At 59.3% G+C, this 115,343-nt stretch carries 95 protein-coding genes (1 of these 95 running past the window's edge); 44 read left to right on the forward strand and 51 right to left on the reverse strand.

All coding sequences use genetic code 11. The features are described from left to right. Window positions 1-19 precede the first annotated feature (19 nt). Complete coding sequence (bfr, locus tag ACM6IQ_RS00005; protein ID WP_017340571.1) at window positions 20-493, reverse strand: bacterioferritin; 474 nt, start codon at window positions 491-493, stop codon at window positions 20-22. A gap of 199 nt (window positions 494-692) precedes the next feature. Beyond that, a complete protein-coding gene (locus tag ACM6IQ_RS00010) occupies window positions 693-911 on the reverse strand; it encodes a bacterioferritin-associated ferredoxin (protein WP_008032160.1) in 219 nt (72 codons plus the stop codon). Between the two features lie 315 nt (window positions 912-1,226). Between ACM6IQ_RS00010 and ACM6IQ_RS00015 the strand changes: the two genes are divergently transcribed. After that, entirely contained in the window at window positions 1,227-1,829 is a 603-nt protein-coding gene (locus tag ACM6IQ_RS00015) for a peroxiredoxin (RefSeq protein WP_017340570.1), read from the forward strand. A gap of 134 nt (window positions 1,830-1,963) precedes the next feature. On the opposite strand, the gene rnt is transcribed toward ACM6IQ_RS00015, so the two are convergent. Together rnt and pyrC are read right to left on the reverse strand one after the other, a co-directional pair. After that, on the reverse strand, window positions 1,964-2,641 hold the full coding sequence (gene rnt, locus ACM6IQ_RS00020; RefSeq protein WP_017340569.1) for a ribonuclease T: 678 nt from the start codon (window positions 2,639-2,641) through the stop codon (window positions 1,964-1,966). Beyond that, the gene (gene pyrC, locus ACM6IQ_RS00025) at window positions 2,638-3,684 is read right to left on the reverse strand and encodes a dihydroorotase (RefSeq protein ID WP_017340568.1); all 1,047 of its coding nucleotides are present in this window, start codon (window positions 3,682-3,684) and stop codon (window positions 2,638-2,640) included. The genes rnt and pyrC overlap by 4 nt, the downstream gene beginning before the upstream one ends. 159 nt (window positions 3,685-3,843) lie before the next feature. On the opposite strand from pyrC, the gene ACM6IQ_RS00030 reads away from it, so the two are divergent. Beyond that, a complete protein-coding gene (locus ACM6IQ_RS00030; protein ID WP_414877830.1) occupies window positions 3,844-4,752 on the forward strand; it encodes a flagellar protein MotY in 909 nt (302 codons plus the stop codon). A 129-nt stretch (window positions 4,753-4,881) separates the two neighbouring features. After that, window positions 4,882-6,099: an argininosuccinate synthase gene (locus tag ACM6IQ_RS00035; protein ID WP_007898502.1), complete on the forward strand. Its 1,218-nt coding sequence runs from the start codon at window positions 4,882-4,884 to the stop codon at window positions 6,097-6,099. 150 nt (window positions 6,100-6,249) lie between these two features. On the opposite strand, the gene ACM6IQ_RS00040 is transcribed toward ACM6IQ_RS00035, so the two are convergent. After that, the gene (locus ACM6IQ_RS00040; RefSeq protein ID WP_414877831.1) at window positions 6,250-6,876 is read right to left on the reverse strand and encodes a hypothetical protein; all 627 of its coding nucleotides are present in this window, start codon (window positions 6,874-6,876) and stop codon (window positions 6,250-6,252) included. A gap of 477 nt (window positions 6,877-7,353) precedes the next feature. Between ACM6IQ_RS00040 and ACM6IQ_RS00045 the strand changes: the two genes are divergently transcribed. Then, window positions 7,354-7,980, forward strand: a complete 627-nt coding sequence (locus tag ACM6IQ_RS00045) for a response regulator transcription factor (protein ID WP_017340565.1) — start codon at window positions 7,354-7,356, stop codon at window positions 7,978-7,980. A 90-nt stretch (window positions 7,981-8,070) separates the two neighbouring features. Here the strand turns inward: ACM6IQ_RS00045 and ACM6IQ_RS00050 are convergent, their stop codons facing one another. The 8 genes from ACM6IQ_RS00050 to metG form a co-directional block, all read right to left on the reverse strand. Further along, the gene (locus ACM6IQ_RS00050) at window positions 8,071-8,250 is read right to left on the reverse strand and encodes a PA3496 family putative envelope integrity protein (protein ID WP_017340564.1); all 180 of its coding nucleotides are present in this window, start codon (window positions 8,248-8,250) and stop codon (window positions 8,071-8,073) included. Window positions 8,251-8,357: 107 nt separating this feature from the next. Next, entirely contained in the window at window positions 8,358-8,996 is a 639-nt protein-coding gene (gene nth, locus ACM6IQ_RS00055) for an endonuclease III (RefSeq protein ID WP_008032146.1), read from the reverse strand. Window positions 8,997-9,021: 25 nt separating this feature from the next. After that, a complete protein-coding gene (locus ACM6IQ_RS00060; RefSeq protein WP_414877832.1) occupies window positions 9,022-9,531 on the reverse strand; it encodes an Rnf-Nqr domain containing protein in 510 nt (169 codons plus the stop codon). Continuing rightward, window positions 9,528-10,136 carry an RnfABCDGE type electron transport complex subunit G gene (locus tag ACM6IQ_RS00065; protein WP_414877833.1) on the reverse strand — a complete coding sequence of 203 codons (609 nt, stop codon included), beginning with the start codon at window positions 10,134-10,136 and terminating at the stop codon, window positions 9,528-9,530. Before ACM6IQ_RS00065 ends, ACM6IQ_RS00060 begins: the two co-directional genes overlap by 4 nt. Then, complete coding sequence (locus tag ACM6IQ_RS00070; RefSeq protein WP_017340561.1) at window positions 10,133-11,122, reverse strand: RnfABCDGE type electron transport complex subunit D; 990 nt, start codon at window positions 11,120-11,122, stop codon at window positions 10,133-10,135. Before ACM6IQ_RS00070 ends, ACM6IQ_RS00065 begins: the two co-directional genes overlap by 4 nt. Then, window positions 11,109-12,323 carry an electron transport complex subunit RsxB gene (gene rsxB / locus ACM6IQ_RS00075; RefSeq protein WP_414877834.1) on the reverse strand — a complete coding sequence of 405 codons (1,215 nt, stop codon included), beginning with the start codon at window positions 12,321-12,323 and terminating at the stop codon, window positions 11,109-11,111. Before rsxB ends, ACM6IQ_RS00070 begins: the two co-directional genes overlap by 14 nt. Next, window positions 12,320-12,889 carry an Rnf-Nqr domain containing protein gene (locus ACM6IQ_RS00080; RefSeq protein WP_414877835.1) on the reverse strand — a complete coding sequence of 190 codons (570 nt, stop codon included), beginning with the start codon at window positions 12,887-12,889 and terminating at the stop codon, window positions 12,320-12,322. Before ACM6IQ_RS00080 ends, rsxB begins: the two co-directional genes overlap by 4 nt. Window positions 12,890-13,028: 139 nt before the next feature. Next, the gene (gene metG / locus ACM6IQ_RS00085) at window positions 13,029-15,080 is read right to left on the reverse strand and encodes a methionine--tRNA ligase (protein ID WP_017340558.1); all 2,052 of its coding nucleotides are present in this window, start codon (window positions 15,078-15,080) and stop codon (window positions 13,029-13,031) included. Window positions 15,081-15,408: 328 nt separating this feature from the next. Here metG and apbC point away from each other — a divergent pair, with 328 nt between their 5' ends. Then, on the forward strand, window positions 15,409-16,503 hold the full coding sequence (apbC, locus tag ACM6IQ_RS00090; RefSeq protein ID WP_017340557.1) for an iron-sulfur cluster carrier protein ApbC: 1,095 nt from the start codon (window positions 15,409-15,411) through the stop codon (window positions 16,501-16,503). Window positions 16,504-16,634: 131 nt separating this feature from the next. On the opposite strand, the gene ACM6IQ_RS00095 is transcribed toward apbC, so the two are convergent. Next, entirely contained in the window at window positions 16,635-17,393 is a 759-nt protein-coding gene (locus ACM6IQ_RS00095; RefSeq protein ID WP_017340556.1) for an SDR family oxidoreductase, read from the reverse strand. A 155-nt stretch (window positions 17,394-17,548) separates the two neighbouring features. Here ACM6IQ_RS00095 and ACM6IQ_RS00100 point away from each other — a divergent pair, with 155 nt between their 5' ends. The 4 genes from ACM6IQ_RS00100 (at window position 17,549) to groL (ending at window position 21,057) form a co-directional block, all read left to right on the forward strand. Beyond that, on the forward strand, window positions 17,549-18,280 hold the full coding sequence (locus ACM6IQ_RS00100) for a HugZ family protein (RefSeq protein ID WP_017340555.1): 732 nt from the start codon (window positions 17,549-17,551) through the stop codon (window positions 18,278-18,280). A 66-nt stretch (window positions 18,281-18,346) separates the two neighbouring features. Continuing rightward, window positions 18,347-18,823: an FxsA family protein gene (locus ACM6IQ_RS00105; RefSeq protein ID WP_017340554.1), complete on the forward strand. Its 477-nt coding sequence runs from the start codon at window positions 18,347-18,349 to the stop codon at window positions 18,821-18,823. Window positions 18,824-19,070: 247 nt separating this feature from the next. Continuing rightward, the gene (locus ACM6IQ_RS00110; protein ID WP_017340553.1) at window positions 19,071-19,364 is read left to right on the forward strand and encodes a co-chaperone GroES; all 294 of its coding nucleotides are present in this window, start codon (window positions 19,071-19,073) and stop codon (window positions 19,362-19,364) included. Window positions 19,365-19,413: 49 nt separating this feature from the next. Continuing rightward, window positions 19,414-21,057, forward strand: coding sequence for a chaperonin GroEL (gene groL, locus ACM6IQ_RS00115; protein WP_008032122.1), 1,644 nt, complete (start codon window positions 19,414-19,416; stop codon window positions 21,055-21,057). 105 nt (window positions 21,058-21,162) lie between these two features. On the opposite strand, the gene ACM6IQ_RS00120 is transcribed toward groL, so the two are convergent. Continuing rightward, entirely contained in the window at window positions 21,163-21,906 is a 744-nt protein-coding gene (locus ACM6IQ_RS00120; protein WP_414877836.1) for a phosphatase PAP2 family protein, read from the reverse strand. 216 nt (window positions 21,907-22,122) lie between these two features. Here ACM6IQ_RS00120 and colR point away from each other — a divergent pair, with 216 nt between their 5' ends. The 5 genes from colR to ACM6IQ_RS00145 all read left to right on the forward strand — a co-directional run bounded on the left by colR (window position 22,123) and on the right by ACM6IQ_RS00145 (window position 25,854). Further along, window positions 22,123-22,806 (forward strand): two-component system response regulator ColR, encoded by a 684-nt coding sequence (colR, locus tag ACM6IQ_RS00125; RefSeq protein WP_008032118.1) that lies wholly within the window; start codon window positions 22,123-22,125, stop codon window positions 22,804-22,806. Then, window positions 22,796-24,064, forward strand: coding sequence for a sensor histidine kinase (locus ACM6IQ_RS00130; RefSeq protein WP_017340551.1), 1,269 nt, complete (start codon window positions 22,796-22,798; stop codon window positions 24,062-24,064). Before colR ends, ACM6IQ_RS00130 begins: the two co-directional genes overlap by 11 nt. A 177-nt stretch (window positions 24,065-24,241) precedes the next feature. Continuing rightward, a complete protein-coding gene (locus ACM6IQ_RS00135) occupies window positions 24,242-24,910 on the forward strand; it encodes a class I SAM-dependent methyltransferase (protein WP_414877908.1) in 669 nt (222 codons plus the stop codon). A gap of 3 nt (window positions 24,911-24,913) precedes the next feature. Then, window positions 24,914-25,624 carry a lipopolysaccharide kinase InaA family protein gene (locus ACM6IQ_RS00140; RefSeq protein WP_414877837.1) on the forward strand — a complete coding sequence of 237 codons (711 nt, stop codon included), beginning with the start codon at window positions 24,914-24,916 and terminating at the stop codon, window positions 25,622-25,624. 2 nt (window positions 25,625-25,626) lie between these two features. After that, window positions 25,627-25,854 (forward strand): hypothetical protein, encoded by a 228-nt coding sequence (locus tag ACM6IQ_RS00145; RefSeq protein ID WP_017340548.1) that lies wholly within the window; start codon window positions 25,627-25,629, stop codon window positions 25,852-25,854. A gap of 114 nt (window positions 25,855-25,968) precedes the next feature. On the opposite strand, the gene ACM6IQ_RS00150 is transcribed toward ACM6IQ_RS00145, so the two are convergent. From ACM6IQ_RS00150 to ACM6IQ_RS00195, 10 genes are all read right to left on the reverse strand, one after another. Beyond that, window positions 25,969-29,004, reverse strand: a complete 3,036-nt coding sequence (locus ACM6IQ_RS00150) for a multidrug efflux RND transporter permease subunit (protein ID WP_414877838.1) — start codon at window positions 29,002-29,004, stop codon at window positions 25,969-25,971. Between the two features lie 13 nt (window positions 29,005-29,017). Continuing rightward, on the reverse strand, window positions 29,018-30,166 hold the full coding sequence (locus tag ACM6IQ_RS00155; protein WP_017340546.1) for an efflux RND transporter periplasmic adaptor subunit: 1,149 nt from the start codon (window positions 30,164-30,166) through the stop codon (window positions 29,018-29,020). A 161-nt stretch (window positions 30,167-30,327) separates the two neighbouring features. After that, entirely contained in the window at window positions 30,328-31,425 is a 1,098-nt protein-coding gene (locus tag ACM6IQ_RS00160) for a DUF1513 domain-containing protein (RefSeq protein WP_017340545.1), read from the reverse strand. A 14-nt stretch (window positions 31,426-31,439) separates the two neighbouring features. Next, the gene (locus ACM6IQ_RS00165) at window positions 31,440-32,504 is read right to left on the reverse strand and encodes an imelysin family protein (protein WP_017340544.1); all 1,065 of its coding nucleotides are present in this window, start codon (window positions 32,502-32,504) and stop codon (window positions 31,440-31,442) included. Window positions 32,505-32,531: 27 nt separating this feature from the next. Then, window positions 32,532-33,959, reverse strand: a complete 1,428-nt coding sequence (locus ACM6IQ_RS00170) for a di-heme oxidoredictase family protein (protein ID WP_414877839.1) — start codon at window positions 33,957-33,959, stop codon at window positions 32,532-32,534. A 210-nt stretch (window positions 33,960-34,169) separates the two neighbouring features. Next, window positions 34,170-35,513 carry an imelysin family protein gene (locus ACM6IQ_RS00175; RefSeq protein ID WP_414877840.1) on the reverse strand — a complete coding sequence of 448 codons (1,344 nt, stop codon included), beginning with the start codon at window positions 35,511-35,513 and terminating at the stop codon, window positions 34,170-34,172. A 300-nt stretch (window positions 35,514-35,813) separates the two neighbouring features. After that, window positions 35,814-37,865, reverse strand: a complete 2,052-nt coding sequence (locus tag ACM6IQ_RS00180; protein ID WP_017340541.1) for a putative bifunctional diguanylate cyclase/phosphodiesterase — start codon at window positions 37,863-37,865, stop codon at window positions 35,814-35,816. 468 nt (window positions 37,866-38,333) lie between these two features. Further along, the gene (locus ACM6IQ_RS00185; RefSeq protein WP_017340540.1) at window positions 38,334-38,930 is read right to left on the reverse strand and encodes a superoxide dismutase; all 597 of its coding nucleotides are present in this window, start codon (window positions 38,928-38,930) and stop codon (window positions 38,334-38,336) included. Between the two features lie 176 nt (window positions 38,931-39,106). Continuing rightward, window positions 39,107-39,709 (reverse strand): LysE/ArgO family amino acid transporter, encoded by a 603-nt coding sequence (locus ACM6IQ_RS00190; RefSeq protein WP_017340539.1) that lies wholly within the window; start codon window positions 39,707-39,709, stop codon window positions 39,107-39,109. Window positions 39,710-39,715: 6 nt separating this feature from the next. Continuing rightward, complete coding sequence (locus ACM6IQ_RS00195) at window positions 39,716-40,117, reverse strand: ACT domain-containing protein (RefSeq protein WP_017340538.1); 402 nt, start codon at window positions 40,115-40,117, stop codon at window positions 39,716-39,718. A gap of 96 nt (window positions 40,118-40,213) precedes the next feature. Here ACM6IQ_RS00195 and ACM6IQ_RS00200 point away from each other — a divergent pair, with 96 nt between their 5' ends. From ACM6IQ_RS00200 to ACM6IQ_RS00215, 4 genes are all read left to right on the forward strand, one after another. Next, complete coding sequence (locus ACM6IQ_RS00200; RefSeq protein WP_017340537.1) at window positions 40,214-41,107, forward strand: LysR family transcriptional regulator ArgP; 894 nt, start codon at window positions 40,214-40,216, stop codon at window positions 41,105-41,107. A gap of 54 nt (window positions 41,108-41,161) precedes the next feature. Then, window positions 41,162-42,154 carry an NAD-dependent epimerase/dehydratase family protein gene (locus ACM6IQ_RS00205; protein WP_017340536.1) on the forward strand — a complete coding sequence of 331 codons (993 nt, stop codon included), beginning with the start codon at window positions 41,162-41,164 and terminating at the stop codon, window positions 42,152-42,154. 116 nt (window positions 42,155-42,270) lie between these two features. Further along, window positions 42,271-43,149, forward strand: coding sequence for an ATPase (locus tag ACM6IQ_RS00210; RefSeq protein ID WP_414877841.1), 879 nt, complete (start codon window positions 42,271-42,273; stop codon window positions 43,147-43,149). A 260-nt stretch (window positions 43,150-43,409) separates the two neighbouring features. After that, window positions 43,410-44,258: a cache domain-containing protein gene (locus ACM6IQ_RS00215; RefSeq protein WP_017340534.1), complete on the forward strand. Its 849-nt coding sequence runs from the start codon at window positions 43,410-43,412 to the stop codon at window positions 44,256-44,258. Window positions 44,259-44,391: 133 nt separating this feature from the next. Here ACM6IQ_RS00215 and ACM6IQ_RS00220 read toward each other — a convergent pair whose 3' ends face one another. After that, the gene (locus tag ACM6IQ_RS00220) at window positions 44,392-45,909 is read right to left on the reverse strand and encodes an MDR family MFS transporter (RefSeq protein ID WP_414877842.1); all 1,518 of its coding nucleotides are present in this window, start codon (window positions 45,907-45,909) and stop codon (window positions 44,392-44,394) included. A 79-nt stretch (window positions 45,910-45,988) separates the two neighbouring features. After that, complete coding sequence (pobA, locus tag ACM6IQ_RS00225) at window positions 45,989-47,173, reverse strand: 4-hydroxybenzoate 3-monooxygenase (protein WP_414877909.1); 1,185 nt, start codon at window positions 47,171-47,173, stop codon at window positions 45,989-45,991. Between the two features lie 188 nt (window positions 47,174-47,361). Between pobA and ACM6IQ_RS00230 the strand changes: the two genes are divergently transcribed. Continuing rightward, the gene (locus ACM6IQ_RS00230; protein ID WP_414877843.1) at window positions 47,362-48,258 is read left to right on the forward strand and encodes a helix-turn-helix domain-containing protein; all 897 of its coding nucleotides are present in this window, start codon (window positions 47,362-47,364) and stop codon (window positions 48,256-48,258) included. A gap of 9 nt (window positions 48,259-48,267) precedes the next feature. Here the strand turns inward: ACM6IQ_RS00230 and ACM6IQ_RS00235 are convergent, their stop codons facing one another. Both ACM6IQ_RS00235 and ACM6IQ_RS00240 read right to left on the reverse strand, forming a co-directional pair. After that, a complete protein-coding gene (locus ACM6IQ_RS00235; protein WP_017340530.1) occupies window positions 48,268-48,444 on the reverse strand; it encodes a hypothetical protein in 177 nt (58 codons plus the stop codon). Window positions 48,445-48,577: 133 nt separating this feature from the next. Further along, window positions 48,578-49,483 (reverse strand): LysR family transcriptional regulator, encoded by a 906-nt coding sequence (locus tag ACM6IQ_RS00240; RefSeq protein WP_414877844.1) that lies wholly within the window; start codon window positions 49,481-49,483, stop codon window positions 48,578-48,580. Between the two features lie 114 nt (window positions 49,484-49,597). Between ACM6IQ_RS00240 and ACM6IQ_RS00245 the strand changes: the two genes are divergently transcribed. After that, a complete protein-coding gene (locus ACM6IQ_RS00245) occupies window positions 49,598-50,482 on the forward strand; it encodes an MBL fold metallo-hydrolase (protein WP_414877845.1) in 885 nt (294 codons plus the stop codon). Between the two features lie 174 nt (window positions 50,483-50,656). Next, window positions 50,657-51,271: an NAD(P)-dependent oxidoreductase gene (locus ACM6IQ_RS00250; protein WP_017340527.1), complete on the forward strand. Its 615-nt coding sequence runs from the start codon at window positions 50,657-50,659 to the stop codon at window positions 51,269-51,271. Window positions 51,272-51,331: 60 nt separating this feature from the next. Here ACM6IQ_RS00250 and ACM6IQ_RS00255 read toward each other — a convergent pair whose 3' ends face one another. Then, the gene (locus ACM6IQ_RS00255; protein WP_414877846.1) at window positions 51,332-52,213 is read right to left on the reverse strand and encodes a LysR substrate-binding domain-containing protein; all 882 of its coding nucleotides are present in this window, start codon (window positions 52,211-52,213) and stop codon (window positions 51,332-51,334) included. A gap of 160 nt (window positions 52,214-52,373) precedes the next feature. Between ACM6IQ_RS00255 and ACM6IQ_RS00260 the strand changes: the two genes are divergently transcribed. From ACM6IQ_RS00260 to ACM6IQ_RS00285, 6 genes are all read left to right on the forward strand, one after another. Then, window positions 52,374-54,011, forward strand: a complete 1,638-nt coding sequence (locus ACM6IQ_RS00260) for a 5-guanidino-2-oxopentanoate decarboxylase (RefSeq protein WP_414877847.1) — start codon at window positions 52,374-52,376, stop codon at window positions 54,009-54,011. Then, window positions 54,008-55,456 (forward strand): aldehyde dehydrogenase family protein, encoded by a 1,449-nt coding sequence (locus tag ACM6IQ_RS00265; protein ID WP_017340524.1) that lies wholly within the window; start codon window positions 54,008-54,010, stop codon window positions 55,454-55,456. Before ACM6IQ_RS00260 ends, ACM6IQ_RS00265 begins: the two co-directional genes overlap by 4 nt. Window positions 55,457-55,673: 217 nt before the next feature. Next, the gene (locus ACM6IQ_RS00270; protein WP_010457579.1) at window positions 55,674-56,777 is read left to right on the forward strand and encodes an extracellular solute-binding protein; all 1,104 of its coding nucleotides are present in this window, start codon (window positions 55,674-55,676) and stop codon (window positions 56,775-56,777) included. Window positions 56,778-56,981: 204 nt separating this feature from the next. Then, on the forward strand, window positions 56,982-57,890 hold the full coding sequence (locus ACM6IQ_RS00275; RefSeq protein WP_017340523.1) for an ABC transporter permease: 909 nt from the start codon (window positions 56,982-56,984) through the stop codon (window positions 57,888-57,890). Beyond that, window positions 57,887-58,735, forward strand: a complete 849-nt coding sequence (locus ACM6IQ_RS00280) for an ABC transporter permease (RefSeq protein WP_017340522.1) — start codon at window positions 57,887-57,889, stop codon at window positions 58,733-58,735. Before ACM6IQ_RS00275 ends, ACM6IQ_RS00280 begins: the two co-directional genes overlap by 4 nt. A 17-nt stretch (window positions 58,736-58,752) precedes the next feature. Beyond that, on the forward strand, window positions 58,753-59,808 hold the full coding sequence (locus ACM6IQ_RS00285; protein ID WP_017340521.1) for an ABC transporter ATP-binding protein: 1,056 nt from the start codon (window positions 58,753-58,755) through the stop codon (window positions 59,806-59,808). A gap of 151 nt (window positions 59,809-59,959) precedes the next feature. Here ACM6IQ_RS00285 and ACM6IQ_RS00290 read toward each other — a convergent pair whose 3' ends face one another. Then, window positions 59,960-60,889, reverse strand: coding sequence for an AraC family transcriptional regulator (locus ACM6IQ_RS00290; protein WP_017340520.1), 930 nt, complete (start codon window positions 60,887-60,889; stop codon window positions 59,960-59,962). 334 nt (window positions 60,890-61,223) lie between these two features. On the opposite strand from ACM6IQ_RS00290, the gene ACM6IQ_RS00295 reads away from it, so the two are divergent. Together ACM6IQ_RS00295 and ACM6IQ_RS00300 are read left to right on the forward strand one after the other, a co-directional pair. After that, window positions 61,224-61,577 carry a putative quinol monooxygenase gene (locus ACM6IQ_RS00295; RefSeq protein ID WP_414877848.1) on the forward strand — a complete coding sequence of 118 codons (354 nt, stop codon included), beginning with the start codon at window positions 61,224-61,226 and terminating at the stop codon, window positions 61,575-61,577. Window positions 61,578-61,618: 41 nt separating this feature from the next. Beyond that, the gene (locus tag ACM6IQ_RS00300) at window positions 61,619-61,849 is read left to right on the forward strand and encodes a hypothetical protein (protein ID WP_414877849.1); all 231 of its coding nucleotides are present in this window, start codon (window positions 61,619-61,621) and stop codon (window positions 61,847-61,849) included. On the opposite strand, the gene ACM6IQ_RS00305 is transcribed toward ACM6IQ_RS00300, so the two are convergent. The 7 genes from ACM6IQ_RS00305 to ACM6IQ_RS00335 all read right to left on the reverse strand — a co-directional run bounded on the left by ACM6IQ_RS00305 (window position 61,850) and on the right by ACM6IQ_RS00335 (window position 76,532). Beyond that, window positions 61,850-62,479, reverse strand: coding sequence for a flavin reductase family protein (locus ACM6IQ_RS00305; protein WP_017340517.1), 630 nt, complete (start codon window positions 62,477-62,479; stop codon window positions 61,850-61,852). It abuts the gene before it with no gap. Window positions 62,480-62,716: 237 nt separating this feature from the next. Next, on the reverse strand, window positions 62,717-64,039 hold the full coding sequence (locus tag ACM6IQ_RS00310) for an MFS transporter (RefSeq protein ID WP_017340516.1): 1,323 nt from the start codon (window positions 64,037-64,039) through the stop codon (window positions 62,717-62,719). A 285-nt stretch (window positions 64,040-64,324) separates the two neighbouring features. Beyond that, window positions 64,325-65,659 (reverse strand): sigma-54-dependent transcriptional regulator, encoded by a 1,335-nt coding sequence (locus ACM6IQ_RS00315; RefSeq protein ID WP_414877850.1) that lies wholly within the window; start codon window positions 65,657-65,659, stop codon window positions 64,325-64,327. Beyond that, window positions 65,653-67,419: an ATP-binding protein gene (locus ACM6IQ_RS00320; RefSeq protein ID WP_414877851.1), complete on the reverse strand. Its 1,767-nt coding sequence runs from the start codon at window positions 67,417-67,419 to the stop codon at window positions 65,653-65,655. The genes ACM6IQ_RS00315 and ACM6IQ_RS00320 overlap by 7 nt, the downstream gene beginning before the upstream one ends. Before the next feature lie 97 nt (window positions 67,420-67,516). Beyond that, complete coding sequence (locus ACM6IQ_RS00325) at window positions 67,517-70,177, reverse strand: RHS repeat domain-containing protein (RefSeq protein ID WP_414877852.1); 2,661 nt, start codon at window positions 70,175-70,177, stop codon at window positions 67,517-67,519. Next, window positions 70,177-74,823, reverse strand: a complete 4,647-nt coding sequence (locus ACM6IQ_RS00330) for a SpvB/TcaC N-terminal domain-containing protein (protein ID WP_414877853.1) — start codon at window positions 74,821-74,823, stop codon at window positions 70,177-70,179. Before ACM6IQ_RS00330 ends, ACM6IQ_RS00325 begins: the two co-directional genes overlap by 1 nt. Window positions 74,824-75,008: 185 nt before the next feature. Then, window positions 75,009-76,532: a fumarate hydratase gene (locus tag ACM6IQ_RS00335; protein ID WP_017340511.1), complete on the reverse strand. Its 1,524-nt coding sequence runs from the start codon at window positions 76,530-76,532 to the stop codon at window positions 75,009-75,011. Between the two features lie 468 nt (window positions 76,533-77,000). On the opposite strand from ACM6IQ_RS00335, the gene ACM6IQ_RS00340 reads away from it, so the two are divergent. The 3 genes from ACM6IQ_RS00340 to ACM6IQ_RS00350 all read left to right on the forward strand — a co-directional run bounded on the left by ACM6IQ_RS00340 (window position 77,001) and on the right by ACM6IQ_RS00350 (window position 79,848). Then, on the forward strand, window positions 77,001-78,107 hold the full coding sequence (locus ACM6IQ_RS00340) for a GGDEF domain-containing protein (RefSeq protein WP_414877854.1): 1,107 nt from the start codon (window positions 77,001-77,003) through the stop codon (window positions 78,105-78,107). Then, window positions 78,100-79,035: an iron-sulfur-binding ferredoxin reductase gene (locus ACM6IQ_RS00345; RefSeq protein WP_017340509.1), complete on the forward strand. Its 936-nt coding sequence runs from the start codon at window positions 78,100-78,102 to the stop codon at window positions 79,033-79,035. Before ACM6IQ_RS00340 ends, ACM6IQ_RS00345 begins: the two co-directional genes overlap by 8 nt. A 63-nt stretch (window positions 79,036-79,098) precedes the next feature. Continuing rightward, window positions 79,099-79,848, forward strand: coding sequence for an enoyl-CoA hydratase-related protein (locus ACM6IQ_RS00350; protein ID WP_414877855.1), 750 nt, complete (start codon window positions 79,099-79,101; stop codon window positions 79,846-79,848). A gap of 172 nt (window positions 79,849-80,020) precedes the next feature. Here the strand turns inward: ACM6IQ_RS00350 and pyk are convergent, their stop codons facing one another. After that, window positions 80,021-81,472, reverse strand: coding sequence for a pyruvate kinase (pyk, locus tag ACM6IQ_RS00355; RefSeq protein WP_017340507.1), 1,452 nt, complete (start codon window positions 81,470-81,472; stop codon window positions 80,021-80,023). A 157-nt stretch (window positions 81,473-81,629) separates the two neighbouring features. Between pyk and ACM6IQ_RS00360 the strand changes: the two genes are divergently transcribed. From ACM6IQ_RS00360 to ACM6IQ_RS00385, 6 genes are all read left to right on the forward strand, one after another. Next, entirely contained in the window at window positions 81,630-82,007 is a 378-nt protein-coding gene (locus tag ACM6IQ_RS00360; RefSeq protein WP_017340506.1) for a tetratricopeptide repeat protein, read from the forward strand. Between the two features lie 233 nt (window positions 82,008-82,240). Then, window positions 82,241-82,600, forward strand: a complete 360-nt coding sequence (locus ACM6IQ_RS00365) for a PilZ domain-containing protein (RefSeq protein WP_031319091.1) — start codon at window positions 82,241-82,243, stop codon at window positions 82,598-82,600. A gap of 340 nt (window positions 82,601-82,940) precedes the next feature. Next, window positions 82,941-83,321, forward strand: a complete 381-nt coding sequence (locus ACM6IQ_RS00370) for a hypothetical protein (RefSeq protein ID WP_144425288.1) — start codon at window positions 82,941-82,943, stop codon at window positions 83,319-83,321. A gap of 87 nt (window positions 83,322-83,408) precedes the next feature. Further along, on the forward strand, window positions 83,409-88,637 hold the full coding sequence (locus ACM6IQ_RS00375; RefSeq protein ID WP_414877856.1) for a Tc toxin subunit A: 5,229 nt from the start codon (window positions 83,409-83,411) through the stop codon (window positions 88,635-88,637). Window positions 88,638-88,743: 106 nt separating this feature from the next. Then, window positions 88,744-93,372, forward strand: a complete 4,629-nt coding sequence (locus tag ACM6IQ_RS00380) for a neuraminidase-like domain-containing protein (protein WP_017340503.1) — start codon at window positions 88,744-88,746, stop codon at window positions 93,370-93,372. 41 nt (window positions 93,373-93,413) lie between these two features. Then, window positions 93,414-93,992: a hypothetical protein gene (locus tag ACM6IQ_RS00385; protein ID WP_017340502.1), complete on the forward strand. Its 579-nt coding sequence runs from the start codon at window positions 93,414-93,416 to the stop codon at window positions 93,990-93,992. Here the strand turns inward: ACM6IQ_RS00385 and ACM6IQ_RS00390 are convergent. The 6 genes from ACM6IQ_RS00390 to ACM6IQ_RS00415 form a co-directional block, all read right to left on the reverse strand. After that, window positions 93,987-95,318, reverse strand: a complete 1,332-nt coding sequence (locus ACM6IQ_RS00390; RefSeq protein WP_414877857.1) for a DUF58 domain-containing protein — start codon at window positions 95,316-95,318, stop codon at window positions 93,987-93,989. The genes ACM6IQ_RS00385 and ACM6IQ_RS00390 overlap by 6 nt on opposite strands. A 190-nt stretch (window positions 95,319-95,508) precedes the next feature. Beyond that, window positions 95,509-96,510, reverse strand: a complete 1,002-nt coding sequence (locus ACM6IQ_RS00395) for an AAA family ATPase (RefSeq protein ID WP_017340500.1) — start codon at window positions 96,508-96,510, stop codon at window positions 95,509-95,511. Then, window positions 96,507-97,670, reverse strand: a complete 1,164-nt coding sequence (locus ACM6IQ_RS00400; protein ID WP_414877858.1) for a DUF4350 domain-containing protein — start codon at window positions 97,668-97,670, stop codon at window positions 96,507-96,509. The genes ACM6IQ_RS00395 and ACM6IQ_RS00400 overlap by 4 nt, the downstream gene beginning before the upstream one ends. Next, entirely contained in the window at window positions 97,667-99,211 is a 1,545-nt protein-coding gene (locus ACM6IQ_RS00405; protein WP_414877859.1) for a DUF4129 domain-containing protein, read from the reverse strand. Before ACM6IQ_RS00405 ends, ACM6IQ_RS00400 begins: the two co-directional genes overlap by 4 nt. Further along, window positions 99,198-100,175, reverse strand: a complete 978-nt coding sequence (locus tag ACM6IQ_RS00410; RefSeq protein WP_414877860.1) for a stage II sporulation protein M — start codon at window positions 100,173-100,175, stop codon at window positions 99,198-99,200. The genes ACM6IQ_RS00405 and ACM6IQ_RS00410 overlap by 14 nt, the downstream gene beginning before the upstream one ends. Continuing rightward, window positions 100,172-100,897, reverse strand: coding sequence for an RDD family protein (locus ACM6IQ_RS00415; protein WP_017340496.1), 726 nt, complete (start codon window positions 100,895-100,897; stop codon window positions 100,172-100,174). The genes ACM6IQ_RS00410 and ACM6IQ_RS00415 overlap by 4 nt, the downstream gene beginning before the upstream one ends. Window positions 100,898-101,081: 184 nt before the next feature. Between ACM6IQ_RS00415 and sbcB the strand changes: the two genes are divergently transcribed. Beyond that, window positions 101,082-102,512 carry an exodeoxyribonuclease I gene (gene sbcB / locus ACM6IQ_RS00420; RefSeq protein ID WP_017340495.1) on the forward strand — a complete coding sequence of 477 codons (1,431 nt, stop codon included), beginning with the start codon at window positions 101,082-101,084 and terminating at the stop codon, window positions 102,510-102,512. A gap of 87 nt (window positions 102,513-102,599) precedes the next feature. On the opposite strand, the gene mvaT is transcribed toward sbcB, so the two are convergent. Next, on the reverse strand, window positions 102,600-102,977 hold the full coding sequence (gene mvaT, locus ACM6IQ_RS00425) for a histone-like nucleoid-structuring protein MvaT (protein WP_007933316.1): 378 nt from the start codon (window positions 102,975-102,977) through the stop codon (window positions 102,600-102,602). 339 nt (window positions 102,978-103,316) lie between these two features. Between mvaT and purU the strand changes: the two genes are divergently transcribed. Next, window positions 103,317-104,165, forward strand: coding sequence for a formyltetrahydrofolate deformylase (gene purU / locus ACM6IQ_RS00430; protein WP_017340494.1), 849 nt, complete (start codon window positions 103,317-103,319; stop codon window positions 104,163-104,165). 85 nt (window positions 104,166-104,250) lie between these two features. Continuing rightward, the gene (locus ACM6IQ_RS00435; RefSeq protein ID WP_017340493.1) at window positions 104,251-104,442 is read left to right on the forward strand and encodes a hypothetical protein; all 192 of its coding nucleotides are present in this window, start codon (window positions 104,251-104,253) and stop codon (window positions 104,440-104,442) included. A gap of 78 nt (window positions 104,443-104,520) precedes the next feature. Here ACM6IQ_RS00435 and ACM6IQ_RS00440 read toward each other — a convergent pair whose 3' ends face one another. The 4 genes from ACM6IQ_RS00440 to ACM6IQ_RS00455 all read right to left on the reverse strand — a co-directional run bounded on the left by ACM6IQ_RS00440 (window position 104,521) and on the right by ACM6IQ_RS00455 (window position 109,527). Continuing rightward, on the reverse strand, window positions 104,521-105,516 hold the full coding sequence (locus ACM6IQ_RS00440; RefSeq protein WP_017340492.1) for a lysylphosphatidylglycerol synthase transmembrane domain-containing protein: 996 nt from the start codon (window positions 105,514-105,516) through the stop codon (window positions 104,521-104,523). Continuing rightward, window positions 105,513-106,289 (reverse strand): DUF2334 domain-containing protein, encoded by a 777-nt coding sequence (locus ACM6IQ_RS00445; RefSeq protein ID WP_017340491.1) that lies wholly within the window; start codon window positions 106,287-106,289, stop codon window positions 105,513-105,515. Before ACM6IQ_RS00445 ends, ACM6IQ_RS00440 begins: the two co-directional genes overlap by 4 nt. Next, the gene (locus ACM6IQ_RS00450) at window positions 106,282-107,403 is read right to left on the reverse strand and encodes a glycosyltransferase family 4 protein (protein WP_414877861.1); all 1,122 of its coding nucleotides are present in this window, start codon (window positions 107,401-107,403) and stop codon (window positions 106,282-106,284) included. Before ACM6IQ_RS00450 ends, ACM6IQ_RS00445 begins: the two co-directional genes overlap by 8 nt. 234 nt (window positions 107,404-107,637) lie before the next feature. Continuing rightward, window positions 107,638-109,527 (reverse strand): methyl-accepting chemotaxis protein, encoded by a 1,890-nt coding sequence (locus tag ACM6IQ_RS00455; RefSeq protein WP_414877862.1) that lies wholly within the window; start codon window positions 109,525-109,527, stop codon window positions 107,638-107,640. A 173-nt stretch (window positions 109,528-109,700) separates the two neighbouring features. On the opposite strand from ACM6IQ_RS00455, the gene ACM6IQ_RS00460 reads away from it, so the two are divergent. Further along, window positions 109,701-111,188: a helicase HerA-like domain-containing protein gene (locus ACM6IQ_RS00460; RefSeq protein ID WP_414877863.1), complete on the forward strand. Its 1,488-nt coding sequence runs from the start codon at window positions 109,701-109,703 to the stop codon at window positions 111,186-111,188. Between the two features lie 19 nt (window positions 111,189-111,207). Here the strand turns inward: ACM6IQ_RS00460 and ACM6IQ_RS00465 are convergent, their stop codons facing one another. Then, a complete protein-coding gene (locus tag ACM6IQ_RS00465; protein WP_017340487.1) occupies window positions 111,208-111,663 on the reverse strand; it encodes a DUF721 domain-containing protein in 456 nt (151 codons plus the stop codon). 307 nt (window positions 111,664-111,970) lie between these two features. Here ACM6IQ_RS00465 and secA point away from each other — a divergent pair, with 307 nt between their 5' ends. Together secA and argJ are read left to right on the forward strand one after the other, a co-directional pair. Beyond that, complete coding sequence (secA, locus tag ACM6IQ_RS00470; protein WP_031319088.1) at window positions 111,971-114,706, forward strand: preprotein translocase subunit SecA; 2,736 nt, start codon at window positions 111,971-111,973, stop codon at window positions 114,704-114,706. A gap of 122 nt (window positions 114,707-114,828) precedes the next feature. Next, on the forward strand, window positions 114,829-115,343 hold the 5' portion of the coding sequence (gene argJ / locus ACM6IQ_RS00475; protein WP_414877864.1) for a bifunctional glutamate N-acetyltransferase/amino-acid acetyltransferase ArgJ. 703 nt of this gene lie beyond the right edge of the window; 515 of the gene's 1,218 nt are visible here — the first part of the coding sequence; the start codon lies at window positions 114,829-114,831; its stop codon lies beyond the right edge, outside the window.

Below are 115,343 nucleotides of genomic sequence, written 5' to 3' on the forward strand. Positions count from 1 at the left end.
TCGAGTTAACGGGCGCTAATTATTCTTCGCCCATCTGCGATTGCAGATAATTCTCAAGACCGACTTTATCGATCAGGCCCAGTTGGGTTTCCAGCCAGTCGATATGTTCTTCTTCGGATTCGAGAATGTCTTCGAGCAGTTCACGGCTACCGAAATCGCCAACCGTTTCGCAATGAGCAATCGCAACTTTCAAGTCGGCGTGGCCGGTACGTTCGATGCGCAGGTCGCACTCAAGCATTTCCTGGGTGTGCTCGCCGATCTGCAGCTTGCCCAGGTCCTGCACGTTCGGCAGGCCTTCCAGGAACAGGATGCGCTTGATCAGCTTGTCCGCGTGTTTCATCTCGTCGATGGACTCGTGGTATTCGTGTTTGCCGAGCTTGTTCAGGCCCCAATCTTCATACATGCGCGCATGCAGAAAATACTGATTGATCGCGACCAGTTCATTGGCAAGGATCTTGTTGAGATGCTGGATGACTGTAATGTCGCCTTTCATGATGGGGTCCTGCCCTGTATTAGCTGTCTATAAAGCGGAGTCTGAGCCGCACAACTAAGAGTGTCAAACCTAAGTTATTGAAACTTATATGAAAATTAATCGGAATAAGAATGTTTGTGTTCCGCGTCTGACCCGTAACCGATTGATTTTCAGGCATAAAAAAACCGGACATGAAGTCCGGTTCTTTGGAATAGGGTATCTATGCGGCAGTAAATTCTACAGGGAAAGGAATTGCTGCCTGGGCTGTTTGCAATTTGGTCAGGGTTTCACGCACCACTTCCTTGGCAAGGCAGGCGCATTTGCCGCATTGGCTGGCTACGCCGGTAGCCTGGCGGACTTCCTTGTAGCTGCAGCATCCTTCATAGATCGCTTCGCGGATTTGTCCGTCGGTGACGCCAGTGCAGAGGCAGACATACATAAGCTAAGAACCGTCGCTGGTGGTGACTCAGTTGCGATGGATCTTAATGTTAACGAGAATGATTGTCAAAGTGGTTTCTGAAAGCTTTGCGTTATAAACGTGCGTGGCTGACGAACGGTTTTCCCCAGGGCAATCTGCCAGTAATCGCGAAGACAGCAATTTGAGGTGTTGACGAAAAACCGTTGAGGACAGCTCAAAAACGCAGTGTATGATGGCCGGTCCTTATGAAGCGGGTGGGTGTCACAGGGCTGTCGCCTGAGGGTGGCAGGCTGGCGCCAACCCGGAACTTCACGTTTTTACACCAGGAGATATTCAATGAGCGTACTCGTAGGCAAGCAAGCCCCTGACTTCACCGTACCGGCCGTACTCGGCAATGGCGAAATCGTCGACAGCTTCACCCTGTCGTCGGCCATCAAAGGCAAATACGGCCTGGTGTTCTTCTACCCACTGGACTTCACCTTCGTGTGCCCATCCGAGCTGATCGCTCTGGACAACCGCATGTCCGACTTCAAGGCACGCAATGTTGAAGTGATCGCCGTTTCGATCGACTCGCACTTCACTCACAACGCATGGCGCAACACCCCGGTGAACAATGGCGGTATCGGCCAGGTTCGCTACACCATGGCTGCCGACATGAAGCACGAAATTGCCAAGGCCTACGACGTTGAGTCCGAAGGCGGCGTGGCTTTCCGTGGCGCGTTCCTGATCGACGACAAAGGCGTTGTCCGCTCGCAGATCATCAACGACCTGCCGCTGGGCCGTAACATGGAAGAGCTGATCCGTCTGGTCGACGCTCTGCAATTCCACGAAGAGCACGGCGAAGTCTGCCCTGCCAACTGGAAAAAAGGCGACAAAGGCATGACCGCTTCGACCGAAGGCGTCGCAGCCTACCTGACCGAGAACGCTGCTGCCCTGTAAGGCGCGTTCGAGGCATAAAAAAACCGGCCGTCGAGGCCGGTTTTTTTATGGGCGGGATAAAACCGATGCCGTTCGCTCAAGCACGATGCTGAGTCTGTGGCCAGGGAGCAAGCTCCCTCGCCACAAGTGTTGGATCAGTCGTTGTAGTCTTCCCAGCCGCCCATCTGCTTCCAGCGATTGACGATGCCGCAGAACAGCTCAGCCGTCTTCTCGGTGTCGTAGCGAGCCGAGTGAGCCTCGCGACCGTCGAAGTCGATGTCGGCGGCCTGACAGGCTTTCGCCAACACGGTTTGACCGTAGGCCAGACCGGCGAGGGTTGCCGTGTCGAAGCTGGAGAATGGATGGAACGGGTTGCGCTTCATGTCCAGGCGCGCAACCGCTGCGTTCAGGAAGCCCAGGTCGAAACTGCTGTTGTGCCCGACCAGGATCGCCCGCTTGCAGCCGTTGGCTTTCAACGCCTTGCGGATACCACGGAAGATATCGGTCAGCGCCGCTTCTTCACTTACTGCCATGCGCAGCGGGTGATCGAGTTTGATCCCGGTGAACTCCAGGGCGGCCGCTTCGACGTTGGCGCCTTCAAACGGCTCGACGCGGAAGAAATAGGTGTGATCAGGGTATACAAAGCCCTTTTCATCCATGGCGATGGTGGTAGCGGCTATTTCCAGCAAAGCGTCAGTGGCAGAGTTGAAACCACCGGTTTCAACGTCGACAACGACTGGCAGGTATCCACGGAATCGAGCTGCCATCGGGTGGCGTGGACCACTTCCGCCGCCTTGACCGTCCTGTTCGTCATCGAAATGGTCTTCACTCACGCGTGTTCCTCCAGCAGGCGCCAGCGCAGTTTTTCACCGGCGCGCAGCGGGATAACGGTCAGCTCGCCAAATGGCAGGCTGGTTGGGGCGGTCCACTCGTCGCGGACCAGGGTAATGCGATCGGTGTTCACCGGCAGGCCATAGAAGCGCGGGCCGTTAAGGCTGGCGAAGGCTTCGAGCTTGTCCAGCGCATTGCGCTGTTCGAACGCTTCGGCGTACATCTCGATCGCCGCATAAGCGGTGTAGCAACCGGCACAACCGCAAGCGGCTTCCTTGGCGTGCTGGGCATGCGGTGCCGAGTCGGTGCCGAGGAAGAACTTGTCGCTGCCGCTGGTGGCGGCGTCGAGCAGGGCTTCCTGGTGGGTGTTGCGCTTGAGAATCGGCAAGCAGTAGAAGTGCGGCCGAATTCCGCCGACCAGCATGTGGTTGCGGTTGTACAAGAGGTGATGCGCGGTGATGGTCGCGCCAACATTGGCCGAAGCCTCGTTGACGAACTGCACGGCGTCCGCGGTGGTGATGTGTTCGAACACCACTTTGAGCGTCGGGAAACGCTCGACCACACGACGCATGTGCTCATCGATGAAGATTTTTTCGCGGTCGAACACGTCGACATCGCCACGGGTGACTTCACCGTGAATCAACAAAGGCATCCCGACTTCGGCCATGGCCTCGAGCGCAGGGAAAATCTTGTCGATACTGGTGACGCCAGAATCCGAGTTGGTGGTCGCGCCGGCCGGGTACAACTTGGCGGCGAACACGAAACCGCTGGCCTTGGCTTCACGAATTTCTTCGGGCTGGGTGCGGTCGGTCAGGTAAAGCACCATCAACGGTTCGAAACGGCTGCCGGCCGGACGTGCAGCGAGAATCCGCTGGCGATAGCCGTCGGCTTCAGCGGCGTTGCGCACCGGAGGTACCAGGTTGGGCATGATGATGGCGCGACCAAAGGTGCGCGCGACATCCGCAACGGTATTGGTCAACACGGCACCATCGCGAAGATGAATGTGCCAGTCGTCGGGACGCAGCAGGGTCAGGCGGTCGGACATGAGGGGATTCCAGGCGGGTCAAACTCAGGGGAATGCTACCGGAAAAGACTCTCTCAGGCACTCGCTATCAAGTTTTGCGGGAAGCTTCCGATATCCAACAGGTACGCCGTAAACATGTGTGTGTCGGTCTTTTTGTTGTAGAAGCCAGTGGAGCCTCCCGTGCGCCAGCGTTATTTAGCCTTGCTCAGTGTGTTTGCCAGCCTTCCCGCGATGGCGCTCACTTTCCAGACCCGTCTGGAGAGCATCGAGTGGACGGTCGAAGGGGACAAGTTCGAGTGCCGCCTGATTCAACCGATCACCGATTTCGGTTCGGGTGAGTTCGTGCGTCGCGCCGGCGAGCAGGCGACGTTTCGTCTGAAAGCTTATAACTCGATGGTCGGCGGCGGCTCGGCGACCTTATTGGCGGCTGCTGCACCCTGGCAGCCGGGGCGTGGCGACATCAATCTCGGTTCCGTGCGGATCGGCAGCGGCAATGTGCTGTTCAACAGTTCGCAGGTTCAGGCCGGGCGCTTGATCAGTGGCTTGATGGATGGGCGCAGCCCGGTCGTCCGGCATTCTTCGGGCGATGGCCGGGTCTCGGAAGTGCGGCTGTTGCCGGTCAAGTTCAGCAAGGCGTTCAACGATTATCAGGGCTGCGTGGCGAAACTGCTGCCGAAGAATTTCGAGCAGATCAAGCAAACGCAGATCGGCTTTCCCGGCGACGGCCTGGACCTCGACGCGCAGGCCAAGGCTCAGCTGCAGGTGATGCTGGAGTTCATGAAGGCCGATCCCACGGTCAATCACATTGAGCTTGACGGCCACTCCGACAACAGCGGCAACCGCCTGACCAATCGAGACCTGTCGCGGCGTCGGGCCCTGGCGGTCATGGAGTTCTTCAAGGCCAACGGTGTGCAGGAATCGCAGGTTACCGTGCGCTTTCATGGTGAGCGTTATCCATTGGTACCCAACACCAATGCGGCCAATCGGGCGAAGAATCGTCGAGTCAATGTGCACCTCGCGCGGGTCGCACCCACCGAGCCGCCGGCGCCTCAATCAACAGCATCGGCGAGCGCGGCGAAGACTTCCTGACCCATCGGTCATCGTCGCGCGGTCGACATAATCTGTCGCTTCGTCGTCATAAGCTGTCGCGCCACTGTAAATTATTCCGTATGAGCGGTAGACTTCCCGGCTTTCCGTAGAACCCCGTGGAGTGATGGCATGGCGGACGTAAACAAGGTCGTTCTGGCGTATTCCGGCGGCCTGGACACTTCGGTGATCCTCAAGTGGCTGCAGGATACTTATAACTGTGAAGTCGTGACCTTCACCGCTGACCTGGGTCAGGGCGAAGAGGTCGAACCTGCACGTGCCAAGGCTCAGGCCATGGGCGTGAAAGAGATCTACATCGACGATCTGCGCGAAGAATTCGTGCGCGATTTCGTTTTCCCGATGTTTCGCGCCAACACCGTTTACGAAGGCGAGTACCTGCTGGGTACTTCCATCGCTCGTCCGTTGATCGCCAAGCGCCTGATCGAAATCGCCAACGAAACCGGCGCTGACGCCATTTCCCACGGCGCCACCGGCAAAGGCAACGACCAGGTTCGTTTCGAACTGGGCGCCTACGCCTTGAAGCCAGGTGTAAAAGTGATTGCACCGTGGCGCGAATGGGACCTGCTGTCCCGTGAAAAGCTGATGGATTACGCTGAAAAGCACAACATCCCGATCGAGCGTCACGGCAAGAAAAAATCCCCGTACTCGATGGATGCCAACCTGCTGCACATCTCCTATGAAGGCGGCGTGCTGGAAGACACCTGGACCGAGCACGAAGAAGACATGTGGAAATGGACCGTCTCCCCGGAGAAGGCTCCAGATAAAGCGCAATACCTGGAACTGACCTATCGCAACGGCGACATCGTTGCACTGGACGGCGTCGAAATGACTCCGGCTACGGTGCTGGCGACCCTGAACCGTATCGGTGGCGAACACGGCATCGGCCGCCTCGACATCGTCGAGAACCGTTACGTGGGCATGAAGTCCCGTGGCTGCTACGAAACCCCAGGCGGCACCATCATGCTGCGCGCCCACCGTGCGATCGAATCGATCACCCTGGACCGCGAAGTGGCTCACCTCAAAGACGAGTTGATGCCTAAATACGCCAGCCTGATCTACACCGGTTACTGGTGGAGTCCTGAGCGTCTGATGCTGCAACAGATGATCGATGCTTCCCAGGCACACGTGAACGGCGTTGTGCGCCTGAAGCTGTACAAGGGCAATGTGATCGTCACGGGGCGCAAGTCCGACGAATCGTTGTTCGACGCCAACATTGCGACATTTGAAGAAGATGGCGGCGCTTACAATCAGGCGGATGCGGCTGGCTTCATCAAGCTAAACGCCCTGCGCATGCGCATTGCGGCGAACAAAGGCCGGAAGCTTTTCTGAAGTTTCTGACGCCTTGATGGAATTTGTGGCCTTGTTTTCGACAAGGCCACAAATTTGGAAATAGGGTTTTTTTCTGACATTGCGATTCATCTTTCTTCTTGTTTTCGCAAGCGGCATTTCTGCCTGCTTCTCTCCTTTCGATCGTAAACGCTACTGACCGCTGTGGGTCAGTCTGGCGAGTTGATCAATGACCGTCACATGGCGTGAGCTCACGTTGTAAGCAATGCAAAACGGTGCACCGTTGCGTTTCTTTACGTGTCTGAAAAATTTGAGCGCGTTTTCTTTCAGCAGATTCTCTGACTCGGCACTGGTGAGAAACACGACCACTTGCGCCGAATCGCCCTTGGGCAATCGAATCCTTTCCAGAAGCTCGCGGAATTCGATTTTTCTGTTCATCCATCTTGCATCAATGATGTGCAGGTCCTTCAATTTCTCCGGCAATTCGATGTGATGCTGGACCGATAGACTTTCCCGCCCTCTGTTCTCGCCTGGCGTGCCTTGAGCAATATCCGGACGCTCGGCATTGTCCATGACTTTTATGAAGTGTTTTCCTTTCTCAAAATCGGACGGCGCATAGAGCGATCGATAATTGAAGTTAAGTGTGGCGAAGAACAGTAGAAGCAAATAAAACGGAAAGCTGATCAAAAACCAGATGTAGAGTTCTCTTTCCTTGTTATCGAGGAAAGGCAGGGAGACGGCTGCCGACGTTTCAGACAGTGTTGCGAATATGGCGATGACTGTCATGGGGGTGGTGATTCTTTGTTTGGGTTTTGTCATGTTTCGTACTCATATAGGTTTGTCTTTTCTCTATTGGTTAATGGCTGATAGTTGTTTTGAAGTTTTTATATTAGCTGTGAATTTATTGTTGGCCTATGTCTGTTTTATTTCGGTTAAGTTGTTGTGGACTGTAAGATTTTGTATATGTTGTTTTCAATGTGTCTCGCGAACCCTGAAATGCAGGTGTCCGTTAAGGGTAGCTCAACTGTAGGCGCAGGTCGGACCACCGATATCGATTTATTATTTTGGTTTTGATTTTTCAAATTGATACAAAAAATTTGTTGAAGAGTTTAATGTCATAAAGCAAATAAAGTTTCCGACGTGCAGCTCTCGAAGGTTTCTTGTAAGAATATTCCTCATTGTTTGTAGGGAATGTCTCTCGGTGTGGGTGACCGGGAGGGGCGGCGTGCCATGGGTGAAACGACTAGGCTATTGTGCGGGCTCTAAAAATTCGAACAGCGAAAATTGGACTTGCCCATGAATAAAGTGCTGATCGTGGATGATCACCCCGTCATTCGTCTTGCGGTACGTATGCTGATGGAACGTCATGGCTACGAGGTCATTGCAGAAACAGATAATGGCGTGGATGCATTACAACTGGCTCGTGAACATATGCCGGATATTGTCATCCTGGATATAGGAATACCGAAGCTGGATGGACTGGAAGTCATTGCGCGCCTTGTCTCGGCAGCAATGCCAATGAAAGTACTGATATTGACTTCCCAGGCACCTGGACATTTTTCGATGCGTTGCATGCAGTCTGGCGCTGCCGGATATGTTTGCAAACAACAGGATCTCACTGAGTTGCTCAGTGCAATAAAAGCAGTATTGTCTGGCTACAGTTATTTTCCCAATCAAGCTTTGCATACAGTGCGTGCCAGTCTGGGGAACGCCAGTGAAGCCGATATGGTGGATCGTTTGTCGGGGCGGGAAATGATGGTTTTGCAACAGTTGGCCCGAGGCAAGACCAATAAGGAAATTGCCGATGGAATGTTCCTCAGCAATAAAACCGTCAGCACTTACAAGACTCGCCTGTTGTTAAAGCTCAATGCGCGGTCCTTGGTGGACTTGATCGAACTGGCTCAACGCAATGGGCTGGTGTGACTGCACCAGCGCTTCACGGGACTGGGTGAATGGGTGTTTTCGAGGTTTCGCACTTAAAAAAAAGCCTCCGTTTCGGGAGGCTTTCAGGTGTTATAGGTCAAAATCGTAATCGGCCAACTGTTTTTGCAGTCGGCGCTCCTCCAGCAGGTTGTCGATCGTGCGGCGTTTGCTCAGGTTGGTCTTTGCCACTTCAACCACCGGTTCCGCGTCATCGGCCTCAATGGGTGTGAAGTCCTCTTCTACGTCCAATTGCTCTTTGCCAGTGCTCATAAGGTTAACTCCAGGCTAAGACTGCCTTTGGCGCCCCTTATAGCGACAATCTCTGCGTGGGTAAAAAAGATTTTTTCAATCGATAAATCAAAAAACCTAATAGCGCCTCAATCGTCCGAAGTCTTGTGCTTGTATTCGCACAGGTCTTCGATCCGGCAACTGCCGCAACGGGGCTTGCGGGCCAGGCAAACGTAACGTCCGTGAAGAATCAGCCAGTGATGGGAATCGAGCAGGTATTCCTTGGGCACAAACTTCATCAGTTTTTTCTCGACCTCGACCACGTTTTTACCCGGCGCAATGCCGGTACGGTTACTGACCCGAAAAATGTGGGTATCCACGGCCATGGTCAGTTGGCGAAAGGCAGTGTTGAGCACCACGTTGGCGGTTTTGCGGCCGACGCCGGGTAGCGCTTCCAGCTCTTCGCGGGTCTGCGGTACTTCGCCTCCATGGCGTTCCACCAGCAAGCGACAGGTCTCGATCACGTTTTTTGCCTTGCTGTTGAACAGGCCGATGGTCTTGATGTATTCCGACAATCCCTCGACACCCAGTGCATAAATCGCCTGCGGCGTGTTGGCCACCGGGTAGAGCTTGGCGGTGGCCTTGTTAACGCCGACATCGGTCGATTGCGCTGAGAGAATCACGGAGATCAGCAATTCGAAGGGCGAGGAGTAAGCCAGTTCGGTCTTCGGTTCCGGGTTGTCTTCATGCAGCCTGCGGAAAATTTCCAGACGTTTTGCAGCATTCATGGGCAGTGCATTTCCTCGAAAGCGGTCAGTGTGAGGGATTCGGGCGGGACCAGGCCTGCCATGCAGCGATCACCAGACCCAGCAAAATGAATCCGCCGGGGACCAGAGTGACCAGGTGCAGGCCTCCATAGCCGATGAGTTCGCGCAGCAGGCCCAGGCCCACCATCAGCGCACCGAACAGGCCACACAGGCGAAGGCGGTCACGTAATGCGCTCTGGAAGAAGCCTATGTGATCAAGAACGACACATTGCAAGGCGATCAGTCCGGCATAGATTCCCACCTGCTGATGCCATTTGAGTGATAAGACTTGTGCGGCGATCTCCGCGCAACTGGTCAGCGTGGCGGCCAGCAAAATGCCGGCAAACAAACGGGCAGACGGAACAAGTCGTGGTCCCAGGGCCGCCATGCCGACGCCGTAGGCACTGATCACCACAATGAACATCAACCACAGGCCCAGCGCGGTCATCCATGAGCCGGTGGCGCCGATCAGCGGTGCGAGCATCAGCGAGTTTTGCAGCGTCGATGACTTATTCATGGGGGACTGATCCCGATCAACTGTTGCTGATGTTCATCGAAGTAGCGCAAGGCATCGTGGATGGCGTTGATCACGGCTCTTGAAGTGATGGTCGCCCCTGCGATCTGATCGAACTGGCCCTGATCTTTTTTCAACGCCCAGCCATTGTCAGCCGGTTCGCTTCGCGATTTGCCGGCAAAGTCATTGAGCCAGGCATTTGGCCAGTCGGCAATGCGCGCGCCCAGCCCCGGAGTCTCGGATTGCCTGAGGGTTTTGACCCCCACCAACTTGCCGTTTGCGCCTATGGCGATCAACAAGTCGATGCTGCCCGCATAACCCAATGCCTGACTGCGCAACAAAACGATACTGGGTTGGCCGGCCTTGGTCGCGAGGTAGCCGCCTAGCAATGTGCTATTGGTCAATCCCGTATCGTCGAGGCACAACGGTTGTTCCAGCGGTTGATTGTCGTAGCTGTCAGCGGGCAGCAGGTCCAGCAGGTTGCGGCTGTCGATCAGGCGCTGTTCGTTCGCAATGCGTGGCGCGCTACTGTGCTGCACAAGGTAAGTTGCGCCAATCCCCATGCCTGCCAGCACCACCAGAATCACCACGCTCGACACTCGGCTCATGGCGCAACTCGCTCCTGTCTCGACGTGACAAACCGGTCCAGCGCCGGCACGCAGAGGTTCATCAGCAGCACCGCAAACGCCACGCCGTCCGGATAACCGCCCCAGGTTCGAATCAGGTAGGTCAGCAGCCCCACACCCGCGCCAAACAGCAGTCGCCCTCCAGGGCTTTTGGCGCCCGACACCGGCTCCGTGACGATAAAGAACGCCCCCAGCATGCTTGCGCCGGTGAGCAGATGAAACAGTGGCGAGCCATGGGAATCGGATCCCGAGCCGTTCCAGCACAGCAGGCTGATGACGAACAGGCTGACAAGCATGCCCACCGGCGCATGCCAACTGAACACCCGTCGTTGCAGCAAAAACATGCCGCCCGCCAGAAAGGCGAGGTTGACCCATTCCACACCGCGCGCACCGACGTGGCCGAAGGCCGGATTGCCCGCGAAGAGTTCGTCCATGGTCAGGCTTTTGTTGATTCGCAGACTGTCCAGCGCCGTCGCCTGGACCCAGGCATCCGGCGTCTGGCTCAGGCTGAAACCGAACACTTGTTGCAAACCACCGAGCAGGTCCATGCCGTGGGAGGACGGCCAATGGGTCATCTGCTGGGGAAACGTCACCAGCACCAGGGCAAAACCGAGCATCGCCGGGTTGAACGGATTTTTCCCGACTCCGCCATACAGCTGTTTGCCAAACAGCGCGAACGCCGCGGCACAGACCGTCAGCCACCACGGGCAATACGGTGGCAAGGCCAGGGCCAGCAACGTCGCACTGACCAACGCACTGCCGTCGCTCAAGGTGGGTTTGAGCTCCCGCTTGCGCAACTGCAACACCACCGCTTCAACGGCCAACGCAGTAACGCCGGCCAGCATCAGGTTGATCAATACCCCCCAGCCATACAGCCAGAACAACACCAGCATGCCCGGCAGGGTGGCCAGCAACACCAACTTCATGGCTTGCTGCAGGCGCTCGTCGACCGATTCAAGGGGCGACATAGGCATCCACCTGACGCTCGGCTTCCTGGAGACGGGCGCGCGCCTTGTTCATCAGCTCGGCAGGTGTGTCGTTGCGTCGTTCGAGTTTGCTGACGTCAGCGCGAGCGTAGGCCAATTCCGTTTTCAACTGACGAAGCTGGTTGTCGATCGGGCGTTTTTCAACACGCGCCAGGTCAGGTAAAGGTTGTTCGCTCGCAGCCTCCGCAGTGTGGAGGGCTGTTTCGGCGTCGCCGAGTGCGTGTTCCAAGGCTTTGATCTGTTCGGCCGGCGCCTCGCTGGCCTGGGCTTTCTTGAGTTCGGCGCGGCGCATGGCCAGCTGGATTTTCGCCCGTTTCAGTTCGGCGTCCTTCACTGGCGCCGTGGGCACAGCGGCTGGCGGTGCACTGCTTTCCAACTGCGCCAGCGCTTGTTCGGACGCCTCAAACTGCTGTTGCAGGACAATCAGTTGCGATTGCTGTTCGAAGGTCGGCGGATGGCCGAACGCCTTGAGCGATTTGTTCAGTTGGGCACGGCTCATTGCCAGATCGATCTTGGCTTTTTTCAACGCAGCGTCGGCATTCGCCGCTTTTTGCGCACGGACCCTTTCCAGCGCGGCCTGAACCGGGTCGAGCGTTGTCACTTCAGTGTGTTGCGCCGCGCGGTGTGCCCGAGCCTGGCGCTCGGCGAGTTTCTGTTCTTCTTCGCGATGCAAACGTGCATTGCGCTGTTCAAAACGGCGTCGTGCGTGATTGCGTTTGGCGGTGCGCGCCTGTTCTTCTTCAGGGCTGAACGCCAGGCCACCGACAATCGGCAACACCGTGGCCAGCGGCAACGGATGCATCTCGATGCAATCCACCGGGCAAGGCGCCACGCAGAGGTCGCAACCGGTGCATTCGTCGATGATCACCGTGTGCATCAACTTCGCTGCGCCGACGATGGCATCTACCGGACAGGCCTGAATGCATTTGGTGCAGCCAATGCATTCGGCCTCTCGGATGTAGGCGATTTGCGCCGGTGCCGGACCGCGACTGACGTCCAGTTCCAGCACCGGTACTTTCAGCAACTCGGCCAGCGCCGAGATGGTTTCGCTGCCCCCCGGCGGACACTTGTTGATCGGCTCGCCACTGGCAATGCCCTCGGCGTACGGCTTGCATCCGGGGTGGCCACACTTGCCGCACTGGGTCTGCGGCAAAAGCGCGTCGATGCGTTGAATCAGACTCATGTTTTGATCAGTCCGCTGAATCCGAGAAAAGCCACTGCAATCAATCCGGCGCCGATCAGGTCGATCGGCAGGCCGCGAAAGGGCAGGGGAACATCGTTATCGAGGGTGCGCTGGCGCAAGTCGCAGAACAGACTCAGCACCAGCCAGAAACCCAGCCCGGCGCCTAGGCTCAGGGCTGTAGCGTGGAAAAACCCCTCGTCGTCCCGCACGTTGATCAACGCCAGCCCCAGGACGCCGGCATTGCCGAGAAGCAATGGCCAGAGACCTTCGAACGAAAGCGTGGAAAACAGCTTCGGCAGCAACGTCAGCAGTGGCGCGATCAGCAAAACGCTCAAGGGTAAAAACACAAACAGGCCCAGCGAACTCAACCCCAACGGCACCAGCAGTCCGTGGTAAAGGGCATGACCGAGCATGCCGACGATCAGCATCAGGCAGGTCGTCGCGATACCCAGCGCATGCACCTGGCGGCGCTCGGCGCTCAGTAGCGGATCGACGCCCAGCGGCCAGTGCAACACGAAGTTGTTGATCAGGGCGGCGCTGATTAGCGTAAGAACAATCTCGGTCATGATCGTCTGTATCCATACATTATTGCTGGTTGCTGGATAACTCTGCAGGAGCAGCCCGACTTCAGAGACATTATGGGCCAGACATGAAAATCCCACAGTCACGCCGGGCACGACTGTGGGATCGGTTTCGCGCAGAACCTTACTTGATGCGCTGACCCGGCTTGGCGCCGCTGTCGGGGCTGAGCAGGTAGATTTCTTCACCGCCAGGGCCGGCCGCCATCACCATGCCTTCGGAGATCCCGAATTTCATTTTCCGTGGCTTGAGGTTGGCGATCATCATGGTCAGGCGACCATCGAGCTTGGACGGGTCCGGGTAAGCGCTCTTGATTCCGGAGAACACGTTGCGTTGCTCGTCACCGATGTCCAGGGTCAGGCGCAGCAGTTTGTCGGCACCTTCTACATGTTCGGCCTTGACGATCAGCGCGACGCGCAGGTCGATCGCGGCAAAGGCGTCGAAATCGATCTCTGGCGACAGTGGATCCTTGGCCAGTTCGCCGTTGCCGGCAGGTGCCGCTTCGCCCGTGTCGGTCTGGCTCGCGGTCAGGTCTTCTTTCGAAGCGTCGGTCATGGCTTGCACTTTCACCGGGTCGATACGGGTCATCAACGGTTTGAACTCGTTCAGCTGATGGTTGCTGAGCAAGGTCGCGTGGTCGTTCCAGGTCAGCGGCGCGACGTTCAGGAACGCCTCGGCATCGGCGGCCAGCAATGGCAGCACCGGTTTGAGGAAGATCACCAGTTGGCGGAACAGGTTGATGCCCAGCGCGCAGATGGCCTGGACTTCGTCGTGCTTGCCTTCCTGTTTGTTCAGCGACCACGGTGCCTTGTCGGCGATCCACGCATTGGCGCGGTCGGCCAGGCCCATGATTTCGCGCATCGCACGGGCAAAGTCGCGAGCCTCGTAGGCTTCGGCGATGCTTGGCGCTGCGGCAAGAAACGCTTCGGTCAGTTCCGGTGCGGCGTTACCCGCTACCAGCACGCCGGCGTTGCCTTTGTGGATGAAACCGGCGCAGCGGCTGGCGATGTTGACGACTTTGCCGACCAGGTCGGAGTTGACCTTCTGCACGAAGTCTTCGAGGTTCAGGTCGAGGTCATCGACGCCACGACCCAGCTTGGCCGCGTAGTAATAACGCAGGTATTCCGGCGACAGGTGATCCAGGTAGGTCCGGGCCTTGATGAAGGTGCCACGGGACTTGGACATTTTCTGACCGTTGACGGTCAGGTAGCCGTGCACGTTGATGCCGGTCGGTTTGCGGAAACCGGCGCCTTCGAGCATCGCGGGCCAGAACAGGGCGTGGAAGTTGACGATGTCCTTGCCGATGAAGTGATACAGCTCGGCCGTGGAATCCTTGGCCCAGAACGCATCGAAATCCAGCTCCGGCTTACGGTTGCAGAGGTTCTTGAAACTGGCCATGTAGCCGATCGGCGCGTCCAGCCAGACGTAGAAGTATTTGCCTGGCTCGCCCGGAATTTCGAAACCGAAGTACGGCGCATCGCGGGAAATGTCCCACTGTTGCAGGCCGGCATCCAGCCATTCGGCGATCTTGTTCGCGACGGCGTCTTGCAGGGTGCCGCTGCGGGTCCAGGCTTGCAGCATTTCCTGAAAGTCCGGCAACTTGAAGAAGAAGTGCTGGGAATCCTTGAGCACCGGGGTAGCGCCGGAGATCGCCGACTTCGGATCCTTCAGGTCGGTCGGTGCGTAGGTCGCGCCGCATTTTTCGCAGTTGTCGCCGTACTGGTCTTCAGTGCCGCATTTCGGGCAGGTGCCCTTGATGAAGCGGTCGGCCAGGAACATTTTCTTTTCCGGGTCGAAGTATTGCGTGATCGAGCGCGTGGCAATGTGCCCGGCGTCACGCAGCTTCAGGTAGATCTGGCTCGACAGCTCACGGTTTTCTTCGGCGTGAGTGGAGTGGAAGTTGTCGAAGTCCACCAGGAACTCGGCAAAGTCGGCGCTGTGTTCAGCCTGGACGTTGGCGATCAGTTGTTCCGGGGTGATGCCTTCCTTTTCCGCACGCAGCATGATGGCCGAACCGTGGGCGTCGTCGGCGCAGACATAGATGCATTGATTGCCGCGGTGCTTCTGGAAGCGCACCCACATATCGGTCTGGATGTATTCCAGCATGTGGCCAAGATGGATCGAACCATTGGCATAGGGCAGGGCGCTGGTGACGAGGATCTTGCGTGGCTCGGACATGGGGCTCGGCTACTTGATGAAACGGAGGTCGGCCACTATAAAGCGCCGGCGCATATTTTTCACCCCGTCAGCCTGTTTCCGGTTGCATCGAATGCCCAAACCTGTGAACAGGCAGTATCAGCGTGAAAATGCTTGTGTGTGGCGAGGGAGCTTGCTCCCGCTGGGTGGCGAAGCCGCCCCAAACCCTGCAACCCGTTTTCGGCGGAAGGAGTGCGTCTGCCTGATTGCGACTGCTTCGCAGCCGAGCGGGAGCAAGCTCCCTCGCCACAAATGTATGTCCGGCGTAGGATACCTGCCTGATTTTCCAGTCTTGCTATCGGAGTTGCCCATGAGCGCCGTCAATCGCGCAGCGGTGGAAACCGTCCTTCGCCAGTACACCGACCCTTACCTGAACCAGGACCCGGTCAGCGCCGGATGCGTGCGCAACATCGACATCCAGGGTGATCGCGTCAGCGTCCAGCTGGAGTTGGGGTACGCCGCCGGTCTGTTCAAAAGTGGCTGGGCACAGATGCTGCAGATGGCCATCGAAGGCCTCGACGGCGTCACCAGTGCCCGCGTTGATATCACCACTGTGATCGCCGCGCACAAGGCGCAGGCGCAGATTCCGGGCCTGGCCAACGTCAAGAATGTTGTCGCCGTGGCGTCCGGCAAAGGCGGCGTGGGCAAATCCACCACCGCCGCCAACCTCGCGCTGGCCCTGGCCCGCGAAGGCGCCAAGGTCGGGATCCTCGACGCGGACATTTACGGGCCGAGCCAGGGCATCATGTTCGGTATTCCCGAAGGCACCCGACCAAAGGTCAAGGATCAGAAGTGGTTCGTGCCAATCGAGTCCCATGGCGTCGAAGTGATGTCCATGGCGTTCCTGACCGACGACAACACGCCGATGGTCTGGCGCGGTCCGATGGTTTCCGGCGCGCTGTTGCAACTGGTCACGCAAACCGCGTGGGGCGACCTGGATTACCTGGTCATCGACATGCCGCCAGGCACCGGTGACATTCAGCTGACCCTGGCGCAGAAAGTCCCGGTGGCCGGCGCGGTCATTGTCACCACCCCGCAAGACCTGGCGTTGCTGGACGCGCGCAAAGGCGTGGAGATGTTCCGCAAGGTCAACATCCCGGTGCTGGGCGTGGTGGAAAACATGGCCGTGCACATCTGCTCGAACTGCGGGCATGCCGAGCATCTGTTCGGTGAGGGCGGTGGTGTGAAGCTGGCGAACCAATATGGCGTTGAACTGCTGGCTTCGTTGCCGCTGGCAATGGCCATTCGCGAACAGGCCGACGGCGGTAAGCCAACGGTGATCGCCGAGCCGGACAGCCCGATCGCGCTGGTCTACCAGGAACTCGCCCGCCATGTCGGCGCGCGGATTGTGTTGCAGGAAGCGGCGACCCCGGCGATGCCGAATATCACCATCAGCGACGATTGATGATCTGAAATACGATCCCCTGTGGGAGCGAGCCTTCTCGCGATAGCGTTAGATCAGTCAACTCAACTGTTGAATGGCACACCGTTATCGCGAGCAGGTCCGTCGCCCCCACAGTCGTTTTGCGTCGGGCTTTAGATCCGCAACCCGCCATCCATCTCCAGAATCCGGCCGGTGTAGTAGTCATTCTCGAAAATGTACGCCGCCGAGTGGGCGATTTCTTCCGGCTTGCCCATCCGCTTGAGCGGAATCCCGGACGTCATTTTCTCCAGCGCTTCAGGCTTCATGCCCAACGTCATCTCGGTTTCGATAAAGCCCGGCGCAATACCCGCCACACGAATGCCGTAGCGCGCCAGCTCTTTTGCCCAAGTCACGGTCGCTGCCGCGACACCGGCCTTGGCAGCGGAGTAGTTGGTCTGACCGACGTTGCCGGCACGGGAGATCGACGAGATATTGATGATCGTGCCGTTGTTGTTCAGCTCGACCATTTTCGCCGCGACTTCACGGGTGCACAGGAACACGCCGGTCAGGTTGACATCGATGACCGCCTGCCATTGAGCCAGGCTCATCTTGGTCATCTCGCCGTCCTTGACCTTCAGCAGCAGGCCGTCGCGCAGGATCCCTGCGTTGTTGATCAGACCATGGATCGCGCCGAAGTCTTCGGCCACCTGGGCGACCATGTGCGTCACTTGCTCTTCATTGGCGACGTTGCACAGGTAGGCGCGGGCCTCGACACCCTTGGCCTTGCACGCGGCAACGGCGTCATCGAGCTTTTCCGGGTTCAGGTCAACCAGCGCAAGCTTCGCGCCTTTGCCGGCGAAATACTCGGCCATGGAGCGGCCTAAACCCTGGCAACCGCCCGTGATAATGATTACTTTGTCAGTGAGTTGCATTCGCATGCCCCGGTAACAGGTTGAAGTGGTCTTCCTGCAAGAGAGCCTCTCGATCTGCACCGGACGTGCACATGAGAACTGCCCCGATGGCGGACTGTAACTTTCATCAGTCGCCTGTCCGTTTTTTCGACGGATTCTATATAAGGAGTCATAAATTGAGCGTTGAAGCGGCCAAGAATGCCCGAGAATTGCTTCTCAAGGAATACCGTGGAGTGCTCTCGACGCACTCCAAGGCGATGCCCGGCTTCCCGTTTGGCTCGGTGGTTCCGTACTGCCTGGACGGGCAGGGTCGGCCGCTGATCCTGATCAGCCGCATCGCCCAGCACACGCATAACCTGCAAAAAGACCCGAAATGTTCGCTGTTCGTGGGCGAGCGTGAAGCCGAAGACGTGCAAGCCGTCGGTCGCCTGACTTACCTCGCCGAAGCGCAAAAGCTTGAGGACGAGGCCGCCATCGATGCGGCGGCCGAGCGTTACTACCGCTATTTCCCGGATTCGCAGAGCTACCACAAGGCCCACGATTTCGATTTCTGGGTGCTCAACCCTGTGCGTCACCGCTACATCGGCGGTTTTGGTGCGATTCACTGGGTCGATCAGCTGACACTGGCCAATCCTTTCGCGGGCAAGGCGGAAGTGAGCATGGTCGAGCACATGAATGCCGACCACGCCAAAGCCATCGCCCACTATGTCGAGCTCGCCGGCCTGCCGGACACCGAGCCGGCGCAATTGGCCGGGATCGACTCGGAAGGCATGCACCTGCGCATCGGCCAGGGGCTCTACTGGCTACCGTTCCAAGCCCCATGTAATACGCCGACACAAGTACGCGAAGCCTTGGTTTTTCTGGCTCACGCCGAGCATTGGCCGAAAAATGAAGTGGCCGACGCTTGAATTCACGCAATGGCGACGTCATCTAGGGAACACTGGCAAGGCATTCTTGCGTTGAGGAACCATTTGATGCGCCCTTTTTTATTGCTCTTTGTACTGTTTCCGGTGTTGGAGCTGTTCGTATTCGTCAAGGTGAGCGGTGCAATCGGGTTTTTCCCGGCCCTGCTACTGGTCATTCTCGGCTCGATGCTCGGCGTGTTCGTGCTGCGTATCGCCGGCCTGGCAACCGCGCTGCGTGCGCGTGAAAGCCTGAACCGCGGCGAGCTGCCGGCCCAGACCATGCTCGAAGGCCTGATGCTGGCCCTGGCGGGTGGTTTGTTGATTCTGCCGGGCTTCGTCACCGACGTGCTGGGCCTGATCATGTTGCTGCCGATCTCTCGCCGGTTGCTGGCCAATAAAATGCGCCAGCGCGCCGAAGAGGCGGCGATCCGTCAGCGTGCGTTCGCCGATGACCTTCAGCCTCGGGGCGGTCCTGCCCCGCAGCAGCCGCTGGGCCGCGAGCCGAACGTGATCGAAGGCGAGTTCGAGCACCGGGATTCCAAGTAAACCGTTTCACCTGCACGGCACCTTCGGGTGCCGTGTTCGTTTTCGGGTCATGGATGTAAAAATTTTCGATCCGCGCCCTTGTAATAAGCTTATGCGCCCTTATGTAACGGTCACCGCAAGGTTTCTGGCGATCATGCCAGACAGACTTCCGCGGTTCGCTTGACGAACCGCACCCGGCACTGCCGGATTTGTTAAACCCGCCGGGAATACACCGGCCGATGAAAACCACAATTAGGAGAGATCGACAATGAAGCTTCGTCCTCTGCATGACCGCGTCGTCGTCCGTCGCAGCGAAGAAGAAAAGAAAACCGCTGGCGGTATCGTCCTGCCAGGTTCGGCTGCTGAAAAGCCAAACCAGGGCGAAGTCCTCGCTGTAGGCCCAGGCAAAGTTCTGGAAAACGGTGAAGTGCGTGCGCTGTCCGTGAAAGTGGGTGACAAGGTTGTGTTCGGCCCTTACTCCGGCAGCAACACTGTGAAAGTTGACGGCGAAGACCTGCTGGTCATCGGCGAGAGCGAAATCCTCGCTGTTGTCGAAGGCTGATTTCCCGCTCATTTTCCCGCTACTACAAAGTATTTAAGGAATATCGATCATGGCTGCTAAAGAAGTTAAATTCGGCGATTCCGCCCGTAAGAAAATGCTCGCCGGTGTCAACGTCCTGGCTGACGCAGTAAAAGCGACCCTGGGCCCTAAAGGCCGCAACGTGATCATCGAGAAGAGCTTCGGCGCTCCGACCATCACCAAGGACGGCGTGTCCGTCGCTAAAGAAATCGAACTGAAAGACCGTTTCGAAAACATGGGCGCGCAGCTGGTCAAAGACGTTGCCTCCCGTGCCAACGATGACGCAGGCGACGGCACCACCACCGCTACCGTTCTGGCTCAGTCGATCGTCAACGAAGGCCTGAAAGCCGTCGCTGCCGGCATGAACCCGATGGACCTGAAGCGCGGTATCGACAAAGCGACCATCGCGATCGTCAAAGAGCTCAAAGCCCTGTCCAAGCCTTGCGCTGACACCAAGGCCATCGCTCAGGTCGGCACCATCTCGGCCAACTCCGACAACTCCATCGGCGACATCATTGCCGAAGCCATGGAAAAAGTCGGTAAAGAAGGCGTGATCACCGTTGAAGAAGGCTCGGGCCTGGAAAACGAACTGTCGGTTGTTGAAGGCATGCAGTTCGACCGTGGCTACCTGTCCCCGTACTTCGTCAACAAGCCAGAGACCATGACTGCCGAGCTGGACGGTCCGCTGATCCTGCTGGTCGACAAAAAGATCTCGAACATCCGCGAAATGCTGCCAGTCCTGGAAGCCGTTGCCAAAGCCGGCCGTCCACTGCTGATCGTGGCTGAAGACGTTGAAGGCGAAGCCCTGGCGACTCTGGTTGTGAACAACATGCGTGGCATCGTCAAAGTTGCAGCCGTCAAGGCTCCAGGCTTCGGCGACCGTCGCAAGGCCATGCTGCAGGACATCGCTGTTCTGACTGGCGGTACCGTTATCTCCGAAGAGATCGGTCTGAGCCTGGAAAGCACTACCCTGGAACACCTGGGTAATGCCAAGCGCGTGATCCTGTCCAAAGAAAACACCACCGTGATCGACGGCGCCGGCGTTGAGGCTGACATCCAGGCTCGCGTTCTGCAGATCCGTCAGCAAGTGGCCGACACTTCGTCCGACTACGACCGTGAAAAACTGCAAGAGCGTCTGGCCAAACTGTCCGGCGGCGTTGCTGTGATCAAGGTTGGCGCTGGTTCCGAAGTTGAAATGAAAGAGAAGAAAGCCCGCGTTGAAGACGCCCTGCACGCTACCCGTGCAGCCGTTGAAGAAGGCGTGGTACCTGGCGGCGGCGTGGCACTGGTTCGCGCTCTGCAGGCAATCTCCGAGCTGAAAGGCGACAACGATGACCAGAACGTTGGCATCCAGTTGCTGCGTCGCGCTGTTGAAGCGCCACTGCGCCAGATCGTTGCCAACTCCGGCGACGAGCCAAGCGTAGTGGTCGACAAGGTCAAGCAGGGTTCGGGTAACTACGGTTACAACGCTGCCACCGGCGAATACGGCGACATGATCGAAATGGGTATCCTGGACCCGGCCAAAGTGACTCGTTCGGCTCTGCAAGCGGCTTCGTCGATTGCCAGCCTGATGATCACCACCGAAGCCATGATCGCCGAGATCAAGGAAGACGCACCAGCTGGCGGCGGTATGCCAGACATGGGCGGTATGGGCGGCATGGGCGGCATGATGTAAGCCAGCCTTACCCCGTACGAAAAAACCCCGCCTGCGAAAGCAGGCGGGGTTTTTTATTGCCTTTGATGTGGGACCGTCCGGAGACCGAGTCGCGATGATGTCAGTTCAAACGCTAACCGCTTGTGACTTGGTAACCCGCTCAACGTTGGTAGCCGGGCGATACAGGGTGTAGTAGTACGATCCCAGACAAATGAGCCAGCAGAAAATCGCCGTCCACACGTTGTGCGAGAAAAAGTGCGCGCCCTGCATCATCCGGCTCACGGAAAACACCGTGCCCAACGTGAAGGCGAAAATAAAGGCTTTACGTGCCAGACGCGGACGCCGATCCCGCAGCACAAAGAACAAGGCAAACAGCGTGAACCCGGTCGCGGCATGCCCTCCGGGCCAGCAACGGCCGGGTTTGTCCGTCTGCGGGCGAGGGCTGAGGAGTTCGCTGTAGGTCTCATGACCGCCGAATTGTTCCAGACTCCACGGGCATTGAACCGCCGTCACCGCTTTCATCGGCGTGACAAAGGATGTCGCCAGTCCCAGGGACAGCACCATACAACCCAATTCCCGTTTGAACGGTTTGAGCCGGTCGATGAAAAAGGCACCGATGAAACCGAAAATCGCGAACACCGAGAAGGCGATGACCACTTGCTTGGCACGGTCATGCAGGATGTCTTCGAGGAAAAAACTGTGGCGCCCGATGAAGTCTCCAGCCGCCGGGTCATAGAACAGCCGGGCCAGGTCCATGTCCAGGGACGTCAGTTCGAGCAGCACCAGAATGATCGCCGCAACGACGGGAACACCCAGGCACACCCAGAAATTGAGCGGGCGAGAGGCGGGGCGGGCAAGGGTCGAAACCATGGCAGTTCCTTAGTCGGTAAGTTCTTGAGAGCGCAGCCGCGCGGAGTTTGAACCCGGTTGTGTCGCTGCTGTGTGAATCGATAGTGAAAAAGTCGTCAAGGGCTCGACAGGTTTGCCGGCAGGGTTTTCCACTGCACGCAGTCCTAGCCCTCAGCCACGCCAGGCCTTAAGCTGCGCGGGCCAAGACGGCCGTTACTGTGTACGGAGGAGGTGCCCATGCGCATTCTGTTGGTTGAAGATAACCGCGATATCCTGGCCAATCTGGCCGATTACCTGGGGCTCAAGGGCTACACCGTGGATTGCGCGCAGGATGGTTTGTCAGGCCTGCACCTGGCGGCCACCGAGCACTACGATTTGATCGTGCTCGACATCATGTTGCCCGGTATCGACGGCTACACCTTGTGCAAACGCCTGCGCGAAGACGCCCGTCGCGACACGCCGGTGATCATGCTCACGGCCCGCGATCAACTGGACGACCGCCTGCAAGGCTTCAAGTCCGGCGCCGACGATTACCTGATCAAACCCTTTGCCCTGTCTGAACTGGCTGCGCGGATCGAAGCCGTGATGCGTCGGGCACAGGGCGGCGGCCGTCGTACCTTGCAGGTCGGGGATTTGAGTTACGACCTCGATACCCTGGAAGTCACCCGCGAAGGGCGCTTGCTGAAGCTCAACCCGGTGGGCCTGAAGTTGCTGGCCGTGCTGATGCAGAAAAGCCCGCACGTCCTGCGCCGGGAAATTCTCGAAGAAGCCCTGTGGGGCGATGATTGCCCGGACAGTGACAGCCTGCGCAGCCACGTCCACCAATTGCGTCAGGTGATCGACAAACCGTTCGCCAAGCCTTTGCTGCAAACCGTGCACGGTGTGGGTTATCGCTTGGCCGAGGGCCGTGATGGAGTTTAGACAGAGCCTTGCTCAACGGATCATCATCGCCTTTGCGCTGATGAGCGCATTGGTGGCCGGGGCCTTCGCCATGGGGATTGTGGCGACCGTGCACCTGGTAGAAGAAAAACTGATTTCGGCAGGCCTCGGCGGGGATTTGCAACGCCTGCTGTTGATGGACAGTGTGTCGGACTGGAGCCATCGCCCCGAGCCGGACCAGCTGTTCTATTTCAGCGGCGGACCGGGCGATTTCGAGCTGCCCAAGGATTTGCGCCATCTTGATCCGGGTTTCCACGAAGTGTTTCGCGAGCAGCTGTCGTATCACGCGATGGTCGAAGTCGTCGATGGCCGGCGTTATGTGTTGCTGCAGGACCAGAGTGATTTCGAAGAACGGGAGCGGGTGTTGTTCGCCGTGGTGCTGGTGGGCTTCGTCCTGAGTCTGGCGTTGGCGGTATTCCTCGGCTGGATCCTGGCGCGCAAGGTGATGGCGCCTGTGGTGCGGCTGGCCCGTCAGGTGCGCCACCGCGACCAGTTGCTGGGGCTGGCGCCACCGCTGGCACCGGACTATGCCGCGGATGAAGTGGGCGAGCTGGCCGTGGCTTTCGACGCCACCCTCGGTCGCCTGCGCCAGGCATTGACCCGGGAGCGCTTGTTCACCAGTGACGTCAGCCACGAGTTGCGCACCCCGTTGATGGTGTTGGCCAGTTCCTGTGAGCTGTTGCTGGAAAACTCCGGCATCGACCAGCGCGGTCGGGCTCAGGTCGAACGAATCGCCCGTGCCTGCGAAGAGATGCGCGAGCTGGTGCAGACCTTTCTGATGCTGGCCCGCGCCCAACGTGAAGACGCCAGTATGGCGCCGCAACAGTCGCTGGCCCAGGTCGCCGACGGTCTGCTCAACCTGTGGCGCGAACCGATCGAGGCCAAAGGGCTGTCGCTGATGTTCGAACCGGGCAATCCGGACAGCACCTGCTACAACGCCACGCTTCTGCATGCGGTCATGGGCAACCTGTTGCGCAATGCGCTGCATTACACCGAACAGGGTTTCATTCGCTTGACCCTGACCACTACGGGTTTCCGGGTCGAAGACAGTGGCGTAGGCATTCCCGAGGAAAAACGCGAAGCGATGTTCGAGCCTTTCGTGCGGGGTAATGAAAAACGCGGCGAGGGCCTGGGACTGGGCCTGTCGCTGGTGCAGCGGATTTGCGAAAACCAGGGGTGGAGCGTCAGTCTGACCAACATGGAGCCTCATGGCTGTCGGTTTCAGGTGGAACTGGGTTAACCACCCTCGTACTGATCGAACGCCTGGTAATGGGTGGCCCTAAGCCATCACTTTGCTCATGTAAAACCCTGAAATAATTCGGGGGTTAACATGACAATTTTTTCACAAAGGCATGACCGGACGCTGACACGGCGCTACCTAAGGTAATTGTCATCAGACGTTCAGGAGTCCTTGATGATGGCCGCCCCGATCAAACTCGATTTTTCCGATAAATACGACGATCAGCACGCTCGGAAATACCTGCAAAAACATCAGGACGGCCTCGGTCGTCGACTGTCCCATTGGCGCGATGAACAACTGGCGCGCAAGGCACTGGCGTTGGTCGGCGAACCCGGGCTTGTCCTCGATCTACCCTGTGGTGCCGGACGTTTCTGGCCATTGCTGGCGGAAAAAACCAACCGGGTGATCATCGGGGCGGACAACTCCGAATCCATGCTCAAGATCGCTTTGCAGGCGCAACCCGCGCAAGTCGTGAAAAGGGTACAACCCTTGCACACTTCTGCATTCGACATCGCCTTGCCTGATAACGCCGTCGACAGCATTTTTTGCATGCGTTTGCTGCACCACATCGGTGAAGCCGAGCATCGACTGGCCATTCTGCGTGAATTCGAGCGCGTCAGCCGTGACAGCGTGATCCTTTCGTTATGGGTCGACGGCAATTTCAAAGCCTGGAAACGCAAGCGCTCCGAGAAAAAGCGTGAACAGGAAGGTTACCAAAATCGGTTTGTGTTACCGGCTGCTACGATCGAAAAGGAATTCGAGCAGGCGGGGTTCCGTATTCAGGAACAACTGGACTTTATACCGCTCTATGCCATGTGGCGGGTTTATGTATTACGCAAGAGGTAACTGATGGCAGTGCAATATGCAGCAGATGCGGACATCGATTCCCGGGACTTTGACTATTACTGGAACCAGCAGGGCGAATGGGTTGAAGAGCCTAACGTTCGTCGCGGTGGTGAAAGTGGTGTGCAACGCATCAGGAGCATTGATGGACAGTTGTTCTACGCCAAGCGTCAGAACGGGCATGTCTATCGCAGCTGGCAGTACCCGTTGGGTCGGCCGACGGTGCTGCGTGAGCGGGACGCGCTCATCGGGTTGAGTCGGATCGGCGTGCGTGTTCCGGAGATAATTTTCTGTGGTGCGCAGCGCGATCCTGTCCACAAGTGGCGCGCGTTGTTGGTGACCAAGGCTCTGGACGGTTTTGAGGAAATCGAGCACTGGTACGCAGGCGGTGGCCGCGAACGTCATGGCGAGGCGGTGCATGATCGCGTGCTGAAGGAACTGGCCGATAACCTGGTGCGCATGCACAAGGGGCGGTGGCAGCACAGTTGCCTCTACATCAAGCACGTCTTTGTCCGGGTTACCGGTGAGGGCGAGGCGACGAAAGTCGAAGTTGCGTTGATCGATCTGGAGAAATGCCGTCAGCGTTTGACCGCCCGTCGCGCCGCGTCCCATGACCTGAAGCAACTGCGTCGCCACTCGTCGTTCAGCACGACAGACTGGAAGAAACTCGTCTACCTTTATGAGACAGCGTTTGGCAGCGCTATCAAGGGTTTATAGCAATGAAACTCGAAATTGCACGAGGTTTGTTTTTAATAGGAGCCTTGGCAGTTGCTTCACTGGCGGTGGCGGCTTGGGAGCAGCCCCGCACGCAAGTCCTCAGTTCAGTGAACGGGGACACGCGTTGTCCGATGCCACGGGTTGCAAAGGCAACCGTTGCAACCCAACCCGATCATGATTTATTGCTGTTCATGTTCGGACTTTCTCAAGGACTGAGGCCGCAGAGTTGACCAGATTGAAGCCCAAATAAAAGGCCTCGCATATGCGAGGCCTTTTGTTTATGCCCGATGACTCGAGACCTGCGTCGACCCTTGCAGGAGCCGGCTTTCTGGCTCCTACAGGGGTCAAGCGTTTACAGGTTTATCGGGTTTAGCCAACAACGTGTACACACACGGCAATACGAACAACGTAAACAACGTCCCGATCGACATCCCCGTAGCGATCACCGTGCCGATGTCGAACCGGCTGACAGCGCCCGCGCCGGAGGCAATGATCAACGGCACCATGCCGAACACCATCGCCGCGGTGGTCATCAACACCGGGCGCAGGCGTATGGCCGCTGCCTCCTCTACCGCCTCGCGCGGCGTCAGGCCCTTTTCCTTGCGAAGCTGGTTAGCGAATTCGACGATCAGGATCCCGTGCTTGCTGATCAGCCCGATCAGCGTCACCAGCCCGACCTGGGTGTAGATGTTCATGCTCGACCAGCCGAGGAACAGCGGGATCAACGCACCACAGATCGACAGCGGCACCGTCACCAGAATCACCAACGGGTCGCGGAAACTTTCGAACTGAGCCGCCAGCACCAGGAAAATGATCGCCAGCGCCAGGGCAAACGTCACCCACAGCGCGCTACCTTCCTGAACGTACTGCCGCGATGCCCCGGCATAGTCGACGGCAAAACCCGCCGGCGCCTCTTCCCGGGCAATCTGCCGCACCGCGTCGAGGGCTTCACCCATGCTCACCAGCGGAACCCCGGAGAGAATGGCCGAGTTGAGCTGCTGGAACTGATTCAATTGCCGTGGGCGGGCCCGGTCGGAAACGGTGATCAGGGTCGACAGGGCCAGCAGCTCACCCTTGGTGTTTTTCACGTAATAGTTGTTCAGCCAGCCGGGGTTGTCCCGGAATGGCCGTTCAACCTGCGCGATCACTTTGTAACTGCGGCCTTCAATGGTGAAACGGTTGATTTCCGCTTCACCCAGCAACGTCGCCAATGTCCTGCCCAGATCCTGCATCGACACACCCATCTGCGCGGCCTTGGCGCGATCGATATCGACCACGACTTCGGGTTTGTCGAACGCCAGGTCGACGTCGACGAAGGCGAACTTGCCGGACGCCATCGCGCGTTTCTTCACCCGGTCCATCACTTGCAACAGCGACTCGTAATCGTTGGCGGTATTGACGACGAACTGAAACGGCAGCCCCTCGCCGGTGCCCGGCAGGGAGGGCAGGTTGAAGCCGAAAACCTGCAATCCCGGAATGCTCTCCAGTTTGCTCTGCACCTCGGGCAGGATTTCCATTTGCGTGCGGTCGCGCTCGTTCCACGGTTTGAGCAGGAAACCGCCAATCCCCGATTGCACGCCGTTGAAGCCGTTGATCTGGAACGAGGAGTAGTACTCGGGAAACGCCTTGAAGATGCTGATGAATTCGTCGGTGTAGGTGTTCAGGTAATCAAGGTTGGTTGGCTGCGGGGCGCTGGCCAGCATGAAGATGATGCCCTGATCCTCGTCCGGTGCCAGTTCCGACTTGGTGAAGGTGAGCAGCACCGGAATCAGGCACAGTACGATCACCGCGAACACCAGCACCACCGGCCGCGTGTTGAGCGTTCCGTGCAACAGACGCTGGTAGCGGCGCTTGAGGCCTTCGAAAATCAGGTCCAGCCGGTGAGCCAGGCCGCTGGGGTTTTCGTCGTGGCGCAGCAGGAAGGCGCACATCATCGGCGACAGCGTCAGGGCGACGATGCCGGAGATCACCACCGCCCCGGCCAGGGTCAGGGCGAACTCCTTGAACAGCGCCCCGGTGAGGCCGGTCAGGAAACCGATGGGCGCATAGACCGCCGCCAGGGTGATGGTCATCGAGACCACCGGCATGGCGATTTCCCGTGCACCCTCGATAGCCGCGTCCAGCGGGGGCTTGCCTTCCTCGATGTGCCGGTGAATGTTTTCCACCACCACGATGGCGTCGTCCACCACCAGGCCGATGGCCAACACCATCGCCAGCAGGGTCAGCAGGTTGATCGAGTAGCCCATCATCTGCATGAAGAACATCACGCCGATCATCGACAGCGGAATCGTCACCACCGGGATCACGACCGAGCGCAGCGCCCCGAGGAACAGGAACACGACCACGATCACGATCAGCACCGCTTCGAACAGGGTTTTCACCACTTCGTCGATCGAAGCCTGGATGAACAGTGTGGCGTCGTAGGCGATTTCACCCTTGAGGTTCGGCGGCAGCTGGGCCTCAAGGTCCGGCATGATCTTGCGCACTTCCTTGATCACGTCCAGCGGGTTCGCGCCGGGGGTGGCCTTGATGCCGATGTAGACCGAGGGCGTGCCACCAAAGGAGCTGATGGTGTCGTAGTTCTCCGCGCCCATTTCCACCCGCGCGACATCGCTGAGCAGCACGCGGCTGTCACCATCGACCTTGAGTGGAATCGCAGCGAAGGCTTGCGCGGATTTGAGCTCGGTGTTGGCGTTGATGCTGGTGACCACGTACTCGCCTTTCACTTCACCGGCAGCGGAAAGGAAGTTGTACTTGCGCACGGCATCGGTCACATCGCTGGCGCTCAGGCCGAAGCCAGCCAGTTTCACCGGGTCCAGCCACAGGCGCATGGCGAACACCTGGTTGCCGAGAATCTCGGCCTCGGCCATGCCCGGCAAGGTGGCAAGTTTGGGCTGGATGACCCGCGACAGGTAGTCGGTGATCTGCGGGTTGCTCAGTTCCTTGCTGAAGAAGCTGATGTACATCAGCGCCGAGGCGTCGGCGGCCTCCTTGCTCAGTACCGGGTCTTCGGCGTCCTGAGGCAACTTGTTTTTCACTTCGTTGGCCTTGGCCAGCAACTCGGTGAACAATCGGTCGCTGTTGGAACCGACGCGCGCGTAGATCGAGATCACCGAGAAGTTCTGGCGACTGACCGAGGTCATGTAGTCGATGCCTTCGGCACTCGCCAGGCTTTGCTGCATCGGTTGCGTGATGTAGCCCTGGATGGTTTCGGCGTTGGCGCCGGGGTACGCGGTGGTCACCGTGATCAGGGCGTTTTCCATTTGCGGATACTGGCGCAGCGGTAGCTTGCTCCAGGCCTGGAAACCCAGCAGCACAATCAGCAGGCTGACCACGGAGGCGAGCACCGGGCGGCGGATGAACGGGTCGGTAAAAGCCATGGGGATTCCTTGATCAGTCCGCGCGCGGCGGGCTGTTCTGCTCGGCTAAAGTCTTGTCGTCGCTGATGGCAATGTGTGCGCCGTTGTCCAGTTTGATCTGGCCGGCGGTGACCACTTTTTCACCGTTGCGCACACCTTTGGTAATCACCACCACACCGTCGCGGCGTTCACCGGTTTCGATGAAACGGCGTTCGGCGATCAGGATGGGTTCACCCTTGGCGTCTTTTTCAACCTGGCCGTCTTCGGTTTTTTTCTGTGCGACGACGTACAGCGAATTGCCGTACAGCGTGTACGTGATCGCGCTTTCCGGCACGACGACGCGTAACTGCGGGTCGGGCAATATCACCTGCAGGTTGGCGAACATGCCCGGCAACAGTTTGCCGTCGGGGTTGGCCAGGGTCGCGCGGACCTGCATGTTGCGCGTGCTGTTCTCGAGTTTCGGATTGATCGCGCTGATGGTGCCGGGGAAGGTCTGCGTCGGGTAGGCCGCGACAATGATTTCGACCGGCTGACCGATGGCGATCTTCGGCACAGACTGCTCGGGCACGAAAAAGTCGACGTAGAGACTGCTGAGGTCTTGCAGAGTGGCAATCATGGTGCCGCTGGCAAGATAGTCGCCAACGTCCACCTGGCGAATGCCGATAGTGCCGCTGAAGGGCGCAACGATGCTTTTTTTGCCGAGCGCAGCCTTGAGTTGATTGACGGTGGCTTTGCTTTTTTTCAGCACCGCCGAAAGTCGGTCGAATTCGCCTTTGGAAATGGCCTGGCTGCCCACCAGTTGGCTACCGCGACCGTAATCGAGCTGGGCCAGCCCGAGGTCGGCCTGGGCGGTTTCCAGAAAGGCAGTTTCCACGGCGCTGTCGAGACGCATGAGGGGTTGGCCGGCCTTGACCTTCTGCCCTGACTCGAACTGCAAATCGATGACGGTGCCGTCGGTTTCCAGGCTCAGGTCTACGCCTTGCAGCGCCGTGAGCGTGCCGACGGTAGGCAGGCGGGCTTGCCAGGGCCGTTCGATGGCCGTGGCCACGGCAACGCTTATAGGCGGTTTCGGCGCGGAGAAGCCTTGAATCATCGTGTAGATGGAGAAGGCTTTATAACCGGCCAGGACCAGCACGACCAGCAGAACAACACCCAACATGATCAGCATGCGGCGACGCAGCATATTTCCAGTTCCTTGGAGAAATCATGAGACAGACGGGAACATTACTCCGAGAGCGGCAGTGAATCCAACTGCCACTTTTCACAGTGCGGGGGAACAAAAAAACTGTGGTGAGGGAGCAAGCTCCCTCACCACAGGGTAGATCCACCGAAAGGGAGGTGGCGTCAGATCAAATGAAGGTGGTTGTCCCAAAGCCCCGCAGGCAGCTCCAACGGTTTAGCAACCAGATCGGTCTGGCGGCAATCGTAGTAACGGCAACGCCCTTGACCCGACGTCACGACAAAACCGTCAGCCACTGCACCGACCCCGGCGCAATCGGGAAGTGGCGCATCGAGGCGCACTTCACCGCTGTCCAGGTCCCAGATGAAAAAGCGATTGCCCCGTGGCGCGGTCAACGCGACCAGCCGCAAGTCACTGTGTACCGCGACGCTGGCGGTGTAATGCCCCATCGCCTGCAACTGGTGCTCGGGCACCGGGAACGCCACGAACGGTTGACCGGGCCGCTTGATGGCCAACAGTTCCGAAGATTCGTGGGACGGGCCCATGAATTGCTGACCGGCGACGATGGTGCCGTCACTGGCGATCCCCAGGTGCCGCACGCTGTTCATCTGCTGGGCGAGGGTTTCCTTGCTCAGTAAAGTACCGTCGCGTTGCATCAGCACCAGGCTCGGCTCCATGGCGTTCAGGTTCATCTCGACCCGGCTTTCCGCCTCGGTGCGAATCCCGCCGTTGGCCACCACCAGGGTTTCGCCATCGGGCATCCACGACACCTGATGCGGGCCGATACCGTGGGTGGACATTTCGCCACTGTGCACGAGGCGCTCGCCTTCGAACTTATACACACCGAGCAAGCCGCGACCCGGGTCGGACGTGTCGTTCTCGGTGGCGTACAGCCAGTCGCCGCTGTGGTGAATCACCGCGTGACCATAGAAATGGCGGTTCGGCTGCGAGGCTACGGTTTGCAACAGCGTGCCGTCGCGCAGGTCGATCAGGTAGCTCTCGGTGCCTGGGCGACGGGCGACAAACAGCGCAATCGGCAGGGCCGGATGATTGATGATGTCGTGGCAACGCTGACCGACCTGGGTAGCGAATACCCGTGTACCGTCCAACCGATATCCGACGGCGTAATGCTTGCCGTCCGTATCGTCCCGCGCCGAGAGCAATAGCGGGCTCTTGTCCTTTTGCTTGAACAGCGTCCAGCCGCCCAGTGTCACTGCTCCCAGCAGCAAACTACCTAACGTCAGAGCCTGTCGTCGCAGCATGGCACTCGCCCTCATCAGTCACCGTCGTTGGCGTTGAAGCCCAGTTGGATGCCCAGCGCCTTGGCCAGCTCGCCTTCGTGCAGGCGATGGACCACGTTGAGGCTGTCGTAGAGGTCGTTGAGCTGTTGGCGACCGGCGTCGTCGTTGAGCATCTCGGTCAGTGAGCGCTGGTTGCTGGCGAACAGTTTCAGCGAGGAGGCATAAGCGGTGTCGATCTTGTCGGCCAACGGCTTCTGCTCGCTCGGCAACAAGCCGCGCAGGCCTTTGTTGTCGACACCTTCCCAGACGGTTTTGGCAGCGGCGAGGCTGGCTTCGAGGCCGGTCAGGGAAGACTGGCTGCGCCATGCATCGGCCTGGAACGGTTGCGGCACGCCCTTGCTCTGACGGCCCATCGGCGTGCCGAGTTTTTTCTTCAGGCTGTCCAGGGCGGTGACCTGCACGCGCAGCAGATCGGCGATGGCCTCGTGGGAATCGGCGTAGCGCTGGTTCGGAAACTTGCTCATCTGCGCGAGCATGCCGTCGGTGTTGTTCCAGCTTTTCAGAATGTCTTCGGCCATCAGTTTCTGGCGCTCGCCAATCGCTTTCAGCAGCGGGCAGTACTTGGCTTTCTGCGCGTCGTTGGCCACGTCAGGCTTGTTGTCGAACAGGATGTATTCGTAGGCCGAGAGGCCCTGAACCACAACGCTGGATTTGGCCAGCGCCGCGGCATCGATCTGCGGCTGGGCGTCGACCAGTTGCTCGACCTGACGGCCGACAAGGTTTTTCTTGTCCGGCCAGAACTGCACCTGCCAGGCGCGATTGCCTTCAGCCAGCGGACCGATCAGCAGCGGTTGCAGCTCGGCCCAGGCTTTCTGCGCGTGCAGGAAGTCGGCGCGGGCGGTGTCGAGATTTTCCTTGCCTTCGCAGTAGGCCAGCGCGCTGACAGCCAGTTGGCGGTCGGCTTCAACCCAGCGGGTGTAGGTCGGCAGGATCACCGACTTGGCAATGGCCGCCGACGTGACAGCTTGCGGATCCTGCGGTGAGCAGGCACCAAGGGCGAGTGCGGCAAGGCTGGTGAATAACAACTTGGGACGGAACATGTCGGGCTCCCGATTCTTTATAAGTGTTTAAAGAGAATTCAAAAATGCCAGCAACGCGGCGCGCTGTTCGGCGTTGAAAGACAAAACCTGTTGCTGCGCGGCCTGCGCCTCGCCGCCATGCCAGAGCACGGCTTCGAGCAGATTGCGAGCGCGGCCGTCATGCAGGAATTGGGTGTGGCCACTGACCGCCTGCGTCAGGCCGATGCCCCACAACGGCGGGGTGCGCCAGTCGCGGCCACTGGCCTGGAATTCGCTGCGGTTGTCAGCCAGTCCGTCGCCCATGTCGTGCAGCAGCAGATCGCTGTAGGGGCGAATCACTTGATTGGCCAGCTCAGGTTCTGCCGCGTTGGCGGCAGTGGTGTATTTCGGCGTGTGACAGGACTGGCAGCCGGCCTGGAAAAACAGGCTCTTGCCGGCCAACACTTCAGGCGTGCCGACGTCGCGTCGGGCCGGTACGGCCAGGTTACGGCTGTAGAACAGCACCAGACGCAGGATGTTGTCGCTGACTTCCGGTTCGCCCTCCGGGCCATTGCCGCTGGGCGCTTGTTTGCACGCGGTTTGCGCATCGGTGCAGTCGTCCATCGGACGCAGGGTTGTGGTGAGGCCCATGTCTCCCGAAAACGCATGAACGTTTTGTTGATTGAGGTTCGGCTGCCCGGCCTTCCAGCCAAATCGTCCGAGGACGGTTTTCTGTTGGGCGTCATCCCAGACCTGGTTCGGGCGTCCGGCGATACCGTTTTTTTCTTTTGCCTGAGCCTCGGCATTGGCCAGGATCGCCTCATCGGGGATGGCTTCAAGCAAGCCGAGGCCAATCATGGGTGGCGCGACCCTGGCCGAGAAACGGGTGTCAGGGTGCATCGGACCGTACCCCAGTTGGGTGATGTTCAGGCTGGGTTTGCGCAATTCGATCTCGGTGCCGTCCTTGAAGCGGACCGGCACCGGCGTGTAGTCGACCCGCACCTTGCCTTCCGGAAGTACACCGGGGATGGCCATGTCCTGGAGTTGCCCGCCGTAGACCGGCTCGGGGACCACGCCGAGCTGTTCGATGATTTTGGCGTAGGCCGGCGCATCGGGGATCGACAGGCGCACCAGCATCGACACGGCGCTCTGCGCATCAGGCGTGGGCGGATGACCGCGGCCGTCCTTGATGTGGCAGTTCTGGCAGGCGTTGGTGTTGAACAACGGCCCGAGGCCGTCCCGGGCGGTGGTGGTCGACGGGGCGATCACCCACGGGTTTCGGAAGAAGCTGTTGCCGACGCTGAAGTCCACACGCCGGGAGGGCGGCAGATTGGCGGAGGGCAGGGAGAAGGCGTTCTGATCGGTCTTGCGCACGGTCGCGGCGCCCCCGGACCGGGCTTCACCGGGTTCGGCTTTGGTAAAACGCGGGGCGTCATCGCAGGCACTCAAGCCCAGGGCCAGAAACAGTGCGGACAAGCGAAGAGGCAGCGAGGGCATCAGACATCCTGCAAGACGAGCAAAACAAGGGCGCAAAGTCTAACAGGGCAGTGGAGATTGAATAAGAGGAATTATCGTTTGGTTGATGTGGAGCAGGGTTTTTCAAAACTGTCATCACTCTTACTGATTCAGCACCGTCCAATGTGGGAGCGGTGTTCGGACCAATAAAAAAGGCGACCCGAAGGTCGCCTTTTGTTCAGCCAGCGTTGATCAGAACTCGTGATCAGCGTTGTCCGGGTTCAGGTCGCTGATGCCCAGTTTGCCGGCGGCGGCTTCGATCGAACCGGTCTGTTTGACCAGCGAAGCGATGGCGTCACGGACGATCTGGTTACCGGCAGTGTTGCCGGCGGCGATCAATTGGTCGTAGTGCTCACCCTTGTTGGCGTGATCGACGATGACCTGCATCTTGGCTTCGGTCGCAGCCAGGTCGGCCTTCAGCGCGGTGTCGGCAGCCGGGTCGGCCTTGGCCACCAGGGACGACAGGCTGGCGCCGGTCATTTTGGTGCCGTCGACGCGGGTGTATTCGCCCAGGTACACGTTACGAACGCCTTTGGCATCGTAGAACTGCGAGTTGTGGGTGTTGTCGCTGAAGCAGTCGTGTTCGTCTTCCGGGGAGTTGGCTTCCAGGGAAACCTTCATCCGCTCGCCCGCCAGTTCGCCCAGGGACAGGCTGCCCATGCCGAACAGCATTTTGCGCAGGCCGGATTCGGCCGGTTCCGCTTCCAGGGTGGCGCGGTAGTTGTCGGCCACGTTCGGTTTCCAGTTACCGACCATTTCTTCAAGGTCGCTGACCAGCAGCTGGGTCACCGACTTCAGGTAAGCGCGACGACGATCGTTGTGACCGCCCGTAGCGCCTTTGCCTTCCAGGTAGTCGGAAGCTGGGCGGTTGCCGGCGCCAGGGCCGGTGCCGTTCAGGTCCTGGCCCCAGAGCAGGAATTCGATGGCGTGGTAACCGGTGGCGACGTTGGCCTCGGAACCGCCCAGCTCGTTCAGGCTGGCGAGTTTTTCGGGGGTGATGTCCTTGACGTCGATCTTGTCTTCGCCGACCTGAACCTGAGTGTTGGCGATGATGTTGGCCGTGGCACCCGGGTTACCCAGGGCGTGCTCGTAGGATTTGTCGACGTAGTCGATCAGGCCTTCGTCCAGTGGCCAGGCGTTCACCTGACCTTCCCAGTCGTCGATGATGGTGTTGCCGAAGCGGAACACTTCGCTCTGCAGGTAAGGAACGCGAGCTGCGACCCAGGCAGCCTTGGCGGCTTTCAGGGTGTCGGCGTTCGGCTTGGCGAGGAAAGCGTCGATAGCGGTTTGCAGGGTCTTCGCAGTGGATTCGGCATCGCTGTAAACGGCGAAGACGATGTCGGCGTAGTGCGCGACAACGGCTTTGGCGGCGGCTTCGTCGACTTTACTGGTCGCTGCGGGTGCGGCAGCCGGTGCAGCGGTGCTGGCGGAAGGAGTCGGCGCTGGAGCGGCAGCTTTGTCTTTGCCTTCGCCACAACCGGCGAGGGAAATAGCGATGGCCAACAGACTGGCGGTAGCCAGAGGCATACGAATCATGGCGAACATCCTGCTTCGAAAGGGGGGTGGAATGGCGCAGCAAGCGCGCGAAACTGCGACATAATGCAAATCTTTCGCATTATCTGTAAAGGGTTGTGCTTGTAAATATGTCTTATTCACACGAATGAATGCCAGCAGCATGACCTGTATCAGCTGGCAATCACTGTGGCGAGGGGAGCTTGCTCCCGCTGGAAAGTGCAACATTCGTAATCAGGTCGACTGGAATTTTCTGTCAGAACCGTGGGGGCAGGATTTGGGGCGGCTTTGCCAGTCAGCGGGAGCAAGCTCCCTGCCACAGGTTCAGAGGATCGCGGCATTGCTGCGCTGGGCCTGTTTCAGGTAAGCGCCCAGTTCTCGCGCCGGCAGCGGTTTGCTGTAGAAGTAGCCCTGACCTTCATGGCAGCCTTCAGAGATGATGTAGGCCTCTTGTTCGATGGTTTCCACACCTTCGGCAATGACCTGCATGCCCAGGCTCTTGCCCAACTGAATGATGGCCCGGACGATGGTCGCATCGTCGTCGTCATCGAGCAGGTCCTGAACGAAGCTCTTGTCGATCTTGATCTTGTCCAGTGGCAGGCTTTTCAGATAACTGAGCGATGAGTACCCGGTGCCGAAGTCGTCGATGGCGATCAGCGCGCCGGAGCGACGCAGGCTCAGCAGGTGCTGGGCGGCGGTGCTGATGTCTTCCATCAGGCCGGTTTCGGTGACTTCCAGCTCCAGGCTGCGGGGTGGCAGGCGGTACATCTGCAGCAGGTTGTTGACCACTCGCGGCAGTTCGGCGTGGTGCAACTGGACGGTGGACAGGTTCACGGCCATGCGCAGGTCGGTGAAACCCTGGTCATGCCAGTCGCGCAATTGTTTGCAGGCCTGATCCAGCACCCATTCGCCGATGGCGATGATGGTGCCGTTCTGCTCGGCCAGCGGGATGAACAGGTCCGGTGGCACCAGCCCATGTTCGGGATGCTGCCAGCGAATCAATGCTTCGACGCCCACTACCCGATGATCGCGGTAGCTGATCTGCGGTTGGTAGACCAGGTAGAACTGGTCGCGCGCCAGGGCGTCGCGCAGGTCTTTTTCCAGCTCGCGACGGCGACGCATTTCAGTGTCTACGCTGGCGATATAGAACTGATAACGGTTGCGCGAGCGGGTCTTGGCCAGGGTCATGGTCTGCTCGGCCTTTTGCAGCAGCTTCTCGGTGCTGTCACCGTCCTCGGGGAACAGGGTGATGCCGATGGTGGCGCGCAGTCGAATTTCCTGATGATCGAGGGCGAACGCCGCTTCGAGATCATCGAGAATGCTCTGGGCCAGTTCGGCCGCTTCGTAGGGTTGTTCGATATCGGCCTGAACGAGGGCGAACTGGTCGCCACCGAGGCGGGCGAGGGCGCCGAGGCGACCGCTGTGGGCCCGCAGGCGATCAGCCAGGGCCAGCAACAACTGGTCGCCGGTCTGATAGCTGAACTGTTCGTTGATGCCCTTGAAGTCATCGAGGCCGACACACAGCACCGCAACCCGCCGCTGCAACTTGCCGGCGTCGACGAGAATCTTGTCCAGTTGTTGCTGCAATTGCTGGCGGTTCGGCAGACCGGTGAGGAAGTCGTATTGGGCCATGCGCAGCAGGCTGTTTTCCGCTTCGTGGCGCAGGTGCGTGTTGCGTTCGATGGATTCGAGCAACTGGTTGGCGGTGTTGATCCAGATGCCCAGTTCGTTTTTTTCGTGGCCCCTGAGCTGCGGAATCTTATGCTCGCTCGGGCGGTCCGGGTTGATTTCGGTGAGGTGCTCGATGATCCGCGACAACGGTTTGGTCAGCAGCCAGTGATAGACCAGATACAGCACCAGCCCCATGGCCAGGGCCCGCAATACACCGGAAATGAAGATGATCACCGAATTGACGATAAATCCCTCGCCATACGTGGCGGTGTCGAGGGTGATGCTCAGGTCGCCGTAGTACTCGCTGTAGGGGCCGCGACCCACCAGTTGAGTGGTGAAGGTGCGTTCCTTGCCCAGGATCAGGTCGGTCAGCCAGCGACTGCTGGATTGCTGCAGGTCGCGGGATTTTTGCGCGAGCATGGCTTCATTGGGGTGGCCGATGGAGGCCTGGCGCACAGCGTCGTCCTGGAACAGGCCTTCGATCACCTGCATGCCCATTTCCCGGTCCAGGCTGTAGACGGCCTGGGTCGAGGGGTCGCGGAACATGTCGAGGATGCGCTGGGCATCGCTGGCCACGGCCTGGCGTGTTTTATAGGCATCGAAAACGATCTGCGCGCAGCTCAAGACCACGCCGACGATCAATGCCGACAGGAGCACGACCCGGAGCAACTTTACCGACAAGCTGTTCTTGAGTTCCAGCTTCAAAGAGTCATTCCTTGTTCCGTGCAGGTAGCATCAAGTTGCCATGAGTATTGGCAATCCCGTGATGGCAGTCAAAGGGACAATCAAACACAGGGGAATTTGCCTGTGGGTTGGCCGAAATGCTGTTGCCTGGAGTATTTGTCCTATTAGTACTGTGTCGGTAGTCGAGTCCTTCAACTTGAGGGGAGGGTAGAGATATTTTCCATTTGGTTGATGTTAGACGGCTATGGCGGTGGGGCAAGGGGGGGAAGGCTGGTTTCATTGTGGGAAATCGGCCTTTGTGCGGGGGCGAGACTGCTTGTGAGGGCGGCCCGATTTTCGCGGGTGTCCTCGGACCTTGTGGGCGCTGGCTTGCCAGCGATGACGACCTGACAGAGGACAGATATTCTTCGGCTGTACTCGAATTCGGCAAGCATTCCAAAACCCAAAAAAAAACCCGGCAAAAGCCGGGTTTCTTGACTGGCGTCGATCTTAAGCGGTGAAGGTTTTGCCTTCGAACTGCTCAGCCACGAATTTCCAGTTGACCAGGTTCCAGAACGCTTCAACGTACTTCGGACGCAGGTTGCGGTAGTCGATGTAGTAAGCGTGTTCCCAGACGTCGCAGGTCAGCAGCGGGGTGTCGCCGCTGGTCAGCGGGTTGCCGGCGCCGATGGTGCTGGCCAGGGCCAGGGAGCCGTCAGCCTTTTTCACCAGCCAGCCCCAACCGGAACCGAAGGTACCGATGGAGGTTTTGCTGAATTCTTCTTTGAACTTGTCGAACGAACCGAAGGCTGCGTTGATGGCTTCAGCCAGTGCGCCGGTTGGTTGACCGCCGGCGTTTGGCGCCAGGCAGTTCCAGTAGAAAGTGTGGTTCCAGACCTGAGCGGCGTTGTTGAAGATGCCACCCGAAGAAGACTTGACGATTTCTTCCAGGGTCTTGCCTTCGAACTCGGTGCCTGGCACCAGGTTGTTCAGGTTCACGACGTAGGTGTTGTGGTGCTTGTCGTGGTGGTATTCCAGGGTTTCCTTGGAAATGTGCGGCTGCAGGGCATCGTGTGCGTAGGGCAGCGGCGGCAATTCGAAAGCCATGATGATTCTCCTAATCAGGTCAGTTGCGGTGGTCGCAAGGCCGATCACGGGCGGCCAGACAAGCGCCGGGGAGTTTGTACTCTTTGCGGCGCATCGAACCGGATCATAGCACCGGGGGTGCGGCATAACCACGCAACAACTGTGTGGAATAGAGGTTCCAGAGCCTTTTGGAATAATCAGGAGACGATGATTAATTGAAAGGCTACGGTGAACATCATCACGGCGACCAACAGATCCAGAATCCGCCAGGTGCTCGGCCGAGCCAGCCACGGCGCCAGCCATGCAGCGCCCAGCGCCAACGTGAAGAACCACAGCAACGACGCACTGGCCGCGCCCACGACATAGGCACCAGGCTCGGTCTGTTGTGCGCCAAGGGAGCCAATCAGCAATACGGTATCCAGATAAACGTGCGGGTTGAGCAGGGTGACCGCCAAGGCGCTGAGCAGCACGGCGCGCAGTGAACGTACGGTCTGGTTTTCATTCTGTTGCAAGCTCTGTTTCGAGAAGGCCCGGCGCAACGCGAGGCTGCCGTACCAGATCAGGAACACCGCGCCGCCCCAACGGGCCACCGCCAGCAATGTCGGATTTTGCGCCAGCACGGTGGCCAGACCGAACACGCCGGCAGCCACCAGCAACGCATCGCACGTCACGCAGAGCGCCGCCACCGGCAGGTGATGTTCACGCCGCAGGCTCTGGGCCAGCACAAACGCGTTCTGAGTGCCGATCGCCATGATCAGCCCCGCGGCCACCAACAGGCCGTTTACATAGCTTTGCCACATAAGGATTTACTCCGCATTCGCTGCCAGATCCCGCAACACGTGCAGGGCGCGTTCGGCATCGGCCTGGCCGACGAATAAATGGTCGTGGAAATAACCGGCGATCACGTTGCAGCTGATGCCGGCCTGGCCCAATGCCGTGGCGAAGGCGGCGGTCAGGCCGACGGCTTCCAGCGCGGAGTGCACGTTCAGGGTGATCCATGCGGCAACGTAGTCGAAGCTGAAACCGGCCTTCTCGGCCTGGGAGCGTTCCAGAATCACCGTCAGGCCTTCCTGCTCGCGAAAACTGCCGATGATCTCAAGACCCGGCGGCAAATGGCCGTCGCGCAACGTGCAGAACACATACTCGCCAGCGTTGAGTTGCGGGCTCATGCTGCGCAAAAGCGTTGCCAATGAAGTTTCGCCAGCCATGTCGGTGTTCCTTGCTCAAGAGTTCTTGCTGGCCATTCTCCGTCCATAAGCGGTATAAGAAAAACCAATCATGCTGATCGCTCATTAGGAAAACTGATGTTCGACTATAAATTGCTTTCCGCGTTGGCCGCCGTGATCGAGCAGGCCGGTTTTGAACGCGCCGCCCAGGTGCTCGGCTTGTCGCAATCGGCGATCTCCCAGCGCATCAAACTGCTGGAAGCGCGGGTCGGCCAACCGGTGCTGGTGCGGATGACACCGCCGGCGCCGACTGAAATCGGCCGGCGTTTGCTCAACCATGTGCAGCAGGTGCGCCTCCTGGAGCGGGACCTGCAAACCCTGGTTCCGGCGCTGGATGAAGAAGGCCTGCCGGAACGTCTGCGCATCGCCCTGAACGCCGACAGCCTCGCCACGTGGTGGGCCGAAGCGGTCGGAGATTTTTGCGCCGAACAACACCTGTTGCTGGATCTGGTGGTCGAAGACCAGACCGTCGGCCTCAAGCGCATGCGCGCAGGCGAAGTGGCGGCGTGTGTCTGTGCCAGCGAACGTCCGGTCGCCGGGGCGCGCAGCGTTCTGTTGGGCGCCATGCGTTATCGCGCATTGGCCAGCCCGGCCTTCATCGCCCGGCATTTTCCGCAAGGCGTTCGCGCCGATCAGTTGTCGAAAACGCCGGCGCTGGTCTTTGGCCCGGACGATTTCCTGCAGCATCGCTACCTCGCGTCCCTCGGCGTAGATGGCGGTTTTGAACACCATTTGTGCCCGTCGTCCGAAGGCTTCATTCGCCTGACCGAAGCCGGCCTGGGGTGGGGGCTGGTGCCTGAATTGCAGGTGCGCGATCAGCTGGAACGCGGGGTTTTGCGCGAGCTTTTGCCAGATAAGCCCATCGATGTGCCGCTGTACTGGCATCATTGGCGCAATGGCGGTCAGTTGCTGGGGTTGCTGACCGATCAATTGGTGCGCTCGTCGAAGCAATGGCTGGTGCCGTTGGACTGACCGGCAGCGTCAAGACCTCACGCACTACGCAAAACGAAATATTCGGAGCACTACATGAAGATTCTGGTCACCGGCGCAAGCGGCTTCATCGGCGGACGCTTTGCGCGTTTCGCCCTGGAGCAGGGCCTGGACGTGCGGGTCAACGGTCGCCGGGCCGAAAGCGTCGAACACCTGGTGCGCCGAGGCGCCGAGTTCGTTCAGGGTGACTTGAGCGACCCGGAACTGGCGCGCAACCTGTGTTCCGACGTCGAAGCCGTGGTGCATTGCGCCGGCGCTGTAGGCGTGTGGGGACGTTATCAGGACTTTCATCTGGGCAACGTGCAGGTCACCGAAAACATCGTCGAAGCCTGCCTGAAACAGCGTGTCCGGCGGCTGGTGCACTTGTCCTCGCCGTCGATCTACTTCGATGGCCGCGATCACCTCGGGTTGACCGAAGAGCAGGTCCCCAAGCGCTTCAAACATCCCTACGCCGCGACCAAATACCTGGCCGAGCAGAAGGTCTTCGGTGCCCAGGAATTCGGCCTCGAAACCCTGGCCCTGCGTCCGCGCTTCGTGACCGGTGCGGGCGACATGAGCATCTTCCCGCGTCTGCTGACGATGCAACGCAAGGGGCGGCTGGCCATTGTCGGCAACGGTTTGAACAAAGTCGATTTCACCAGCGTACAAAACCTCAACGAGGCGTTGCTCAGCAGTTTGCTGGCCGGCGGATCGGCGTTGGGCAAGGCCTACAACATCAGCAACGGAACGCCGATCCCGTTGTGGGACGTGGTCAATTACGTCATGCGCAAGATGGATGTCCCACAGGTGACCCGCTACCGTTCCTACGGCCTGGCCTACACCGTGGCGGCGCTCAACGAGGGCATGTGCAAGCTCTGGCCGGGTCGTCCCGAGCCAACCCTGTCGCGCCTGGGCATGCAGGTGATGAACAAAAATTTCACCTTGGACATCAGCCGCGCGCGGCATTATCTGGACTACGATCCGAAGGTCAGTCTCTGGACCGCCCTCGATGAATTCTGCGGCTGGTGGAAGGCTCAGGACATTCGCTGACACACAGGCAGTCCCGATACTGAACCGAGTCCGGGAATCAAGGGTCAATCGATGCGGCTGACGGGTTTATACTTCGCCCCATCAAGCCATCACCGCGTTCCACAAAGGTTGACTCAATGTCCATGCGTAACGATGCCAACGACGACTTCGACGATGTACCGAGCCTGCGTGCCGACAGCCTCGACGACGATGATTTTGTGCCCTCCGCCCGCACCGCCGTGCATTCGCGCACCCCGCCGGTGGTCAAGGTCAAGTCTGCCAGCACCGGCCCGTTGTGGGCACTGGTCGGCGCCTTGTTTTTTGCCTTCGCCGGCCTTGCCTGGTGGAGCTTCCAGCAGATCTCGCTGATGGAACAGCAACTGGTGGCGACCCAGGAAAGTTTCGCGCGCATCAGTGAGGATGCGGCGGGGCGCTTGCAGGACATTTCCGGCAAGGTCGTCGCCAGCCAGACCAACGTCACCAGCGACAGCGAAGCACTGAAACTGCAGATCAAGCAGCTGGAAAGCAAACTCCAGGATCAGAGCAAGCAGCAACAGGGCGTTGTCGGCCAGACTTCCGACCTGGACAAGCGTCTGGCGCAAATGACCGCGCAAACCGCCGATCTGGACAAGCGCCTGGCGCAAGCCACCGCCCAGAACACCGAGCACCAGACCGCCAACACGCAATTGCAGGCCCAGGTCAAAGCCCTGAGCGGTGAACTGGCCGCCCTGAAAAGCGCGCCGGCGGAAACTGACAAATTCGACGCTCAGCTGAAAAGCCTCGGTGCCGACATCGTTGCGCTGAAAAAACAAGGCAACCCGAGCGCCGCCATTGAACGTCTGGAACAAGACATGATTGTGCTCAAAAGCGAACAGGACAACCGCCCGGCCGCCGGGCCTGCCTCGTCCAGCACGGCCGAGTTCGACGCTTTCCGTGCTTCTGTCACCCGCAACATCAACACCCTGCAGGCGCAGATCCAGAATTTGCAGCAGCAGTTGCGTGCCCGAGCGCAATAACCCTGCACGCGAATACTTGTGATGAGGGAGCTTACTCCCGCTGGGTGGCGAAGCCGCGCCAAAGCCATCCACCGCGGATTTTCAGATAATCCGCGGTGCCTGATTTGCGTCTGCTGCGCCCGGACGCGGATCGGCCGGCGGGAGCGAGCTCCTTCGCCACAAAACCTCAGCTCCCCACCCTCACACCGTTCCCTGAATGTTCGTACATATCCCCAAGCCGTCTACGCTCTTGAAACATCGACAAGAATGAGGAATGCGCAATGGGGTTTTTGCACAGGTTGGCCCTGCTGGGCGGGATGCTGTTGCTGTGTCTGGGGCAGGCTCAAGCTGCCGGGACCGAGAAGGATGACAGCCAGGCCGCCATCGCCTTGCTGGAAAAAGCCCTGGCCTACTACCACGACAACGGTGACAAGGCGTTCGCGGCCTTCAGCCGCCAGGGCGAGTTTGTCGACAAGGACCGCTACGTGTTCGTCGTCGATACCAAAGGTGTGATGCTCGCCAGTGGCGGGCCGTCTTCGGCGTTGATCGGGCGCGATGTGTCTGAGGTGCTCGGCCCGGATGTGCAGAAAGCCTTCAAGGACGCGTTGAAAGTGCCGGAGGGCAATGGCATCCAGCAGGCGGAATATCGCTGGCAGAACTGGTCAGACGGCAAGGTCGAACGCAAGCATGTGTTCTACCAACGGATCGGCCAGCGCATTCTGGCAGTGGGTTATTACCTGCCACGGGCGTCGGCGGAGCAGGCGATGGCGCTGCTGAACAAAGCGGCAACCGACCTGGCCAGGGACGAGAAGGGCACGCTCACCGCCATCAACTCACTCAAGGGTGGTTATTTGCAGGATGACCTGTATGTGTTCGTCGTCGACCTGGACACCCAGCGCTATGTCGCGCACGGCACCAACCTGCGGCTGATCAATACCGATTTCGGCAAGATCAAGGACCCTGAAGGCAAGCCGGTGGGCGAGCCGATCCTGGGGTTGATGGCTGAACAGGATTATGGCGAATACGAATATCGGTGGAAAAACCCGGTGACCGGCAAGATCGAGAACAAGCATGCGTACCTGAAAAAGGTCGGGCATTTTCTGGTGGCGGTCGGGTATTACAGCCCTTGATGGTGGTGACTGACAGACCGCAATCGCGAGCAGGCTCGCTCCCACAGTAGATCTCCAGTGATCACAGCATTGTGTGCGACAGAGATCAAGTGTGGGAGCGAGCCTGCTCGCGATTGCAGGCGACTCGGTCTATCTATCGAGCCTTGTCTTCGCGCCCCCGCAACACCCGGTTCGGCATGGCAATCGCCGCCGCCAACCCCAGCAACGACACCGCCGCACTGACCATCAGCAAATGCCGGAAGGTCAGCAGCAGCTCAGCGCGCAAGGCGTTCTGCGCATCCCCCGGCGCTGCGTTCAGGCCGTCCAGCAAGACGTTCCCCGAACGGCCCTCGGCAATCAGTGTCGAGCCAGCCAGGTGTGCGAAACTCGAGTCTTGCAGCAACGCCAGCAACAGCGCCGACATCAACGCCACCCCCACCGCACCGCCCAGGGAACGGAACAGGTTGGTGGTGCTGGTCGCGACGCCGATGTCCCGTTGCTCCACTGAATTCTGTGTCCCGACCAGTGAGGTCGGGAACTGCATGCCAGAGGCGATACCGCTGAGCACCATGAACAAGCTGCTGAGCACCACCGCCTGGGGCGGACTGAACGCCATGCCGAGAATCGACATTGGCATCAGGATCGCACCGGTGAGGATCATCGGTTTGTAGCGCCCGGTCACCGAGGTCCGCCGCCCGGCGAAATACGCACCGATCGGCAATCCCATGGCCAAGGGCAACAGGTGCAGCGCGGCACTGTCAGCCCCGGCGCCCGTGACGCTCTGGAAGCGCAACGGCATCAGCACGATCAGCGAGATCGCCTGGAAACTGGTAAAGAAAATTGTGCACCAGCACAGGATCGCATTGCGGTTGGCGAACAGGTGCATGGGCAGCAACGGCTCCTGCGCACGGCGCTCATGCCGGACGAACAAGGCCAGGACCACCACCGCACAACCCAGCAAGCCCAACACTTCGGCGCTGCGCCACGAATGCCCCTGGCCGAACTGGGTGATACCGAGCAACAAGGCCGTCAGGCCGATGATCATTAACAGCGTGCCAAGGTAATCGATGATCGGTTTGCGCTGTGGTACGGGCAGCCCTACCAGCGTGCGATTGGCCACCAGCCACGCCCCCAGGCCCAGTGGCAGATTAATCAGGAACACCCAGCGCCACGACAGGTATTCGGTCATGTAACCGCCGAGCACCGGACCGGCCACGCTGGCCACCGCGTACATGCTGCTGAAGTAACCTTGATAGCGACCCCGTTCGCGGGGCGGCACGATATCGCCGATGATTGCCTGGCTGACCGAAATCATCCCGCCGGCACCGATGCCCTGAACAATCCGCGCCAGCACCAGCTGCTCCATGCTCTGGGCCATGCCGCAGAACAACGAAGCCATCGTGAACAGCCCCATGCCGAACAGCATCAACGTGCGCCGACCGTACAGGTCCCCCAGTTTGCCGTAGATCGGTACCGCCACGGTCATCGCCACCATGTAGCCGGAAATCACCCAGGCCAGCAGGCTGACATCCTTGAACTGCGCGGAAATGGCCGGCATCGATACGGCGACAATGGTCTGGTCCAGTGCGCCGAGAAAAATCGCCAGCATCAGGGCGATCAGCACGCTGCGAATGGCCGGTTTGGGCGTGTCAGGCTGGTTGAGATTGGTCACGGGAGAACCTGCGGGCAGTGAGGGTCCCGCAAGAGGCATGGGCGAGCGGGGATGCTCGCCAGTGTAAGTCGATAGGAGGCTATTCGATAGCCTCGTACGGAAGTCCGACGTAATTTTCTGCAATGGTTTTTCGACCCGCCTCAGAACTGACGAAGTAGTCCAGCTCCGACTCACTGATGCGCTGGCTGAACCCGTCGTGATCGTCAAAGCGATGCAACATCGAGGTCATCCACCAGGAAAACCGCTCGGCTTTCCAGACCCGGCGCAGGCAAACCTCAGAGTACTTCTCCAGCAAGTCGACCCGGCCTTCGCGGTAAACCTTCAGCAGAATATTGAACAACGTACTGACGTCGCTCGCCGCCAGGTTCAGGCCTTTGGCGCCGGTGGGCGGCACGATGTGCGCGGCGTCGCCGACCAGAAACATCCGCCCGTACTGCATCGGTTCGACCACGAAACTGCGCAGCGGCGCGATGCTTTTTTCGATGGACGGCCCGGTCACCAAAGACTCTGCCAACGCAGCAGGCAGCCGGGACTTGAGCTCATCCCAGAAACGCTGATCGGACCAATTCTCGACGTGTTCGTCGGCAGGAACCTGAAGGTAATACCGGGTACGCGTCGCCGAGCGCATGCTGCACAGGGCAAAGCCGCGTTCGTGACGGGCGTAGACCAACTCATCGTGGACGGGGGGGGTGTCAGCGAGAATCCCAAGCCAGCCGAATGGATAAACCCGTTCGAACACCTTCAAATTCTCGGCGGGAATCGATTGCCGCGCCACGCCATGGAAGCCGTCGCAACCGGCGATGTAGTCGCAATCGAGCCGCCAGGTTTCGCCATCCTTTTCGAACGTCACGAAGGCTTCATCGGTTTTCATGCCGTGGGGTACGACGTTGCCGGCTTCGTAAATCGTCTGCGCGCCGGCCTCCCGACGAGCGGCCATCAAGTCACGGGTGACCTCGGTCTGCCCGTAGATCATCACGGTTTTTCCCCCGGTCAGGGCCTGCAGATCAATGTGCACCCGACGCCCGTCGAGGGCCAGTTCGAAGCCGCCGTGAACCAGCCCTTCGGCGTCCATGCGCTGGCCGACGCCGGCCTGACGCAGCAGCTCTGCCATGCCTTGTTCGAGAACACCGGCGCGGATTCGCCCGAGCACATAGTCCGGGGTCTGGCGTTCGAGGATGAGGGTGTCGATACCGGCGTTGTGCAGCAATTGGCCGAGCAGCAATCCGGACGGGCCGGCACCGATGATGGCGATTTGGGTTTTCAGCGTTTTCATTGTTTTTATGACTCGCAAGCTCCACGCGACCAGAGTCGGTGAATTATTTTTATGGATCGAGTGCTTGCATTTTTCACTTGCGGGTCTGTCAATTGAAGGTGAAAACTGAGCCGATAGCTGTACATTCTGCCAATCGGTGCGATTATCGCCCACCACCTTCCGAGGCCTGGATTGAAGTTATGAACAAGCCTGACCTGCCTTCGATACCGGTGTTCAAGCTCTATGGTGAAAGCCTGGAATGGCCGACCCCGGACTTGTTGCACTGCGAAACCATCTCCAAACGCAGCCGCGAACATCAGTGGGAAATCAAACCCCATCGCCACGCCGATCTGTGCCAGTTGCTCTTCGTGTTCAAAGGTCAGGCAGAGCTTGAAATCGAAGGCAAACGCACGCAGTTGAGCGAACCGGCGATCCTCGTTCTGCCGCCGTTATCGGTGCACGGTTATCGTTTTTCCGAGGATGTCGAAGGGTTTGTCGTGACCCTGGCCGCGCCGCTGGTCGCTCATCTCCAGGCGCAACTGGGCAACTCGGTGAATGCCCTGGCCCAGGCCGAAAGTTATCCGGCCGGCAATGACGGTGAGTACCTCAACAGTCTGTTTTCTGCATTGCAGAACGAGTACACCGGCCATCAACCGGCCCGGGAAATGCTCATGCATTCGCTGGTCAGCGTGATCATGGTGTGGGTCAGCCGTCAGGCGCTTCAGCGTCGCTCGGCCACTCAGCGTCCACAGCGTGCGCGGGAATACCTCAACGGGTTCATCCAGCTGGTGGAAGAGACGTATCGCCAACACGTCAAGGTAGAGGACCTGGCGCATCGGCTGGGAATTTCCGTGTCGCACCTCAACGGCACCTGCCGTGAGTTGGCAGGACAACCGGCGTTGCAGATCATGCACGAGCGGCAATTGCTGGAGGCCAAGCGTTTGCTGACCTACACCAGCATGACCATTTACGAAATGTCCGACGTGTTGGGGTTTTCCGATCCGACCAACTTCACGCGCCTGTTCCGGCGCCGGGTGGGGATCTCGCCCAAGGCTTTTCGCGACCGCTTGAAGGCCGATCAGGACAACGAGGCCTGATCCGCTTCGTTATCGAAGGGCGTTGAGGGTCGCGTTGTGGGGGATGCAACGCTCGAAGTTACAGCTCGCGTATTCACGGGGCAGTTGTCGCAACTGCTCGACGCGCCAGGCCGCCGTGCCATACAGCGCCAGCGTGGCCGCGCAGGTGATGAAAATCGCGAGGTATCTTCTTGTTTTGATGTTCATGGCGTTGACCTCTGAACGAATACCCTTCGGTACTTATTTCAGCATAGGTCAGCGGCAGTGAGTTGCCAGTCACGCGTTCTGCGCATGTAGGCCGACATTCAGAACACTGATGTTCCCCGTGGGAGCGGGCCTCTTAAAGTCCGATATCCCAGGCTGGGTCTTCGGGGAATCTGAGCACCAGAAAATCCAGCACGCTGCGCAGTGCCGCCGGCATGTGTTTGCGAGAGGCGTACACCGCGTAGATGTTCATCCGGCGTGGTTCGGCCTGGGGCAGCAGGCGGATCAGTTCACCACGATGGATATGCACACCGGCCTGATAAGTCGGCAACATCGCCACCCCGGCGCCGGCCATCGTCGCGCGCAGCAACGTACTGGCTTCATTGGCGCTGATGTTGCCCTGCACCGGTACCGAGACCTGTTCTCCATCCTGTTCGAAATGCCACAGGCTTTTACCGAAATAGGAGTGCGTCAGGCAGTTGTGCAGGCTCAGGTCTTCCACCCGTATTGGCGTCGGGTGCTCGTCCAGGTAAGCGGGAGCGGCGCAGATCACCGAGCGGCAGACCGTCAGCCGCCGCGCAATGAGGTTCGGGTCCAGGTCATTGCTGGTGCGAATCGCCAGGTCGATGCGCTCGTCCACCAGGTTCACCGTGCGGTCGAGCATCTGCAGGTCGATGCTGACGCCGGGGTAACGCTTGACGTAGGCGGCCATCGCATCGGCCAATTGCGCCTGGCCGAACGAGGTGCTGACGCTGACTCGCAGCAGGCCACGCGGCGCATCGTCCGGTTCGCTGACGGCCGCTTGCATGTCCGTGGACAGGTCGAGCATCTGCCGACAGCGCGGCAGTATTTCACTGCCGGCGGCGGTCAGGCTCAACTTGCGTGTGGTGCGGTGCATCAGGCGCGCGCCGACCCAGTCTTCCAGTTCTGCCAGATACCGCGAAACCACCGGCCGTGAGAGCTCCAGATGATCGGCGGCGGCCGACTGGCTACCGAGGTCGACCACCGTGACGAACACCCGCATTGCTTGTAGACGATCCATGATTTGCCCGATTTCAGAAACAAACTATGTTCCAGCATCGCATTTTTTGTACTGAGTCGTGCAACTAAGCTCTGTTCCATCGCCAAGCACGGCACTCGGACAACGGAGCAACAGATGATCGGTTTCACTTCCATCAAGCGTATTTTGCTGGCCACGGCCGCCCTTGGCTTCGCGGCTCACGCGGCGGCATCGACGTTGACACTGGATGTGTACAACCCGGGCGACAAGGCGATCTTCCCGGTGACCTCGGTTCTGGTCAGTGGCGAGAAAGACGCGATCCTGGTGGACGCGCAATTCGGCAAATCCCAGGCCGAGCAAGTGGTTGAAAAAATCCGCGCCAGTGGCAAGCAACTGACCACCATTTACATCAGCCACGGTGACCCGGATTACTACTTCGGCCTCGACACCCTGACCGCTGCGTTCCCCCACGCCAAGGTGCTCGCTTCGCAAGCGACAGTGGATCACATCAAGAAAACCGTCGACGGCAAACTGGCGTTCTGGGGCCCGAAAATGGGCGCCGATGTACCGGCCAGAACCATCGTGCCGGGCGTGCTTGAGGGCGACAGCCTGATACTCGAAGGGCAGAAGTTGCAGGTGGTGGGGCTGGAGGGCAAGCAACCGGATCGCACCTTTGTGTGGATCCCGTCGATCAAGGCGGTGGTCGGGGGCGTGGTGGTCGCGGAAAACATTCACGTGTGGATGGCCGACACCCAAACCGCGCAATCCCACACCGACTGGCTGGCTACGCTGCACAGCATTGAAACCCTGAAACCGAATACTCTCGTGCCGGGTCATTACCTCGGCAAGAGCGCGCGCTCCCTGGCCGCTGTGCAATTCACTGCGGACTACATCAAGGCCTTCGACGAAGAAACCGCCAAGGCCAAAGACGCTGCGGCGTTGATTGCTGCGATGAAAAAACGCTTCCCGACCCTCGGCGAAGAAAGCTCGCTGGAGCTGAGTGCCAAGGTCGCCAAGGGCGAGATGAAGTGGGGTGAGTGAATTTATGTGATGAACACGCACACCTGTGGCGAGGGGATTTATCCCCGTTGGACTGCGCAGCAGTCCCAAGCTTTGACGACTGCTTTGCAGCCGAACGGGGATAAATCCCCTCGCCACAAAAGCCCTTCTACCATTCAAATTTGCAAAGATCACCCAAGCCAACTGGAGAACATCATGAGCAACATCGCAATCATCGGTGCCACCGGCCGTGCCGGCAGCCAGCTGTTGGAAGAAGCCCTGCGCCGAGGCCATAGCGTCACGGCCATTGCCCGCGATACGTCGAAGATCGGTCAGCGTGCCGGAGTCGTCAGCAAGAAAGTTGATGCCCTCGATGCCGAAGCGTTGCAAGCGGCGGTCGCAGGTCATGACGTGGTGATCAGCGCCGCGCACTTTGCGACCCTTCCAGCCCGCGCCGTCATCGGGCCGGTGAAACAGGCCGGGGTGAAACGTCTGTTGGTGGTCGGTGGTGCGGGTTCGCTGTTGCTGCCGGACGGTACTCGCGTGATCGACAGCAAAGGTTTCCCTGAAGCGTACAAAACCGAGGCCAGTGCCGGTGCTCAATTCCTGGAGAACCTGCGTCAGGAAAACGAACTGGACTGGACCTTTGTGTCGCCGTCGGCGGAGTTTGTCGAAGGTGAGCGCACCGGTACGTTCCGGATTGGCAAGGACGATTTGCTGGTGAGCGGTGCAGGGCGCAGCTGGATTACCTTCGCCGACTATGCGATTGCGATGATCGATGAAGTGGAAGCGCCGAAGCATTCCCGTCAGCGGTTTACAGTCGGCTACTGATCCAGAAACACCGCCCATCCGTAGGAGCAGCCTTCGGCAGCTCCTACGGAGTTTGTCCGCTCAGCGGGCCTGAGCCTGCGCTACCAACCACCCCATCAACTCGCGCAACTGCGGTGAAGGTGCCGGTTTCTCCGGGAACACCAGGTAATACGCCAACCCCGTCTTCACCTTCAATTCAAACGGCATGACCAGCCGCCCGGCACTCAGGTCGTCGCCGATCAACGACCAATCGCCGATCGCCACACCGGTCCCTTGGGACGCCATCGACATCGCCAGGTCCAGGGTCTCGAAATGCTGGCCTTTGCTGACGTTGCTCAATTGCAGATCCGCCGCTTTCAACCAGGCATTCCAGTCGCGCTCATCCCGTGTCGGGTGCAGCAACAAGTGTTGTTGCAGATCTGCCGGTGTCTGCAACGCCGTCGGCCCGTCCAGCATCGGCCGTGAACACACCGGCGTCAGTTGCTCATCGAACAGCAGATAAGACGTCAACGCACGGTCCGGTGGCGCGCCATACATCACCGCCGCATCGAACTGTTCGCGATGGAAATCCACACCGTGCTTCACCGTGGTGGTCAATTCCACGGGCACGTCCGGACGCTCCCGTTGCCACTGCAACAGACGCGGCAACAACCAGCGCATCACGCAGGTCGGCGCCTTGAGTTGCAGGGTTTCGCGCTTCTCGCCGATCTGTTCGACTGCCTCGTCGATCAAGCCGAAAATCTGCTGCACCCGTGGCAGCCACTCCCGCCCTTCAGCCGTCAAATCCAGGCCGCGGGCCTGGCGAATGAACAGCTCATAACCCAGATGTTCTTCCAGCCCGGCGATCTGCCGACTCACCGCGCCCTGGGTGATGAACAGCTGTTCGGCCGCTCGGGTGAAGTTGCAGCACTGCGCGGTGATCAGAAAAGTGTGCAGCGCCGGCAGGGGAGGCAATCGTTTCATTGGGATCCAAGGTATGACGTGAGGACATGGCTAGTATGACTTTTTATCCATTGTTACGGCTACGTGTCGCCCGTTCCAATGAGGCCATCCCTGGACCTGCCCATTCATCATAAACACTGCGCAGGCCCGGCGTCTCAAACGAACAAAAAGGGCAAAAGACATGGCGACGTGCGGCGAAGTATTGGTCAAGTTACTCGAAGACTACGGGGTTGAGCAGGTGTTCGGCATTCCCGGGGTTCACACCGTGGAGCTTTATCGCGGGCTGGCCCGTTCGAGCATCAACCACGTCACTCCGCGTCACGAACAGGGCGCCGGTTTCATGGCCGACGGCTATGCACGCACCAGCGGCAAACCGGGTGTGTGCTTCATCATCACCGGCCCTGGCATGACCAACATCACCACCGCCATGGGCCAGGCCTACGCCGACTCGATTCCGATGCTGGTGATCTCCAGCGTGCAGACCCGCAACCAGTTGGGCGGCGGTCGCGGCAAGCTCCATGAGCTGCCGAACCAGGGCGCATTGGTCGGTGGCGTGGCAGCGTTCTCCCACACCCTGATGTCGGCGTCCGAATTGCCGGGCGTATTGGCCCGCGCCTTTGCCCTGTTCCAGGCCGGTCGCCCGCGTCCTGTGCACATCGAAATTCCGCTGGACGTGCTGGTCGAAGAGGCCGATGACCTGCTCGCCAGCCGGCCGGTTAACATCGACCGCGCCGGTGCTTCGCCAAGCGCGATCAGCCGCATGACCGACCTGCTCGCCGGCGCCAGGCGCCCGCTGATTCTTGCCGGTGGCGGCGCCATCGATGCTGCCGCGGAACTGACGGAGCTGGCCGAACTGCTCGACGCGCCGGTGGCCCTGACCATCAACGCCAAAGGCATGCTCGAATCCAGCCATCCGCTGCTGATCGGCTCGACCCAAAGCCTGGTCGCGACCCGCGCCCTGGTGGCCGAGGCCGACGTGGTGCTGGCGATTGGCACCGAACTGGCGGAAACCGACTACGACGTCACCTTCGCCGGCGGTTTCGAGATTCCCGGTGCGCTGTTGCGCGTGGACATCGACCCTGACCAGACCGTGCGCAACTACCCGCCGACAGTCGCCCTGGTGGCCGATTCGCGCAACGCTGCCCAAGCCTTGTTGAGCGCGCTGTCCCACAAGTCGCTGGCCGAGCGCCGCAACGATTGGGGCCAGGTCCGCGCCGCACGTCTGCGTGAAGACCTCGCCGCCACCTGGGATGCCCCGACCCTGGCCCAGACCCGCTTCCTCGAAACCGTCCTGCACGAATTGCCGGACGCCGTGTTCGTCGGCGATTCGACCCAACCGGTGTACACCGGCAACCTGACCTTCAACCCGGAACGCCCGCGCCGCTGGTTCAACTCGTCCACCGGCTACGGCACCCTCGGTTACGCCTTGCCGGCGGCGATTGGCGCCTGGCTCGGCGGCAGCGTTGAAAGTGGCGCACGTCCTCCGGTGGTGTGTCTGATCGGTGATGGCGGTCTGCAATTCACTCTGCCGGAACTGGCCAGCGCCGTTGAAGCGCGCACGCCGGTGATCGTCCTGCTGTGGAATAACCAGGGCTACGAAGAGATCAAGAAATACATGGTCAACCGCGCCATCGAACCGGTTGGCGTGGACATCTACACCCCGGACTTCATCGGCGTCGCCAAGGCGCTGGGCTGCGCGGCTGAAGCGGTCAACGGTGTCGATCAATTGCGCAATGCACTGCGCTGCGCTACCGATCGCCAAGGCCCGACCCTGATCGAAATCGATCAGACCCAGTGGATGAAGGCGGTGTCGAAATGAGTTTTCCAACCACCCTGGATGGCTTGTTCATCAACGGTAAATGGTCGGCCGGCAGCGAACATCTGCGCGTGATCAACCCGGCCACCGAAGCGCTGCTGACCACCGTGAACGGCGGCGATGCAAACGCCGTCGATGACGCCGTGAACGCAGCGACCGAAGCCTTCTTGGCCTGGTCGCAAACCACCGGCACCGAGCGTGGTGCGATCCTGCGCAAGATTGCCGCCGGCGTGCAGGCCGGTCGCGAGCAGTTGATGCAGTTGCAGTCGAGCAACAACGGCAAACCGCTGTTCGAAGCGGCCATCGACGTCGATGACGTGATCGCGACGTTCGAGTACTACGCCGGTCTGGCCGAAGGCCTCGATGCCAAACAAGACAGCAATGTCGAGTTGCCCACCGATGACTTCAGCGCCCGTGTGCGCCGCGAGCCGTGCGGTGTGGTCGGCCTGATCGTGCCGTGGAATTTCCCGATGGTCACCACCGCGTGGAAACTCGCCCCGGCCCTGGCCGCCGGTTGCTGCGTAGTGCTTAAACCGTCCGAAGTGACGCCACTGCCGGAGCTGGAACTGGCGGCGATCATCGCCGACGCCGGATTGCCGAAGGGCGTGTTCAACGTGGTCTGCGGCACCGGCCTGGCAGTGGGTGCGCCCCTCTCGGCAGACCCGCGCATTGCCAGGATTTCCTTCACCGGCAGCAATGCGGTCGGCGTGCAAGTGATGCAACGCGCTGCCGAAACCGTGAAGGGCGTGAGCCTCGAACTGGGTGGCAAATCTTCGTTGCTGGTGCTCAAGGACGCCGACATCGCGTTGGCGGTGGAAGTGGCCTGTGGCGGTGGTTTCTTCAACGCCGGGCAAATGTGCTCGGCCACCAGCCGCGTGCTGGTCGCCGATGAACTGGCCGACGAATTCCTCCTGCGCCTGAAGGCCCGCGCCGAAGCCATTCGCGTTGCCGACCCGTTCGACCCGAACGTGGAAATGGGCGCGCTGGTCAATCAGGCGCAATACCAGCGCGTGCTCGGTCACATCGATCGCGGTTTGAGTGCCGGCGCCAAGCTGATTTGCGGCGGCAATCGCCCCGCAGACCTGCCCCGCGGATATTTTTTGCAACCGACGATTTTTACCGAAGTGCCCCTCGACAGTGCGTTGTGGTGTGAGGAGATTTTCGGCCCGGTGATCTGTGTGCGCAGTTTCACCACCGAAGCCGAGGCGATTGCCTTGGCCAACGACAGCCAGTTCGGTCTGGTCGCCAGCGTTGTGACGCGCGACGCCGAGGCGGCGGATCGGGTCGCCAACGCTTTGCAGGCGGGACTTGTGTGGATAAACGCGCCGCAAGTGATCTTCCCGCAGACCGCCTGGGGCGGCTACAAGCAGAGCAGCATCGGCCGCGAATTGGGGCCGTGGGGCTTGCAGGCTTTCCAGGAAATCAAACACGTGATTCGCGCCGTCTGACGGCACGAAAAAGGTGAGTGCATGCTTCGTATAGAGGCATGCACTGATGTCATGGCTTCGATGAGTTTTTATCGATAGTCAGCTTTTTTGCACGACCTCAGGATGAACTCACTGGTTCAGCCAAACCCCCGAAAATACGAGGGATAGCGCTGGTCCGGCCGCGCGGATGCAACAGTTTCGACCTGCCTTATACCTACAAAAACAAAGGGAGTCCGTAATGGGCGAGCATGATCTGAACAGACGTCAATTTATCAAAACCGTGGGCGTGGCTTCGGTTGCAGCGGCGGCCATGAGCTTGCCCTTCGTCAAGGCCAATGCCAGCGACACCCGTTTCCAGGGCAAGACCCTGCGCTTGCTGACCTGGTCTGATGACACCGGCCTGGCTGCGCTGCGCAACATTGCGGCGACTTTCGAAGACAAGTACGGCTGCAAGGTCATCGCTGACCGCACCGGCAGCACCTCGGAAATGGTCGCCAAACTCAAGGCCGCGGGTGATCGTCCGCAGTACGACATCATCACCCTGGCTGGCGTCGGCGCCGAAGGCCTGGCCGCCGCCAACCTGCTGGAAAAACCCGACCTCAACCGCATTCCCAACCTGGTCGACGTCCCGGAGAAATACCGCACCGGCGCCAACGGCCACGGGATCGGTTACCTGCTCTGGTGCAACAGCCTGGTCTACAGCACCCGCACCATCAAGGAAGCGCCGGACAGTTACGCTGCCCTGTGGGACGCGGAGCTGTCGCCGAACATCTTCCTGCCGCCGCCAAACTGGACCGAGGCCATGGACCTGATCATCATCGCCGCCAAACTGGCCGGTGGTGACGAGCACAACATCGAGCCAGGCTTCAAGAAACTCGCCGAGCTGAAAGACCGTGTGGTGACCCTGGGTGAAAACCCGAACCAGATCGCCGAGCTGTTCCGCACCGGTTCCCTGGACATGGGTGGCCTGTACGCCCCGGCGTTCTTCCCGAAACAGATCCGCGATCCGGCCTACGGCCTGGGTGCCACGTTCGGCATGAAGGAAGGTTTCTACACCGACCTGATGCTCTCGGTAATGCCGAAGAATCGTCCGGGCGATACCGACCTGACCTACGCCTTCATCAACCACTCTCTGGACCCGCTGGTGCAGGGCAAGATGGCTGAAGATATCTACAACGGCCCGGTCAACGCCAAGGCGATCATCTCCGCCGAAGCGCGCAAGAGCCCGTACATCCTCACGCCAGAGCAGATTGCCGAGAAGGCGATCATGCACGACAACGCCTTCCTGGCCTCCGTGCATGACCAATGGATTCGTCGCTACACGGAAATCTTTTCTTCCTGATTCTTGAGGTCTGAAGATCCATTGTGGCGAGGGAGCTTGCTCCCGCTCGGCTGCGTAGCAGCCGCGAAACCTGACACCGCGTTTTGTCTGAACGGGCGCGGTGAATGATCAGGGCCGCTTCGCGACCCAGCGGGAGCAAGCTCCCTCGCCACAGGTTTTTGCCTTATCTCAGTCTTGCTGCTTTCCATTGACGAGACCCTTGCTATGGAACACCAACCTCTGACTCATCCGGTCGTTACCGCTCCGGCGCGCGCCCATCGGGGTGTTTCGCCGACGACTCGCGCCTGGTTTTTCCTCTCGCCGTCGATGCTGTTTCTGGGCGTGCTGATTGCCGCCAGCCTGCTGGTGCTGCGCATGAGCGTGGGCACCAAAGGCGCGGAATGGACCGGGTTCAGCCTGGCCAGCTACGCCCAGTTGCTGGAACCGTACTACCTGAAATCCCTGCTGCTGACCTTGCGTCTGGCGCTGATCAGCGCAGTGATCGCCGTCGTGCTGGCGATCCCGGTGGCCTACACCATGTCGCGCCTGACCTCACCGTTCGTGCGCCGGATCTTCCTCGCCGCCGTGCTCTTGCCATTGCTGGTCAACCTGCTGCTGCAAAGCTACGGCTGGCTGGTGATTCTCGGCCCGGGCGGGATGCTCAATCAGGCACTGATGGGCCTGGGCCTGATCAAGCGACCGATCATGCTGCTGTACAACCAGAACGGCGTGCTGATGGGCCTGGTGCAAACCGCGTTCCCGCTGGCCGTGTTGCCGATCGCCAGCGCCATGCGCGGCGTCGCCCGTACCTACGAAGAGGCCGCCGCCACGCTGGGCGCCAGTCGTTTGCAGGTGTTCCGTCAGGTGGTGTTGCCGATGAGTTTTCCGGGGATCATCACCGGTGCGACGTTGGTATTCGCCTACAACGCCAGCAGTTTCGTGGTGCCTTTGCTGCTCGGCGGCCGGCGCGTGCCGATGCTGGCGGTGATGGTGCATGACCAGATCGCCCCGCTGATGAACTGGCCCGCTGCGTCCGCCGCCGGTGTGGTGCTGATTGTCACCACGCTCGCGATCATGACCTTCTCCGAATACATCACCGGCCGTCGTCGCCGCATGCTGGAGGCTTCGCAATGAGCGCTGTGATCAAGAAGCGTCATTCACTGTTGCCGGGGGATACCGGCAAGTTCGCCGGCATCCTCTCGGGTTTCATCCTGCTGCTGGCGGTGCTGCCGATCCTGACCATGATCGTCATGTCGTTCAGCGGTGCGTCGAACCTCGACTTCCCGCCGAGCAGCTACAGCCTGCAATGGTACAAGGCCGCCTGGCACACCTTCGTTTCGCCGGATTCCAGCGATGTGCTGAGCCTCGGCAAAGCCATGACCACCAGCCTGATGGTCGCGTGCCTGACCATGGTCTTCGCCACAATCATCGCGGTGCCGGCGGCTTATGCGCTGACCCGTTGCGAGTTCCGTGGCAAAGCCGTGGCGCTGCAATTGATGTCGCTGCCACTGGTGTTTCCGATGGTGGTGTTGGGCCTGGCGTTGTTGCTGGTGTTCGACAGCCTGCCGTTCCAGATGACCACCTCGCGACTGGTGATTGCCCACGTGATCCTGGCGTTGCCGTTCGTGGTGAAAAACTGCACCGCGGCGATGCTTTCCATCGGCAGCGAAGTCGAAGAAGCCGCGCAAATGCTCGGTGCTTCGCCAACGCGAGCGATCATTGATGTGGTGGTGCCGCTGATGAAGTCGGGGATTCTGGCGGGGATGCTGCTGGCGTTCATCGTCTCGTTCAACGAATTCACCGTGACCTATTTTCTCTACACCATCGACGTGATGACCGTGCCGATCTGGATGTACAGCCGCACTGTGTCGTCGCTCGACCCCACCGTATTTTCGTTTGCCGTGCTGATCGTGCTGATCGACTTCGTCCTGATCTGGGCGCTGGAGAAGCTGGTCGGTGAAGGTGGCGTTTCGTTCTGATTCTTGAGGTGATTCATATGTCTGGTCTGATTCTGGAAAACGTCGAGAAACATTACGGCTCGGCCTGTGCGGTAAAGGATGTGAACCTGCATTTGCCGGAAGGCAAACTGGTGTGTTTCCTCGGCCCTTCGGGTTGCGGCAAAACCACGCTGCTGCGGATGATCGCCGGGCTCGAAACCCTGACCGGCGGCGAGATTCGCCTGGACGGTGAAGACATCGGCCACACACCGGCGCATCAGCGCAATTTCGGCATGGTGTTTCAATCGTTGGCGCTGTTCCCGCACATGACCGTGGGGGAGAACATCGCTTATCCGCTGAAACTGCGCGGGGTCAGCAAGGCTGACCAGCAGGCGCGGGTGGTGGAATTGCTGGAACTGATTCAGTTAAAGGAAATGATTGATCGCCCGGTGGCGAAACTCTCGGGCGGCCAGCGCCAGCGCGTGGCGATCGCCCGGGCGATTGCCAACCACCCGAAAATCCTTCTGCTGGATGAACCGCTGTCGGCGCTGGACGCCAAGCTGCGCGAGTCGATGCAGGTGGAAATCCGTCAACTGCAACAGCGCCTGAACATCACTACCATCATGGTGACCCACGATCAGCGTGAAGCCATGACCATGGCCGACATCGTCGTGGTGCTGGGTGAGCATCGTGTGCAGCAGGTCGGCACGCCGATCGAAATTTATCGTCATCCGGCCAACGAATTCGTCGCGGACTTCATCGGCTCGGGCAACATCTTTCCGGCCACGGCGCTGGGTAACGGCAAGGTGGGCTTGCCCGGCGGTGATGCACTGGAAGTGCCGATCTGCAGCAGTATCGTGGTCGGTGAGAAAGTGAAAATGCTGATCCGCCCTGAAGACCTGCAGCTGTCGCACCCGCAGGCGACGGCGGGGAATCGGTTGCTGGGCAAGGTGACGTTCGTGCGTGATATCGGCGCGACCATCGAGACGACCGTTGAGTGTTCGGGCGTGTCGTTTACGGCGTTGAGCACGCCGTGCCAGGGGTTTGGGCTGAGCATTGGCAACCCGGTGTCGGTGACCTTGCCGGCTGAGGCTTGCCGCGTACTGGGTGCCTGATCCGGATTTGATGTCGGCCTTACTGGCCCCATCGCTGGCAGGCCAGCTCCCACAGGTTTATCGGTGTTCACACGATTTTGTGATCACCCACAATCCCTGTGGGAGCTGGCCAGCCAGCGATGGGGCCATCCGTTACCCCCTCAAGGCTGAATCAGACCGTCAACCGCAACCGCGCCAAATCCCGCAACGGCGGCGCCCCGAACAACCGGCTGTACTCCCGGCTGAACTGTGACGGGCTTTCATACCCGACGCGATACCCCGCCGCCGACGCTTCCAATCCTTCCGCCAGCATCAACCGCCGCGCTTCCTGCAACCGCAACTGCTTCTGATACTGCAACGGACTCATGGCCGTCATGGCCTTGAACCGGTGATGCAGCGTCGACACGCTCAAATTCACCTCCCTGGCCAAATCATCGATGCGCAGCGGCTGCTCATAATTGCCATTGAGCCATTTGATCGCCTGGCTGATGCGATGGCTCTGACTGTTGGCGATGGCAATTTCATACAACCGATAGCCCTGCTGACTGCGCAACAACCGATAGAGAATCTCCCGACGAATCAGCGGCGCGAGCATGGCGATGTCTTTCGGTGTGTCCAGCAATCGCGCCAGGCGCAGCACCGCGTCGAGCATCGCCGTGTCGATCCGTTCGACATACAGGCCACGCCCGGTCGGACGGGTTGGTACGCCGAGCGGGCCGGCGTCGGCAATCAGCGCGGTGATTTCCGCCGGGTCGATGTCCAGCCGTACCGAGAGGATCGGTTCATCAGACGTGACGTTCACGATCCGCCCGCTCAGGGGCATGGAAACCGACACCACCAGGTAATTCAGCGGATCGTAATTGAAGAATTCGTCCGCCAGCCTGACCTCTTTGCGCCCCTGCGCCATGATGCACAACGCCGGTTGCGCCAGCACCGGGGCGAAGTCATGGGACTTGCTGTGTTTGCCCAGAAACAGCGAACCGACGGCGGTCTCATAATTGCCATCCTCCGTGGTGTTACGACGGATGATGGCCGCCAGTTCCGCGCGCTGTTTCTCCATGTCGGCGTCCAGCGGGGCTTGAAAGTGATCGAGCGACGACATGCAGGGCATCCTCGGCGAAGCAGTGGGAATGAGCTGAGCTTAAATTTGTGCAAGGCGCAGCGGTAGACACATCCTGCCAAAAGCTTGCCTGATTCTGCACGAGGTTGCAGAGGCGGGTGGTTCTGCCGGTTTAGCACAGGGAAAACTTGCTCGAACCTCGTGTTTCAGCGCCGTGACAGGTTTTACACATTGTTACAGGTGCTGAAGGCAGCTTCGCAGGATTGTGCAACAAGCCGGCAGGAATCGACTAACAGGGCAGCGTGCGGGCGCTTAACCTTGGATCCTGTCGCAGCCCGTCCCACGGCTGCCACTCGAGTACCTGGGAGGGTTGAACATGTCTACGCAGATCCCCGTCAGTCATATGGCCTTTGTCCGCGCCCGCGCCGGGCGTTCGGCGGAGCTCGGTGCGCGCCTCAGCGCCTTGATCGAACCATCGCGCACCGCGCCCGGATGCCTGAGCTTTACCCTGCAGCATTCGCAATGCGATCCGGAGTTGTGGCTGGTGTCCGGTTTCTGGACCCATCAGCAAGCCATGACCGCTTATTTCAGCACGCCGGCGATGGAGATTTTCGCCGAGCTGGTGCAGGAACTGGTGGTCAACAGTCTCGATTTTCATACCTTCAAAGAGGTCTCGGCTGTCCAGGCGCTGGGTCAGACCCAGTCCTGGGTACACAAAATGGCGGGTTGAGGGTTTAATGGCTCGACTTTCCATCAGCCAGGATCCGCGACATGGCACGCAAAGCCTTTGACACCTTCGAAGCCGTATCCGCTGTAGTGCCCCGCGAAGGCGGTTACTACGCGGCGATTGCCACCAAAGCCATCGGTGGCTCGGCTGCACCGCGCTTCAACAAATTGCTGGAAGAGCAAACCTTCAAGACCGCCAGAGAAGCGGACGAGGCTGCCGCCCTGCAACTGACGCACCTCAAGGGCGTCGGCGAACACGGCGAGCTGATCTGGTAACTACTTGACCGCCCCCGGGCGGAACATCTTGAACAAGGCCTCAGGCCCCAGCTGGAAATAATCCGCGGGTCCGCCACCGCGCAGAATCGGTTCTGCCGCGGCGGTGTCGTACACGCCGTCCTTCAGCAGCCATTTGGCAATGTGCACGGCCACCACTTCGCCGAGAATCAGCCAGCTCGGCACTACGTTGCCGTCGGCCCGCTGCAACTGAATGATCTGCGTGACCTTGCACTCGAAGGACACCGGGCTTTCGGCAACCCGTGGCACCTGAATGACTTTCGACGCCACAGGCGTCAGCCCGGACAACTCGAACTCGTTGACCTCCGGCCCGACCATCGCGCAGCTCTGGTTCATCTGTTCGGCCAGTGGCCGGGTCGCCAGGTTCCAGGCGAACTCGCCGGTCTGCTCGATATTGTTCAGGCTGTCTTTGCGCCCGACGCTGGAGAACCCGATGATCGGCGGAATGTAATTGAAGGCGTTGAAGAAGCTGTACGGCGCCAGGTTCAGGCGGCCGTCGGCATCCTGGGAAGAAATCCAGCCAATGGGGCGCGGGCCGACGATGGCGTTGAACGGGTCATGGGGCAAGCCGTGGCCGTTGGCGGGTTCGTAGTAGTGGATGTCGTCGGGCATGGCATATATTCCGGGAGGATCGGGAGGCAGTCATGGTGCAAGGACGAACGGATAATTTCCAGCGATGAGATTCAAATATGGGAGCGAGCCTGCTCGCGATAGCGGTGTGTCAGTCAGCCAATGTGTTGCTGATACGCCGCTATCGCGAGCAGGCTCGCTCCCACAGGGTTTTGTGTCGGGCAAAGAAAAGGGGCAGACCCGTTAAGGTCTGCCCCTGTTTTTGTGGCGCTAACGAACTCAGTCCGTCTCGATTCGCGAATGCTTGCGGGTGTCTTTCATGGTGATGTACACCAGCAACGACACGGCGATGCACGCGGTGACATACCAGTAGTAACCGGTTTCCATGCCGATGCTCTTGAACCACAGCGCGATGTATTCAGCGGTGCCGCCGAAGATCGACACGGTCAGCGCATACGGCAAGCCAACGCCCAGTGCGCGGATTTCGGTCGGGAACAGCTCGGCTTTCACCACCGCGTTGATCGAGGTGTAGCCGCTGACGATGATCAGCGCCGCCATGATCAGGAAGAACGCGCCCCACCAGCTCTGGATGGTGTGCAGGGTGGTCAGGATCGGCACGGTGAACAGCGTGCCGAGGATGCCGAAGGCAATCAGGATCGGCCGACGACCGACTTTATCCGACAGCCCGCCGATGATCGGTTGCAGGCACATGAACAGGAACAGCGTGGCAGCGGAAATGGTGGTGGAGTCGGAGATGCTCATGCCGACGGTGTTCACCAGGTATTTCTGCATGTACGTGGTGTAGGTGTAGAACGCCAGGGTGCCGCCCATGGTCAGGCCGACCACGGTCATCAGTTCCTTTGGATGGCGCATCAGCGTGCGCATGGCGCTTTCTTTTTTCTCTTTCTTGACCTTGGTGAACGACTCGGTCTCTTCCATGCCACGACGCAGGTACAGCGCGACCACGGCACACAGTGCGCCGATAGCGAACGGGATGCGCCAGCCCCAGGCATACAGCTCTTCGGTGGTCAGGAAGTTTTGCAGCACGATCAGCACGCCCAGCGCGATGAGCTGGCCGGAGATCAGGGTCACGTACTGGAAGCTGGAGAAGAAACCGCGACGGTCCTTGGTCGCCATCTCGCTGAGGTAGGTGGCCGAAGTGCCGTACTCGCCGCCGACCGACAGGCCTTGCAGCAGACGCGCGAAAATCAGCAGGATCGGCGCGCCGATGCCGATGGTTTCATACCCCGGGCTCAGGGCGATCAGAAGTGAGCCGAAGCACATCAAGTACACCGAAGCCATCAGCGCTTTCTTGCGCCCGGCCTTGTCGGCATAGAGACCCATCAGCCAGCCACCGATCGGGCGCATCAGGAAGCCCACGGCGAAGATCGCAGCGGTGTTGAGCAGTTGCGCGGTGGTGTCGCCTTTGGGGAAGAAGGCTTTGGCGAAGTACAGCGAGAAGGCGGCGTAGACGTACCAGTCGTACCACTCGACCATGTTGCCGACCGAGCCGCTGAAAATCGATTTGATGCGACTGGCGGTGGTTCTTTCTTTGGCCGGCACGGCAGCCGACCCAAGGGGCAGGGCGTTGGAGTTATCCATTGAAGGATCCTTCGTTTAATTGTTTTTGTGGAGCGCGTTGAAACGCAGCCTGCGTGGGCTATAGCAGGAGCTGTGCCAACGGAATGAGGGCCGGTTTAGAGGGGTGTTGAGGTTTGAGTGAGCGGAAATCCGCTTATTGGGAATTGGGGGTGAGCGGATAATCGCTTATGGCCCTGGGATGCCGGCCTCATGGCGAGCAGGCTCGCTCCCACAAGGGGCCGGTGTACACAGTTCAAATGTGGGAGCGATCCTGCTCGCGATGAGGCCGGATCAGGCAACAAAAAATCAGCTGTCTTGCAGGAACATCTCCCGCGTGAGCCCATGCCGCTGCATCTTTTCATTAAAGGTCCGACGGGGCAGTTGCAGCTCTTCAAGCACTGCCTTTACATCGCCCTTGTGTCGGGTCAGCGCCGCGCGCAGGCAATGTGCTTCGAACGCTTCCGCTTGCGCCGCCAGCGATTGCCCGGGATCCATCCCGACCGGTTCCGGCTCAACCAGCCCCAACACCTGCCGCTCGGCCACGTTCGCCAGTTCACGCACATTGCCCGGCCAGTCATGGCTCAGCAGATGGCTCAATTGCGGGCCGCTCAACGGCGGGAACGTGCGGCCCAATCGTTCGGCAGCGCTGTGCGCAAACGACTCGAACAACAGCGGAATGTCTTCGCGACGCTCACGCAGCGGCGGCAAGCGCAATTCGGCGACGTTCAGCCGATAGGCCAGATCCTCGCGAAACCGCCCGGCCCGCGCCTCATCCAGCAGGTCGGGTTTGGTCGCAGCGATGATCCGCAAGTCCACGCGGATGCTCTGATTGGAACCCAACCGTTCCAGCTTCTGCTCCTGCAACACCCGCAACAGTTTCACCTGCTGGGCCAGCGGCATGCTTTCGATTTCATCGAGAAACAGCGTGCCGCCATCGGCGTATTCGAGCTTGCCGATGCGTTTGCCCTGAGCACCGGTGAAAGCGCCGCTCTCGTGACCGAACAGCTCGGCCTCGAACAACTGCTCGGGAATCGCCGCGCAATTGAGCGCGACAAACGGTTTGCCGGCGCGCGGCCCGAAGTCGTGCAGGCACCGGGCAACCAGCTCCTTGCCGCTGCCGGTTTCACCACGGATCAACACGTTGACCGGCAACGCCGCCAGGTCCAGCACTTGCCGACGCAGCGTCTGCAAGCCACGGGACACACCCAGCAGCGTCGCGTCGAGTTTGGCGCGGTTGTCGGCCTGCTCATGCAAGGCGCGGTTTTCCAGCACCAGCCGGCGCTTGTCCAGCGCCCGGCGCAGGCTGCCCAGCAGGGTTTCCGGGCTGAAGGGTTTTTCGAGGAAATCGTAAGCGCCATCGCGCATGGCATCGACGGCCATTGGCACATCGCCGTGGCCAGTCAGCAGAATCACCGGCAAGTCGGCGTCACGGCGCTGCACTTCGGCCAGCAGTTCCAGCCCGGTCATGCCGGGCATGCGCACGTCGCTGAGGATCACGCCGGGGAAATGCTTCGGCAACTGCGCCAGGCACTCTTCGGCGCGGCTGAACAGTTGCACCTCGAAACCCGACAGGCTCAGCCATTGTTCGACGGCGCTGCGGATACTGCTTTCGTCGTCGACCACCATCACTGAATTCAGCATGCGCCAGGCGCCTCCGGGTCGATGGGCAGGGTGAGTGTGAACACCGCGCCGTTGTCGTGATTATCGGCGCTCAAGCGTCCGCCCGATTCGTGAACAATGGCAAAGGATACGGCCAGACCGATGCCCAGGCCATCGCCCACCGGTTTGGTGGTGAAAAACGGGTCGAACACCTTCGCAAGATTTTCCTCGGCGATGCCACTGCCGTTGTCGATGACATTCAGGCGCCACAGTTGTTCGTCGGCTTCGAGGCGGATTTCCAGGCGTTTGCAGGGTTTGTCCTGCATCGCATCCAGCGCATTGCGCAGCAAGTTGATCAGCACCTGTTCCAGACGAATCGCATCGCCGCGCACCCAGGCCGGGCGCGTCAGGTGCAGCACGGTGCTGACCTGTTCATCGCGCAGGCGCGTGTCGAGCAGCTCGAGCGACTGATCCACCACCGCTGCCAGGTCCAGGCGTTCGCGCAAGCCGCTGGGGCTTTTGCGGGCGAAGGTTTTCAGGTGGCCAGTGAGGGCGGCCATGCGCGTCAGCATGTCATCCACCGGTTTCAGTGCCTTGTAGGCGTCGTCGATGCGGCCGTGATCGAGCAGCAGACGCAAGGTCGCGAGTTGCATGCGCTGGGCGGTCAGTGGCTGGTTGATTTCATGGGCCAGGGCGGCAGACATCTGGCCGAGGGCCGCGAGTTTGGCCGATTGCACCAGGCCGTCCTGAGCCGTGCGCAGGTCGCGGGTGCGTTCTTCCACCAGTTGTTCGAGCTCTTCGCGACTGCGCTGGCGAATTTTCGCCAGGCGCCAGCGCTGGTTGAGGAAGAGCAGGAGAAACACCAGTGTCAGCCACAGGCCGGCAGCGGCGAGTGCGGCGTTGCGACTGTCTTCGAACGCCACCTGGGGGCGGCGCAGCAGGTGCAGGGTCCAGCCTTCGGTGGTCAGCGGCAGGGATTCCCACAGGTAATCCGTTTTGCCGTCCGGGCCATCGACCTGCGCCAGCTCACTGTTGTCGTCGAAGCGGCGCAGCGATTGATAGTCCAGCAGTGTCAGCGGTTGCTTGTCGTATTGGCGGGTGGCCTTGAGCTCGGCGTGATCGCTCTCGCTCAGCGGTTTCAATTGGCGATAGCGCCAGCCCGGCCGATTGGCGATGAAGATGATTCCGCGTGCATCGCTGACCAGCAGCGTGTCGCTGCCCTGACGCCATTCGCGTTCCAGTTCCGGAAACTCGAGTTTCACCACCATCGCGCCGAGAAACTTCCCGTCGTCACCCGTGACGGCGCTGGACAGGAAGTACCCCGGAATCCCGCTGGTCACCCCTACTGCATAAAAGCGCCCGGTGCCCTGGGTTCGGGTCTGGCTGAAATAGGGACGAAAACCGTAGTTGTGGCCGACATAACTGCTGGGCAAACGCCAGTTGCTCGCCGCCACGGCAAGGCCGGTGTGATCAAGCAGTTCCAGGGTGGAGGATTGCGCGGCACCGTTGATCTTTTCCAGTTTGCGGTTCAGCACATCCTGTTGTTCGGGCGTTACCGGCCCTTTGAGCGCCGAACGCAGTTCCGGGTCCAGCGCCAGCACGGCGGGCAGGGCGCGGTAGCGTTCGATCAGGGTATGCAGGGAGGTGGCGTACAAACCCAATTGCAGATTGGCGCGGGCCGCGTCTTCCACCAAGGCCTGACGCTCGGCGTGACGCATGGCCAGGGTCGCGGCGAGGGCTGCACCGGCGAGGATAAGACAGGTGTACAGCGTCAGGCGCAGGGTTCGGGAAATCGGAATCATGGAGCGCGAGTCAGACTGACGATAGGAGGCGCAAGATAGCATGTGGGCTGTCTTGCGCCAGCGATCATCTCATGACATCGGCCGCCTTCTTGACTTATCAGAAGTTGATTCTCTGGCGCATGCGTTCCATTTCTTGTGGCAGTTGCCCCAACGACACTACAGCACGTCTGTTCGATCTCAGATCATCAATACTCAAATGTGCTTCATGCATTCTGTTGGCCAGCCCGGTTTGACTGGACGGGCTGCTGGTGGGTTCGGCATCAAGGTGTTGAAGCATTCTTGGTGTATTGAGTATCAGGTTTTCAAGCAAGGAGACGCCACCTACATCTTTGGCATCGATCTCATAGAAATAATAACCATTTGGCGATTGTGCTGCGTAAAAAAGCGCCCCTTCGAGCGTCTCCGCGACAATCAACGCCTCGTTACAGATCATTTTACTGACGGCAGTGAACTCAGTTGAAGCTTCGAACCCCTCGTTTAGCACCTCTTCAGGCTTACGCCGATCTGCCCGGTACACTTTGCCGCCAAAGCTGGTTCTTTCCAGCAAGTTTGCATCGTTCCAATGGTGATCGGGTTGATCGGGGTCCGCATTCAGAATGTCGAGGACGGCCTTTTGATCAGCCGTCGGTGGGGGCGGCGGGACCTGGCTTTTAGCAGAGTCCTGATAATCCATGGACTCATCATTCAGTTCGGGTGCAGGAGAAGGCAGCGCTTCATATTCAACTCTATATTTGAATAATTCTTCTACATACTCATCGTCAGCCGGCCCCCACGTACGCCCATCAGAATCTGTCCTGCAGACGGGGTTATTGCCGCAGAACCAATACAAGTTGAGGCCGTCCACCGAGCCAGCGGGATCCGGATTCACCCATCGCCCCAACCACGGCGCGTAATACCGAAACCCATAATAATAAAGCCCGCAAGCATTCCGTTCCTTGCCCGAATACCGAATGGTCTTGTAATCGGCATCAACACGCGAACGAGCCGCCCACCAGGCTGTACCGCCAAATGGGTAATAGCCTTCATGACTGATCACACCTGCGTGCTCGTCCAGTTCCAGACTGCAAGACCCCACATGATCGTCGACGCTGTAGCGCAGTTGATCAGCGTCGATATCATCGGGTTTGCCCTTGACCCAATGCAGGCACCGCACGCTGCCACGAGCCAGTGGAACGCAGATGACCTGAAGTTCTTCGTCGTCTTCGGTTGTGCGCACTTCCAGCCCCGGAAGGTAATGAACGACACGTCGATGAGCTACGGCACGGGCCTGCTGGGTACTGAATTTAACCACCCGTTCACCGCTAGCGCTGTAGCGATACCCTTCACCGTCATCGGCGGCGGTCGGGCGGCGAACGGTGGTCACGCTTTGTAGCTGATTCAGCGCATCCCAGTTCATCGCCTGAGCACCGGGAACCAGCCGTTGCAGATTGCCATTCGCGTCGAAGTCACGCAGGAAGTCCGGTTCGTCGTCACCCTCGTTCCAGGGCAAGGCGCGGTTGCTGTGCGGATCGACGCGCAGCTGTTGCCTGAACGGATTTCTATCGCTGACATGGCGCAACCCGGTGCGGTTACCGCCCGCGTCGTACTCGTAATACTCGGTGTAGTTGAGTAGCCTGCCAGGATCGATGGGACTGGGAATGATGAGTTCCGGCAAACCGGGGGGCTGACCGGCATTGGCGGTCTCATGACCCGTGGCGCAGGTCAGCTGGTAAAGGCTGTCGTAGGAAAAAGTGTTTGCTGCCTCTACACGCTGGTTGGCGAAGAACGTGATGGGTTGGGTGTGGTCCAGTAGTCGCAGAATGTTGCCGACCGGGTCGTACTCAAAGCGCAGATCCTGCAAACGAACGCCTGCGGAGGTGATGGCGGTCAAGCGTTCCAGCCGACCGCCTGCTGCCTCGTAGGTCGCACTGCTGGTGACGTCGTTGCCGGTCAGCTGAGTCAGCAGTTGGCCTTCGGCGTTGTAGCTCGCCGCTTTCAACAGCGGTTGCCGGCCTTGAGATTCGAGGGTCAGGTCAATGCGCTGCAATTGCCCGGCGCGATCAAGGCTGAAGTGCTTACGGTGACTTCCGGCATCGGTTTGCTCAAGCACTTGTCCCAGCGACCCGAAGCGGGCGGTGGTGGTGTACCCCACGCCGGGTTGCAGCAGGGTGTCGCGTTCCGCTTCGACAACGGGCCAGTGGGGATGGACTTCGCATTGGTCCGGTAAAAACCGTCGACGTTGCCGGACGACTCCGCCGCTGAGTGCCTGCTGGTCGAGCCACACTGCACCGGCTCGATCATCGTGGCGGATCAGTTGCCCGCACTGGTTGCGCTTGGCAAATTCGCCCGCGTTGTCGGCATAGGTCAGGCGTTCAACGGTGCGTACGGTCAAGCCCTGCATGTGCTCATGGACTGCTGTCAGCCGTCGCTGTACGTCGTAATCATGCTGCCAATGACTGCCTCGACCATCCCAATGCTCGCGCATTTGCCCGGTCCCGTCCGGTAAACCCAGGCGCCATCCGGCGTCGAGATTTTCAGTGCACAACGCAGTGCCGGACAAGCTGTAAACGGTGGCCGTGTTCGGGCGGGACCCAGGCGCGAGGAAGCGCGGATCCCGTTGCGCAACCAAACGGCCGGCCGCGTCGTACTGCTGAGCCGTCACCCGCGATTCAGGCTTGAGTTCGCTGGCGTCCCGCCGCCAGTACGCCACCTCACGTACTGACAGGTTACGGTTGTCGATGACTCCAACGTGTGGAGTTTGTTCATCAATGGCTGGCATCAATGCAGCGTTCTGTTGAGGCGCCGTGTTGCTGCGGGTGGTTCATCAAACAGATCGTTTTCATCGAAGGCGATGACGTACCAGCAGCGGTAGCGCTGTTCCCGGCGCAACGGTTTGAGTTCCGAATTTTCGCCTTGCGGCATTTTTTTTGCCAGGATGGTGTGGGTCGGTCGGCCGGCGGCGTCGTAGAACTGCTGGTCGTGATAGGCGAACACGCGTAGCGAGTCATCGTTGATACGTCGGAACTGATCCGCGAAGTAAGGCCGGTAGATGCGCACTTTCTCGCCCTTGTTGTTGTATTCGACCGGTTCGCTGACCCGCCAGCGCCGTGTGGCTTCGGCTTCTTCCGGCTGGCCATCTTCCTTGAGTTTCAGCGTGCCGTCTTCCAGCACCACCCAGGCCTTGCCAGGCTCGACTTCCTGTTTGGTTTGCAGCACCCGGCCAAAGCCATCCTGATGGAGGATGGCGATGCGAATCTGTAACTCCGGATCACCCGGGTAACGGTCCGCTTGCAAGGTGGCGACGTGAACAGGTTCTCGGTGGGCGGCGTCGACGTATTGCTGAAGAAGCTGTTCTTGCGCACTCGGGTTTTCGAGCGCCAGCACGTGCTGGCGGGCGCGATCGCAGAGATGCCCGCTGGGCAACACAAAGCCTTGTTCCCGTGCCCAGGCCAACCATTGCGCACCCGGTGACTCGGTCTTGGGGATTTGCCCCATCCAGCTCAATGCATCGCTGAACATGGCCATGGCGAAGTTGCCGATGGCAACCTTGGGCGATTCGATGGCGTGAGCCGGGCTGCGATCTGTAGGGCGCACGTAGTCCTGTAGCGGATCGAAGCCCACTGGCAGGCCCAGTTCGGTGCCATGAAAACTGGTGACCAACACTTCGCCAAAGGCGTTGTAACACGCTTCCTGAGTGTTTTGGTTGGGGTCTTTGATGGCTGCGGGCAAGAACGTGCAGTAATCGACATCGAGGATCTGGGTGACACAACCGTCCGGTAACTCGATTGCCGTGTGCAGGCACCAGTAGGGGTCATACGTGACTTTCGTGACGCCGTGACTTTGCGTCTGCTGGAAGGATTCGACATTGTAGAAACCCTCCGGACCAAGGTAGCGCGGGAAACCACGGTGCACGGACCACAGGTAGTTTTTCGCATCGGTCGGATCATCAGGCTCGGCCTGTTCCACCTCGGGCAGGAACCACTTCATGATGTGATAGCCCACTTCGGGGGATTCAAGCTTCTCCTTGAGATTGAAAGGCATCTGCCCCTGATCATCCTTGAGTTTGTCGTAAGCGCTCAAGGCGTGGGCATCCAGTTCGGCGATTTCCACGTAGCCAGGCAGCGCGTGAATTGTCGCGTCGCCTTTTTCCATGGTCTGGTGGGTGGCAGGGTCAATGTATAACTGCATCGACATGCCGGCGAGCACCGACTGCTTCGCCCACTCCCCCTCGTCCTCGCTCCACGCCAGGAAATTCTCGTGATGGATATCCTTGATACTTAACTGCGCCTTTTCCAGTACCAGCGCATTCCCGCGCTCGCGATACGGCAACCCCAGTCGAAAAGGCGTTCCCGGTTTCCAGGTCGCTTCATCGTACAGATGGATGAGTTCGGCCTTGGACTCGGTCAGATACCAGCGCTGTTGCGCCTCATCGTGGGCGTCCTTCCAGTATCGGTTGTCATGCTCGTCGTCGAAGGGCGGTGTTTCGTCGGTTTTGCGCCGTGCGTAGTAGACGATGAAGGCGTGCAGCGGACTGCCGAACTCATCCCATTTCAGATTGAGGGTGTGCTCGCAGCGTGGATCGTCGGGCATTTCAGGTTCGTACTGATAGCTGATCGATTCCAGCGCCATGGGTTGCAGCACGGCATAGGGGTAGTGCTCGTTTTTCGCCCGCAGCAGGCGTACCAGGAAGCGAGCCTCCGACACCGCATAGGGCACCACTGGATTATCCAAAGCGAACACTTCAGAGCGCAATGTCGAGCCACTGAGCGATCGTGCGATCTGGCGGGTCGTTTCCTCGTCAGGCTCAAGCGGTTCTCCAACCCTGTCTCGTAGATGGAAGCGTTCCAGTTTGGTCGGTTGCAGCGCAACAGCCTGCGCATCGTCGCTGTAATACCCGACCCTTGGCTGATTAATGGATTTGCCAACGTGAAACCAGGTTTTACTCAGGATCGGAGCGGTGAACCCCAAGGTTGCACGTACCGCTTCGGTGGCTTCGGTGTCGGTCTGCAATAACAGGCCAAAACCGCGAAACTCCCGTTCGAAGGGGTCGTAGTAACCCTGGCGGTAACTCATGAGCTGGGTCAGTTTATTGCCGGTGATTTCATCGACCTGAGTCTGGCGCTTGACCAGATGCATGGCGAATGGCAGTTCGGACTCGACGACGGCGTCCTTGTCGATCAGGTGATGTTCGTATTCCTCATCGAGGAACTCCTGCGCCGAACTGCGATAGTCGATAAAGCTGAGGGCGCCCATGTTGTTGTTGCTGCGGTTGACCAGGTAGGGCTTGGCGTTGACGAAATCGTAGCGCCAGTGCCGGGGAGACATGTGCGGTACGGTCAGGATCAGGCTGGTGCAACCCATTCCCAGCAGGTCCGCCGTGGTGACCTGACACAACCGATCGTAGCGCACGCCTTCGGGCCAGGGCACTTCGACAGGTTCGGTGACGAAGCCCTTGCCGCAGTGGTTCATGAAGATCAGAAATCCGTCGGATTGCAGGTAGATCAGGTCCGTTGCGCCTGAACCGTCGAGGTCCGCCAGGAGCACTTGCGAGGCATTGAATGTCTCGTAAGGGAACGTTGGTGAGCTGAGCACGATTCTTGTCCCGAAGCGCCCATGGCCGAGGTTGGGCCAGCACTCCAGGCTGTTGTGACGGATACGGAACAGGTGCTGTTTGCCGCTGCCCAGTACATCACTGAAGCCCACCACTTCGGTTTCTGAATTGCTCGGCAGTGGCAGGGCATCGTCTTTGTCGTGTTCAACATTCCGGCCGGCACTGAACCCCTGGTCATCGCCCAGATTTGTGTACAAACGCACACTGTTGCTGCCGATCAGGGCCACGTGAGTGCGACCGTCGCCGACCAGATCGGTCATTTGCGCCTGAGGATGGAAATATTCCAGCGGAAAGGCTTTATAGGGGACAAATCCTGACCACTGGCGGTCAGGATTCAGGGTGAAACAGCCGTTCATGGTCGGGGCGTGTACGCCCCATTCGAGCTTGCCGTCACCGTTCAGGTCAGTGAGCGTCTGACGCAGCGATTTACTGCTGTCGGCCAGCGGAATGTATGGCAGTTCTTTCAAGTCGCCGTAGCGAACGTCATCGCTGGGGTAGTTATCGCGCAACGGTTCGCGGTAATACCAGGCCTTGTCATAGCGGCATAAAATGCCGGGCATACCTTTGCTGTACAAATCCACCAACTGGTAACGCTGACCTTCATTGAGGCCTGGCATCTGCGGGAACGCTTTCCAGCCGGGTTGATCAGCTTTTTCCAGATCGAAGGGCGCGTAGTTGAATTCGAACGGTGGCCGGCTCTCGATATCGTCTTGCTTGCCGTAAGCCTGAAGATGAGCGGCAGTCAGATGGTTGTAGTCCAGCGCGCCTTGGTGGTGCTCCAGAAGAAGCCGTTGAACCAGTTTCGGTGAGTTACCCAGTTCGTCGCGGAAATGGTGAAACATCATGACTTGTCTGCACAGACGTCGAGTGCCCAGTTCAAATCCGTAATCGTGATTCCAGAACGGGTCGCTGCGTTCCAGCCATTCGCCGTACTGATCGCCGCCCGATGTGTAAGGTGGACCGTATACCGGTATTTGCGTCAGGTCGTGACTGCGTTCGCCGTAATCGAACAGCAGATGAAAATGGAAGTCGACGTCTTTCCATTCACCGACTTTCAGCGAGTACAGTTCAGGCTCCGCCACTGCATTGCCATAGAGCACCCGGTGCAGATACCGCTGGGCACGATAGTCGCGAAAATCCGGCGCGACCGGTTTTTCCGTTTCGGCCTTGTATTCATAGACGATGTGCTCACCGCGGGGAGTAACGGTTTCGTCCAGCAGCCAGACCCCGACGCGTTCAGGTTCCAGCGCTTTGCTCTCGTCCCTTGGTTCCGCCCGGCGCGACGCCAGTGTCTTGCCATAGACATGGCGATTGCCATCGGCGCTATGAATCAGCCAGAAACCTGCCGCATCGTCGTCACTGATCAGCCGTTCGATTTTGGCAAAACCACCCTCGATGCGTGGCTGATAGCGAATGGCTCGATAGCTGGTTGTCCCGAGGGTGACGAGTCTGTCAACGATCTCGCCGTCGGCATCCAGCTCCGGCATCCAGGTTTCGCCGTCGGCGCCGACCAGCAGATCCTTGCGCTTGTCGTACAGCGGAACGCCCTTGCTCGTGCGCACCGTTATTGCATTCACGGTCAAATGCCAGCCGATACCGAAAATACTGTTGCCCACGTGACTGCTGTAGCCAAGCGAAAGGGCCGGCACCATTTCCCGGTTGGGCGCCTGGGAAACGGGCAGCGGTATGGCCAACGAGGCCGAACCTGTCGTGCCCACTGCCCCCCAGCCGCCAAAGCTGGCAATGGCGCCACCGATTTTCGGTTGGGCGGGAGCTGAAATATTGATAGTGCCTTTTTGTTCTTCCGTGGCCATTTCCGTTTCCACCTGACAAGGACGCACAAGTGCATTCAACTTATCAGGGGGCGCGGTGGTTGTGACCTGTCATATCTGACAGGTCTGCCTTGTTGGCCGGAAAAATCCCTGGCGTACTCCAGGCGAAAAAAAACCGGCTGTCGTCACCAACAGGCCGGTTCTTTTCAGGGGGGGGGCAGCGTAACTTACTGCACTTCCACCGCCAGACTCTCACTGATCTTCTTCTGCCAGATAGCAGGCCCAGTGATATGCACCGACTCACCCTTGCTATCCACCGCAACCGTCACCGGCATGTCTTTCACGTCGAACTCGTAGATCGCTTCCATGCCCAGTTCGGCGAAAGCCACCACGCGAGACTTCTTGATCGCTTGCGCCACCAGGTAAGCCGCGCCGCCCACTGCCATCAGGTAAACGGCCTTGTGGTCCTTGATCGCGTCGATCGCGGTAGGGCCGCGCTCGGATTTGCCGATCATGCCCAGCAGGCCGGTTTGCTCGAGGATCTGACGGGTGAACTTGTCCATCCGCGTTGCAGTGGTCGGACCGGCAGGGCCAACGACTTCTTCGCGCACCGGATCAACCGGGCCGACGTAGTAGATGAAGCGACCTTTGAGGTCCACTGGCAGGGTTTCACCCTTGTTCAGCATCTCGACCATGCGCTTGTGCGCGGCGTCGCGACCGGTGAGCATCTTGCCGTTGAGCAGGACGGTTTCGCCCGGCTTCCAGCTCTGCACGTCTTCCGGGGTCAGGGTGTCGAGGTTGACGCGACGGGCCGACGGGCCGGCTTCCCAGACGATTTCCGGGTAGGCGTCCAGCGGTGGCGCTTCCAGGGTCGCCGGGCCGGAGCCATCCAATACAAAGTGCGCGTGACGGGTGGCGGCGCAGTTCGGGATCATGCACACCGGCAACGAAGCGGCGTGGGTCGGGTAATCCATGATCTTCACGTCGAGCACGGTGGTCAGGCCACCCAGGCCCTGGGCGCCGATGCCCAGCTGGTTGACCTTCTCGAACAGCTCCAGGCGCATCTCTTCGATACGGTTGGACGGGCCGCGCTTTTTCAACTCGTGAATGTCGATGGATTCCATCAACACTTCCTTGGCCATCACCGCGGCTTTCTCGGCGGTACCGCCGATGCCGATGCCGAGCATGCCCGGTGGGCACCAGCCGGCGCCCATGGTCGGAACGGTCTTCAATACCCAGTCGACGATCGAGTCGGACGGGTTGAGCATGGCCATTTTCGACTTGTTCTCGGAGCCGCCGCCCTTGGCCGCCACGTCCACTTCCACGGTGTTACCCGGAACGATGGAGTAGTGGATAACAGCCGGGGTGTTGTCCTTGGTGTTTTTACGAGCGCCCGCCGGGTCGGCGAGGATCGAGGCACGCAAGACGTTTTCCGGCAGGTTGTAAGCCCGGCGCACGCCTTCGTTGATCATGTCGTCCAGGCCCATGGTGGCGCCATCCCAACGCACGTCCATACCCACGCGGACAAACACGGTGACGATGCCGGTGTCCTGGCAGATCGGGCGGTGGCCGGTGGCGCACATGCGCGAGTTGATCAGGATTTGCGCCATCGAGTCACGGGCCGCTGGCGATTCTTCGCGCAGGTAGGCTTCGTGCATCGCCTGGATGAAATCAACGGGGTGGTAATAGGATATGAACTGCAGGGCGTCGGCAACGCTCTGAATCAGGTCGTCTTGCTTGATCACGGTCATGAGTCGCGCTCCTCTAAAAGACGGGAACATTCAATAAGGTGCTTGCAGCTTGGGTGCATCGGTCGGTTGCAAGCACCTTTCAAGGCACGCCGGGCATGCTGGCGCGACGCTAAAAAGGCGCGGCAGTATAACGCGCCTCGCAGGCCGGCACACGCGCCGGCAGTCAATCTTGTGGCGAGGGGATTTATCCCCGTTCGGCTGCGAAGCAGTCGTCAATCCGACACACGCGAAATACCTGACGCACCGAGGTGCATGTTTTGGGGCGGCTACGCCACCCAACGGGGATAAATCCCCTCGCCACAGATAATCCCCCTCACCACAGGAAATCGGTTCATTGGGGTCATCGCTTTGACGCCAGTTTTATGCGTTGAAAATTGAATGGTCATTTGTCAGACACGCCACTAAAGTGGCATTCGGTCTGTAGAGTAGGACACTCGGTCAGCCTCCTTTCGCACGGTGAGTCAACGATTGACCCATAACGCCATCCAGCGCCTTTTGCTCAAACGTTTTGCCCTCGCAGCCGGCACCTACGCCCTGGCCCTGCTGCTGCTGTGGCTGGCGTTTTTTACCGGCCATTACGATGAGCCCCTGGCCAATGTCGCTGTCGGCAGCGCGCTGGTGGTCATCAGCCAGGCGACGTTGTTCGCGGTCTTCTACAGTGGCTGGAACCTGCGGTTCTCCGACCCCAGCCTGACCGAAGCGCAAGTGTTGCTGGGGCTGGGTTGGCAAACCTGGCTGGTTGCCAATCTGGATGAGGCACGCGGCGCTTTTCTGGTGTTCTACGTGCTGATTCTGCTGTTCGGGCTGTTTCATCTGTCGCGCCGGGCCTTTGTGCGGTGCGCGCTGTTGGTGTTTTTCAGTTTCAGCGCGATCACGCTGTGGGAGGGCTACCACTTCCAGTTGGCCGACCCGGCACTGGCCGCGTTGCAGGTGTGCGTACTGTTTATCGTGCTGGTCTGGCTGGAGCTTTACGCCCGCTACGTACAGGCGTCACGCCAACGGATGCGCCAACGCCGCTTCGCCTTGCAGGCGCATCAGGACACCCTGCGCGGAATGATGCGCCAGCTCGAAGACCTGGTCGCCACCGACGAGTTGACCGGGCTGTTCAACCGTCGGCATTTCCTGCGCCTGGCCTCACGCGAACTCAACGCCATGGAGCTCGGCGTGGTGCATGGCCTGGCGCTGATCGACCTCGACCATTTCAAACGCATCAACGATGTGCACGGCCACGCTGCCGGCGATCAGGTGCTGCAAGCCTTTGCCGGTGTGGCCAGCGCCTGTCTGCGTGAGGGGGACGTGCTGGCTCGTTATGGCGGCGAAGAGTTCGTGTTGCTGCTGCCCGACTGCAGCCCGGAACGCCTGACTTCCTGCTGCGAGCGGTTGCGGATTGCTTTCACCGACGTCGAGTTGATCGGCCTGAAGGTCGGCAATCTCAGCCTGTCGGCAGGCATGACCCTGCTGGAGCTGGGCGATGATCTCGACGACGCTTTGCAGCGCGCCGACCAGGCGCTGTATCGCGCCAAGCGCGACGGCCGCAATCGTTGCGCGGCGGCGTGGGAGAACGTCGATGCCTGAGTTACGGGTCGGCGATCGTCAATGGTCGGTGGCGTCTGGCAGCAACCTGCTTGATGCGTTGAATCAAAACGGCGTGTCCGTTCCTTACAGCTGCCGCGCCGGCAGTTGTCATGCGTGTCTGGTGCAATGCACGCAAGGATTGCCGAGCGACAGCCGGCCCGATGCCCTGAGCGCAGAGCAGCGTCAGCAAGGCTGGCGCCTGGCGTGTCAGTGCCAGGTGGTTGAGGATTTGCAGGTGCATGCTTTCGACCCGCAACAGGACGGTCGTCCGGCCGAGGTCGCCGCCGTCGATTGGTTGAGCAGCAGCGTTTTGCGTCTGCGCCTGACGCCGCAACGCCCGTTGCGCTACAGCGCCGGGCAGCATCTGGTGTTGTGGAGCGGCAACGTGGCGCGGCCTTATTCCTTGGCCAGCCTGCCGGAAGAAGACCGCTTTCTGGAGTTCCATGTCGACTGTCGCCAACCGGGCGAATTCAGTGAGGCGGCGCGTCAGTTGAAAATCGGCGATCCGCTGCGTCTCGGCGAATTGCGCGGCGGGGCCTTGCATTACGATCCGGACTGGCACACCCGGCCACTCTGGCTGATGGCCGCCGGAACCGGGCTGGGCCCGTTGTTCGGCGTCTTGCGCGAAGCCCTGCGCCAGGATCACCAGGGCGGCATCCGCGTGATTCACCTCGCCCATGATGCCGATGAGCATTATCTGGCCAAACCTCTGCAGGCCATGGCCGCCAGCCGCCCGAACCTCAGTATCGAACTGTGGACGCCGACCGAGTTGCCCGCGGCTTTGGCGCAACTGCGGCTTGTTTCCCGGCAAACCCTAGCCTTACTCTGCGGGTCCCCCGACAGCGTCGATGCCTTTGCCCGGCGCCTGTATCTGGCGGGACTGCCGCGCAATCAACTGCTGGCCGACGTCTTCCTGCCTCGCGGTTGAGCGCTGACTTTGTAGCGAGCAAGCACTCTCGCCACAGTTGATCCTCTCAGATCAGGACACGCCATGCCCGATGCCATCCAGATTGAACGCGAACGCGGCCTGCTGACGCTATGCCTGAACCGCCCCGACAAGAAAAACGCCCTGACCCGCGCCATGTACAGCCATTTGGCCGAAGCGCTGGAACAGGCTGACACCGACCCCGAAATCAACGCGGTGCTGATCACTGGCAGCAGCGAATGCTTCACCGCCGGCAACGATATTGCCGATTTCCTGCAAGCGCCTCCGAGCAACCTCGACAGCCCGGTGTTTCAGTTCATGCTCACCTTGCTTGAATGCCGCAAGCCGGTGATCGCTGCCGTGGCAGGTGCAGCGGTGGGGATCGGCACGACGTTGCTGCTGCATTGCGATCTGGTCTACATCAGCCGCGACGCTCGACTGCGCATGCCCTTCGTCAACCTCGGTTTATGCCCGGAGTTTGGCTCCAGCCTGCTTTTGCCTCGATTGCTCGGGCATGCCAAAGCGGCGGAACTGTTGCTGCTCGGTGAAGGTTTCAGTGGTGAGCAAGCGGCCGAGTGGGGCATCGCAACCGAAGCGCTGGGCAGTGGTGAAGCGGCATTGGCCAAGGCGCGGGAGATGGCGCTGCGTTTCGAATCGCTGCCACCGGAAGCGGTGCGCATCAGCAAGCAATTGATGAAAGCCCCGGATCGCGAGCAATTGCGCAAGGTGATAGAAGAAGAGGGCGCGTTGTTCACCCAACGGCTGCGCTCGCCGGAAGCGCTTGCGGCGTTGTCGGGGTTTATCAACCGACATTGAATCGACGGGGGCCGGGCGGGCCTCATCGCGAGCAGGCTCGGTGCACCACAAATCCCCTGTGGGAGCGAGCCTGCTCGCGATGAGGTCCGCCCAGACACTGCAGCTTCAGGATCAGAAACCAAAAGCCCCGCCATTCACATGGCAGGGCTTTGTTTTTTCAGCAGCCGGTCACTCAGACCTGCGGATCGCCAACGTGCAGGATTTTCATCCCGTTGGTGCCGCCGGTGGTGTGGTAGCTGTCGCCCTTGGTCAGGATGACCCAGTCGCCTTTCTCCACGACGCCGCGCTTGACCAGCTCGTCGATCGCCTTCTGGCTGACTTCGTGTGGCTCCAGCGAGGCCGGGTCGAACGGAATGGTGTACACGCCACGGAACATCGCTGCGCGCGCCTGGGTTTCGCGGTGCGGCGAATACGCATAGATCGGCACCGAAGAACGGATGCGCGACATGATCAGCGGGGTGTAGCCGCTTTCGGTCAATGCGATGATCGCTTTGACGCCCGGGAAGTGGTTGGCGGTGTACATGGTCGCCAGCGCGATGCTCTCGTCGCAGCGGGTGAATTCCTTGCCGATGCGGTGGCTGGAGGTCTTGCCGGTCGGGTGCTTTTCAGCACCGACGCAAATGCGCGCCATCGCTTGCACGGCTTCCAGCGGATACAGGCCGGCGGCGGATTCGGCGGACAGCATCACGGCGTCTGTGTAGTCGAGCACGGCGTTGGCCACGTCGGACACTTCGGCACGGGTCGGCATCGGGTTCTGGATCATCGACTCCATCATCTGGGTCGCCACGATCACAGCCTTGTTGTGGCGGCGTGCGTGCAGAATGATTTTCTTCTGAATGCCCACCAGCTCGGCGTCGCCGATTTCCACGCCCAGGTCGCCACGGGCAACCATCACCGCGTCGGAAGCCTGGATCAGACCGTCGAGGGTTTCATCGTCGGCCACGGCTTCGGCGCGTTCGATTTTCGCCACCAGCCAGGCAGTACCGCCGGCCTCGTCGCGCAGTTGACGGGCGTAGTTCATGTCGGCCGCATCACGGGGGAAGGACACGGCCAGGTAGTCGACCTGCATTTCTGCGGCGAGCTTGATGTCGGCCTTGTCTTTCTCGGTCAGGGCCGGAGCAGTCAGGCCACCGCCGCGACGGTTGATGCCTTTATGGTCCGACAGCGGGCCGCCGATGGTCACGGTGCAGTTCAGTTCGGTGGCGGTGGCGGTATCGACGCGCATCACTACACGACCGTCGTCGAGCAGCAGCTCGTCGCCCACGCCGCAGTCCTTGACCAGGTCCGGGTAATCGATGCCGACCACTTGCTGGTTGCCTTCGGTCAGAGGATGGCTGGTGGAGAAGGTGAATTGATCACCGATCTTCAGCTCGATCTTCTTGTTGGCGAATTTGGCGATACGGATTTTCGGGCCTTGCAGGTCACCCAGCAGGGCCACGAAGCGGCCGTGCTTGGCAGCGAGGTCACGCACCAGCTTCGCGCGAGCCTTGTGCTCGTCGGGGGTGCCGTGGGAGAAGTTCAGGCGGGCGACGTCCAGGCCAGCCAGAATCAGCTGTTCGAGAACTTCCGGCGAGTTACTGGCCGGGCCAAGGGTAGCGACGATTTTGGTGCGACGGACGGACATGCATAGACTCCTGAGTTCAAGCGCTGAGTGAGGCTACTATGGTCTCCGGTTGTAGTCATTGTTCGTTTGCACTACTTATTCGTTTATATCTTTAAACGAACAATCTTGAAGATTTTGCGCCACGGGTCGATACAGAGCTCAAGACAGGAGAACCCCCATGCGATTCGTGCTCATAGCCATTCTTGCCCTCAGTGTTGTGGGCTGCACCCGTTTTTCGATGAACCATCATTTGAATAATGCCTACAAGGCTTATGACCGTGGCAATTGCGAGCAAGTGACGCTTGAACTGTCCAAAGTCGAACGCGCCAGCCGCGCGCGGTCTTACGTATGGCCGGAAGTGTCGATGCTGCGCGGTTTGTGCCTGGAACGGCAGAAGCTGTTTGTCGATGCGGCGCAGACCTACCAGTTCATCATTGCCTCCTACCCGCAAAGCGAGTACGCCTATCGTGCCCGCGCCCGACTGGAAACCTTGCAGTCGCTGGGTCATTACCCGCTGCGCAACTCTGCCGCCGTGGTTCGCCCGACCCGGTTCTGATTGCATCCAGCGGCTGGCTCACTGGCGGTGGTGAGCTATAGTCGAATAAGCCGGTTTAGAGCCTTGCTGTCAAGCCGACGTAACACCTGTGATCGGCAGGAGTAAGCGACAGCGGTTCCATGGACTGTCGCACCGGGATCGGGGAGAGCGCGCCCATTGCCTATCTATAAAGGCAGGCCCGTTCCGAAGCATTAGTGCGGCCCTGCTTAAGGGCCTTGCTGGGCGAATTGCGCATGTTCACTGACCGCCGGATCGAGCGGCATCAACTGCCGTATTTTCTGAAAGTGTTCAACAGCGTCACCGACAAACCGATTGGTTTCCTGGGCAACGTCTCTGAAGACGGGCTGATGCTCATCAGTCAGTTACCGATGATGATCGGCGCCGATTTTGATCTGCGCTTGAAAATCCCCATGGCCGATGGCTGCCAGCAGGTCATCGACCTCAAGGCCTGCTGCCTGTGGTGCCACGAAGACGCGACACCTCACCACTATGACGCCGGGTTCAGCCTGCAATGGGCACCGCCGGAGTATGGGCAACTGGTGGCGGCGTTGAAGCAGTACTTCAGTTTTCAGCCGTTGCCGGCTTCGGCCTGACGTTTTGCGGCGCCGGTGCAATTGCTTTCGTCGAAACGCCGCCCGGAGCTTGCTCGCGAAAGCGCCGGACCAAACAACACATCCTGAACGTATAGAGACTAAGCCGCGCTGAACGCCTGTCCGTTTTCCAGCGACTTCTCCACCCGCAACAACCCAACTCACTCAATTGTTAAATCGCCACTGCCAGATGCCGGGGGATTGTCTTCAAGGCTCTCGGCCAAATCAAGCTGCCTGAGGGGAGCCACTCGTCGGGACTGTCAGTTATTACAGGTAGCCATTCGCTGTTTGGTTAGGTAGCAATAGCCAGGAGAACGCTATTCAACCGCAGGAGAGCGAAAACATGACAGCAGTTCAGAATGACCCGAAATCCAATCTAGCGGCCCCTGTTGTAAACACACCTCAATCTCATAAGGCCTACTACGCCCATGCTGGTCGTAGCCTGAGAGTTGAACTTGAGGAAGGAGAAGGAGGGCGTTTAACACCTGATGGTTTTCAGATCGACTTTCATCCTTCTGGGCCTATGGGAACATACAAAAATCTACACGATAGGCACTTTTGGCAGGATCTGTCGCCGGGGCCCCACCAACTGCATGCGGTCAGTAAACGGCAAGATCAGGATAATTCCCCTTGGACCTTTGTTGAATGGTTCTATGTATTGACCCCCCCTGCGACATCCTCTCTGGACTATGCACCGCACAAGATCGAAGACCGTTCATCGTGACTGTCATTTATCACAGGTTACGGCTTGCTCCTGAATCGCTTAAACCTGTAGCACGAAGTCTCCCCCGTCGCTTTCAGGAAATCTCCCATGACAAAGGAAACCAGCGGTAATTCACTCATTTCACAACTTTTCGATTCGACGGTCGGCCAGGAGCGGATGCAAAGCCTGACGCAAGACCAGCAACTCACCGCTGATAACTGCTCGGTCTTGCAACTGGTGCGGATGGGGCATCAGGGATTGATGGATACGTTCGGCCTGTCCAGCCATGAAGCCAGACTTGTACAGAACAAATCCAACAGTGTGCTGGTGCATGTTGCACGCCAGTTTCGCAATCACCGATTGACTCGCCATACACCGCGCAACGCTTTGCACTACACCGGCATCAGCGCGCTGGTCGATGGCCCGAACCATGAAAAACTGTTCAATCCCGCCTGGGGTGAGACCACGCTGCCGGGTAACCTTGATGCCAACGATGCACCGGTGGCGTACTTCGTGGAGCTGTTCACCAAGGCCCTTGAACTCGAAGTGCGCGCAGATGCAGGTTGTGCAAAAAAAATAACAATGGCGGTCCGGCGGCCTGATCTGGGAACCCGTGTCATCGATCCGACAATGGCTTACCAGATGACACCGACGGTGGTGTTGGTGAACAAAGTACTGAGTCACATCATCGAAAATCAGCCTGAAGACCCTCTTCTGGCCGATGAAGTTGTTGAGGACCGGCTGCTCCAGGCACGCTATCCCATGACCACGTTGCCGTTCGAATGGTACCGGGTGCAATGGAACCATGTGCTGCAGCAAAAGGGTTTGAGCCTGGGGGATGTGGTGCGGATCGCCGATCCGAAATATCCGTACTGGAAAGAAGCAGGGGCTCACGGAGGGCGCTCCAGTATTGCCATGCGCCAGGCCAGCGGCCTGGGACCGGCGATGCAGGCGTTGCTGTCGGAGAATAAGTACGTCATGACGGAGGAGCCCGAGGAAGTGAAGCTCCAGCGAGTGGATCGCCGTACAGGCCGTATCGATCCTGATCCGCAAGCCACCAACGACGATTTTTTCAAAGACAATTTCGGTGCCAATTACGACGATTTGCTTGATGTAGTGACGTTTTGCACCCAGACCTCGATCAATTCGGATCAGTTGGCCAGCTTGTTGTCGATTGAACGTTATGCCCCCCACATTTCTCCGAATGTCTCCTCCCCTCCCATGGCGGACGCGAAAACGTTCGGCTCGGTGTTTATCAACGCGGAAGGCAATGCAGATGCAATCAGCGTGTCCCAACCTTCGGGCGCGGTGACAGACAGGAAACTGATAAACGCGACCAAACGGCACTTCGACCTGATTAACCGCATGCTTCGCCTGGCTCGGCACATCGATCTGCCGTACGACGAATGCGATCTGCTGTTGGTGGCCGCCGGCCGTGCCCAGGCACGCAAATCGGCGAATGAGCCTGTGGCAAAAGAGCTAGCGACTCAATCCTACAAAATCACCGACAGTACGCTGCGAGCCATTGGGCTTTTTCAGGATTTCCGTCGGGAGTTCAGATGCACAGCCGAGGATTTTGCGGCATTGATCGACGAGATGAGCGTCTGTGCTCGCGGCGAAGAGCAATCTCAGTTTGACCGCGTGTTTAACGGCCAATCGTTGTTCGACACACCGCTTCGCCTCGATGGCGGCAAGTTTGCCATTCACCCGCAAACCGACAGTGATCGTCGCACGGTAGATCAGATCTGTAGTGGCTTGGGCATTAATCTGGAAACCTGGCGTTATCTCGCTCGAGTGGTCGCCGAATGTTACGGCATGCGCAATGAGCTGGAGCGTAGTGTCAGGGTCGTCTCAAGCTTTTATCGACTGGTCAGGCTGTCGTCTTTCTGTGGGGTGACCTCGATAGAGCTGGCAGCGCTGCTGGAAACCATGAGCCCCATGGGCAGCGATTGGCTGCGTGAGTTGTTGGGGCACCCCCACATTGGTAGCTATAGAACGATCGGCAGGGCCGACGTGCTGGATGTACTGCATGCCGTTCAGTCCTGCGTGAAATGGTGCCGGGAAAATAACCTTGAGGTGATCTGGCTGGTGCAACACGTGTCGCCGGTCGAGGTGCCGACAGCGGCTTCAGAAGCCGAATTGGCGCTGTTGCAAGAATTGCGCAAGCGTCTGGAACCGACTCGCCTGACCGAAGAAGCGCTGTTGGGCGCAGGCATTCCACCGGTTCGTGCAGAGCTCGGCACGAATTGGCTGGCCTTGCTGAACGAGATCGTTGAAGAAAAGGGCTTGATCGTCAAAGGTCATGCTGTAGATGACGCGTCGTACGAAAGCTGGGCCAAAGACGAAATCAACGGTGCGGTCGAAATGGCGGAGGTTGATGAAACACAGGCTGAGCGAGTACGGGCGACCGTTCTGGCGGTCGTGTTGCAGACCCGGGCGGCGCAGAGTGCCGTCGTGCAAGAGAGTCTGGCGGTTTATCTCAATGTCGAACAGGACCAGGCCCTGGCCGTGCTGCGGTGGGTAGAGTCGGACGGGGTCTTCCTGCTGCTCAATGAAACGATGCGGGTGTTGGGCGATGCGACACAAGCGGAACAAACCATCGCCGTCGGTGACGATATTCTCAAGATGCTGGCGCATCTGGTTCGCCGTACCGCCGTGGTGAAAAAACTGGCATTGAGTTCCGCGATGCTGGCCACGCTGACGACCCAAGAGCATTGGCGCTGGTTCGGGCTTCGGCAAATCGAGGAACTGACCCTCGATACCTTCTACTTGTTGACCATCTACGGTCGCGCAGTCATTCACACCGAGGAGCCGGCCGAGAAACTGCTGGCGTATTTGAAACTGGTCAATGAGCTTCCGCCCCAACTGACCCCGGAGGACATTCGGCTTATTCGCGATGGTGCAGCGAGCTCACTGGCACAGGCAGTCAAATGGGGCATCAAGGAAGTATTGGAGTGTGCGAATTATCTGGCGCCCGATCTGCCACTGATTCGTGAGTTGTCGCAGATTGACTTTGTGATCCGTGCGCGAGGCTGTGCCGCGACCACAGGCCTGGACGCCAAGGCCATTTTGGAATTGGGCATGCTGAGTCCGGAAAGCGATGTGCAGAGCTGTCGCCAGGCGGCAGAGCACGCCGTGCAGTGTTTGTCTGAGTCGGCTATCCAGAGCAAAGCACAGGAGTTTGGTGAGGTTGGACAAAGTGTAACGGGCACTACGACGGTCTCGACTAACCGACTGATCGCTAACGCACCCGGCGAGTACGCGCGGATCGAAGTCATGCTGCGAGACTTCCAGGGCGAGCCTCTGGCCAACATTACAGTGACCTGGGAGTGTGAACGCAGCGGCTTGCAAGAGGTGACGTCGGTCACCGATCACGCAGGGAGAGCGAGCGTGCGCTTCAAGGCGGGAAACTGGATGGGCCTGGCCAAAGTCGTTGCCCGCTATGGCCTGGGGCAGCGGGTGTATGCCGAACCTATTTTGATTGACTGTGACGAAAGTACTATCGACTTCGTAAAAGAGGACACCAGCACTGGGCCTTTCGAGCCGAAACTGGCCGGGAACCTCGAATACCTTGAGCTTCAGGTAAGGCTGGATGACAGGTTTTATAATTTTGCTGCAGATCGCCCTATTCAATGGGCATGTACAGGTGGAACTCTGGACCCGGTGGTGTCTTATACCGACAAGGACGGCTTTGCCCGAACCCGTTTGCGCAGCCGGGAAGCGGTGGCCGATCTCACAGTCACCGCGCGGTACGAAGACAAGGACCCTGTGAGATTCGAAAAAATCAGTTTTGTTGATCGGCCTCGCATTACGGTGCTTAAGGTGTTGTCACCTGCTGTGGCGGGACTGTCGCTGGAGTTGAGCTGTCTAGTGATTGGACTGGATGGCAGGCCTTATCAGGGTGCGAGAGTCACTTTCTACCGGGGCGAAACCCTGCTTGGCAGCGACGACAGCGACGAGAACGGTGAAGCGACGTTCACCGTGTCATCCGTTACAGCTGGGCCGCTGACAGTGAAGGCCTCTGTAACCCACGGCAGTAAATCCCTTGAGCTCGAGGTGGCCAGCGGCGCTGTGATGCATGGTCAATCGGCCGATTATCTCTTGCCGGTTGCAGGTTCTGACCGCGCCAGCCAATTGTGGATTGAAGTCCGGGAGCTGGCGGACAACGACGCTTCGCCGATCGCCCGTTATCCGATTGAGTGGGTTGTTGAGTTTCTGGATCCACCGGAAGAGGGGGAGCAACCCGAGCTACCTGAAGAAGCTTTGGTGCCTACCGATAGCGACGGTCGTTCGATGTTCCCGTTCCTTGCTGCCAAAGCGGGGCGCTATAAAGTCACGGCCCGCATGCAGGGGCGCACTGACAAGCGGGTATTCGACCTTGAAGTGGTTGAGCCGCTGCAGTGGCGCATCAAGCTCATCGACCTGACTGACGCAACAGCCCCCGTCGAGCAAGTCATCGAACCGGGTGACCTCCTGAACCTTACCCGCAATCGCAAGTATCGACTCGATCTTACTCCTGAAACCACGCATGACCTCAATGGGGCACGTGCTGCGCTGGGCTGGAGTGCGCCTTTCTCCGCGAAAGCCATGGGGATGACGTTTGCACCACTCACGGGGGAATACACCATCGTTTCGGGCGAGACCATGAGTTGGTCCATCGATTGCGCCGACTTGCGCGATGGCAGCTTCGAATTGACCTGGTTGTGCAACCGGATTGATCAGACGCTGGTATTGAAGGGGCATTTGTGGTCCGGCGCGGCCGTGGTCCAGCATCCGCTGCCCGGTTCGGAGGTGGAGCAACGAATGGTGGTGGGAGGTACGGGCGCGAAAGGCAGCATTGTTGAGGTTTTTATCGGCAAGGATTTGCCTTATCGGGCACGGACTCAAGTCGATGATCAGGGTCGATGGTGTGTCCAGCTACCGCAACCCCAAGCGGCGGGTCCGTGCACGCTGTCCGTCAAGCAGTTGTCTGCCGCGGGTGCCGAGTATTGGGCACCGGATGTCATGGTTACCGTTAAAGAGAATTCCTTTAAACCGCCCCATATCCAGTCACCCCGCAGCGGCGCCAAAGTTGCTGCCAATCCCGTATTTTCCGGATTCGGCCGTCCTGGAGCCACCGTGACACTGGTCAAGGGGTGGGAGCAGACAATTATTTATGGCACCGCCACCGTTATGCCAAGCGGAGGTTGGGAGTTGCAATCAAAAGATATGGAGCAGCCGGGAAGTTACAGTCTCAATGCGAAATTGTCTGTTGCCGGTATCGGCGATTCAGCCTGGTTGCCAGATGCATACAGCGTCGAAGTCGTCGCCACTGCATCCAATGAAAAAGCCCCCTGATGCTTCGATGAGATCATCGATCTATTGAGTTTGCATTGACCGTACAACAGGCATAGCGCCCTGCGACGTAACTCACAGACATTACGGCTGGAATGGAGAATTGATAATGAAAAAGTCCGTTATCGGGGCATTGGAAGAGCGCCGTCGTGATGCGCTGGTGGATTACTATCGTGGACACGTCGCTAACCCGGTGTTGGGGCTGAAAACCATTGCCGAAATCGAACAGTATCTGCTGATGGACACCCAGATGACCGACAAAGTCGACACGTCACCCTTGGCGGAGGCGATTGCCTGCCTGCAGCGTTACCTGGGAAGAATCTATAACCGGATGGAGCCCGGCTACGACAAGAAGTTTTCTGACGATGACCTGGAGTACTGGTACAAGCGCTTGTGCAATATCAGCGATTGGTCGGGTTACAAGATGCTGCAGAATGACCCGCATAATTACATTTCACCCGGTCTTCGGCTGAAAAAAACCAAGTCATTTATCGACCTTGAAAACAACTTGTCACAAGCCCGTATCAGTGACGCGTCGGTGCAAACTGCTTTGTATGAGCACTTGGGCAAATTTGAAAAAGTGTGCAACTTGCAGTTGATTTCCGGGTACATCGACAGCACCGACAAACCAGCCCCAGTCGATAAACCTGATGAGCCCACTTTCCGGAACACCTTCTATTACATGATCGGCCGGCAGACCGAGCAACCTTACGCTTACTACTGGCGCAAGGTTCGAGTGCACATTAATCAGGCGAACCAGGACACGGAATACCTCAATCCGGCAGACTGGACAGAATGGGAAGAGTTGCAGTTGCCCTCGGGTTTAGAGGTGCTGGCGGTTCGCCTGGTGGTGTTCGGTGGTCGTTTGAGCGTGGTGTATATCGAAGGTGAACAAGCCCCGGATGAGAAGGATAAGGACGGCATTGTCACCAAGCCTGGCGCATGGACGGTAGAGGCCAAGCTTGCCTGGCTGGGGTTGAACGACATCTGGTCCACGCCGGTCAGCTTGCGCAAAGAGCAATTCGCCATTCTGAAAAAAGAAACCATGCGTTTGGTGGCCGTCACGGTCGCGGGCTCGCGCAAAGATGTCGAGGACTGGCTGGCCGTCAGTTTTACCTCCCTCGATGCAGCCCCGGGTGTGCAAGCCTGGCGTGATGATACCGCTCCGGGTTGGCTGTTTGCCTGTGTCGATGCTTTGTTCCAGCCACAGGCAATCAAGGTTGCGACGTTGCAGAGCTGGTCCAGTGGGCGGTTCAAAGATCAGCGTTTGTTGCAGCACAAAGTCATTCGTGATGAATACGCGGCACTTGATCGGGTCCTCGCGGCACCGGCCAGTGGAGGAACTGTCGAGGGTGATCTAAGTGGCACGCTGGGGATCAGCCTTAATTTCGACAGTCGACTGGATGCGCAGAACGTCATTCAGAACACACTGCAGGTCCAGGGGGTGTGTCAGGCGTCGCGGCTCGATTTCGATTTGAAGGAAATCGTGCTGCTTTCTCAGCACAGATTTGAAGGGGAACCGGCTTTCTTCGAAATTTCATACGCCGGGCCCTGGTCTGTTCTGTTGACATGTCATCTTCTGACACCTGCTGCGATGCACATCGAGTTGCTGTTCAACAATATCGCCGGGCAGGAAAGTGTCCTGGGTAGTATCCCGGCCGCGGAGTTCACTGCGGTAGAGGGAAGGTGGTGGCGCGCGACGAAGGAGATTCAGTTGTCGCAGCAAACGCTGGAGCAACTGGCCCTCAAACGACCAGACGAAGCGTTCACTGGCGCTGGATTGTCAATTCGCACGCCACAGGGTGCGGCCAGATTCAGCGATTCGGTTAATAAAATCAGCGTCAATGCACAGCCTCAAAAGTTGACATTCGGTTTGAGCCTGTTCGATGGAGCAAACAAGGTCAAGGGGCAGGAGTTCACGTTCGATCTGGTGAACTGGTATGCCTCTGGCTGGATTGAATACAAATGGTCCGGAGACCCGGCTGGCAAAATACTGAATGTAACCTGGGGTGATGACAAGGGCGCGCGCGGCCGTGACAAGTATGAGGTGACCATCAACCAGGCGCCCACGGCCAGCAGCCTGCCGCTGCTCGACACGCAGGCCTCGGGTGCACAGTTTCTGGATTTGCAGGCGCTGGGTTTGAGTAAACTGCGCTGGGTTCGCCTCAACTCGCTGTTTGGTCCGGTCCTGAAATCGAAAGTGGCCGTGTCGATTGATGAGTTATTGTCTTGGGAAACCCAGCACTCTCCAGAGCCTGCGCCAACTGCCGTTGCTGGTGGTTATGCTTCTGTACCCATGGATTTCAAAAGCGCTCATGGGGTTTTTTACTGGGAACTGTTCTTCCACCTGCCATTTCTGATCGCCCATCGATTGTGTGAAGAACGCAATTATCTTGAGTCCCAACGCTGGTATCACTACCTGTTCGACCCGCAGAACAAGCGTGAAGAAGAGTCGACCAACATTGATCTGCACTGGTACTGCCGTCCGTTGCTGGAGCCCGGTTATGCCGGTGCCGAAGCGAACAATCTGGTAGACCCGGATGCCATGGCCTACGCCTGCCCTGTCATCTATCGCAAAACCATCTTCATGAACTATGTGCGCTGCATCCTGACCAACGCCGATGAACTTTACCGCCGCTTGACACGCGATGATCTGGTGGCCGCGAAGTTGCTCTATGAGCGAGCTCTGGCGCTGCTCGGGCCCAAACCTGATGCTGCCCCCATGAGTCACTGGGTGCCGAAATCGGTCAAGGATATTCTCACGCCCTCCACGCCTCGCGGGCCTTCGAAGCTGGAACTGTTTGCGCAACAGATCGAGGTCAATGTCGCAACATTGCCCGAACGGGTTGTTGGCACGCCGCAGCTGGCCGGCCTTGAACTGGATGAGTTCCGTCCGCCGATAAACGAGATGCTGCTGGGTTTGTGGCTGCATATCGAGCAATGCCTGAGCAACATGGCAAACAACTTGACCATCGATGGCAAGCCCATGTTTCTGCCCTTGTTCGCGCCACCAACCAACCCATTGGATTTGTTACGGGCTCAGGCAGGGGGATCTTCCGGAGCATCGCGCAGCGCTGGTGGCTGGTTGAACATTCCGCATTACCGTTTTCGCCCGATGCTGTCCTCGACACAGAATGCGGTGCAGACCTTGATGCGTTTCGGCCAGCAGGTGCTGCAGTTCATGGAGCAGCGTGACAGCAGGCAACTGGAGGAATTGCACCAGGTTCATGTGATGGAATTGAGTAAATTCGCCACGAAAATTCAACAGGCGACGATTGATCAGTTGAAAGCGGCGAAGGAAGGGTTGAGCAAGAGTAAAGCGGTTATCGAGCAACGGGAAAACTACTACAAGGACTTGCAAAAGGATGGGCTGATAGAAAGGGAAAAGGCTGCGGACGGCTTGGCTGTCGCTAGTCGGGTAACAAGTGCGGGAGCCTTTATTCCTGAGGTCGTCGCCGGGGTCGGCAGGATTTTTCAGAAGGTTGGTGGAATGGCTGGGTTGATTTTCGGCGTGCCGTTCATTTCTGCCACAAGTGAAACTGGGGATAAAGGGGCGCCTCCTGCGCACATGGCTTCAATTCTAGCCGGATCAGGGGCTATTAGTTATGGGGTTTCTGAAAGCTTACGAATCACGGCTTTCAATGATCGCCGGTCTGCTGAATGGCGTTTTCAGGAGCAACAAGCCCAAGCAGAAATTGAAGTAATTGATCAGCAAATCATCGCACAGGAATCTGCGATTCATGGTGCCGAAGCCAGTCTGCGCCATGCCAAGAAAAGCGCCGAACAAGCCCAGGCCATTTACTCGTTCCACAAGACCCGAACCACCAACGTCGAGTTGTATCGCTGGCTGGTGAGCCAGATGGCGACCCATTACTACCAGGCCCACGATGCCGTGGTCGGCATGTGCCTGAGCACCCAGGCTTCCTGGCAGTATGAAATGGGCGACTACGACACCACCTTCGTTCGCCCCAATGTCTGGATGGACAAACATCACGGGTTGATGGCTGGCGAATCGATTGCCCTTGATCTGTTGCGCATGGAATCCGCGTTTCTCCACCGGCACGAGCGGCGTCTGGAAATGACTAAAACCATTTCCTTGCGTCAGTTGTTCGATGCCAAGGCAGCGGAAGAAGGGAGTGAAGATAATTGGGAAAAAGTTCTGAAAAAATTTGGCGACGACGGGGTAGTCGACTTTGAATTTACCCAGAAGATGTTTGACCTGGATTATCCCGGTCATTACTGCCGGCAGATCATGACCGTTGAGGTGACGTTCCCCGCAGTGTTGGGTCCCTATCAGGATACTCGCGCCATTCTTACCCAACTTTCCAGTACCACGGCGGTAAAGCCGGTCGAGAGTTCGCTGGATTACTTGTATGCCCCGGATGCCGCGCGCACGCCTTTGGACATCAAGCTCAATCTGCGTAACAGCCAACAAATAGCCGTGTCCAGCGGCGTGGACGATCTCGGCGGGAACATGCAGCAGGATGAACGTTACCTGCCTTATGAAGGTACCGGCGCGGTATCGAAATGGAAGCTCGAGTTGCCGATGGGCAAAGACCATACGCAGCAGGCACTCACTAGCAGCCTGACGGACATCATCATTCGTGTCCGCTACCTGGCGCTTGCCGGTAACACAGCGTACACCCAGGCCGTGATCGAGAAGCTCAAAGGCAGCCGTGCGAATGTGCGATTGCTGCCACCGCAAAACCAACCCGTTTCATCGTCGATAAATGTTTGAACGTGGAAGCTGTTACTAACGACAACAGAGGAGAGGTCATCATGACTAGTAATGAGTTGGTCGAAGGAAGGAATTTGATTGAGCACGGCGGCTTCTCCTCCGGGTGGCAAGATACCTGGACTGTCGAGGGTTCACATCTGGTGCGTGAGGACAGTGTGACGGGCAAGTTTTATCTACAACTCAACAACGAGGCGACTGTCCGTTGCAGTGTTGATCTGCCGATAGCTCCAGCTCCCGATAAGAAGGCTCTCTATTGGTTTTCGTTCAGCTATGAGGGGTTGGGCGCCAGACCCAGCAACGTCACGATACAAAACGAGAGCGGAGACGTCATTTTTGACGAGGCTTTCATGAGCAGAAAATCACAAGACAACTCAGGGACGGCAGATCCTGCACCATTGGCTGAACTTAGACCTTATCCGCCAATAGAACTTGAAGGACTATTACCCACGGATAAAAAGATCGATCTGGTGGTGACCGCTGCCACGGGAGGGAGTCGTGAAGGTATCAACGTCACGGACTTCAAGTTTGATCTGCGACTGGCTCCTTTGGAGTTGAGGTCGATGTTATTGGATGGCCGAGAGATTCTACCTGCCGTTTTTTCCACGTCGGCGGTGTCATAGTTTTCCGGCCCGCTTCCAGCTCAGATAGTGCGTTACCAGTTGTGCGCCTAGCGTGTTGGAACGTGTATCCACCACCGGCACGCCATGAGCGTTCAACCGCTCATGGCATTCGGCCCGCGCATTTAAATAATCCACGGTCCCGCAATACGTCAGCGCTTCGTTCAACGTTTGCACGGGGGACTCGCGCAGGCTGTCGAGTACGTCTTCTCTCAGGCTGGCGACAAGTACCCGATGTTGCTTGTTCAGCCGATTGACGGCGGTGAGGAGTTCTTCATCGTCTTCGTCGCGTAGATTTGTGACCAGAATCACCAATGCCCGGCGTTTTTGTCGGGCCAGCAGTTGAGTTGCAGCCGCTTGATAGTCCGCACTGCGTTGAGTGCTGTTCAGGTCGTAGACCGTGTTGAGCAATACGTTGAGTTGGCCAGTGCCTTTCACCGGCGCAAGATAACGTGGCTGATCGCTGGCGAAGGTGTAGAGCCCCACCGCATCCCCCTGACGCAACGCCACGTAACTAAGCAACAGGCACGCGTTAAGCGCGTGATCGAAATGCGCCAATTCACCATCGTGGCTGCGCATGCGTCGACCGCAGTCGAGCATGAAAATGATTTGCTGATCGCGTTCGTCCTGATACTCCCGGGCAATCGGTGTGCGTTGGCGAGCGGTGGCTTTCCAGTCGATCTGGCGCAAGCTGTCGCCTTCGCGAAATTCCCGTAGCTGATGAAACTCCAGGCCCAGGCCGCGTCGCTGCCGCTGGCGCACGCCGAGCTGGCTGAGCCAGTTGTCCACAGCCAACAGTTGGCCGCCGTAAAGGCGGGCGAAGTCGGGGTACACGCGGGTGTGGTCGGACACCTTTGGCAGACGTTTGCCGGACCATAGGCCCAAGGGGCTCGGCAGGTTGATTTCGCAGTGTTCGAAGGTGAAGTGGCCGCGCTTGAGCGGGCGCAGGCGATAGCCGGCCTGGCTGTGCTGGCCGGGTTGAAGTTCGAGCGACAAGGGCAGGTTTTCGAAGCTCAGGCCGTCGGGTACGTGGTCAAAAATCCGGATAGTCAGTGGCTGGGGACAGTCGTGTTCAACCTCCAGTCGCACTTCCCTCCAGCGGCCGAGTGCCAGGCTGCCGGGCATTTGTCTTGTTATCCGGGGCGAGGGCAGGCGTTTGAGGCGTACAGCATCGAGTATTGCCAGGGCCAGTAGCGCCAGCAGCAACCCCCAGTTGATCGACAACAGCGTGGATGAAACGGCGATGTCCAGCGCCCGCAATGTACCGAGCACGATGCCAATGGCCAGCAGCAATGCCAGCCAGATCAGCAGCAGACGCGAGGGTTTCATCTGCGCACACCTTTTGTCGCCGGAGTTCTTTTTGTGGCGAGGGAGCTTACTCCCGCTGGGTTGCGCAGCAGCCCCAAAATCAGTCGACGTGGTTTGTCAGGCACATCGTAACCGCCGGGTTTACGACTGCTGCGCAGACGAGCGGGAGCGAGCTCCCTCGCCACAGGGTGTGTGTGTGACAGAGATGTGATCACAAGCGCGGCGCCGGCACTTGATCGAGCAATTGCTGTAGCACGTGATCGACCTCCAGCCCTTCGATATCCAGCTCCGGCGCGATGCGTACGCGATGGCGCAGCACCGCCAGCGCGCAGCCCTTGATGTCGTCCGGAATCACGAATTCGCCGCCACGCAGCAAGGCGCGCGCCCGAGCGCAGCGCACCAGCGCAATGGAGGCCCGAGGCCCGGCGCCGAAGGTCAGGCCGGGCCAACTGCGGGTCGTGCGCGCGAGGCGTACGGCGTAATCGAGAACCTGGTCGTCCAGCGGCAGATCGCTGGCGATGCGCTGCAGGGCCAGCACGTCCTTGGCTTGCAACACAGTGCGCAGCGGTTGCACGTCGAGCATGTCGGCCCGGGTCGAGCGGCTGACCTGGCGCACCATGTCCAACTCCTGATCGGCGTCGGGGTAGTCCATGCGCACTTTGAGCATGAAGCGGTCCAGCTCGGCTTCCGGCAGGGGATACGTGCCTTCCTGTTCGATGGGGTTTTGCGTGGCGAGCACCATGAACGGCTGCACGATGGGCAGGGCCCGGCCTTCGAGGGTGACTTGCCGTTCCTGCATGGCTTCGAGCAATGCGGCCTGGGTTTTCGCCGGGGCGCGGTTGATCTCGTCGGCGAGCAGCAGGTTGGTAAACAACGGACCTTTGCGCAGTTTGAATTGCTCGGTCTGCAGGTCGTACACCGCGTGCCCGGTGACGTCGCTGGGCATCAGGTCCGGGGTGAACTGGATACGCGCGAATTCGCCGCCGAAGCAGCGGGCGAGGGCGCGCACCAACAAGGTCTTGCCCAACCCCGGCACACCTTCGAGCAGCACGTGGCCGCCGGCAATCAGCGCGGTGAGTACATCGTCGATCACCGTGTTCTGGCCGATGACGGCTTTTTGCAGCTCCGCTCTTACCGCTTGGGCCAACTGACTGGCGCGCTGGCGTTGCTGCGCGGCATGGCTCGGTGCGCCGGGCTCGATCTGTTCACTCATAAGGCATTCCTCAAGGTTTGCAGGTGGGCGACCTGACGGCTGAATTCAACGCTGGACAGCCGTTGCTTCGGTCGCGGGCTCATGGCCTGGCTGATAGCGCGTGTGGGTTGACCGGTCAGGCGTGCGAGCACCAGCCATTGTTCGGCGACGCCGAGTTGTTCAAAACCGGGATGACGGCGCCGCATCCGGCGCAGGATGTCCTGCTGCAAGGCTTGCAACAGGCTGGCTTGGCCGGTGCGGCGCCACATGAAATAGGCGCTGGCTCGCAAGTGTTCGTGGAGTTGCCGGCGAGCGCTCGGGGCGGGTTCGATCAACGGGCCGTGGCGCACGCCGACATGCCACAGACACAGGCCGATCAGGGCGATGAGGGCCACCAGCGCCTGGGGGAAGTAACGCAACAACAACGCCAGCAGGCTGTCGTGATCGGTGTTGAACAGCAGGGTCACCTTCGTGTCCGCGGTCAGGTACCAGAGCAGCCAGGCGTTGTCGTACCGGTCGATGGCCGGGGTTTTCCACAGGTCGGCATCGGTGACCACGATGATCGAACCGAGCCCGTGGTTCAGCTGCATCATGTGCGTGGCCTTGCCGCTGTTGGCCCAGGCTTGGGCGAGATTTTTCGGGTCTTCGAGATGGAACGCGGTATCGAAGGTGGCATAGGCTGGCGCGTCTTCGTCCTCGAGGTACAGCTTGGTCAGTTTGGGGTAGGGGTCCTTGCCGGTGTCGGGCGGCGGGTCCTTCAGGTCTTTGCTCAATGACTGGTGCAGCTGGACCCGGTCGAGCAACAGGTCATTGCTCTGGCCCAGTTTTTCATCCCACAACGACTCGGCGATGAATAGAAGACGGCCACCGGCGCGGGTCCAGTTCAGCACTTGATCGATCTGGCGCGGGGTCATGCCGGAGCGGTCGCCGAGCAACAACAGGCTGCGTTGCCGGGGCTCCAGCGTGGGCAGGAGATCGAGGCTGTTGGCGTGGCTGACGGTCAGGCCCTGTTGGCGCAGGAAATGTTCGGCGGCCAGATAAGGGTTGGCCTGGGCTTCGGGTGAAGGGCCGTGATCGATATCTGCCTGATAGGGCGTCGCCCTGGCGTACAGATAAAGACTCAACGCGCCCAGCAGCACGGCGATGAATACGCCGGCGGCGAGCCACAATCGGCGGTTCAATGCGTAGCCCCCGGACCGAACAAGGTCCGCCAGCCGTCACACAGTTCCTGTTGTAAATGTGCCGGTGGCAGGCGATGCCCATAGGCCATGTTTTGCCAGTGCCCGGTCAGGTTTTTGCTGAAGGCCAACAGGGCGGGCTGTTGCAGTTTTTCGACACGCTCCAGCACCTGGCCCTCGGTGTCGGCAGGTTTCAGCGCCATGTTGTAATCGTGCAGCAAATGACTGAGCAGCGCGCGATAGAGCAAGCCGAGCGCCTCGCGAGGGCTGGATTGCCAGAGGCTTTCGGCGCTGGCAGCAATGTCTGCGGGCAGGGTTTCGCGGCTCAGGTCCAGGCCGAATGCCTGCTGCGGTAACGGCCGCGTGACTTTGCCCTTCAACGCCGGTCGGCGACTGACGAAGGCCTGCAACCATGCCCGGTAACGCCAGATCAATAAACCGATCGCGCCGATGACGGCGCCCCAGAGCAGCACTTCAATCAAGGTCGCCAACGCGCCGAAGCGCTGGTTGTCCAGCAACTTGAATAGGGTCTTCAGCCATTCAGGGGCTTTGCCATCGTCAGGGTTTTCGGCGGATGGCTTGTCCTCGCCAAAACGATAGCGCGTGACGGTTTCCTTGTTCTTGAACGGTGGCTGATCGAGGATCGCCTTGATGCTGTCCCGGGACGCCTGGCTGGTCAGTGGCTGGCCCAGCAGACGCGGACTGTCGGGAGCAATGGCCGGTTCGGCGGCCCAGAGGTTTTGCCCGGTTGGCATCAATAGAAATGCTGCCAGCAGTAGCGTGAGGGCGGCACCGCTCACCCGTTGGCGCAGGCGGCGGAATACCAGCTCGATGTCCCAGGCCTCCAGCACCGTGCGCCGGTTCAGGTAAAGACTGAACCCGCAGGCCACGTAGATCGGTTCCCACACCACCAGCACCATCACGTAAAACGCATTCGTCAGGTGCTCCAGCCAGCGCCAGTCCTGTGTGGCGGCGGACAGCAAGGTCTGCCAGCTCCAGTCGAGTTCGACTTGTGGCGGCAGGAGCAGGTAGAACAGCACCATCAGGCCGATCCACAGCGCACTTTCCAGATGTACGCCGATGATCGTCAGCCACCGCGCTGCACCGCCGTCGCGTTGCAACAGCACTTGCAAGCGCTGTTGCCGCGCTTGGCCACTCAGGCCTTCGAGTTGCACCACCGGCAACAGGAAACTGCGACTCAGGCTCAAGCGTCGCCAGGTCAGGCTGGCCAGCAGTTGCGGCTTGAGCAGGCGTGGCCACTGGCGCAACGCCTGTTTCAGCGTGGGCGTTTCACCGAACATCGCTTTGGAGAGTATGTGCAGCGGCAGACGTTCAAACGCCGGTTTCAGCCACCAGAAGATAAACGCGACGAGTGAGGGAGAATCCCACAGCAGCAAGGTGAGCAGGGCGAAAACCGGCAGGGTCATGATGGCCCAGCTGGCCATCAGCAGGCGTCGGTGCCGCTGGCTCAGCAGCACGCCCAGGTCCATGGCTTCCCAGGTGGTTCGAGGGCGGATCACCACGGTCGCGTCACTCAGGCGCATGGCGGGTCCGTCCGGCAAACAGCAGGTACATCGCTACCAAAAACCACAGCGACGCGCCGACCAGATATTTGGTCATCGGTGCTGGCCCGGTCATCGACGACCAGTAGGCTTCGATAAAGGCCGCGATCAACAGAAACAGCATGACCCCGCAGATCAGCAGCACACTTTTGCGCGCCGCCACGCGCAGGGCTTCGGCGCGCGGCAGTCGTCCCGGTGCAATCAAGGCCCAGCCCAGTTGCAGGCCGGCGGCACCTGCCAGGGCAATGGCGCTGAGTTCGAAGGCACCGTGGCCGATCACGAAGGACCAGAAGGTTTGTCCGTAGCCGATCTGAGTCAGATGCCCGGCCACCGCGCCGATCATCAAACCGTTGAAGAACAGGAAAAACGCGCTGCCCAGGCCAAACAGCAAACCGCTGGCGAAGGTCTGAAAGGCAATGCCGATGTTGTGCATGATGTAGAAACCGAACATCACCCAGTCTTCACTGGCCGCCCGTTCCGCCGAGCGTCCAAGGTGGCCGGCGACAGGGTCGTACATGCCTTGCATTTCACTGACCTGTTCGGCCGGGATCAGGTTGTAGACCAGGTCCGGGAACAGATACACCAGCACGGCAAAGCCGATCAGGCTGCCAAAAAACAACAGGCTGGCGGCGAGCACGAAACGCCACTGCTCACGTACCAGTCGCGGGAAGTCCGCCAGGATGAAACCCAGCGCGTTGGCACCCAGTCGGCTGCGATGCTGATAAAGCTGTTGGTGCCCGCGCAGCACCTGTTGCTGCAACGAGTCGATCAGAAAACTGCTGTAGCCGCGTTCCTGGGCCAGAGCCAGATGCTGGCAGAGCCTCCGATAGTCTGTCGGAAAACTGGCGATCCGTGTGGTGTCCTTGTTCCGCTCCAGCCTGTCGAGCAGGAGGGAAAATTGCGCCCATTCAGCCTTGTGGCGATTCTCGAAAAGACTTTGCTTCATGCGGGGCCCAACAAGCCGCGGGCGATGCCGTTGAGTTCCGCCACGGCGCGTGGTGCTGAAACCTTCAACGGTTGCGCGAGGATGGAAGCGAGTTCCGTGACCCGCGCTTCGGAGAGTTCGCCCTGGCGTTCGGCAAACCCGAGGATGGCGCGTTGCTCGGGCAGCGTCAGGGCAAACGGCGGACGCCGCGGCTCGGCGTCCGGCAGTTGCGGTCGGGTGAGCGGCTGCTCGCGGTAGATCACCAGCGTACCGGCGGCCAGGTCGCCGAGGCGTTTGAAGCTGGGGTGTTGCAGGCAACTGATGGCGCCGAGGAAATAGCCGAACGGCAACAGGTCGACAAAGCGCAGCAGGTTGCGCAACAACGATGCGGACCAGCCGATCGGCGTGCCATCGTCCTGCACCACCCGCAGGCCCATCCATTGCTTGCCCGGCGAGCGCCCGTGATTGAGCACCTCGAACAGCACCATGTACCACCAGCTCACCCCGAACAGCAGGATAGAGCCCAGCCCGGCGCCAAGTTTTCCCAGGAACGCGAGGACAATGAACAGCAGGCCCAGGATCAAGCCGCGCAGTCCGAGATCGATGGAGAACGCCAGCGCACGCACCATCAACCCGGCCGGGCGCAGTGGCAAGTCGATGCCTTCCGGCGTTTCAACCTGATACCGCGTATCCAGTGGCGGGGACAGCGTCGCTTTCCTTGGCAGTGCTGCGGTCTCGAGCATGGGCAACCTGATGATGTGGCCTGATCGGGATTCTCTGTCCGGCCGATGCTAGCAGCCTCTTGGGGGAAAACGACATAACTATGTATTGCACGGTGCGTGGCGAGAGGTGATTGAATGCAAGATCACTGGCCGGGGCGGGATGCAAACGCCTAGACTTCGCCGATCTTCAGTTCAGGAATAGCCCGTGACCTCGATCTTCTGGTACGACTATGAAACCACCGGCATCAACCCCCGTTGCGACCGTCCGCTGCAAGTGGCGGGGCTTCGCACTGACTTCGATCTCAATGTCATCGACGAGCCGGTCAATCTTTACTGCCAGCCCAGCGAGGACATCCTGCCGCATCCGGCGGCTTGCGCGATCACTGGCATCACACCGGGCCAATTGGCCGGGCACGGTTTGAGCGAAGCGGATTTCATGACCCGGGTGCATGCCCAACTGGCGGCGCCGGGCACGTGTGGCGCGGGTTACAACACCTTGCGCTTCGACGACGAGATGACTCGTTACAGCCTGTATCGCAATTTTTTCGACCCGTACGCGCGCGAGTGGCAGGGCGGTAACAGTCGTTGGGATTTGATCGACGTGGTGCGCGCCGCCTATGCCTTGCGTCCGGATGGCCTCGTCTGGCCCAAGGATGACGAGGGGCGGGTAACGCTCAAACTCGAACGCCTGACCGCCGCCAATGGCATCGATCACGGCAATGCTCACGAAGCGCTGTCGGACGTTCGAGCGACCATTGCGCTGGCGCGTCTGATTCGAGAAAAACAACCGAAGCTGTACGACTGGCTGTTTCAGTTGCGCGGTAAACAAAAAGTGATGGATCAGATTCGGCTGTTGCAGCCGATGGTGCACATTTCCGGGCGCTTTTCGGCGGCACGCAGTTATGTCGGCGTGGTGCTGCCGCTGGCCTGGCACCCGCGCAACAAGAACGCGTTGATTGTCTGCGACTTGCACCTGGATCCCCAGGGCTTGCTTGATCTGGATGCTGACGCCTTGCGCCAGCGCCTGTATACCCGTCGCGATGATCTGGCCGAGGGCGAGTTGCCGGTGCCGCTCAAGCTTATCCACATCAACAAATGCCCGGTGGTCGCGCCCCTGTCGGTACTTCGTCCCGTTGATCAGCAACGCCTGGGGCTGGACATGGCGTTATATCAGGAGCGCACGCTGCGGCTAAGTGACGCACAGCAAGTTTGGCGAGATAAAGTTCAGGCCATTTATGCCAGCGAGGATTTCACCCAGAGCAAGGACCCCGAGCAACAGTTATACGATGGTTTTATTGGTGATCGGGATCGGCGCCTTTGTGAGCAAGTCCGGGCAGCTGACCCGGCGCAATTAGCAAAGGTACAATGGCCTTTCGATGATGAACGTTTACCCGAATTATTGTTTCGATATCGAGCACGTAACTTTCCCGACACGTTGAGTTTCGAAGAGCAAGAACGTTGGCGAATATTCTGTCAGCAACGTTTGTCAGATCCTGAGTGGGGAGCGCCCAATACGCTGGAAACTTTTGCAGAGGCCGCAGCCCACTTGAACATTACGGCGACGCCATTCCAGCAAGAGGTGCTCAACGAGTGGAGCAATTATGTCCAGGCATTGCGCAAACGTTTGAATCTTTGAAACTGAAATGCCCGGCACTGAATGCCGGGCATAAAAAAACGCCAGCGTTTGCTGGCGTTCTTCTTTTGCAGCGAAAAGCGTTGTGGCTTAGCCCAGCAGGGTAGCCCAGCCTTCAACCACGTCACCGCCCCACTTGGCTTTCCACTCTTTCAGAGTCTTGTGGTTGCCACCTTTGGTTTCGATGACTTCACCGTTGTGCGGGTTTTTGTATTGTTTAACTTTGCGAGCACGCTTGGTGCCAGTAGTTTTTACTGCGCCGCCGCGTGGTGCCTTGGTTTTGGATTCTGGATCCAGCAACGCGATGATGTCACGCAGGGACTTGGAGTATTCGCCCATCAGGGTGCGCAGTTTGCCTTCGAATTCCAGCTCGGTTTGCAGTTTGTCGTCTTGGGACAGGTTCTTCAAACGGGCTTGCAGCTCTTTGATAGCTTCTTCGGTGGCGCGATATTCGTTGATCAAGGACATGGGGACTACCTTATGTTAAGCGCTGGATGGCAGGTGACAGTGCGGCAATAATAGTCAGGGTGTTTCATCAAGTAAACAATTAAACCGGAGTTTATTTGAATTAGTTGTCGTGAATAGGGCGCACGCTGGATGCGCAGTTAAATAGTGTGACCCAGGTATCACAGATATTCACAATTGAGCACTTGAAGATTGGCAACAAGAGCACCATTGCGCGGGTGAGCGAGTGCTTTCAACGCGTGTGCCTGCCATCCCCGCACAACGCAAGGTGTCATCTATACTGCAGTTTTTCCGCGCAATCGCTAGAATGCGGCCTTTGCGAAGTTCTGGAGTTTCCCCCCCATGCGCACTTTTCGGCTGGTGATTGCTTGCCCGGACCGCGTCGGCATCGTTGCTAAAGTCAGTAACTTTCTGGCGTCACATAACGGCTGGATCACTGAAGCGAGCCATCACTCGGATAATCTCAGTGGCTGGTTCTTCATGCGTCACGAAATTCGGGCCGATTCGCTGCCTTTTGGTATCGAGGCCTTCCGCGAAGCGTTCGCGCCGATTGCCGAAGAGTTCTCGATGAACTGGCGCATTACTGATACCGCGCAGAAAAAGCGCGTGGTGTTGATGGCCAGCCGCGAGTCTCATTGCCTGGCAGACTTGCTGCACCGCTGGCACAGCGATGAACTGGACTGCGAAATCTCCTGCGTGATTTCCAACCATGACGATTTGCGTAGCATGGTCGAGTGGCACGGTATTCCTTACTACCACGTGCCGGTCAATCCACAGGATAAAGAACCGGCGTTCGCCGAAGTCTCGCGCCTGGTCAAACAGCACGAAGCCGAAGTGGTGGTACTTGCCCGTTACATGCAAATCCTGCCGCCCGAGTTGTGCAGTGAATATGCGCACAAGGTCATCAACATTCACCACAGCTTCCTGCCGTCGTTCGTCGGCGCCAAGCCTTATCACCAGGCTTCCCTGCGTGGGGTAAAGCTGATCGGTGCGACGTGCCACTATGTCACTGAAGAGCTGGATGCCGGCCCGATCATCGAGCAGGACGTGGTGCGTGTCAGCCACAGCGACAGCATCGAAGACATGGTGCGTTTCGGGCGTGATGTCGAGAAGATGGTGTTGGCTCGTGGTCTGCGTTATCACCTGGAAGACCGGGTGCTGGTGCATGGCAACAAGACCGTGGTGTTCTGATCCCCGCACGACACGGTTGAAATTCGAAGGGCCTGGGCGTTCAATCGCTCAGGCCCTTCGCCGTTTCTGCACTGAGGACATGACCATGGCCGATCCACTGGACAAAGCTACTTCCAAGGCCCCCGCGACATTGGGGGAGGGGTGTTTGAGCCGCTACGACCCGGATGACTTGAGCCCTGAAGACGGGACGGAGTTTCCGGGGGCGGCGGAGTTGTGGGAGGCGTTGAATCCGGATTCTGGCCCTGAAGGAGCTGGATTGCCGGTGAAGCGGTCTTGAGGTTTGGCGTGCGGTCGCTTTTTGTGTGCATATCCGTTGCTGCAGCACCGGATATGTATGCAACAAAAAACACCCCCCCTAAGCCTGCCTAAACCTCATCAACTTCTTCAACAACGGCCGCCCAAGCATCAACAAAAACACCGGTCCCCCAACCACCAGATAAAAGTAATAAGTCACTGCCCGCCAAATCAGAATCGCCGCCGCCGCCGTGGATTTCCCCACCATGGGTGCCAGCAGCGCGGCCGAGGTCAATTCCGCAGCCCCTGCGCCACCCGGCAACAGGCTGAATTGCCCCGCGCTCAGCGAAAGCATCTGGATCAGAAAACTCCAGGCCCACTGCAAATCCGCACCGAGCCCGCGCAACGCCAGGTACAACACGCTATAGCGCAGGACCCAATGCACACAGGTCAGGACAAACACCTTGATCAACGTCTGAGCGGGCAACTTCAGCGTGTCAGTGAATGCCGCCAGAAAATGCAGGAGTTTTCGTGCCCAACGCATTCGCGTGCTGCCTTTGACATTCAGGCGCACGAGCAAGCGTCCACTCAGGCGAATCAGCAGCCGATGATAGCGCGCGATCACCACGCAACTGAGCAGCCCGCCAAACATCGAAATGGCACTGACCGTCAGCAGCCATTCCATGCGTTCGCTGAGGTGCTGGAACAGCGCATAAATCAGAATCCCGATTAACGCGCAGAGAAAGAACAGCAGGTCGCTCAGTTGATCCATGGCGAAGACGGCGCTACCCCGTGCCGGGCGCACGCCGTTGCGTGCCAGCAGCGCCATGATCGTCAGCGGTCCGCCGCTGCCGCCCGGCGTGGCGCAGTAGGCGAACTCGGCCGCCATCACCACGCCAAGGCTTTTGACCGGACTGACCTTGTCGCGCTGATCACCCAGCAACAGGCGCAAGCGCATCGTGTTCACCACCCAGCACAGCAGGATCATGCCGAACATGATCAACAGCCAGTTCAATGGAAAACTCTGCAGTCGCGACCAGGTCTGGTTACCGCCAAGTAACAGAGGAATCAGCACCGCAACGAGCAGCGCGACAAACAACACAATTGCGCGGCTCATGCGGCGCGACCGACGCGGTCGGTGTGCAGCGTCAGCCACCGCGCCTTGGTCATCGGCACACGGCCCTCGTCAAGCAGGCGCTTGAGGGTTTGCAGCCAATAATTGCGTGAGAAAGGGTGACGCATGTCCACCGGGTGCAACCCCAGGCGAATCACCGCAGCGCGACGCCAGCGGTGTTCACGCTGATCGCTGACCAGCTTCGATACACCCCGACGCCAGGCACTGCGTGCACTCCACACCAACCCCGGCGCATCGACCGGGGTGAAATCCGGCAGGCGATACAGGTGCTGCGGATCGCTGGTGTAACTCAAGGGTAACTGGCGCAAGGCCTGGCGCGTTCCTTCGCTCATCAGCCAGGCCGGGGCGACAAAACCCTCCAGCGGCCAGTGGTAGCGATGGAACACTTCAATGCCGGCATGCAGACGTGCGAGGGCGGCTTCCTGAGACAGGCTGTAAAACTCGCCCTCGTGGGTGTAGATGCGACGCATGAACCAGTCTCGCGGTGTGTGGGGGGGCGGGCTTTCATCGCAATGAAAATAGCCGTGCAGCGCCAGTTCGTCACCTCGGGCGACACGGCGGGTGAGCATCCGTCGAAATCCCGGATGGGCCTCAAGATCGTTGTGTTTGTGAAAGTCCGGCACCACCAGCCAGGTCATCGGCACTGCGCCCAAGGCGTCGACGGCTTCGACAAAGGGTTGGTAGTCGGCCCAGGTTTGTGGGGCGACGTCGTGCAACACCAATAGCAGGCTGGGCGCGTTCATGGGCTCAGCCATTGGCGATCCGCGGCCATTGGCTGCCGAGGACGGCGTAATAATGGCCCAGCAGACTGTTGACCACCGTGTCCCAGGAATAATGGCGCTCGACATGACTGCGAGCCTGTTGGCCCAGAACGGCACTGCCCGAACCGAACAACTCCCGAACGGCGTTGGCCATCGCCATTGAGTTGTTCGGCGCGCAAAGCAGGCCGCAGTCTGAGTTGATGATTTCCTGAAAGGCCCCGGCTGCCACGGCCACCACTGGAATGCCGCAAGCCATGGCTTCGAGAATCACCAGGCCGAAGGTTTCCTGATCGCCGGCATGCAGCAGCGCGTCGGCACTGGCCATCAGCCGTGCCACTTGCGTCGCCGGGCAGAACTCATCGACCACCGTCACGTTGTCCGGCACCACCGCCGGCATCGACGAACCCACCAACAACAAGTGATAGCGGCGGCCCAGGCGCTTCATGCAGTCGAGCAACACCGGCAGGTTTTTTTCCTTGGAGCCGCGTCCGGCGAAAATCAGCAGATGGGTATTTTCATCGATGCCCAGTTCTGCGCGCAGGCCCGGGTCCCGTGCATCGGGATGGAAGGTGTGCAGGTCGACACCCAGGGGTTGGACGAAAACGTTCTTCACCCCCAGGGTAATCAATTTGTCGGCCATGATCCGGCTCGGCGCCAGCACCCGGTCGAAATTACCGTATAGCTTGCTGACGTAGGCCTCGACATTGGTGGTGACCCAGTTGCCCATGCGGTTACTGACCAGCAGCGGCAGGTCCGAGTGATAAAAGCCGATCACTGGCACATCGAGTTGTCGCCGGGCGTCGAGCGCCGCCCAGGCCGTGAGGTACGGGTCGCCGACTTCGATCAGATCGGGTTGCAAATCCTGAAGGACATTGCGCCAGGGCGCGAGGCGCAGAGGGAAACGGTAACCCTTGCCGAAGGGCAGGGCGGGGGCTGGAACCGTGTAAATGCCATCCTGTTCACCCAAGTGTGCGCCGGGGATCAGCAGGCTGTGACGAATGCCGGGCTTGATACCCAAGCGACGGTGTTTAGCATCCAGATACGTGCGCACGCCACCGCTGGCAGGGGCGTAGAACATGGTGATGTCAGCGATATGCACGATGAGCATTCCTCCGATCCGTTGTTCTCCGTTGGTTGACCTTTATGAAGGATAGATGTTCGGTTGGGGTTTTGTGGCGGGGGCTGGAACTTTGGACCGTTATGTGGCGAGGGAGCTTGCTCCCGCTCGGCTGCGAAGCCGTCGTCATTCAGACGGTGCGTCAGATCTGACACACCCACAGAATGTTGGGCTCGCTTCGCGACCCAGCGGGAGCAAGCTCCCTCACCACAGGTCCGGGAAACACTAAATACGGAAACTGCCCACCAATTGCTTGAGGCGCGCCGCCTGCTGCTCCAGGTCCGAACACGCCCGCAATGTCGATTGCAGGTTTTCCACGCCTTCCTGGTTCAGCGTGTTGATCTCGGTGATGTCGACATTGATCGACTCGACCACCGCCGTCTGTTCCTCGGTTGCCGTGGCCACCGACTGGTTCATCCCGTCGATCTCGCCAATGCGCAAGGTCACGCTGTTCAGGCGCTCGCCCGCCAGGTTGGCGATTTCCACGCTGTCCTGGCTGTGACGCTGGCTGTCGCTCATGGTGCTGACGGATTCGCGGGCGCCGACTTGCAGCTCCTCGATCATGGTCTGCACCTGTTGCGCCGATTCCTGCGTGCGGTGCGCCAGGTTGCGCACCTCATCGGCCACCACGGCGAAACCACGCCCGGCTTCACCGGCACGAGCGGCCTCGATCGCAGCATTGAGCGCCAGCAGGTTGGTTTGCTGGGAAATGCTGGTGATCACTTCGAGGATCTGCCCGATGTTCACGGTTTTGCTGTTCAGCGATTCGATGTTGGTGCTGGAGGCGCTGAGCATGCTCGACAGTTGGTTCATCGCGACAATGCTGCGATCCACCACTTGCTGGCCGTCTTCGGCGAGGCTGCGGGCGTCGCTGGCCTGACTCGAGGCCTGGGCGGCGTTGCGCGCAATTTCCTGGGCCGCGGCACCGAGCTGGTTGATGGCGGCGGCGACGCTGCTGGTGCGCGAAGCTTGTTGGTCGGAGTTGTACATCGACGAGTTGGAGGCCGCGACCACGCGCAGGGCGACTTCGTTGACCTGGCCGGTCGCCGACGACACTTCGCGGATCGAACCGTGAATGCGCTCCACGAAACGGTTGAACGCGGTGCCGAGCACGCCGAATTCATCGTTGTTCTGGATAGTCAGGCGTTTGGTCAGGTCGCCCTCACCATCGGCGATATCGGCCATGGCGCGCGTCATGACGTGCAGCGGCTGGATCAGGAGGCGGATCAACATGCCCAGCAGGGCGATGATGATGGCGACCGCGATGATGGTCGCCACGACCGCCGAGGCGCGGAATTCGCTGAGCTTCGCAAAGGCTTTGCCTTTATCCGCCGACAGACCGATGTACCAGTTGACGGAATTCAGGCCTTTGATCGGCGTGAACGTGACGATGCGGGTTTTGCCATCGACTTCAACTTCACTGAAATCGCTGCTGATGCGCGGTGTATCTTTCGGGTACGCCTCGGCCAGTGATTTCATCACCAGCGCTTTGTCCGGGTGCACCAGAATCTTGCCGTCGGCGCTGATCAGGAACGCATAACCCATACCGTTGAAGTCCATCGCATTCAGGCTGTCGGCGATCACTTGCAGGCTCAGGTCGCCGCCGGCCACGCCGATGTTCTGACCGTCCTTGAGGACGCTATTGACGATGGAGATGACCAGCTGGCCGGAGGCCAGATCGATATAGGGTTCAGTCAGTGCCGGGCCGCTGGTGCTTTGGGCGCTTTTGTACCAGGGACGGGCGCGGGGGTCATAGCCCTCCGGCATTTTGCTGTCCGGCCGGATGATGAAGGTGCCATCCTTGTTGCCCAGATAGGCACCCATGAAGGTCGACGTCACTGCTTTCTGCTCCAGCAGCTTGGCGACGTTGTCGATGTCGGCGTTCAGCGCGATGCTTTGTGAGAGGTTTTCGATCAGCAAGCTGCGTCCGGTCAGCCAGGTCTGGATATTGTTGGCAGCCACACTGCCCATTTCTTGCAGATAGTTGTCCAGGTCCTTGCGAATGGCGTTGCGCTGCAGATAGTCGTTGTACAGTGTGAACGAGGCGAACGCGGCAATGACGATGAGTGCCGCGGCGAGCAGGATTTTATGGCTGAAGCGCAGATTTTTGTTCATGGCTCGGGGTTCCGCTAAGGTCTTAAGGCCCAAGGCGTGCTTTTATAGAAAAAGCGCAGTGGGCGATCATGAAAACAAGCTGATATTTCCGTCCTCTCCTTAGGGGGATTACCGACGCTTTTCAGTCTTTTATATCGGCCGTGCAGCATTAAAGATTAACCATGGGTGACCAAATGCCTGATTCATCGCAACTCGTTATCGGTGCCGATCTCGCGGGGAAGCCGATCGCCCAGGCCATGCGCCTGGCGAACCGTCACGGTCTGGTCGCGGGGGCTACCGGGACCGGCAAGACCGTCACCTTGCAAAAACTGGCCGAGGCGTTCAGCGATGCTGGCGTGGCCGTGTTTGCCGCGGATATCAAGGGTGACCTGTGCGGTCTTGGCGCGGCCGGCAACCCTCAAGGCAAAGTTGCCGAGCGCATCGCCGGGATGCCCTGGCTGAACCACACGCCTCAGGCTTATCCGGTCACCCTGTGGGACATTCACGGCCAGTCCGGTCATCCATTGCGCACAACCTTGAGCGAAATGGGACCGTTATTGATCGGCGCCCTGCTGGAACTGACTGACAGTCAGCAGTCGGCGTTGTACGCCGCGTTCAAGGTCGCGGACCGTGAAGGCTTGCTGCTGTTGGATTTGAAGGACCTCAAGGCACTGCTCAATCACCTGCGCGACCACCCCGAATCGCTGGGGGACGACGCCGCGCTGATGACCACGGGATCGAGTCAGGCCCTGTTGCGGCGCCTGGCGATTCTGGAACAACAGGGCGCCGAAGCACTGTTCGGCGAGCCGGCGTTGCAACTCGAAGACATTTTGCAGCCGACCGCCGAGGGGCGGGGGCGCATTCATTTGCTGGATGCCAGTCGCCTGGTGCACGAGGCGCCCAAGGTCTACGCGACGTTCCTTTTGTGGCTACTGGCCGAACTGTTCGAACAACTGCCGGAACGCGGCGATGCTGACAAACCGTTGCTGGCGCTGTTTTTCGATGAAGCCCATTTACTGTTTGCCGATACACCCAAGGCATTGCAGGAGCGTCTGGAGCAAGTGGTGCGGCTGATTCGCTCGAAAGGCGTCGGCGTGTATTTCGTCACCCAGTCGCCGGGCGACTTGCCGGATGACGTGTTGGCTCAGCTTGGCCTGCGCGTCCAGCATGGCTTGCGCGCGTTCACGGCCAAGGAACAGAAATCCCTTCGGGCCGTGGCCGATGGCTTCCGCCCGAACCCGGCGTTCGATGCCTTGTCGGTGTTGACTGAACTGGGGATTGGCGAAGCGCTGGTCGGCACGTTGCAGGACAAGGGCACGCCGGAGATGGTCCAGCGCGTATTGGTCGCGCCGCCGCAATCGCGGATCGGGCCGCTAACCGAGACGGAACGCACGCTGCTGATCGCCGGCTCGCCGTTCAAGGGGCGGTACGACAAACCGGTTGATCGGGAATCGGCGTATGAAGTGTTGATGGGGCGTAAAGGATTGGCACCAGAGCCCGAAGCGGCGCCGGGCAAACCTGCGGCGGAGGAACCGAGCTTCACCGACAAGGCTGGGGAGTTCCTCGGCACGGCGGCAGGGCAGGCACTGAAATCGGCAATGCGACAGGCGGCCAATCAGTTGGGGCGGCAGTTGGTGCGCGGGTTGATGGGCTCGCTGCTCGGTGGCAGTAAACGCCGCTGAAAGCAAAAGATCGCAGCCTTTAATCCTTGGGTTTGGCGTGCGCCGCCAATCGCTCCAGCGCCGCTCGCAGATTCGGATCACTGATCCCCTCCGCCGTGGCCTGAATGGTCGCGCCCGCATCGCTGGACAAACTGATGGTATGCCCCGCCGCCCCTTGCTGAACGGTCGGTGGCTGCACCTTGAACAGAATCCGGGTCAGGCTGGCGAATTCATCAAACATCTGTAACTGCCGTTGCAGACGCTTCTGTTGATAACGCAGACGAGTTGCCCAATGACCATCGGTGACAATCAGCAACAAACTGCCTTCGCGCCACGATGCCACGTGGCAATGCTCGCGGGCGGCAGGCTGCAATTGGCTTTCCAGCAGACGTTGTAAATGACCCAGGCGTTGAGCATGGCCAAAAATGGCTTTCAGCGGTTTGGCTTCGCGAAGCAGAACGGCGGGTGCTCTGGCCGTAAGAGGGCGAAATGCCATGATCAGACACCTGAAGTAACAGAGGCGCCATGGTAGCAGAAAGCACCGGATGCACCCGACCCATTGCTTTGCGCGCGCTTTACCCATTAAATCAACAAGTAACTTCTGCCGTAACTGGCTTGAAGTTCAGCAAAACGCCCTTATTTTAAGTGAGCCCCGTTACAGCGCAGTGCATGCATCGTGGAACAACGCCACTTTCCTCACCATCGTTTCCGGGTAGAATGCTCGTTCGCATGCGGCCATGAGGGCTGCACGGGCGACTCACGGGGCCGCCCTCCATCCCTTTAGTGTGGAAGATCCTGCCGATATGTTTGCGCCTTTGTTAAAGAAACTTTTTGGAAGCAAGAACGAGCGTGAAGTCAAACGCATGCTCAAGACGGTGCAACTCGTCAATGCCTTCGAAGAGCAAATGGTGGCCCTTTCGGACGATCAATTGCGTGCCAAGACAGATGAGTTCAAGGCCCGCATCGCCAAAGGGGAAACCCTCGACAAGCTGCTGCCAGAAGCCTTTGCGGTCGCCCGCGAAGCCGGCAAGCGCGTCATGGGTATGCGCCACTTCGATGTCCAGCTGATCGGCGGCATGACCTTGCATGAAGGCATGATCGCGGAAATGCGTACCGGTGAAGGCAAGACCCTGGTGGCCACACTGGGCGTTTACCTCAACGCGCTGTCCGGCAAGGGCGTGCACGTTGTGACCGTGAACGACTATCTGGCCCGCCGTGACGCCAACTGGATGCGTCCGCTCTACGAATTCCTCGGCATGACGGTCGGTGTGGTCACGCCATTCCAGCCGCCGGAAGAGAAACGTCAGGCCTACGCGGCCGACATTACCTACGGTACCAACAACGAATTCGGTTTCGACTACCTGCGCGACAACATGGCGTTCAGCATGGAAGAAAAATTCCAGCGCGAACTCAACTTTGCCGTGATCGACGAAGTCGACTCCATCCTCATCGACGAAGCCCGTACCCCGCTGATCATTTCCGGTCAGGCCGAGGACAGCTCCAAGTTGTACATCGAGATCAACAAACTGATCCCGCAGCTTGAATTGCATGTCGAAGAGGTCGAAGGCGAAGTCACCAAGGCCGGCCACTACACCGTTGACGAAAAGACCCGTCAGGTCGAACTCAACGAAGCCGGTCACCAGTTCATCGAAGACATGCTGACCCGCGTCGGCCTGCTGGCAGAAGGCGAGAGCCTGTATTCGGCGCATAACCTGGGCCTGCTGACCCACGTTTATGCCGGCCTGCGCGCTCACAAGCTGTTCAACCGCAACGTCGAATACATCGTGCAGGACGGTCAGGTCGTCCTGGTCGACGAACACACCGGTCGTACCATGCCGGGTCGTCGTTTGTCCGAAGGCCTGCACCAGGCCATCGAAGCCAAGGAAAACCTGAACATCCAGGCCGAAAGCCAGACACTGGCGTCGACCACGTTCCAGAACTACTTCCGTCTGTACAACAAGCTGTCCGGCATGACCGGTACCGCGGACACCGAAGCGTTCGAGTTCCACCAGATCTATGGCCTGCAGGTCATGGTCATCCCGCCGAACAAGCCTTTGGCGCGTAAAGACTACAACGACCTGGTGTTCCTGACCGCCGACGAGAAATACGCGGCGATCATCAACGACATCAAGGAATGCATGACCCAGGGCCGTCCGGTGCTGGTGGGTACTGCGACCATCGAAACGTCCGAGCACATGTCTGCGCTGCTGCAGAAAGAAGGTATCGAACACAAGGTCCTGAACGCCAAGTTCCACGAAAAAGAAGCCGAGATCATTGCCCAGGCCGGTCGCCCAGGCGCACTGACCATCGCCACCAACATGGCCGGTCGTGGTACCGACATCCTGTTGGGCGGTAACTGGGAAGTGGAAGTCGCGTCGCTCGAAGACCCGACGCCGGAGCAGATTGCCCAGATCAAGGCCGACTGGCAGAAACGTCACCAGCAAGTGCTCGAGTCGGGCGGTTTGCAGGTGATTGCGTCCGAACGTCACGAATCGCGCCGTATCGACAACCAGCTGCGTGGTCGTGCCGGTCGTCAGGGTGACGCCGGTTCCAGCCGTTTCTACCTGTCGCTGGAAGACAGCCTGATGCGCATCTTCGCCTCTGACCGGGTGAAGAACTTCATGAAAGCATTGGGCATGCAGTCCGGTGAAGCGATCGAGCACCGCATGGTGACCAACGCCATCGAGAAGGCCCAGCGCAAGGTTGAAGGCCGCAACTTCGACATCCGCAAGCAACTGCTCGAGTTCGATGACGTCAACAACGAACAGCGTAAAGTGATCTATCACATGCGTAACACGTTGCTGGCCGCCGACAACATCGGTGAAACCATCGCCGACTTCCGTCAGGACGTACTCAACGCGACTGTCAGTGCACACATTCCACCGCAATCGCTGCCCGAGCAGTGGGACGTGGCCGGTCTGGAAGCGGCATTGCAGAGCGACTTCGGTGTTTCGCTGCCGATCCAGCAATGGCTCGACGAAGACGATCACCTGTACGAAGAAACCCTGCGCGAGAAGCTGATGCAAGAGCTGATTGCGGCGTACAACGAGAAAGAAGACCAGGCCGGCGCCGATGCGCTGCGCACCTTCGAGAAGCAAATCGTTCTGCGCGTGCTGGACGACTTGTGGAAAGACCACCTGTCGACCATGGACCACCTGCGTCATGGCATCCACTTGCGTGGCTACGCCCAGAAGAACCCGAAGCAAGAGTACAAGCGCGAGTCGTTCACGCTGTTCTCCGAGCTGCTGGATTCGATCAAGCGCGATTCGATCCGTGTGCTGTCGCACGTCCAGGTTCGCCGCGAAGACCCGATCGAAGAAGAGCAACGCCTGCGTCAGGAAGCCGAAGCACTGGCGGCGCGCATGCAGTTCCAGCACGACGAAGCACCGGGTCTCGAGCAGCCGGACCTGCTCGGTGAAGAGGTCGATGTAGCCCTCGCCACCGCACCGGTTCGCAACGAACAGAAGCTGGGCCGTAACGAGCTGTGCTACTGCGGTTCGGGCAAGAAATTCAAGCATTGCCACGGGCAGATCCAGTAAAACCCGTTTCATACGCTGAAATACCCGCGCCGCGACCGGCATCAGCCGTCGCGGCGTTTTGCCATTTACACCACCGTTCTTCCTGAAAGCGGTGCTGACATCATTTATTAAGGAGCGCATTCATGGCTGTTGGTCTTGGTCCTTTGCCAACGTTGCACCCGGTTGCCGGTTTTGAACTCGGTATCGCCTCGGCCGGCATCAAGCGTCCCGGGCGCAAGGATGTCGTGGTCATGCGCTGCGCCGAAGGTTCCACCGTCGCAGGCGTGTTCACCCTGAACGCCTTTTGCGCAGCGCCGGTGATCCTGGCCAAGCAGCGCGTGCAAGGTCCGGTGCGTTACCTGCTGACCAACACCGGCAATGCCAACGCCGGCACTGGCGAACCTGGCCTGGCTGCCGCCGAACGCACCTGCGCCAAACTGGCTGAATTGACCGGCGTCGACGCCAGCCTGGTGCTGCCGTATTCCACCGGCGTGATCGGCGAGCCGCTGCCGGTCGAGAAGATCGAAGGCGCGTTGCAAGCCGCGCTCGACGATCTGTCGGTGAACAACTGGGAAGCTGCCGCCACCGGCATCATGACCACCGACACCCTGCCGAAGGGTGCCAGCCGCCAGTTCCAGCATGACGGCGTGACCATCAC

Origin of the sequence: Pseudomonas sp. IT-P100 (assembly GCF_949767185.1) — a bacterium.
GTDB lineage: Bacteria > Pseudomonadota > Gammaproteobacteria > Pseudomonadales > Pseudomonadaceae > Aquipseudomonas > Aquipseudomonas fluorescens_B.

Excerpts from the sequence above, each read along its gene's own strand:
- ACM6IQ_RS00140 (WP_414877837.1), top strand. The coding sequence starts at position 24,914 with ATGGCAGTGCAATATGCAGCAGATGCGGACATCGATTCCCGGGACTTT.
- ACM6IQ_RS00175 (WP_414877840.1), bottom strand. The coding sequence starts at position 35,513 with ATGATTCGTATGCCTCTGGCTACCGCCAGTCTGTTGGCCATCGCTATT.
- ACM6IQ_RS00265 (WP_017340524.1), top strand. The coding sequence starts at position 54,008 with ATGAGTTTTCCAACCACCCTGGATGGCTTGTTCATCAACGGTAAATGG.
- ACM6IQ_RS00185 (WP_017340540.1), bottom strand. The coding sequence starts at position 38,930 with ATGGCTTTCGAATTGCCGCCGCTGCCCTACGCACACGATGCCCTGCAG.
- ACM6IQ_RS00150 (WP_414877838.1), bottom strand. The coding sequence starts at position 29,004 with ATGGCTTTTACCGACCCGTTCATCCGCCGCCCGGTGCTCGCCTCCGTG.
- ACM6IQ_RS00110 (WP_017340553.1), top strand. The coding sequence starts at position 19,071 with ATGAAGCTTCGTCCTCTGCATGACCGCGTCGTCGTCCGTCGCAGCGAA.
- ACM6IQ_RS00320 (WP_414877851.1), bottom strand. The coding sequence starts at position 67,419 with ATGATTCCGATTTCCCGAACCCTGCGCCTGACGCTGTACACCTGTCTT.
- ACM6IQ_RS00295 (WP_414877848.1), top strand. The coding sequence starts at position 61,224 with ATGTCTACGCAGATCCCCGTCAGTCATATGGCCTTTGTCCGCGCCCGC.
- ACM6IQ_RS00390 (WP_414877857.1), bottom strand. The coding sequence starts at position 95,318 with ATGAAACCCTCGCGTCTGCTGCTGATCTGGCTGGCATTGCTGCTGGCC.
- metG (WP_017340558.1), bottom strand. The coding sequence starts at position 15,080 with ATGTCCGAGCCACGCAAGATCCTCGTCACCAGCGCCCTGCCCTATGCC.
- ACM6IQ_RS00325 (WP_414877852.1), bottom strand. The coding sequence starts at position 70,177 with ATGCCAGCCATTGATGAACAAACTCCACACGTTGGAGTCATCGACAAC.
- ACM6IQ_RS00235 (WP_017340530.1), bottom strand. The coding sequence starts at position 48,444 with ATGAACATCAAAACAAGAAGATACCTCGCGATTTTCATCACCTGCGCG.
- ACM6IQ_RS00465 (WP_017340487.1), bottom strand. The coding sequence starts at position 111,663 with ATGGCATTTCGCCCTCTTACGGCCAGAGCACCCGCCGTTCTGCTTCGC.
- ACM6IQ_RS00040 (WP_414877831.1), bottom strand. The coding sequence starts at position 6,876 with ATGACAAAACCCAAACAAAGAATCACCACCCCCATGACAGTCATCGCC.
- ACM6IQ_RS00365 (WP_031319091.1), top strand. The coding sequence starts at position 82,241 with ATGTTCACTGACCGCCGGATCGAGCGGCATCAACTGCCGTATTTTCTG.
- secA (WP_031319088.1), top strand. The coding sequence starts at position 111,971 with ATGTTTGCGCCTTTGTTAAAGAAACTTTTTGGAAGCAAGAACGAGCGT.
- ACM6IQ_RS00275 (WP_017340523.1), top strand. The coding sequence starts at position 56,982 with ATGGAACACCAACCTCTGACTCATCCGGTCGTTACCGCTCCGGCGCGC.
- ACM6IQ_RS00255 (WP_414877846.1), bottom strand. The coding sequence starts at position 52,213 with ATGAAACGATTGCCTCCCCTGCCGGCGCTGCACACTTTTCTGATCACC.
- ACM6IQ_RS00395 (WP_017340500.1), bottom strand. The coding sequence starts at position 96,510 with ATGAGTGAACAGATCGAGCCCGGCGCACCGAGCCATGCCGCGCAGCAA.
- ACM6IQ_RS00065 (WP_414877833.1), bottom strand. The coding sequence starts at position 10,136 with ATGAGCCGAGTGTCGAGCGTGGTGATTCTGGTGGTGCTGGCAGGCATG.
- ACM6IQ_RS00120 (WP_414877836.1), bottom strand. The coding sequence starts at position 21,906 with ATGGTTTCGACCCTTGCCCGCCCCGCCTCTCGCCCGCTCAATTTCTGG.
- ACM6IQ_RS00260 (WP_414877847.1), top strand. The coding sequence starts at position 52,374 with ATGGCGACGTGCGGCGAAGTATTGGTCAAGTTACTCGAAGACTACGGG.
- ACM6IQ_RS00445 (WP_017340491.1), bottom strand. The coding sequence starts at position 106,289 with ATGGCTGAGCCCATGAACGCGCCCAGCCTGCTATTGGTGTTGCACGAC.
- colR (WP_008032118.1), top strand. The coding sequence starts at position 22,123 with ATGCGCATTCTGTTGGTTGAAGATAACCGCGATATCCTGGCCAATCTG.
- ACM6IQ_RS00450 (WP_414877861.1), bottom strand. The coding sequence starts at position 107,403 with ATGCTCATCGTGCATATCGCTGACATCACCATGTTCTACGCCCCTGCC.
- ACM6IQ_RS00240 (WP_414877844.1), bottom strand. The coding sequence starts at position 49,483 with ATGGATCGTCTACAAGCAATGCGGGTGTTCGTCACGGTGGTCGACCTC.
- ACM6IQ_RS00045 (WP_017340565.1), top strand. The coding sequence starts at position 7,354 with ATGAATAAAGTGCTGATCGTGGATGATCACCCCGTCATTCGTCTTGCG.
- ACM6IQ_RS00130 (WP_017340551.1), top strand. The coding sequence starts at position 22,796 with ATGGAGTTTAGACAGAGCCTTGCTCAACGGATCATCATCGCCTTTGCG.
- ACM6IQ_RS00145 (WP_017340548.1), top strand. The coding sequence starts at position 25,627 with ATGAAACTCGAAATTGCACGAGGTTTGTTTTTAATAGGAGCCTTGGCA.
- ACM6IQ_RS00195 (WP_017340538.1), bottom strand. The coding sequence starts at position 40,117 with ATGGCTGGCGAAACTTCATTGGCAACGCTTTTGCGCAGCATGAGCCCG.
- ACM6IQ_RS00010 (WP_008032160.1), bottom strand. The coding sequence starts at position 911 with ATGTATGTCTGCCTCTGCACTGGCGTCACCGACGGACAAATCCGCGAA.
- bfr (WP_017340571.1), bottom strand. The coding sequence starts at position 493 with ATGAAAGGCGACATTACAGTCATCCAGCATCTCAACAAGATCCTTGCC.
- ACM6IQ_RS00155 (WP_017340546.1), bottom strand. The coding sequence starts at position 30,166 with ATGCTGCGTCGCCGCATGCTGATCATGTTGGGTGTTGTTCTGCTGGTC.
- mvaT (WP_007933316.1), bottom strand. The coding sequence starts at position 102,977 with ATGTCCTTGATCAACGAATATCGCGCCACCGAAGAAGCTATCAAAGAG.
- ACM6IQ_RS00330 (WP_414877853.1), bottom strand. The coding sequence starts at position 74,823 with ATGGCCACGGAAGAACAAAAAGGCACTATCAATATTTCAGCTCCCGCC.
- ACM6IQ_RS00230 (WP_414877843.1), top strand. The coding sequence starts at position 47,362 with ATGAACAAGCCTGACCTGCCTTCGATACCGGTGTTCAAGCTCTATGGT.
- ACM6IQ_RS00160 (WP_017340545.1), bottom strand. The coding sequence starts at position 31,425 with ATGCTGCGACGACAGGCTCTGACGTTAGGTAGTTTGCTGCTGGGAGCA.
- rsxB (WP_414877834.1), bottom strand. The coding sequence starts at position 12,323 with ATGAGTCTGATTCAACGCATCGACGCGCTTTTGCCGCAGACCCAGTGC.
- ACM6IQ_RS00135 (WP_414877908.1), top strand. The coding sequence starts at position 24,242 with ATGGCCGCCCCGATCAAACTCGATTTTTCCGATAAATACGACGATCAG.
- ACM6IQ_RS00080 (WP_414877835.1), bottom strand. The coding sequence starts at position 12,889 with ATGACCGAGATTGTTCTTACGCTAATCAGCGCCGCCCTGATCAACAAC.
- ACM6IQ_RS00440 (WP_017340492.1), bottom strand. The coding sequence starts at position 105,516 with ATGAGCCGCGCAATTGTGTTGTTTGTCGCGCTGCTCGTTGCGGTGCTG.
- ACM6IQ_RS00245 (WP_414877845.1), top strand. The coding sequence starts at position 49,598 with ATGATCGGTTTCACTTCCATCAAGCGTATTTTGCTGGCCACGGCCGCC.
- nth (WP_008032146.1), bottom strand. The coding sequence starts at position 8,996 with ATGAATGCTGCAAAACGTCTGGAAATTTTCCGCAGGCTGCATGAAGAC.
- ACM6IQ_RS00460 (WP_414877863.1), top strand. The coding sequence starts at position 109,701 with ATGCCTGATTCATCGCAACTCGTTATCGGTGCCGATCTCGCGGGGAAG.
- ACM6IQ_RS00250 (WP_017340527.1), top strand. The coding sequence starts at position 50,657 with ATGAGCAACATCGCAATCATCGGTGCCACCGGCCGTGCCGGCAGCCAG.
- ACM6IQ_RS00435 (WP_017340493.1), top strand. The coding sequence starts at position 104,251 with ATGGCCGATCCACTGGACAAAGCTACTTCCAAGGCCCCCGCGACATTG.
- ACM6IQ_RS00345 (WP_017340509.1), top strand. The coding sequence starts at position 78,100 with ATGCCTGAGTTACGGGTCGGCGATCGTCAATGGTCGGTGGCGTCTGGC.
- apbC (WP_017340557.1), top strand. The coding sequence starts at position 15,409 with ATGAGCGCCGTCAATCGCGCAGCGGTGGAAACCGTCCTTCGCCAGTAC.
- ACM6IQ_RS00405 (WP_414877859.1), bottom strand. The coding sequence starts at position 99,211 with ATGCGCCTGAGTGACGCGACCGTGGTGATCCGCCCTCGAACCACCTGG.
- ACM6IQ_RS00165 (WP_017340544.1), bottom strand. The coding sequence starts at position 32,504 with ATGTTCCGTCCCAAGTTGTTATTCACCAGCCTTGCCGCACTCGCCCTT.
- ACM6IQ_RS00215 (WP_017340534.1), top strand. The coding sequence starts at position 43,410 with ATGGGGTTTTTGCACAGGTTGGCCCTGCTGGGCGGGATGCTGTTGCTG.
- ACM6IQ_RS00290 (WP_017340520.1), bottom strand. The coding sequence starts at position 60,889 with ATGTCGTCGCTCGATCACTTTCAAGCCCCGCTGGACGCCGACATGGAG.
- ACM6IQ_RS00205 (WP_017340536.1), top strand. The coding sequence starts at position 41,162 with ATGAAGATTCTGGTCACCGGCGCAAGCGGCTTCATCGGCGGACGCTTT.
- ACM6IQ_RS00280 (WP_017340522.1), top strand. The coding sequence starts at position 57,887 with ATGAGCGCTGTGATCAAGAAGCGTCATTCACTGTTGCCGGGGGATACC.
- ACM6IQ_RS00300 (WP_414877849.1), top strand. The coding sequence starts at position 61,619 with ATGGCACGCAAAGCCTTTGACACCTTCGAAGCCGTATCCGCTGTAGTG.
- ACM6IQ_RS00415 (WP_017340496.1), bottom strand. The coding sequence starts at position 100,897 with ATGCTCGAGACCGCAGCACTGCCAAGGAAAGCGACGCTGTCCCCGCCA.
- ACM6IQ_RS00350 (WP_414877855.1), top strand. The coding sequence starts at position 79,099 with ATGCCCGATGCCATCCAGATTGAACGCGAACGCGGCCTGCTGACGCTA.
- pyrC (WP_017340568.1), bottom strand. The coding sequence starts at position 3,684 with ATGTCCGACCGCCTGACCCTGCTGCGTCCCGACGACTGGCACATTCAT.
- ACM6IQ_RS00210 (WP_414877841.1), top strand. The coding sequence starts at position 42,271 with ATGTCCATGCGTAACGATGCCAACGACGACTTCGACGATGTACCGAGC.
- ACM6IQ_RS00335 (WP_017340511.1), bottom strand. The coding sequence starts at position 76,532 with ATGACCGTGATCAAGCAAGACGACCTGATTCAGAGCGTTGCCGACGCC.
- ACM6IQ_RS00360 (WP_017340506.1), top strand. The coding sequence starts at position 81,630 with ATGCGATTCGTGCTCATAGCCATTCTTGCCCTCAGTGTTGTGGGCTGC.
- ACM6IQ_RS00370 (WP_144425288.1), top strand. The coding sequence starts at position 82,941 with ATGACAGCAGTTCAGAATGACCCGAAATCCAATCTAGCGGCCCCTGTT.
- purU (WP_017340494.1), top strand. The coding sequence starts at position 103,317 with ATGCGCACTTTTCGGCTGGTGATTGCTTGCCCGGACCGCGTCGGCATC.
- ACM6IQ_RS00170 (WP_414877839.1), bottom strand. The coding sequence starts at position 33,959 with ATGCCCTCGCTGCCTCTTCGCTTGTCCGCACTGTTTCTGGCCCTGGGC.
- ACM6IQ_RS00455 (WP_414877862.1), bottom strand. The coding sequence starts at position 109,527 with ATGAACAAAAATCTGCGCTTCAGCCATAAAATCCTGCTCGCCGCGGCA.
- ACM6IQ_RS00060 (WP_414877832.1), bottom strand. The coding sequence starts at position 9,531 with ATGAATAAGTCATCGACGCTGCAAAACTCGCTGATGCTCGCACCGCTG.
- ACM6IQ_RS00015 (WP_017340570.1), top strand. The coding sequence starts at position 1,227 with ATGAGCGTACTCGTAGGCAAGCAAGCCCCTGACTTCACCGTACCGGCC.
- ACM6IQ_RS00095 (WP_017340556.1), bottom strand. The coding sequence starts at position 17,393 with ATGCAACTCACTGACAAAGTAATCATTATCACGGGCGGTTGCCAGGGT.
- ACM6IQ_RS00285 (WP_017340521.1), top strand. The coding sequence starts at position 58,753 with ATGTCTGGTCTGATTCTGGAAAACGTCGAGAAACATTACGGCTCGGCC.
- ACM6IQ_RS00380 (WP_017340503.1), top strand. The coding sequence starts at position 88,744 with ATGAAAAAGTCCGTTATCGGGGCATTGGAAGAGCGCCGTCGTGATGCG.
- ACM6IQ_RS00305 (WP_017340517.1), bottom strand. The coding sequence starts at position 62,479 with ATGCCCGACGACATCCACTACTACGAACCCGCCAACGGCCACGGCTTG.
- ACM6IQ_RS00270 (WP_010457579.1), top strand. The coding sequence starts at position 55,674 with ATGGGCGAGCATGATCTGAACAGACGTCAATTTATCAAAACCGTGGGC.
- ACM6IQ_RS00310 (WP_017340516.1), bottom strand. The coding sequence starts at position 64,039 with ATGGATAACTCCAACGCCCTGCCCCTTGGGTCGGCTGCCGTGCCGGCC.
- ACM6IQ_RS00375 (WP_414877856.1), top strand. The coding sequence starts at position 83,409 with ATGACAAAGGAAACCAGCGGTAATTCACTCATTTCACAACTTTTCGAT.
- pyk (WP_017340507.1), bottom strand. The coding sequence starts at position 81,472 with ATGTCCGTCCGTCGCACCAAAATCGTCGCTACCCTTGGCCCGGCCAGT.
- ACM6IQ_RS00050 (WP_017340564.1), bottom strand. The coding sequence starts at position 8,250 with ATGAGCACTGGCAAAGAGCAATTGGACGTAGAAGAGGACTTCACACCC.
- ACM6IQ_RS00035 (WP_007898502.1), top strand. The coding sequence starts at position 4,882 with ATGGCGGACGTAAACAAGGTCGTTCTGGCGTATTCCGGCGGCCTGGAC.
- ACM6IQ_RS00410 (WP_414877860.1), bottom strand. The coding sequence starts at position 100,175 with ATGAAGCAAAGTCTTTTCGAGAATCGCCACAAGGCTGAATGGGCGCAA.
- ACM6IQ_RS00200 (WP_017340537.1), top strand. The coding sequence starts at position 40,214 with ATGTTCGACTATAAATTGCTTTCCGCGTTGGCCGCCGTGATCGAGCAG.
- ACM6IQ_RS00315 (WP_414877850.1), bottom strand. The coding sequence starts at position 65,659 with ATGCTGAATTCAGTGATGGTGGTCGACGACGAAAGCAGTATCCGCAGC.
- ACM6IQ_RS00105 (WP_017340554.1), top strand. The coding sequence starts at position 18,347 with ATGCGCCCTTTTTTATTGCTCTTTGTACTGTTTCCGGTGTTGGAGCTG.
- ACM6IQ_RS00190 (WP_017340539.1), bottom strand. The coding sequence starts at position 39,709 with ATGTGGCAAAGCTATGTAAACGGCCTGTTGGTGGCCGCGGGGCTGATC.
- ACM6IQ_RS00070 (WP_017340561.1), bottom strand. The coding sequence starts at position 11,122 with ATGTCGCCCCTTGAATCGGTCGACGAGCGCCTGCAGCAAGCCATGAAG.
- ACM6IQ_RS00385 (WP_017340502.1), top strand. The coding sequence starts at position 93,414 with ATGACTAGTAATGAGTTGGTCGAAGGAAGGAATTTGATTGAGCACGGC.
- groL (WP_008032122.1), top strand. The coding sequence starts at position 19,414 with ATGGCTGCTAAAGAAGTTAAATTCGGCGATTCCGCCCGTAAGAAAATG.